Source organism: Pseudomonas sp. B20 (assembly GCF_020515755.1).
Lineage (GTDB): Bacteria > Pseudomonadota > Gammaproteobacteria > Pseudomonadales > Pseudomonadaceae > Aquipseudomonas > Aquipseudomonas syringae.
The window spans coordinates 1-115343 of sequence record NZ_JAHPJG010000014.1 but is presented as its reverse complement, the minus strand read 5'-3'; the positions used below and the strand labels follow the sequence as shown (position 1 = coordinate 115343).

At 59.3% G+C, this 115343-nt stretch carries 95 protein-coding genes, 1 tRNA gene and 5 pseudogenes (1 of these 101 running past the window's edge); 50 read left to right on the top strand and 51 right to left on the bottom strand.

The genetic code is table 11. From position 1 onward, the window contains the following. The 6 genes from rpoD to LIX91_RS15190 form a co-directional block, all read left to right on the top strand. On the top strand, positions 1-368 hold the end of the coding sequence (gene rpoD / locus LIX91_RS15215; RefSeq protein ID WP_003411788.1) for an RNA polymerase sigma factor RpoD. It extends 1483 nt beyond the left edge of the window; only the last 368 of its 1851 coding nucleotides appear in the window; its start codon lies off the left edge, out of view; the stop codon is at positions 366-368. Positions 369-637: 269 nt separating this feature from the next. Further along, a complete protein-coding gene (locus LIX91_RS15210; protein WP_226488717.1) occupies positions 638-3124 on the top strand; it encodes a bifunctional diguanylate cyclase/phosphodiesterase in 2487 nt (828 codons plus the stop codon). 15 nt (positions 3125-3139) lie between these two features. Further along, positions 3140-3216: transfer RNA gene (locus LIX91_RS15205), tRNA-Ile, on the top strand. A gap of 386 nt (positions 3217-3602) precedes the next feature. Continuing rightward, the gene (locus LIX91_RS15200) at positions 3603-4133 is read left to right on the top strand and encodes a hypothetical protein (RefSeq protein ID WP_226488716.1); all 531 of its coding nucleotides are present in this window, start codon (positions 3603-3605) and stop codon (positions 4131-4133) included. A gap of 109 nt (positions 4134-4242) precedes the next feature. Then, the gene (locus LIX91_RS15195; protein ID WP_054081694.1) at positions 4243-4737 is read left to right on the top strand and encodes an Hcp family type VI secretion system effector; all 495 of its coding nucleotides are present in this window, start codon (positions 4243-4245) and stop codon (positions 4735-4737) included. A gap of 119 nt (positions 4738-4856) precedes the next feature. Then, a complete protein-coding gene (locus tag LIX91_RS15190) occupies positions 4857-5570 on the top strand; it encodes a DUF4225 domain-containing protein (RefSeq protein ID WP_226488715.1) in 714 nt (237 codons plus the stop codon). Positions 5571-6198: 628 nt separating this feature from the next. Here the strand turns inward: LIX91_RS15190 and virB5 are convergent. Continuing rightward, entirely contained in the window at positions 6199-6963 is a 765-nt protein-coding gene (gene virB5, locus LIX91_RS15185; protein WP_226488714.1) for a P-type DNA transfer protein VirB5, read from the bottom strand. Positions 6964-7491: 528 nt separating this feature from the next. On the opposite strand from virB5, the gene LIX91_RS15180 reads away from it, so the two are divergent. From LIX91_RS15180 to LIX91_RS15170, 3 genes are all read left to right on the top strand, one after another. Continuing rightward, a complete protein-coding gene (locus LIX91_RS15180; RefSeq protein ID WP_226488713.1) occupies positions 7492-8040 on the top strand; it encodes a plasmid mobilization relaxosome protein MobC in 549 nt (182 codons plus the stop codon). 319 nt (positions 8041-8359) lie between these two features. After that, on the top strand, positions 8360-9859 hold the full coding sequence (locus tag LIX91_RS15175; protein ID WP_099209044.1) for an ATPase domain-containing protein: 1500 nt from the start codon (positions 8360-8362) through the stop codon (positions 9857-9859). Further along, positions 9849-11966 carry an ATP-binding protein gene (locus LIX91_RS15170; protein ID WP_226488712.1) on the top strand — a complete coding sequence of 706 codons (2118 nt, stop codon included), beginning with the start codon at positions 9849-9851 and terminating at the stop codon, positions 11964-11966. Before LIX91_RS15175 ends, LIX91_RS15170 begins: the two co-directional genes overlap by 11 nt. Before the next feature lie 304 nt (positions 11967-12270). On the opposite strand, the pseudogene LIX91_RS15165 reads toward LIX91_RS15170, so the two are convergent. The 4 genes and pseudogenes from LIX91_RS15165 to msrA all read right to left on the bottom strand — a co-directional run. Further along, a pseudogene (locus LIX91_RS15165) lies at positions 12271-12633 on the bottom strand (methyl-accepting chemotaxis protein); the annotation flags it as partial. A gap of 108 nt (positions 12634-12741) precedes the next feature. After that, entirely contained in the window at positions 12742-14319 is a 1578-nt protein-coding gene (locus LIX91_RS15160; protein ID WP_060400440.1) for a sensor domain-containing diguanylate cyclase, read from the bottom strand. A 358-nt stretch (positions 14320-14677) separates the two neighbouring features. Further along, positions 14678-14893, bottom strand: a pseudogene (locus LIX91_RS25855) (transposase domain-containing protein); the annotation flags it as partial. A gap of 562 nt (positions 14894-15455) precedes the next feature. Then, positions 15456-15962: a peptide-methionine (S)-S-oxide reductase MsrA gene (gene msrA, locus LIX91_RS15150; RefSeq protein ID WP_226488711.1), complete on the bottom strand. Its 507-nt coding sequence runs from the start codon at positions 15960-15962 to the stop codon at positions 15456-15458. Between the two features lie 444 nt (positions 15963-16406). Here msrA and LIX91_RS15145 point away from each other — a divergent pair, with 444 nt between their 5' ends. After that, on the top strand, positions 16407-17222 hold the full coding sequence (locus LIX91_RS15145; protein ID WP_003341215.1) for a formate/nitrite transporter family protein: 816 nt from the start codon (positions 16407-16409) through the stop codon (positions 17220-17222). A gap of 142 nt (positions 17223-17364) precedes the next feature. On the opposite strand, the gene LIX91_RS15140 is transcribed toward LIX91_RS15145, so the two are convergent. Then, positions 17365-17997: a 4'-phosphopantetheinyl transferase family protein gene (locus tag LIX91_RS15140; RefSeq protein WP_226488710.1), complete on the bottom strand. Its 633-nt coding sequence runs from the start codon at positions 17995-17997 to the stop codon at positions 17365-17367. Further along, complete coding sequence (locus tag LIX91_RS15135) at positions 17994-22034, bottom strand: Pls/PosA family non-ribosomal peptide synthetase (protein ID WP_226488709.1); 4041 nt, start codon at positions 22032-22034, stop codon at positions 17994-17996. The genes LIX91_RS15140 and LIX91_RS15135 overlap by 4 nt, the downstream gene beginning before the upstream one ends. A 560-nt stretch (positions 22035-22594) precedes the next feature. Between LIX91_RS15135 and LIX91_RS15130 the strand changes: the two genes are divergently transcribed. Continuing rightward, entirely contained in the window at positions 22595-23725 is a 1131-nt protein-coding gene (locus LIX91_RS15130) for a Fic family protein (RefSeq protein ID WP_226488708.1), read from the top strand. A 24-nt stretch (positions 23726-23749) separates the two neighbouring features. On the opposite strand, the gene LIX91_RS15125 is transcribed toward LIX91_RS15130, so the two are convergent. Then, positions 23750-24976, bottom strand: coding sequence for a type II toxin-antitoxin system HipA family toxin (locus tag LIX91_RS15125; protein ID WP_226488707.1), 1227 nt, complete (start codon positions 24974-24976; stop codon positions 23750-23752). Next, a complete protein-coding gene (locus LIX91_RS15120) occupies positions 24976-25299 on the bottom strand; it encodes a helix-turn-helix domain-containing protein (protein ID WP_003316216.1) in 324 nt (107 codons plus the stop codon). Before LIX91_RS15120 ends, LIX91_RS15125 begins: the two co-directional genes overlap by 1 nt. 309 nt (positions 25300-25608) lie before the next feature. Between LIX91_RS15120 and LIX91_RS15115 the strand changes: the two genes are divergently transcribed. The 11 genes from LIX91_RS15115 to LIX91_RS15065 all read left to right on the top strand — a co-directional run bounded on the left by LIX91_RS15115 (position 25609) and on the right by LIX91_RS15065 (position 37835). Next, positions 25609-26685, top strand: a complete 1077-nt coding sequence (locus LIX91_RS15115) for an FUSC family protein (RefSeq protein WP_016569156.1) — start codon at positions 25609-25611, stop codon at positions 26683-26685. 10 nt (positions 26686-26695) lie between these two features. Further along, positions 26696-27157 carry an Lrp/AsnC family transcriptional regulator gene (locus LIX91_RS15110; protein ID WP_002555556.1) on the top strand — a complete coding sequence of 154 codons (462 nt, stop codon included), beginning with the start codon at positions 26696-26698 and terminating at the stop codon, positions 27155-27157. 151 nt (positions 27158-27308) lie between these two features. Further along, the gene (locus LIX91_RS15105; protein WP_003341224.1) at positions 27309-28988 is read left to right on the top strand and encodes a flavin monoamine oxidase family protein; all 1680 of its coding nucleotides are present in this window, start codon (positions 27309-27311) and stop codon (positions 28986-28988) included. 15 nt (positions 28989-29003) lie between these two features. Beyond that, complete coding sequence (locus tag LIX91_RS15100; RefSeq protein ID WP_226488706.1) at positions 29004-29798, top strand: carbon-nitrogen hydrolase family protein; 795 nt, start codon at positions 29004-29006, stop codon at positions 29796-29798. Between the two features lie 542 nt (positions 29799-30340). Then, positions 30341-32629: a pyrroloquinoline quinone biosynthesis protein PqqF gene (gene pqqF, locus LIX91_RS15095; RefSeq protein WP_226488705.1), complete on the top strand. Its 2289-nt coding sequence runs from the start codon at positions 30341-30343 to the stop codon at positions 32627-32629. A gap of 135 nt (positions 32630-32764) precedes the next feature. Further along, the gene (gene pqqA, locus LIX91_RS15090) at positions 32765-32839 is read left to right on the top strand and encodes a pyrroloquinoline quinone precursor peptide PqqA (protein WP_003422658.1); all 75 of its coding nucleotides are present in this window, start codon (positions 32765-32767) and stop codon (positions 32837-32839) included. A gap of 88 nt (positions 32840-32927) precedes the next feature. Beyond that, the gene (pqqB, locus tag LIX91_RS15085) at positions 32928-33839 is read left to right on the top strand and encodes a pyrroloquinoline quinone biosynthesis protein PqqB (protein ID WP_100073697.1); all 912 of its coding nucleotides are present in this window, start codon (positions 32928-32930) and stop codon (positions 33837-33839) included. An 8-nt stretch (positions 33840-33847) separates the two neighbouring features. Beyond that, positions 33848-34603: a pyrroloquinoline-quinone synthase PqqC gene (gene pqqC / locus LIX91_RS15080; RefSeq protein WP_100073698.1), complete on the top strand. Its 756-nt coding sequence runs from the start codon at positions 33848-33850 to the stop codon at positions 34601-34603. Beyond that, complete coding sequence (pqqD, locus tag LIX91_RS15075; RefSeq protein ID WP_100073699.1) at positions 34600-34884, top strand: pyrroloquinoline quinone biosynthesis peptide chaperone PqqD; 285 nt, start codon at positions 34600-34602, stop codon at positions 34882-34884. The genes pqqC and pqqD overlap by 4 nt, the downstream gene beginning before the upstream one ends. Continuing rightward, positions 34877-36046, top strand: a complete 1170-nt coding sequence (gene pqqE / locus LIX91_RS15070) for a pyrroloquinoline quinone biosynthesis protein PqqE (protein ID WP_024961471.1) — start codon at positions 34877-34879, stop codon at positions 36044-36046. Before pqqD ends, pqqE begins: the two co-directional genes overlap by 8 nt. Next, positions 36009-37835, top strand: a complete 1827-nt coding sequence (locus LIX91_RS15065; protein WP_226488704.1) for a S9 family peptidase — start codon at positions 36009-36011, stop codon at positions 37833-37835. The genes pqqE and LIX91_RS15065 overlap by 38 nt, the downstream gene beginning before the upstream one ends. Positions 37836-37890: 55 nt before the next feature. Here the strand turns inward: LIX91_RS15065 and LIX91_RS15060 are convergent, their stop codons facing one another. From LIX91_RS15060 to bioB, 10 genes are all read right to left on the bottom strand, one after another. Continuing rightward, positions 37891-38052: a YqaE/Pmp3 family membrane protein gene (locus tag LIX91_RS15060; protein WP_002555565.1), complete on the bottom strand. Its 162-nt coding sequence runs from the start codon at positions 38050-38052 to the stop codon at positions 37891-37893. A gap of 403 nt (positions 38053-38455) precedes the next feature. After that, positions 38456-40234: an acyl-CoA dehydrogenase C-terminal domain-containing protein gene (locus tag LIX91_RS15055; protein WP_226488703.1), complete on the bottom strand. Its 1779-nt coding sequence runs from the start codon at positions 40232-40234 to the stop codon at positions 38456-38458. A gap of 169 nt (positions 40235-40403) precedes the next feature. Next, complete coding sequence (locus LIX91_RS15050; RefSeq protein WP_226488702.1) at positions 40404-41702, bottom strand: sensor domain-containing diguanylate cyclase; 1299 nt, start codon at positions 41700-41702, stop codon at positions 40404-40406. Between the two features lie 589 nt (positions 41703-42291). After that, complete coding sequence (locus tag LIX91_RS15045; protein WP_003393572.1) at positions 42292-44097, bottom strand: phenylacyl-CoA dehydrogenase; 1806 nt, start codon at positions 44095-44097, stop codon at positions 42292-42294. A 333-nt stretch (positions 44098-44430) separates the two neighbouring features. Next, positions 44431-44727 carry a hypothetical protein gene (locus tag LIX91_RS15040; protein WP_003419817.1) on the bottom strand — a complete coding sequence of 99 codons (297 nt, stop codon included), beginning with the start codon at positions 44725-44727 and terminating at the stop codon, positions 44431-44433. Between the two features lie 153 nt (positions 44728-44880). Then, on the bottom strand, positions 44881-45561 hold the full coding sequence (gene bioD, locus LIX91_RS15035; RefSeq protein ID WP_003419820.1) for a dethiobiotin synthase: 681 nt from the start codon (positions 45559-45561) through the stop codon (positions 44881-44883). Positions 45562-45586: 25 nt separating this feature from the next. Beyond that, the gene (gene bioC, locus LIX91_RS15030) at positions 45587-46396 is read right to left on the bottom strand and encodes a malonyl-ACP O-methyltransferase BioC (protein WP_226488701.1); all 810 of its coding nucleotides are present in this window, start codon (positions 46394-46396) and stop codon (positions 45587-45589) included. Then, a complete protein-coding gene (locus tag LIX91_RS15025) occupies positions 46389-47120 on the bottom strand; it encodes an alpha/beta fold hydrolase (RefSeq protein WP_103697274.1) in 732 nt (243 codons plus the stop codon). Before LIX91_RS15025 ends, bioC begins: the two co-directional genes overlap by 8 nt. Next, positions 47113-48303 (bottom strand): 8-amino-7-oxononanoate synthase, encoded by a 1191-nt coding sequence (gene bioF, locus LIX91_RS15020; protein WP_003411837.1) that lies wholly within the window; start codon positions 48301-48303, stop codon positions 47113-47115. The genes LIX91_RS15025 and bioF overlap by 8 nt, the downstream gene beginning before the upstream one ends. A gap of 64 nt (positions 48304-48367) precedes the next feature. Then, complete coding sequence (bioB, locus tag LIX91_RS15015; RefSeq protein WP_003316190.1) at positions 48368-49426, bottom strand: biotin synthase BioB; 1059 nt, start codon at positions 49424-49426, stop codon at positions 48368-48370. A 90-nt stretch (positions 49427-49516) separates the two neighbouring features. Between bioB and LIX91_RS15010 the strand changes: the two genes are divergently transcribed. The 3 genes from LIX91_RS15010 to LIX91_RS15000 all read left to right on the top strand — a co-directional run bounded on the left by LIX91_RS15010 (position 49517) and on the right by LIX91_RS15000 (position 53152). Beyond that, a complete protein-coding gene (locus LIX91_RS15010) occupies positions 49517-50251 on the top strand; it encodes a ComF family protein (protein WP_003419827.1) in 735 nt (244 codons plus the stop codon). A 138-nt stretch (positions 50252-50389) separates the two neighbouring features. Then, positions 50390-51154 (top strand): TOBE domain-containing protein, encoded by a 765-nt coding sequence (locus LIX91_RS15005; protein WP_003419830.1) that lies wholly within the window; start codon positions 50390-50392, stop codon positions 51152-51154. 81 nt (positions 51155-51235) lie between these two features. Continuing rightward, positions 51236-53152 (top strand): PhoX family protein, encoded by a 1917-nt coding sequence (locus LIX91_RS15000; RefSeq protein WP_226488735.1) that lies wholly within the window; start codon positions 51236-51238, stop codon positions 53150-53152. Between the two features lie 268 nt (positions 53153-53420). On the opposite strand, the pseudogene LIX91_RS14995 reads toward LIX91_RS15000, so the two are convergent. Then, positions 53421-53555 (bottom strand): annotated as a pseudogene (locus tag LIX91_RS14995) (phosphodiesterase); the annotation flags it as partial. Here LIX91_RS14995 and LIX91_RS14990 point away from each other — a divergent pair. Further along, positions 53555-53725 (top strand): annotated as a pseudogene (locus LIX91_RS14990) (alkaline phosphatase PhoX); the annotation flags it as partial. The pseudogenes LIX91_RS14995 and LIX91_RS14990 sit on opposite strands and share 1 nt — an antisense overlap. A gap of 268 nt (positions 53726-53993) precedes the next feature. Here the strand turns inward: LIX91_RS14990 and LIX91_RS14985 are convergent. From LIX91_RS14985 to LIX91_RS14960, 6 genes are read right to left on the bottom strand one after another with little or no spacing between them, the layout of a single operon-like run. After that, complete coding sequence (locus LIX91_RS14985) at positions 53994-54827, bottom strand: phosphodiesterase (RefSeq protein WP_103697279.1); 834 nt, start codon at positions 54825-54827, stop codon at positions 53994-53996. A gap of 25 nt (positions 54828-54852) precedes the next feature. Continuing rightward, positions 54853-55884 (bottom strand): ABC transporter ATP-binding protein, encoded by a 1032-nt coding sequence (locus LIX91_RS14980; RefSeq protein WP_003411847.1) that lies wholly within the window; start codon positions 55882-55884, stop codon positions 54853-54855. Further along, the gene (locus tag LIX91_RS14975; protein WP_226488700.1) at positions 55881-56675 is read right to left on the bottom strand and encodes an ABC transporter permease; all 795 of its coding nucleotides are present in this window, start codon (positions 56673-56675) and stop codon (positions 55881-55883) included. The genes LIX91_RS14980 and LIX91_RS14975 overlap by 4 nt, the downstream gene beginning before the upstream one ends. Next, positions 56672-57439, bottom strand: coding sequence for an ABC transporter permease (locus LIX91_RS14970; protein ID WP_226488699.1), 768 nt, complete (start codon positions 57437-57439; stop codon positions 56672-56674). Before LIX91_RS14970 ends, LIX91_RS14975 begins: the two co-directional genes overlap by 4 nt. Next, positions 57439-58440, bottom strand: a complete 1002-nt coding sequence (locus LIX91_RS14965; protein WP_003411850.1) for an ABC transporter substrate-binding protein — start codon at positions 58438-58440, stop codon at positions 57439-57441. The genes LIX91_RS14970 and LIX91_RS14965 overlap by 1 nt, the downstream gene beginning before the upstream one ends. Then, entirely contained in the window at positions 58424-59443 is a 1020-nt protein-coding gene (locus LIX91_RS14960; RefSeq protein WP_046236650.1) for a substrate-binding domain-containing protein, read from the bottom strand. The genes LIX91_RS14965 and LIX91_RS14960 overlap by 17 nt, the downstream gene beginning before the upstream one ends. Positions 59444-59637: 194 nt before the next feature. Between LIX91_RS14960 and LIX91_RS14955 the strand changes: the two genes are divergently transcribed. The 4 genes from LIX91_RS14955 to LIX91_RS14940 all read left to right on the top strand — a co-directional run bounded on the left by LIX91_RS14955 (position 59638) and on the right by LIX91_RS14940 (position 62743). Further along, positions 59638-60612 (top strand): serine/threonine protein kinase, encoded by a 975-nt coding sequence (locus LIX91_RS14955; RefSeq protein WP_011269177.1) that lies wholly within the window; start codon positions 59638-59640, stop codon positions 60610-60612. A gap of 323 nt (positions 60613-60935) precedes the next feature. After that, positions 60936-61823 carry an EamA family transporter RarD gene (rarD, locus tag LIX91_RS14950; protein WP_003419995.1) on the top strand — a complete coding sequence of 296 codons (888 nt, stop codon included), beginning with the start codon at positions 60936-60938 and terminating at the stop codon, positions 61821-61823. A 264-nt stretch (positions 61824-62087) separates the two neighbouring features. Beyond that, complete coding sequence (locus LIX91_RS14945; protein ID WP_024649925.1) at positions 62088-62441, top strand: type II toxin-antitoxin system RelE/ParE family toxin; 354 nt, start codon at positions 62088-62090, stop codon at positions 62439-62441. Beyond that, positions 62441-62743: an XRE family transcriptional regulator gene (locus tag LIX91_RS14940; protein WP_003393594.1), complete on the top strand. Its 303-nt coding sequence runs from the start codon at positions 62441-62443 to the stop codon at positions 62741-62743. Before LIX91_RS14945 ends, LIX91_RS14940 begins: the two co-directional genes overlap by 1 nt. Positions 62744-62762: 19 nt before the next feature. Here the strand turns inward: LIX91_RS14940 and LIX91_RS14935 are convergent, their stop codons facing one another. Continuing rightward, positions 62763-63281, bottom strand: a complete 519-nt coding sequence (locus LIX91_RS14935) for a glycine cleavage system protein R (RefSeq protein WP_226488698.1) — start codon at positions 63279-63281, stop codon at positions 62763-62765. 323 nt (positions 63282-63604) lie between these two features. Here LIX91_RS14935 and LIX91_RS14930 point away from each other — a divergent pair, with 323 nt between their 5' ends. After that, the gene (locus LIX91_RS14930) at positions 63605-65782 is read left to right on the top strand and encodes a malate synthase G (protein WP_226488697.1); all 2178 of its coding nucleotides are present in this window, start codon (positions 63605-63607) and stop codon (positions 65780-65782) included. Between the two features lie 66 nt (positions 65783-65848). Here the strand turns inward: LIX91_RS14930 and LIX91_RS14925 are convergent, their stop codons facing one another. Continuing rightward, entirely contained in the window at positions 65849-66295 is a 447-nt protein-coding gene (locus LIX91_RS14925) for a response regulator (RefSeq protein WP_003411861.1), read from the bottom strand. A 231-nt stretch (positions 66296-66526) separates the two neighbouring features. On the opposite strand from LIX91_RS14925, the gene LIX91_RS14920 reads away from it, so the two are divergent. Continuing rightward, complete coding sequence (locus LIX91_RS14920) at positions 66527-68461, top strand: DUF294 nucleotidyltransferase-like domain-containing protein (protein WP_226488734.1); 1935 nt, start codon at positions 66527-66529, stop codon at positions 68459-68461. Continuing rightward, on the top strand, positions 68458-69171 hold the full coding sequence (locus tag LIX91_RS14915) for a PolC-type DNA polymerase III (RefSeq protein WP_003420003.1): 714 nt from the start codon (positions 68458-68460) through the stop codon (positions 69169-69171). The genes LIX91_RS14920 and LIX91_RS14915 overlap by 4 nt, the downstream gene beginning before the upstream one ends. 25 nt (positions 69172-69196) lie before the next feature. Here LIX91_RS14915 and LIX91_RS14910 read toward each other — a convergent pair whose 3' ends face one another. Further along, positions 69197-69499: a cell division protein ZapA gene (locus tag LIX91_RS14910; protein ID WP_003316170.1), complete on the bottom strand. Its 303-nt coding sequence runs from the start codon at positions 69497-69499 to the stop codon at positions 69197-69199. Continuing rightward, positions 69496-69729, bottom strand: a complete 234-nt coding sequence (locus LIX91_RS14905) for a hypothetical protein (protein WP_003316169.1) — start codon at positions 69727-69729, stop codon at positions 69496-69498. The genes LIX91_RS14910 and LIX91_RS14905 overlap by 4 nt, the downstream gene beginning before the upstream one ends. Before the next feature lie 411 nt (positions 69730-70140). Between LIX91_RS14905 and LIX91_RS25850 the strand changes: the two are divergent. Both LIX91_RS25850 and LIX91_RS14900 read left to right on the top strand, forming a co-directional pair. After that, positions 70141-70632, top strand: a pseudogene (locus tag LIX91_RS25850) (MCP four helix bundle domain-containing protein); the annotation flags it as partial. A 6-nt stretch (positions 70633-70638) separates the two neighbouring features. Then, complete coding sequence (locus tag LIX91_RS14900; RefSeq protein WP_410524755.1) at positions 70639-71766, top strand: methyl-accepting chemotaxis protein; 1128 nt, start codon at positions 70639-70641, stop codon at positions 71764-71766. Between the two features lie 408 nt (positions 71767-72174). Here the strand turns inward: LIX91_RS14900 and LIX91_RS14895 are convergent, their stop codons facing one another. Together LIX91_RS14895 and LIX91_RS14890 are read right to left on the bottom strand one after the other, a co-directional pair. Beyond that, positions 72175-72633 (bottom strand): REP-associated tyrosine transposase, encoded by a 459-nt coding sequence (locus LIX91_RS14895; RefSeq protein WP_003420009.1) that lies wholly within the window; start codon positions 72631-72633, stop codon positions 72175-72177. 126 nt (positions 72634-72759) lie between these two features. Beyond that, entirely contained in the window at positions 72760-73863 is a 1104-nt protein-coding gene (locus LIX91_RS14890; RefSeq protein ID WP_003402189.1) for a GlxA family transcriptional regulator, read from the bottom strand. 782 nt (positions 73864-74645) lie between these two features. Here LIX91_RS14890 and LIX91_RS14885 point away from each other — a divergent pair. The 10 genes from LIX91_RS14885 (at position 74646) to fdhA (ending at position 86856) form a co-directional block, all read left to right on the top strand. Continuing rightward, on the top strand, positions 74646-75593 hold the full coding sequence (locus LIX91_RS14885; RefSeq protein WP_003420011.1) for a choline ABC transporter substrate-binding protein: 948 nt from the start codon (positions 74646-74648) through the stop codon (positions 75591-75593). Positions 75594-75657: 64 nt separating this feature from the next. Beyond that, complete coding sequence (gene choW, locus LIX91_RS14880) at positions 75658-76506, top strand: choline ABC transporter permease subunit (protein ID WP_170846044.1); 849 nt, start codon at positions 75658-75660, stop codon at positions 76504-76506. Next, positions 76503-77681 carry a choline ABC transporter ATP-binding protein gene (choV, locus tag LIX91_RS14875; RefSeq protein ID WP_226488695.1) on the top strand — a complete coding sequence of 393 codons (1179 nt, stop codon included), beginning with the start codon at positions 76503-76505 and terminating at the stop codon, positions 77679-77681. The genes choW and choV overlap by 4 nt, the downstream gene beginning before the upstream one ends. A 260-nt stretch (positions 77682-77941) precedes the next feature. Continuing rightward, complete coding sequence (glyA, locus tag LIX91_RS14870; protein ID WP_100073715.1) at positions 77942-79195, top strand: serine hydroxymethyltransferase; 1254 nt, start codon at positions 77942-77944, stop codon at positions 79193-79195. 17 nt (positions 79196-79212) lie between these two features. Continuing rightward, positions 79213-80463, top strand: coding sequence for a sarcosine oxidase subunit beta family protein (locus LIX91_RS14865; RefSeq protein ID WP_003316161.1), 1251 nt, complete (start codon positions 79213-79215; stop codon positions 80461-80463). A 15-nt stretch (positions 80464-80478) separates the two neighbouring features. After that, a complete protein-coding gene (locus LIX91_RS14860) occupies positions 80479-80775 on the top strand; it encodes a sarcosine oxidase subunit delta (RefSeq protein WP_003316160.1) in 297 nt (98 codons plus the stop codon). Then, positions 80772-83792, top strand: a complete 3021-nt coding sequence (locus LIX91_RS14855) for a sarcosine oxidase subunit alpha (RefSeq protein WP_226488694.1) — start codon at positions 80772-80774, stop codon at positions 83790-83792. The genes LIX91_RS14860 and LIX91_RS14855 overlap by 4 nt, the downstream gene beginning before the upstream one ends. Before the next feature lie 50 nt (positions 83793-83842). Continuing rightward, the gene (locus tag LIX91_RS14850) at positions 83843-84475 is read left to right on the top strand and encodes a sarcosine oxidase subunit gamma (RefSeq protein WP_226488693.1); all 633 of its coding nucleotides are present in this window, start codon (positions 83843-83845) and stop codon (positions 84473-84475) included. 205 nt (positions 84476-84680) lie between these two features. Further along, a complete protein-coding gene (purU, locus tag LIX91_RS14845; RefSeq protein ID WP_003319123.1) occupies positions 84681-85538 on the top strand; it encodes a formyltetrahydrofolate deformylase in 858 nt (285 codons plus the stop codon). A 118-nt stretch (positions 85539-85656) separates the two neighbouring features. Beyond that, positions 85657-86856, top strand: a complete 1200-nt coding sequence (gene fdhA / locus LIX91_RS14840; RefSeq protein WP_046269329.1) for a formaldehyde dehydrogenase, glutathione-independent — start codon at positions 85657-85659, stop codon at positions 86854-86856. 33 nt (positions 86857-86889) lie between these two features. On the opposite strand, the gene LIX91_RS14835 is transcribed toward fdhA, so the two are convergent. From LIX91_RS14835 to LIX91_RS14825, 3 genes are all read right to left on the bottom strand, one after another. Beyond that, complete coding sequence (locus tag LIX91_RS14835) at positions 86890-87987, bottom strand: RHS repeat-associated core domain-containing protein (protein ID WP_226488692.1); 1098 nt, start codon at positions 87985-87987, stop codon at positions 86890-86892. Positions 87988-88271: 284 nt separating this feature from the next. After that, complete coding sequence (locus LIX91_RS14830; protein ID WP_226488691.1) at positions 88272-89234, bottom strand: RHS repeat-associated core domain-containing protein; 963 nt, start codon at positions 89232-89234, stop codon at positions 88272-88274. A gap of 90 nt (positions 89235-89324) precedes the next feature. Next, positions 89325-95147 carry a hypothetical protein gene (locus tag LIX91_RS14825; RefSeq protein ID WP_226488690.1) on the bottom strand — a complete coding sequence of 1941 codons (5823 nt, stop codon included), beginning with the start codon at positions 95145-95147 and terminating at the stop codon, positions 89325-89327. Positions 95148-95370: 223 nt separating this feature from the next. Between LIX91_RS14825 and LIX91_RS14820 the strand changes: the two genes are divergently transcribed. Continuing rightward, complete coding sequence (locus tag LIX91_RS14820) at positions 95371-95934, top strand: DUF2780 domain-containing protein (RefSeq protein WP_032698844.1); 564 nt, start codon at positions 95371-95373, stop codon at positions 95932-95934. Here the strand turns inward: LIX91_RS14820 and LIX91_RS14815 are convergent. Together LIX91_RS14815 and LIX91_RS14810 are read right to left on the bottom strand one after the other, a co-directional pair. Beyond that, positions 95914-96960, bottom strand: coding sequence for an RHS repeat-associated core domain-containing protein (locus tag LIX91_RS14815; RefSeq protein WP_226488689.1), 1047 nt, complete (start codon positions 96958-96960; stop codon positions 95914-95916). The genes LIX91_RS14820 and LIX91_RS14815 overlap by 21 nt on opposite strands. 71 nt (positions 96961-97031) lie before the next feature. Next, a complete protein-coding gene (locus LIX91_RS14810) occupies positions 97032-97925 on the bottom strand; it encodes an acyltransferase (protein ID WP_226488688.1) in 894 nt (297 codons plus the stop codon). Between the two features lie 193 nt (positions 97926-98118). On the opposite strand from LIX91_RS14810, the gene LIX91_RS14805 reads away from it, so the two are divergent. Continuing rightward, positions 98119-98622, top strand: coding sequence for an ATP-dependent zinc protease (locus tag LIX91_RS14805; protein ID WP_003393621.1), 504 nt, complete (start codon positions 98119-98121; stop codon positions 98620-98622). A 223-nt stretch (positions 98623-98845) separates the two neighbouring features. On the opposite strand, the gene LIX91_RS14800 is transcribed toward LIX91_RS14805, so the two are convergent. The 10 genes from LIX91_RS14800 to LIX91_RS14755 all read right to left on the bottom strand — a co-directional run bounded on the left by LIX91_RS14800 (position 98846) and on the right by LIX91_RS14755 (position 109840). Then, a complete protein-coding gene (locus LIX91_RS14800) occupies positions 98846-99475 on the bottom strand; it encodes a glutathione S-transferase family protein (RefSeq protein WP_046270804.1) in 630 nt (209 codons plus the stop codon). A gap of 69 nt (positions 99476-99544) precedes the next feature. Then, entirely contained in the window at positions 99545-99727 is a 183-nt protein-coding gene (locus LIX91_RS14795; protein ID WP_032698849.1) for a hypothetical protein, read from the bottom strand. Further along, the gene (locus LIX91_RS14790; RefSeq protein ID WP_226488687.1) at positions 99724-100857 is read right to left on the bottom strand and encodes a PepSY-associated TM helix domain-containing protein; all 1134 of its coding nucleotides are present in this window, start codon (positions 100855-100857) and stop codon (positions 99724-99726) included. Before LIX91_RS14790 ends, LIX91_RS14795 begins: the two co-directional genes overlap by 4 nt. 121 nt (positions 100858-100978) lie before the next feature. Continuing rightward, positions 100979-101962, bottom strand: coding sequence for a FecR domain-containing protein (locus tag LIX91_RS14785; protein ID WP_226488686.1), 984 nt, complete (start codon positions 101960-101962; stop codon positions 100979-100981). Beyond that, the gene (locus LIX91_RS14780; RefSeq protein ID WP_003420035.1) at positions 101959-102477 is read right to left on the bottom strand and encodes an RNA polymerase sigma factor; all 519 of its coding nucleotides are present in this window, start codon (positions 102475-102477) and stop codon (positions 101959-101961) included. The genes LIX91_RS14785 and LIX91_RS14780 overlap by 4 nt, the downstream gene beginning before the upstream one ends. A 282-nt stretch (positions 102478-102759) precedes the next feature. After that, the gene (gene betA, locus LIX91_RS14775) at positions 102760-104466 is read right to left on the bottom strand and encodes a choline dehydrogenase (protein ID WP_003411904.1); all 1707 of its coding nucleotides are present in this window, start codon (positions 104464-104466) and stop codon (positions 102760-102762) included. Between the two features lie 140 nt (positions 104467-104606). Further along, positions 104607-106079, bottom strand: a complete 1473-nt coding sequence (gene betB, locus LIX91_RS14770; RefSeq protein WP_003393629.1) for a betaine-aldehyde dehydrogenase — start codon at positions 106077-106079, stop codon at positions 104607-104609. 102 nt (positions 106080-106181) lie between these two features. Next, a complete protein-coding gene (betI, locus tag LIX91_RS14765; protein ID WP_002555619.1) occupies positions 106182-106775 on the bottom strand; it encodes a transcriptional regulator BetI in 594 nt (197 codons plus the stop codon). A 304-nt stretch (positions 106776-107079) separates the two neighbouring features. Beyond that, complete coding sequence (locus LIX91_RS14760) at positions 107080-108468, bottom strand: GTPase/DUF3482 domain-containing protein (RefSeq protein ID WP_226488685.1); 1389 nt, start codon at positions 108466-108468, stop codon at positions 107080-107082. Continuing rightward, a complete protein-coding gene (locus tag LIX91_RS14755; protein WP_226488684.1) occupies positions 108461-109840 on the bottom strand; it encodes a DUF2868 domain-containing protein in 1380 nt (459 codons plus the stop codon). Before LIX91_RS14755 ends, LIX91_RS14760 begins: the two co-directional genes overlap by 8 nt. A 109-nt stretch (positions 109841-109949) precedes the next feature. Here LIX91_RS14755 and LIX91_RS14750 point away from each other — a divergent pair, with 109 nt between their 5' ends. Then, positions 109950-110462, top strand: a complete 513-nt coding sequence (locus tag LIX91_RS14750) for a dihydrofolate reductase (protein ID WP_226488683.1) — start codon at positions 109950-109952, stop codon at positions 110460-110462. Positions 110463-110652: 190 nt separating this feature from the next. Further along, a complete protein-coding gene (locus LIX91_RS14745; protein ID WP_226488682.1) occupies positions 110653-111711 on the top strand; it encodes a haloacid dehalogenase-like hydrolase in 1059 nt (352 codons plus the stop codon). Between the two features lie 41 nt (positions 111712-111752). Here LIX91_RS14745 and trmB read toward each other — a convergent pair whose 3' ends face one another. From trmB to LIX91_RS14725, 4 genes are all read right to left on the bottom strand, one after another. Then, positions 111753-112400, bottom strand: a complete 648-nt coding sequence (gene trmB / locus LIX91_RS14740) for a tRNA (guanosine(46)-N7)-methyltransferase TrmB (protein ID WP_213582310.1) — start codon at positions 112398-112400, stop codon at positions 111753-111755. A 97-nt stretch (positions 112401-112497) separates the two neighbouring features. Further along, the gene (locus tag LIX91_RS14735) at positions 112498-113292 is read right to left on the bottom strand and encodes a thiazole synthase (protein WP_003304387.1); all 795 of its coding nucleotides are present in this window, start codon (positions 113290-113292) and stop codon (positions 112498-112500) included. Between the two features lie 51 nt (positions 113293-113343). Next, on the bottom strand, positions 113344-113544 hold the full coding sequence (thiS, locus tag LIX91_RS14730; RefSeq protein WP_003341343.1) for a sulfur carrier protein ThiS: 201 nt from the start codon (positions 113542-113544) through the stop codon (positions 113344-113346). 114 nt (positions 113545-113658) lie between these two features. Beyond that, positions 113659-114039 (bottom strand): DUF423 domain-containing protein, encoded by a 381-nt coding sequence (locus tag LIX91_RS14725; RefSeq protein ID WP_003372515.1) that lies wholly within the window; start codon positions 114037-114039, stop codon positions 113659-113661. Positions 114040-114117: 78 nt separating this feature from the next. On the opposite strand from LIX91_RS14725, the gene mtgA reads away from it, so the two are divergent. After that, on the top strand, positions 114118-114828 hold the full coding sequence (mtgA, locus tag LIX91_RS14720) for a monofunctional biosynthetic peptidoglycan transglycosylase (protein ID WP_003420047.1): 711 nt from the start codon (positions 114118-114120) through the stop codon (positions 114826-114828). Positions 114829-115343 lie beyond the last annotated feature (515 nt).

Here is a 115343-nt window from a genome sequence, read left to right as displayed (position 1 = left end):
ATAAAATCCGCAAGGTATTGAAGATCGCAAAAGAGCCGATCTCCATGGAAACCCCGATCGGTGACGACGAAGATTCGCACCTGGGTGACTTCATCGAAGACTCGACCATGCAGTCGCCAATCGATGTCGCCACTGTTGAAAGCCTGAAAGAAGCGACACGCGAAGTGCTGTCGGGCCTTACCGCCCGTGAAGCCAAGGTTCTGCGCATGCGTTTCGGCATCGACATGAATACCGACCACACGCTTGAAGAGGTTGGTAAGCAGTTTGACGTAACCCGCGAGCGGATTCGTCAGATCGAAGCCAAGGCACTGCGCAAGCTGCGTCACCCGACAAGAAGCGAGCACCTGCGCTCGTTCCTCGACGAGTAATCGCACCAGCGAGTCAACAAAACCCCCGGCATGCCGGGGGTTTTGCGTTTCCGGGGCAAAAGAAAATTCAAAATTTGCAGACCCAGTTGTCAATTGACCCAATCAAAAAGAGGTCAGACATCAGTCTAATTGCAGCTCCTGAAAAATTGACCTACAACTATGTATCACACCAGACACCAGCGCTCTTCGAACCAAGCCTTGGATCATTGAAGTTACAAGGTTACGCCACACCATCATCAGCGATAGTCAGACACGGACGTAAGCCGCATATGCGTGGAGTAATCAAAAACAGTGACCGGGAAGCGTCATGCCTGTCCGAGGGAAAATTCGCCTCGATCTTCGCCCAATGCCCGGATGCCATGCTTATCGTCAGCCTTGCCGACGGACACATCATGGATGCCAACGAGGCGTTCGTAGAGCGAACCGGCCTCCCCCTTGATGAAGTGATTGGCAAGACACCGACAGAATTGAATCTGTGGGCAGTGCCAGGCATCGGCCCAAAAGTCCTGCTGCAATTGCAGACCGGCGATATCCATAATCTGGAGATACCCTTTCGGCGCAAGAACGGCGAAACCTTTTCAGGGCTCATGTCCGCCCAACCGTTCGAGCATAGCCCGATACCTGCCGTGCTGGTGATAGTGCGTGACATCACCCAGCTCAAACTGGCCCGACAACAATTACAGCTTTCCGAAGAGAAGTTCGCCAAAGCCTTTCATGCCTCGCCTGACGGAATGGCGATTACCCGGCAGCAGGACGGCATGCTGCTGGAGGTCAACGAAGGGTTCTGCCGTCAGACCGGGTACAGCGAAGAATATTGCCTTGACCACTCGACATTCGACCTGGGTATCTGGGTTGACCTGAGCGAGCGTTCAAGGCTCATCGAGCAAATGAAACAGCATGGTTTCGTCAGGGATATGCGGGTCCGGATTCGTAACAACAATGGCGATGTTCGACTGTGCGAACTGTCCTCTCAACCCCTCATCATTGCCGGTGAAGACTGTCTGCTGACGATTACACGGGATATCACCGAAAGCAGGCAAATGCAGGAGAAACTGCATCTCGCGGCGACTGTTTTCGAGTGCACTGCCGAGGGTGTGCTCATCACCAATACCGACCAGAGCATCAGCGCCGTCAACCGCGCGTTCACGGAAATCACTGGCTACAGCGAAAGTGAAGCCATCGGCCAGACCCCTCGCCTGCTTGCCTCCGGCCAACATGACAGCGCGTTCTATGCCTCGATGTGGCACCAACTGACAGCCGAGGGCCACTGGCAGGGCGAAATCAGCAACCGCCGCAAGAACGGCGAGCTCTACCCGAGCTGGCTGACCATCAGTGCCGTGCGCAACAAAGACGACCTCCTGACCCACTTCGTCGCCGTCTTCGCCGACATTTCCAGCCTCAAACACGCCCAGGCGCGCCTCGACTATCAGGCCCATCATGACCCGCTCACCGGCCTGCCCAACCGAATACTGTTCGAGAGCAGGCTTCAAGCCGCCCTGCTGCACAGCGAAGAGTCCGGCAGCCTCGGCGCAGTCCTGTTCCTCGATCTGGATCGCTTCAAGCACATCAATGACAGCCTGGGCCACCCGGTCGGCGACCTGCTGCTCAAAGGCATCGCACACCGGCTCAAGGAAACCCTGCGCGACATCGACACAGTCGCACGTCTGGGCGGCGACGAGTTCATCGTTCTGCTGCCCGGCCTGCTGCAAGCCAGCGACGCACAGGCCATCGCCAATAAATTACTGGCCTGTTTCAACACGCCCTTTGAGGCTGGCGAACATGAGCTCTACATCAGCCCCAGCATCGGCAGCTGCGTGTTCCCCACCGACGGCACAGATGTAGCCACGCTGGTCAAAAATGCCGACGCGGCGATGTACCGCTCCAAGGCAAAAGGCCGCAACCGCGTCGAAAGCTATACCTGCGACCTTAGTGAGCAGGCCAGCGAGCGCATCGCCCTAGAGCAGGAGCTGAGACGAGCCCTGGAGCGCAATCAACTGACACTGGCCTACCAGCCCAAAATCAACCTGACGACCCAGACACTGGCAGGCGCAGAAGCCCTGATCCGCTGGAACCACCCGACCTTTGGCGAAGTGCCGCCCGAGCACTTCATTCCCCTGGCGGAAGAAAACGGCATGATCCTGCAGATCGGCGACTGGGTGCTGGAGCAGGCCTGCCGCCAGATAGGCGCATGGCGCAAGACCTGTCAGCCGTTCGGCCCGCTGTCGGTGAACCTGGCAGGCGCGCAACTGCGCCAGACCAACCTGCTGGAACGCATCGAACAACTGCTCACGGACAACGGCCTCGAGCCCGGCTGCCTGCAACTGGAGATCACCGAAAACTTCATCATGAGCCAGACCCAGGAAGCGCTGGCCGTGCTGCACCAATTGAAGACACTCGGCGTGCAACTGGCGATCGACGACTTCGGCACCGGCTACTCCTCACTGAGCTACCTCAAACGCCTGCCACTGGACATCCTCAAGATCGACCAGTCCTTCGTCCGCGGCCTGCCCGAAGACACCCACGACGCCGCCATCGTCCGCGCCATCATCGCCCTGGGGCGCAGCCTGCAACTGACCGTGATCGCCGAGGGCGTGGAGAACAGCGAGCAGCAGCAATTCCTGACCAGCGAAGGCTGCGAACAGATCCAGGGCTACATCGTCAGCCTGCCCCTTGACGCCGAAGAATTCCGCGCAAGATTTCTTCTTATGAATCTTTCGGACTTTTCGGATAGCACAGCCGCGAAACCGCCGTTATAATCCGCGACCTACTGAGGGCCCATAGCTCAGTTGGTTAGAGCAGAGGACTCATAATCCTTTGGTCCACGGTTCGAGTCCGTGTGGGCCCACCACCTTTGAAAGCCGCGCATTGCGCGGCTTTTTTGTTTTTGGGCGGACCGCTTCAGGGACATTCCAAGCGTGCAATTCAGGAAACAGTGCTGGTTCGCAAGCCGTTTAGGATGCGAATTTGAAACAGGCTGCTGATTTTGACTGACCTGTAAGCGGCATTTGAAATCCTGCGCAAAGGCTTCGTTCGCTGAGTGCTTGGGTAGGTCAATGACTTCCGGCAGCATGGGTCAAAATCGCATCAGCGGCCAAGCTAATGAAGCTTTTCTCGGCGCAGAGCCGCTTGTACCGCTTCATTACGCCACCAGAAACGCGCTAGGATAGTCGCCCACAAGGTAAGGCCCACCGCTGCAGGGTCTGATTAGAAAGATGTCACAAGGAGCTAAAAGATATGAATGGATTCGAAAGTCCCACCAGCGTCGAATCAACACACGCAGTGTTCCGATTGTCCTGGTTGGCCTATGCCAACACAGTGATGACAATCATTTTCTTCATCGTCGTGTCGATAGCCATCGGCCAGTGGACCGCCCACAACGCTCAATCGGACGCAGCCTTTCGGCTGGGTATGACGGCCAGCGCATTTATTCTGGTCGTCTCCGTTTCGGTGTGCATCTACAACATCCTCTTTCTTAAAAGCGTTCGGGTTTACACCGACGACGTGGGTGTTTGGTTGTACAGGGGCATTTTGCCCTGGAGCAAAGGGGTTCGCGGCGTGAAGTGGCGTGATATTGAAGACGCCATGTATTACACGGGTTTCTTCAGCTGGGTCTTCCGAGCGTACACCGTGCGCGTTGGCCATCGCTTTACCAAGACAAGCGAAATCATCGTGCCCCACCTAGCGCAGGGTCACAAGGCGGTCGAGCACATCAACCATCTGCACCAGACGATACTCAAGTCGGAGCAGGCCGCTGAACTCGCATAGTTATTAGCCGTTGGATGGTGATTGCCCCCGTGGGGTACGCGCAGGATTCTGCAGGCGTAATAACATATTGTTATTTTTTCATTATTGTTTTTTGAAACAGGAAGTTTCTATGTCTTTTGATGCATTTATGAAGGTTGACGGTGTTGAGGGTGAATCACTTGACGATGGACACAAAGGTTGGGTCGAATTGCTTTCCTACCACTACAACGCCATGCAGTCCATAAGTCAGACTGCCAGCTCAAGTGGTGGAGCCACTGCTGGAGGGGTTTCGCTTGGCGATTTCCAGATCAGCAAATATTTGGATAGGGCCACCCCGAAGCTATTCGAACTTTGCTGTAGAGGTTCGCACATCAAAAACGTGACCATTCGAATCCATCGTGCAGGAACTGAAAAATTCAAGTACCTGGACATTGTGCTTGAAGAAGTGCTGATTTCATTAGTAAGTGGTCAAGGGGCTGACCAATCTGGTTTCCCCGTAGAAGTAGTAAACCTGAATTACGGTCGCATCAAATTTGAATATTCGCAACAGCGTCGTGCTGATGGCGGCAGTGCCGGTATAGTTTCTGGGGGTTGGGACAGGACTTCCAACAGGCCATATGCGTAAGCAAATGGATTACATGCCAATAGAAAAAAACGGAATGTCGTATTAGGCAAAGGTGCTTCATTTTGAACCTAATATGGATAGCCTGAAAAATCGTGTACCGGTGCTATAGGGAATGGCAAATGAAACCAACAGATGAAAGCTGCACACAGGGAACCTGTGATTACTGGATGGTCAGTGCCGCAGCCGCAAAGTTAGGAGCGCATGCCAATACATTAGGTATCAGGCATATCAAAGATGGCGCGCTGCGCTTGCAATTTACCCGAGAAATTGCCTATTACGCGACAAGCATTACTAATGACGTTTCGCAGGGTAAAAAAAGCCCGGAGCAAGGGCTTCAGGAGCTAAAAAACGAGCAAAGCAGCCTGCTTAGCCAGTCGCTGGTGATTGCACAAAAAAGTGTTGGCCTAGTCGCTGGGGCGTTTCAATTCGTGGCGGGGGCTGGAATTTGCTACGCATCCGTTGGCACACTGTGTGTTTTAGGGGGCGGCCTTCTGATGGCTCATGGCGCTAACAATGTCTATGAGAATGGACGAAACCTATGGGATGGGAGCACAAATGCAGAGGGCCCGGTCAGAGAGGCTTATCAAGGTGCCGCAAAATTTATGGGGGCCGCAGAGGCTGAAGGGAATATAGCCTACGGGGTAGCCGACTTGGGGCTTTCCGCCTTTGGCCTCGCAAGAACTGTATTGAAACCAGATGCGTGGCGCTTATTTAAATACGTGCGCACAGATTATGTACGTGGGTATACTGAAGCCAGTAAAAAGGGCCTTTTCTTAGAAGCAACATCTGATGGATTTACCATAAATTCAATACGCGATGAATTAAAAAAATGACAGATCACTTTAAAATCATGACAGCACTTGGGTACCTGATTTTTTCTATTTGCATATGGCTTTATTTCCACTCAATTAAAAAGCGTTTTTCAGGCAATAGATTTAGCACAACATCATTTTTCGTAATCTTAACTGCTTTGATAGCATGCGGATTGTTTCAGTCAAACATATCCAGATATGGCTACATACCATTTTTTCAAGCATCATCTTCTTTTATTTACAGCAATTACCTAGTGCGCTGGGTTGCGTTTATAAGTACTATTTCTTTGAGTTTCTGTATACCTGGCAAAGAGAAACAAAGACATTGGTTTTCCAGAAAGAACTAGGGTTTATATGGGTTACTTGAAACAAACTCTGTAACCCGTGTTAGCGCTTATGCGATTTTGACCCAAGCTGCTGATTTTGACTGACCTGCATGCAGACTATCTGAAGCCAATCAGCAAGCGCCAATAGGAATGGCATCACTGCCGTAGCGGCGGCGAGCAGATCACTCTGAATCAGTTCTGGGGCACGCCGCGATACCTCTTTCAGAGCGCCGAACCAGCCAATACACAACCAGAATCTACGCAATGACGTGAGAATGAAGAAGCAAACGATGATCGGGAGGATGTGAGCGTACGAAACCATTTCAATTTCCCCCCAGGTTCAGCATGGTGCGAGTTTTGAATCCTCGCTTATCAAGAATCTGGGCATTCAATTCACGCTGCCTCTGCTCCTGTACCCTGTCCTCTGCCTGAGCCACCATTTGGAACATCTGCAACTTGGTCTGCTCGTTTTGAATCATTGCTTGCTCTGCAGCAATGCGCCCCTGTAGCTCGGCGATGCCTTTGGGGTCTTGGGTTTTATCAATTTGCCCCATGAGCTGATCAAGCTGACGCAGCCTACCTTTGGCTTGATCATAGGCATCCAATGCGAATGCCTTGTCCTGTGATGGTTTTACGGCTTGCGCCTGGCAGGCAGTACGTTGTTCATCCTGAGCGAAACTTTGGCATGCATCGAACACATTGTTATCTGCATAGATCGTCTCGGCACGGCCATCCAGGCCTGAATATCCGCCACGTTTCACTGAGTCATACACCGCTTGCCATTCTTGAGGCAGATACTCTCGGAGCTGAGGATCATCGAACACTCTTCCGAGCCCTCGCGAGCCAGTGATCGCTCCGTACTGCTGCTTCAGCTGGTCAATCTGAGAAGCCATCTGTTGGACCTGCTGGCTCCAACGGGTGGAGTTAGAAGCAAACTCAGCGATAGTCATCGGGGATTCGGTTACCTGGCTGGTAACGGTTACAGGAATTTGTGCAAAGCACTGCTGCGCGCACATCAACGATGAAAATGCGGCAGCAATACGAAGCGGCTGTTTGCCCATACGAGCCAAACACTTAAACAGATCCATAGTCACCTCTCCATTAGAAATGGTGAACGCTGGACCGTCTGTCCGGCCTGTCGATCTGTTTAGGAATCGCACCCGGCACGGCGTTGCCGTCCTTGGGGTGACTATGCGCCAGTCTTACCCGGTGTAGGCCCCGTCTTTTAAGGGCCGCGCCCATAATGCAAGCAGCATCAGCGAGGCGGTTTCAGCGTTCGTTTCAGAAACCAAAAAACAGTATTTTGGCGAAATAATTATCTCATTATGGTGCCATGACCTGAAGTACCGACCGTCCAGGAAATTTCGTCATGACGAAGTTTTTCTCCGTCCAAAAGCTAGTGACGCATCAGCTAAAACCAAAGCACTATATATTGGCAAACCAACTATATAACCTTGGCTAAAACGTCGAATAATAATTTCATAGTTCTTCGTCATGACGAAGTTTTCATTGTCACGAAGTACTAGTGCAGGATAGGCTAACCGCCGGTAAAGTGTGCGCACACAGTTTGCAAGCGTTCCCTATGCGCTTCGCGCCTCATCATTTGAGAGGTTGTTATGCAGAAGGCCAGCCGGGCTATTAACGTCCACCTGGGCGCAGAATTAAAAGCTTGCTGGGTGGCCTATTGCGACGGCTTAGGCAAAACCCCTGGGGCTGCCCTTAAAGAAGCTATCAAGCATCAACTCGCTAAAGCTGATGCCAACCCTAAGCCAAAGATCTACCGGCAAACCGAGGAAGCCAAAGAACCAAAGCATCGCTTTGAAATCCTTCTGACCGTTTCCGAGAAGGCGGCGATTAAAGAGCGGGCCAACATCGAGGGTTGCTCAATGCGCCGCTGGATCGTTGATGCGATCCGCATTGGATTGACCCACGAGCCGCAGTTCAGCATGTCCGAAATTGATGCATTGGGAGAATCCAATTACCAGTTGCTCGCACTGGGTCGAAACCTCAATCAGGTTGCTCGGCGATTGAATGAAGGTACCTACGAGCCGATCACCGTCGAGCGGATCGAGGCACTTAGCCGACTGATAAATGAGCATACGAAAGTCGTGAGCGACGCTATCGGGGCGAGCTTGGAACGGTGGAGCATTACTCGCGAAACTTAGACGTGTAAACGTTCACGAATATAACTCACCGCGCAGATTCGGCCACCAGCGTTCACATGGCGAAAAATTTAGCTGATTGGTGACAGGAGCAAAAAATTCGTATGCGTCCGGCAATCACGCCTTGCATAACTAAACCGCTTGCCACTTATGCGTAAGCGTGTGGCGAAGTCACCTTGCATGGTTCAGGTCTGCGTATGTCCCCTCACATCTGATTTTTTGGTTGCTGGCCGGCATCATATGGCGGTAGCGAATGGCAGGCCTCATACTCAACCAGACGCGCTTTAGCCCTCACTACTCGACAGTCACTCCAGAGGTTCAAATGGTTCAACCACGCCCTATCGTCTCGACTGGAAATGTCGGGTTTGACTCTGTCCTGAAAGGTGGGCTACCAAGCAATCGTCTTTATTTGCTTGAGGGTACGCCGGGCTCGGGAAAGACAACGCTAGGGTTACAGTTTCTGCTGGACGGGGTTGCCGCTGGCGAGCAAGTGCTATACATCACCCTTTCTGAAACCAGTGAAGAGCTTGACAGTGTTGCGCACTCGCACGGCTGGTCGCTGGACGGCATTGATTTGTTTGAGTTCTCTTCTACTGAAGAGGTCTTGGGTGAAGACTACGAGCAATCAATCCTGCACCCTTGGGAGGCAGAGCTTGGAGATACCATCAAGCTCATCCAGCAGCGCGTTGATAAGCTCCAACCCAAGCGTTTGGTTTTCGATAGCCTTTCCGAAATGCGCCTTCTGGCCCAAGACCCTCTGCGTTATCGCAGGCAGGTGTTAGCGCTCAAGCAATATTTTGCGGGTCGAGATATCACAGTCCTGTTAGTGGATGACCTGACGGCATCCAACGGCGAGCGAGACAACCACTTGCACAGCCTCTGTCACGGTGTGATCACCCTAGAGCGACTGACGCTGGATTTCGGAGCCGCACGAAGGCGCCTCCAAGTGCAGAAGCTACGGGGTGTAGATTTCATCGCGGGCTTTCATGACTTCACGATTCGTAAGGGTGGTCTTGAGGTTTACCCACGCCTGATCGCCTCCACGCATCATGTAGGATTTAAAGCGGAAGCTGTCGCAAGCGGAGTCAGTGAGTTAGATGATCTACTAGCAGGAGGGCCGTTGAGGGGTACGAGTACGCTCGTCACCGGCCCTGCTGGCTCCGGGAAGACCACAATTTCGCTGGCGTACCTGAGCGCTGCATGCCGACGGGGTGAGAAATGCACCATCTACGAGTTTGACGAGCGGATCGGCACGCTGATCTCTCGTGCAGACGGCATGGGCATGGATCTGAGCCGCTACGTTTCAAGCGGTCAGTTGGTTATTCAACAAATAAACCCAGCAGAGATCTCCCCCGGTGAGTTTGCTTGGCGTGTCCGAGCCGAGGTCGAGCAGCGCGGCAGCTCCATGATTGTCGTTGATAGCCTCAATGGCTACATGGCGGCAATGCCACAGGAACAACAACTTATTTTGCAGATTCATGAGCTGCTTTCCTACCTTAGCCAGCTCGGGGTCGTGACCTTCCTGATCAATCCTCAGCATGGGTTGGTCGGCTCTATGTCCACTAACCTCAATGTTTCCTATGTGGCGGACACCGTTATCTTGATTCGCTTCTTCGAAGCTCAGGGCCGGCTGCGCAAAGCGATATCTGTGCTCAAACATCGAGGTGGCGCACATGAGGATGCGATTCGAGAGCTTCGTATTGATTCGAGAGGGGTACGCGTTGGCGAACCGTTGTCCAATTTCCGAGGGGTTCTGACTGGAACACCCGAGTATTTTGGCGCCGATGTTCCGCTGATGGAAGGTCGAAAGCGTGTTGAGTAAGCCGCTCGCCGATGACAGAAGATTGTTGGTTGTGGCTCCTTTTAAAGGAGACGCGCTGAGTCTGAGCAAGTTATTTGGCGATAAATATCCAGTCCGTATTCATCACGACCTGGTCTCTCTATCGGTAGCACTGGGTGAGGATACTGGGCTGGTAATACTCACAGAGGAGTGTCTGTCTGGTGATGTGGAGAGCCTCGCAGGCGCCCTGAGTAACCAGCCGGGCTGGTCTGAAATACCCATCATATTGCTTGCATCTAGCAACGGACGCTCGGGAAGAGACACGGAGCTAGCAAGGCGCCGACTACCTAAATCGGCAGGTCACGTGATCGTTTTGGAAAGGCCTCTTAGCTCAACATCACTCTTGAGCGCTGTAGGTGCCGCGTGGCGCTCTCGTGAGCGCCAATTTGAAATGCGCGAAAGTTTGAATCAACTTGCAAAAGAGCGCAGCCGGCTGAGCATCCTGCTCGAAAATATTCCCGTTGGAGTTTGTTTCATGGATACGGAGGGGGCTTCAGTCATCAGCAACCCTCTATATCGCCAGTACGTACCTGAAGATCTCATCCCCTCCAAGCAACCAGACGGAGCGGCTCGGTGGGTCGCGCTGGATGACCAGGGAAAAATGCTTGAGCCTCAGATGTTTCCGGGTGCTAGAGCATTGAGAGGCGATCCTGCGACAGGTGTAGATTTTTACCGCAGGCTCGACGGCATGCAGGAATCCTGGATGAGGGTTAGTGCGGTGCCGCTATATGACGAGACCCGCCAGATCATCGGTGCCGCATCGGTCATTGTCGATATCAACGAAGAAAAGCAGGCTGAACTAAGTCTTCGGCGGTTTAATGAAGAGCTAGAAACTCAGGTGAAGTTGCGTACTAAAGAGCTGAGTCAGGCTGTTGATCGGCTGCAATCAGAAAGCGCAGAACGAGCCCGCGCCGAGGATCAACTGCGACAGTCCTTGAAAATGGAGGCGGTGGGTCAGCTCACGGGTGGAATTGCACACGACTTTAATAACATGCTCACCGGCGTGATCAGTGCGCTGGACTTAATAAAAGTACGCATGGCCAAAGGAAGAGTCGACGGTGTTGAGCGATTCATGGATGCGGCGCTGACTTCAGCGCAGCGAGCGGCGTCGTTGACACACCGATTGCTGGCCTTCTCCCGGCGCCAATCCCTGGATGCCAAGGCTGTTTCTGTCAACCATTTGATAGGGTCACTTGAAGACCTACTTCGAAGAACCGTGACAGAGCAGATTTTTCTCAAGCTAGACCTATGTGCCGACGAGCCTTGGGTATTGGTCGACACGAACCAATTAGAGAATGCGATTCTTAATCTGGTCATTAATGCCAGGGACGCCATGCCCAATGGCGGAACGATATCCATCATGACGCAGGTTGAGCCAACCCTTGACCTAAATACCAATGCAATGGTGACGATAAAGGTCAGAGACACTGGCTGTGGTATCGCACCTTCGCTCCTGGAGAAGGTGATGGAGCCATTCTTCACCACAAAGCCCATAGGACAAGGGACGGGCTTGGGATTATCCATGGTGTATGGGTTTGCTAATCAGAGCAAAGGTAGCCTTTCCATCGACAGTGCACTGGGCGTTGGTACAACCGTCTCAATCTGTCTGCCAGAAAACATGAAGTCCGAGTTTGAAAAATCCAGGGATTCCGAAATTGCCGCCATGGGCCAGGGCCAGTGCATCCTCTTGGTCGAAGACGATGATTCTGTGCGATTAATTAACCAGGACGTTCTTGAAGAGCTTGGTTATCGAGTATATGTGGCACGGGACGGTGAGGAGGCATTGAGAGTATTCAATGATCTGGCAGATATAGATCTTCTTCTCACAGACGTAGGTCTGCCTGGCATGAATGGTCGTCAGTTGGCTGAGGTTATGCAGCAACTGAAACCGCGTCTGCCCGTGCTTTTTTTGACAGGTTACGCAGAAGGCGCCTTGGCTAGGGCGGACTTCCTAGGCCCGAGCATGCAGCTTTTGACCAAGCCATACACCTTGGATTTATTGGCTAGTCGAGTAGCGAGCATGCTGGCTGAGGATCAGTTCGTCTCTGATAATTTTGCCGGCTCAGGGTCGATTGCGGGCTCCTATTGACGCTGGGAAACACGGTGTCCATACTTTTTTTAGGATGTGGTAATGCAAAAAAGCCTCGCATTGCTAAGCAGTAAGCGTCGGCCATTACACCTTTTCTGAACACACTCAGTCAGGCTAAATATTGAGATTAGTCGTGTGTACTTTGTAAATTCAGTTTCGCTAGACAGCTAATGTTTGAAACAACCATTCATTACGCTTCAGGCAATCCCGGTTTTTCGGAATTGCCTGGTGATACGAAAATTTGAGCATTTTTGGCACGTTGCTTTTCAGTGCTGGCTTACCCTCAGTACTCTTAAAGCTTTTGTCACACAACAAATCTGTTAACCAACTGATTCAGGTTCACGGCCAGTTTTGACATTTCACCGCATGCACTTGCTGTCTGGCTGGCACCCGCGGCGCTCTGAGTTGCCAACTCGCGAATACTGACGAGATTGCGGTCAACCTCGCGCGCAACATGCGACTGCTCCTCAGAGGCCGTGGCGATCATGAGATTACGCTCGTTGATCTGAACAATGGCGCTGGCTATTTGATCCAGCGAGGTACTGGCCTCCTGGGCGACGCCAAGTGATTCGGTCGCTAGGTCTCTGCTCGTATTCATCGCCTTCACGGCCAGATCAGAATCGTTCTGAATGTCAGCGATCATCTGCTCGATTTCCTGGGTCGATAGGCACCCTGCGCCACCATGAAGCATGGTTGGCAGCGCCAAGGCCGATGCTCCTGCATCTGACCTGGATGGCAATAGGTTGCACACAGAGATGCAGCGGATCGGCCTCAATCAGCAGTAGCCTGTATCTTGAACGATCTGGGATATGAACTGTTTTCTTGTGGTATCGGCCATTGAGCGACTCTCGACGCAGTTGCGACCTCTGGTCTTAGCACAATAAAGAAGTCGATCTGCTTCCTTCAGCACAGCTGTATAGCCCTCCTTCTCGGTTGCATTGATCGCCACCACGCCGGAACTGATTGTTACGTTCCCCACTGGACTGCCGGAGTGCTCTATAAGTGCGTTTTCAATGCGTAACCTGACTTTTTCTGCAACGCTCAAAGCCCCCGCTAAATCTGTTTCAGCTAGCAGGATCACGAACTCTTCACCGCCATACCGTGCCGCTAGATCTCCAGCCCGGTTGATGCAGCTACCGATGATCCCTGCCACCTGGCGCAGGCAGTCGTCCCCCCGCAGATGGCCGTAGCGGTCGTTGTATTGCTTGAACCAGTCGATATCCAACAAAATTATCGCGATGACTGATTTATTTCGAGACGCTCGTCCCCACTCTTTTTGCAACGTAGCGTCAAAGCAACGTCGATTGGCCAGATGCGTCAGACTGTCGGTCTGAGCGATTATCTCAAGTTCGGTTCGGGCGATGCTCAGCTCACTTTCCGCAGTGATCAAGTGCTGGATTTGCCTGTACAACAAGAGACCCAGCAAAGCCAAAGATAAAGTGATCATAGCCACCATAGCCATGGATCGATACGCATAGGCCCACCAGGGGGCGAATACATGCTGGCAGGACACGCCGGCAGCAGCGACGATGGGCAACCCAGAAACCCGCCGATAGGCATAAATCCTTTCCACGCCATCCACTACAGACTTGATCACAGCGGTACCGCTATCGCTGTATGGGAGGTAACTGGTGAAAAGATCCCCTTTGGCGACATTGGTCGTCATGATTGCGGTTAACGTCGGTCGCCGAGCCAGCAGGTCGCCATTGTTCAGCGCAAGGAAAATAACGCCCTTGTCGTCCACATCCATGCGCTTGAAGAATGATTGGAAATAGGCAACGGGCACAGTCGCTAACGCCACACCTGCAAACGTACCGTCGGCAGCATTGATGCGTCGACTGATAGGGATAACCATCTCCCCTGTACTGCGACTCTCGACAATGGAACCGACGTGAATGGACTCATCGGCGTTATCGCGGTGATACGCGAAGTACGCGCGGTCGTTGTTGTTTTTTACCTGTATACCTTGGGAAAAGGAATTGGCGACCCAGTTGCCTTGGGCATCGTAGATGAAAAGCCCTTGAATACCGTCCACATTCACCACATCCTGGGCCATCAATTTCGCCAGTCGAGCTTGCTGAGCCCCCTCTACACCATCGTGCTCCACGCGCTCCACGAGATGACGCAACGTATTATCAGCCTGTCGTAACGTATCCTGAGCTTGCTGCTCGGCGGCAAGAACGATGTTTGATACCGAAATTTTGGCGGTCGCGACACGCTCGCGCTTGGACTGGTTCATTTGCCACGCTGTAGCCAACATCAGCGATAGACAAACCAGAGCAATGAAGCCAATCAGTGCTCTGGTAAGCATGGTAGGCGCGAGCCTGGTGGAGGTAGAGTAAAAATGCTTCATAGAGGTCGTCATCAAATTGGCTTTTGAACGCTCTATGCAGCTTTCGTACCTTTTTTGTGAGACTGGCTAAACAGCAAGTTGTCTGCCTGTGCCCCTAGTTATTGTTTTTCCTCGTTCAACGCCAAGGCGCTGTCTGATCTGCTCAAAAGGAGATTCGCTTGCCTCGCACAAACGGCTTTTGACCAGAGCTGGATTGATCTGAGCAAGGCTGATCGAGGCTTTTATCAGGCGCAGATCCACTTCGATGATTGCCGCGCATTCTATGACGCCCGTCAATTCCAAAGCCCTTGCGTGAACGACCTCTGGATACGGTTGGGCGTACCTTTGAGGTAGCTTCCGCCCAACACACTTTGCGTGATTAAACGGGCACCCACCTGTGCGGTAACAGCTCGGTAATCTCACTCGCCCGCTGCGTCGGCAGGCGTGTAAGAACATCCTTCAAGTAAGCGTACGGATCATGTCCGTTGAGCCGCTCGACGGTGAACACGCCCGGTGTGTAGTCGAGCTTTTCGCTGGCATCTTCACCGACGCGTTTGAGGGCGCAGCCGCATTGGCAGTGGCTGTTGGGGCAGTGCTTCAAGAGGGAGCTTGCTGCGACAGATTGCGGCCTCCTGGTGTAACCGGAAGCCGGGGCTCAGCCGCTACCAATGCCAAGCGCCCATTCGAGGCCAAGCATTCGCCTCTTCAGAATTGAACATGGTAACCGCGTTACATTAAGTCGAAGCTCATACGCTGCAAAATCAGTACAACCACGGTACAGTACCCAGCTTGACCAACCTTCTCAAAACTACGCTCAACACCAGTAACTACGGGGCCTCCAGCTATGCCAAGCTACGTTCTGCTACGCACGGTTTCTCTAGGCATAGCACGTCGCCCAGCAACTCATAATCCTTTGGTCCACGGTTCGAGTCCGTGTGGGCCCACCATACTCAAAGCCGCGCATTGCGCGGCTTTTGTGTTTCTGGTGAGGTCCTCTCAGATACAGCCCTGTAGTGGTCTAGTAATTCCAGACACTCATTCAGGCGAGAATATCGCCAAATAGAAGTGTCTGATTACCACTACAGCTGCCTACATGACAGGGGCAGGTCAGCTTTTGCGCTCTCCCCTATCGCGGCCTTTCCCGGTGCGATTCAGGTTCAAGCCCGCTTGGGCAACTTCCAGTTTGGCCGGATGAAGTGGCAGGTATAACCGTTCGGTATCCGCTCCAGATAATCCTGATGCTCCGGCTCCGCCTCCCAGAACTCACTCGCGGGCTCGATTTGCGTGACCACACGCCCCGGCCACAGCTTGGAGGCGTCCACGTCAGCCGCGGTATCTTCGGCAATATCCCTTTGCTGTTCGCTCAGGTAGTAAATCGCCGAACGATAGCTTGGCCCAAGATCATTGCCCTGCCGGTTAGGCGTGCTCGGGTCATGGATCTGGAAAAAGAACTCAAGAATCTGCCGGTAGCTGATCACCGCCGGGTCAAACACGATCTCAATCGCTTCGGCATTATTGCCGTGGTTGCGGTAGGTGGCGTTCGGTACGTCACCACCGGTGTAGCCGACTCGCGTATGCAGCACGCCGGGGTAGCGTCGCAACAAATCTTGCATGCCCCAGAAGCAGCCGCCGGCAAGGATGGCGGTTTCGGTTGGGTTGGTCATGGTTTGTCCTTGCGGTTTATGGAGACAGGGATAGTTATGGGGTGATGCCGGGCAATACCAAGCCGGATGAAGTAAAAAACAGGATCGTGTTGCGGAACGAGTAAACGTTTTACAGAAGCCTTGGCGCCTTGCTCCGTTGCCTACCGTTGCGTCAGAATCCGCTGGCTTGAACGCTTGAGTCAGCGTTTCCAAGGTGGCTCGGTCGCTGACAACTCAGTGATCGGGTGTAGTTGACCCACTACAATCCTGCCAACCAAACAACTATAAGCCCACCCCCCCACACAGCATCCACCCCACTGATCGACCCTCTCAATCACCCGATCAAAACATCCGATTAGCCATACTCCGAAACATTCCGTAACGTTGTTTCCCGGTGCGACAGATGCGCGCACCGCTTGAGCTTTTAATCCCCCAGCTCAGCCCACGACCACGCACGAGCCCACCATGTCTTTGAACACCCCGCAACAAATCGCTGAAATTGCCGTCGAAAGCGGCGTCAAGAAGGCCCATCTGGGCCTGTCGTCGTTGATGATCTTGGGCTTTTTGGCGGGGGCGTTCATTGCCCTCGGGTTTCTTCTCGATATTCATGTCAGCACCATGATCCCTCACGAGTGGGCGTCGCTGGGCAATCTGCTTGGCGCTGTGGTGTTTCCGGTCGGGCTGATTCTGGTGGTGCTGGCCGGTGGCGAGTTGCTGACCGGCAACATGATGAGCCTGCCCATGGCGCTGTTCGCCGGGCGTATCGGTCTGGGTCAGTTGGTGCGCAACTGGGTGCTGGTGACGCTGGCCAACCTGATCGGCGCGCTGTTCGTCGCCTATTGTTTCGGCCATGTGGTGGGCCTGACTGAAGGCGCCTTCATGGCCAAGACCGTGGCCATCGCCAATGCCAAGGTGGGGGCCAGCTTCGAACAGGCCTTCATATCGGGTATTGGCTGCAATTGGCTGGTGTGCCTGGCGGTGTGGCTCAGCTACGCGAGCAAGGACGTGATCGGTAAAGTGGTCGGCATGTGGTTTCCGGTGATGGCATTCGTCGCGATCGGCTTTCAGCACATCGTCGCCAACATGTTCGTCATTCCTGCAGCGATCTTCGCTGGCGCCTTGAGCTGGGCGCAGTTCGGCGACAACTTCGTCCCGGTATTTTTGGGTAACGCGGTGGGCGGCGCGGTGTTCGTCGGCCTTGCCTATCACTTGGCTTTCTTCAATGCGGCGACCAAGCCTGTTGAAATGTCCAGGACCAGCGGTGCGCAAACACCGGAATAATCTGACGCCATATAAGCTCTGCGGTGAAAAGAGATGACGACCGCAGAGCGAAAAGCTCTGCGGGGGTGAGTGTCAATGCGGCTCAACAGGCCGCAAATCCCAATAGCGGAGAACACTGCTTGAGCTCAGAGGACGAGATCAATCAAGGTGCCGTACGCCGCTCAGCCTGATTCATGTATTCCATCAAAACCTGACTCAACGCCACCACACCCACCATCCCCTCCCCCAATTCAACCTCGACCCCCACACCCTGCAACCCGCCCACTGCCGTCCATTCCTCAAGCGCCAAGCCATGCAACTTCAAAAACGCTTCGCGCCTGCACCATGCCTTGGCGAACGCAATCGTGCGAACGGACTCGGGCATGCCTGACAGCACACTGACAACCTCAGCCCCCAGATAATCCTGCGCGACCGCATGCCAGTCCGGCACCGCCTGAACCTGCATCAAGTCCACACCCACTGCGCCGTGGAGATTGATGGCAGCCAGCGAGCATCCGGCTTCGTGGCTGATGGAAAATCCGGGCTCCGGCAGCCCGTCGATAAGCAATCGCGGCGCGATACCAGGGGCGCTGATGAACGTGATCGCGTCCGATGGCAATTCGAGCCACTGTTCCACGGCGGTACGCACGCAAGTCCGAATGCGGTTTCTGGCTTCATCCCTTGCACAGCCCGGTCTGGTGACGCAGCTGACCAGCAATACATTCTGCCGAGGGAAAGGCTTTGGAGGAGCAAGCCGGCCATCTTCATCGAATGCCCAGCTCGCCCCGCGCTTCATGCCCTGTCTGGTGACGCGGGGCAACCGGCCCAACGGCTGCCGGCAGGGATGTGTTCGCCCTTCATCACCAGGGTCAGTGCGCCAAGGTGCGCATCGTTGCCGACGACGGCGCTATAGAGCACGGCGCTGCGTGGGCCCATGTACACGCGTTCGCCGATGCTGACGTGGTCGATTTTCATGACTCGGTCTTCGAACAGGTGGGTCTGCGGGCAGGCGCCGGCGTTCAGTTCGCTGTCTGCGCCGATGCTGACGCAGTCGAATTCGGTGATGTCGGTCGTGTCCATGTAAACCCCGCGCCCAATCTTGCAGCCGAGCACATTGAACGCCAGCGGCAACCACGGCGTGCCGCGCAAGTAGCGCATGAAGTTCGGTGCGGCCATGCCTTCATACAGACTGGTGATGCCCTCCGAAAGCCATACGAAGGGCGTCCACATCGGGTCAGCGCGTTTGCGATAGCGGCCCATCACCAGCCATTTCAGGGCCGCGATCAGCAGAAAGTTACCCACGCTGTACGCCACGCCGATCACTGCAAGGTAGGCCAGCACCGCGCCCCAGCGCTCGTCGTCGGCGAGTGGCATCAGGTCAAGCATGACTGTGTAGCCAACGGCGATCACTACCGCGTGCGGGGTGACGATGCGCACGCCTTCGACAAGGCCTCGGGCCAGGCGTCGCAGTGGTGAAGGTTTGAAGGTCAGTGATTCAGGAGCGCCACTGACCTGCTCGCGGGCCGGCAGGTGGATCGGTGGGGAGCCCAGCCAGGTATCGCCGTCGACTATTTTGCTGCTGTGCGGTGCGCAGGAATGGACGCCGATCAGGACGTTTTCCGGCAGCACCGTGCCGTCCGCGATGTATCCGCCGTTGCCGACAAAGCTGCGATCCGACACGACCGTGGGCTGCATGGTCATCCAGCCGCCGTCGATGCGCTCATCACCAAGCATCACCGCATCGGCGATAAAGGTTTCATCGCCCAGGGTCAGCATGTCCGGGATGACACCCTGCGCACTGGAGATCTCGGCATCGCGCCCTACTTTCGCGCCCAACAGCCGATACCAGAAGGGCGAATACACCGTGGCGTAGATGCCGGACAGCACGTTGAGGCTCGCTTCCTGAATCTGGCTGATCAGCCATTTAGCGCAGTAGGTATTGCTGTGCACCTCATACCGGCCCGGTTTGAGACGTGGGAAGACCAGCCAGCGCAATGCCGCAGATGCCAGAACAGTCGCGACAATCAGCACCGCACTGGCCGGGAACGCGAGCAGGAAATAGCGCGCCAGTTGTCCCAGTGGCCCGCTGCCCTCGAACCATGGCAAGACGTGCTGCGTGTCGAACCAGTCGATCAGGAAAAAGGTCGGGAAGACCGGGATGAAGAACAGCGTCGCGACCAGCAGAACGCCGAACACGAAGAACAGTTTTTCTGCCCGCAAACGCGCAGGGCTGGTCACAGGCCGCGCCGGTTGACCGAGCGTATCGAACGCGCCGACATCACGCGCTGGCGAGCCCTGCCAGATGCGCCCAGCCGGAACCTCCCGGCCGTCGGCCATGGCCGATTGGGCTTCCAGATGTCCCCACGGGCCTACAGCCGTATTGCCTTCCATGATCACGTAAGAGCCGACACAGGCATTGTCCTGCAAGGCGATACGCCCCAAATGCAACTGGCCCCGTTCAACGCGCGCATTTTCGAAGCTGACACCGTTGCCGACGCTGACCCCGTCGCCGATTTCCAGCAGGTCGTGAGCCCGTACTGTAGCGCCGCCAATAATCACGTCCTGCCCGATCTTCGCGCCCAGTGCGCGCAGCCACAGGGGATAAAGTGAAGAGCCACTCAGCAGATAAGTCGGCGCCGACTCGACCATGCGGTCTGCGGCCCACCAGCGAAAGTAAGTAACGCCCCACAGCGGATAGACCCCAGGCTTCAGGCGGCCGACGATCAGCCACTTGGCTGCCAGCGCGATGAAAAACTGCAGAACGGTGGCAATCAGAAACACCGAGATCGACGCCAGCGTCGCCAACGCGACAGAGTCGTCGGGCGAGCCGGTGAGCAAGTGGTAGGTAAAGAACGGTGCGAGCCATTGGGTCATGCGCAGGCTGACCATGACCGGCAATGCCAGCGCCTGGGCCACGCCGCATCGCCAGCGACGCCAAGCTGACGGAGGCGTCCAGTCCACCGGCGCGTCCACCTCTTGTGGCGCCTGGTCCAGCACTTCGGCAATCGCCCCGATACGCCGATGCTGGTAAATGTCGCGCACCGTGACTTGAGCGAAACGCGGATTGGCCCGCAGTGCCGAGGCCAGACGCGCAGCAAAGAACGAATGCCCACCCAGATCGGTAAAAAAGTCCGCATCGCGGCGGATCGGCATGCCGGGGAACAGCGTGCTCAGCGCGGCAAACAGTGCAATCTCACCTTCGGTTTGCGCCACATCGGACTCTGCGCTGGCGGCCTTGGCATCGACCGTCAGCGGCCGGGCCTTGAGCGTTTTGCGATCGATTTTGCCGGACGTGAGGCGCGGCATACTGTCGAGCAGTTCGAAGTGCCCCGGGACCATGTACGGCGGCAACTGCGCCTGCAGGGTTTTGCGCAACTGACTCGTGAATGCGGAAGGCGTCGAGGTGTCGCTCACCAGATAGGCAATCAGCTGATCAACGCCCGCCTCGTTGCGCAACAGGACGGCCACAGTGCCCACGCCAGGCTGTTGCGCCAACAGCGATTCAATCTCGCCCAGCTCGACGCGAAAACCCCGAATTTTTACCTGATCGTCGGCCCGCCCGAGGCACTGCACCTGCCCGTCATCGTCGATCCGGGCAAGGTCGCCGGTTCGATACAAGCGCGCATCGTGATAGCCGGTGGACCATGGGTTCGGCAGGAATTTTTCCTGGGTCAGGTCCGGCCGGCCAAGATACCCCTCGGCCAGGCCGGGGCCGATGATGCACAGCTCGCCGACTTCGCCACGCGGCAGCAGGCTGGGCGCCAGGGTGCTCCCGACCGCGGGGTCATTGGCGATGACCAACAGCCCGTAATTGGGTAACGGTGTGCCAATCGACACCGGGCGACCACGCGACAGACGCGCCAGGCTGGCCGATACAGTGGCTTCGGTAGGGCCGTAGGTGTTGAACATCTGCCGGTTCGGCGTTGCCCAGCGATCGACCAGCGATTCAGGGCACATCTCGCCGCCCAGGTTGATCAGGCGCAGGCCGGGAACGTCTTCGCTGAACAGCGCCAGCAAAGTGGGCACCGCATGCAACACGCTGATGCGCTGCTCATTCAGCAAACGCGGCAGGGTTTCGGGGTCACCGCTGGTTTCCTTCGGGCCTATCCACAGCGTCGCGCCCACCAGATAGGCGATCCAGATTTCTTCGAAGGACATGTCGAAGGCCACGGAAAAGCCCTGGTAAACCCGATCGCTGGCCCGAATGCCGAGTATCGCGTTCTCGCTGCGCAGAAAATGGCAGATGCTGCGCTGGGAAATCAGAATGCCCTTGGGCTTGCCCGTAGAGCCGGAGGTATAGATCACATAGGCAGGATGGTCGGGAAGCACACCACTGCGGCGCACCAACGCTGCGTCGGTCGGCGTCAGCAGGTGTTCGGCAGTCCACACCTTCAAGCCGGTATCGGCCAACACCGGCATCAACGCATCACAGGAAACCAGCCCGACTGCGCTGGCGTCGTCCAGGCAAATCTGCAGGCGCTCCACCGGCGTGTCCTGATCCAGAGGCAGCCAGGCAGCGCCCGCCTTGGCAATACCGGCCTGCATGACCAGCAGCTCGATGCCGCGTGGCAACCATAGACCGACGATATCCCCCGGACGAACACCCGCGTCGATCAGCGCAGAAGCCACCTGATCGGCCTGCCGGTCCAGCTCGCCATAACTGATCTGACGCTCGCCGAAGATCAATGCCACATGCTGCGGATTGCGCCGGGCACTGGCTTCGAGCAGATCGGCCAGAACTTCCTCACGTAGCAGCTCAGGTTGAATAGGACCGTAAATCACGTCCAGCGATTGTTCGTTCTGGCCTAGCGTCGACAGGTTCAGGTTATTCATGGCAGCAGGTATTAGCTCGTCTGAAGGAGGTGCCTGAGATTTTCTGGTTATGAGCCGGTCCGTCAGCGATTGGCGCGAATTCTGTGGTGGTTGCGTGTCCGGAATATGTCCGTTTTGATACATTTTGGCTGGAGCGCTGCAGCTCTCACCGGGGCAAGAGAACAGGCTGGCAAGGCGAATATGGCAAAGGCTGGCTGTACGAATCTTGAACAACAAAACGAAGGTGGCGGATTGCCCACAAGGTGGTCATGTGTCGGACTTGCAGCTCAATGAGCAAAAGCAGAGGTCGTTGAACAGCGCCCTGGTCCGGGGCTATAGCTATACGCCGGTCCGGTTGATCCAGAAGGAATGCGGTGTGAGAGTCACCCTCCACATTGCTGCGCGAGTTACAGCAGACGCCTCACACTTCGGGTTCAATGACTCACAGACCGTGATGAGCTCTCACGTAATCCGTGCCGCCTCGATGAGCACATCTGGACGGTGAGCCGAATAATCACCACAATCGGCTCACTCCATGAGCCGATTAACTTTTTATTCGGCTCACTGCATAGGCGGATACGATGTCCGAACATCTCTGGATCTGGCAACAGCCGAACTGGCCACGCTTCCATTGGCGCGAAGAACGCCTTGCACCGTTGATACGAGCGTGCGCCAAGGCTCAAGGTCGCTTGCTGGGTATGAGCGGTGCTGTGGGTGGCGATGCGCAAATGTGCGAGGGCTTGAATGCCCTGCTGCAGAATATCGTCACTTCGTCCGCCATCGAAGGCGAGCGACTGAATGCAGATTCTGTCAGGTCGTCGCTGGCACGCCGCCTGGGGATCGCCGATGACGGCAAGCATAGCCCTCGCAGCGAGGGGTTGGCCGAGCTGATGCTGGACGCCACACGTGGTCATGATCAGCCACTTGACTTGCAACGTCTGTGTACCTGGCATCGCTGGCTGTTCCCGGAAGAGGACAGCTTTGTGTCTGCTCGCATCCTGGTCGGTCAGTTGCGTAGCGACGAACCTATGCAGGTGGTCTCAGGGAGACTTGATCGACCCATCGTGCATTTTGAAGCGCCACCGCGGGCTGGACTTGAGCAACAGCTGGAAGATTTCCTCGACTGGTTTGCCAGCAGTCAAAGTGATCCGACGCTCGATCCATTCGTGCGGGCAGGTATCGCGCATTTCTGGTTTGTAACCCTGCATCCGTTTGACGACGGCAATGGTCGCCTGACGCGGGCCATTACAGACCTGGCACTGACTCAGGGCGATCAGCAAGCCATACGACTGTTTGCCATGTCCGCCAGCATCCTTGCTGACCGCACCGGCTATTACCACGTTCTGGAGACCAGTCAGAAAAGCACGACCGATATCACCGAGTGGCTGGAATGGTTCCTGCGCACATTGTTGAAAAGCATTGAAAACGCCTTGGTTCATATAGAACGAGTACTGGGCAAAACGCGATTTTGGCAATTACATCGCGACAACGACCTGAGCGCCGAACAGGTCAAGGTGCTGAATCGGCTGCTGGATGGCGGCGAGCGTGGCTTTGAAAACGGTCTGAGCGCAGCGCAGTATCAGGCAGTGGCTAAGGTCTCGAAGGCCACCGCTACCCGCCACTTAAGTGATCTGCTTGCCAAAAACTGCCTGGTTCGCCTACCCGGTGGAGGCCGCAGCACTCGCTACCAGATCAATCTGCCCTTGCCGTAGAACCCTACACAGCAGAAGGAGCTGCTAGCGCTTCAGACGTGCGCCACTGGTCGCATCGACTGTAGCATCCAGTTCCGCACCGGACAGAAACTGGCTGTAGTAATCATGCAGTTCGGCTTCCCAACCGGCCACCTCGTCCAGCGCCGCCTCGGCTTGTTCCTTGCTCAAGGCAAAGTGAGCGTGCTGACTGAGCAGATTGCCTCGGTTGAGCCGCGCCCCTTCGATGCCGACTGACATGGCAAGTGCCTGAGCAGGCCCTTCGTCCAGAATGGGCAGTACGTCGTACATCGGCGATAACCTCCAGCCACCTTCTTTCCAGATGACTGCGTGGTTACGGGGATGGTCATCGGCATTGCAGACCAGCACGTTGTAGGCCATGCGCCGATACAGCGCCTGCCGATCAACGTCAGGCGCACCACGACGATACAGCTCATCGGCGAGTGCCGCATATTGCCAGTCGGGGTGCGTACGAGCCTTCCACTCGGCGTCCAGCAAGGTCAAGCCGCTGAGCATCGGCAGTCGGCGGAAGCGATGGGTTTGCTCATCAAAAGCGCGGTCGAAACGCTCGACCAACAGTGTATTGATCCGCTCGCCGCGATACAGAGAGGTGTTGGCCGCCTGCAACCCTTTAAGCCCGGCGAAGGTCATGCAGGCATGCTCAACGGAGGGCAGGTCATAGTGATCGAATTTGTCGCGAGGCTTGGCCAGAATCAGTTTTCTGTCGCCCAGATAAGTTCGCTTGGGGCGTGCGCCGCCAGCGGAAGATCGCTGATCCCTTACCTTCAGAACCTCCAGCTGCTCGGCGCTGAGCTGGCTGTCATAGATCGCTTCACAGGCATCGATGAAATGATCGAGCCCTTTGGCACGAAAGGTCTTGGGAGGCGTCTGGCCCAGCCCGTCCTGCGCGACACGCGACAGGCCGGCCATGATATTGCCCGCTCTGTCGCTGTTGGGCGACTTGAGCAGCAGCTGTATCGAGTCCAACGGGCCTTTTTCAACCCGATGCAGCAACCGCTCTCCCCAACCATCGGGCATGGCATCATCGATAAAACCCGGGACGCCACCATTTTTAGTCACGGTGTAGGACCGCGTGGACAGTGGATACCTGAAAGGATCCGGCACCCAGATGTTTTCCTGCACCGCATCCGGTGCATATTGGAATGTTCCGACGCCAGCCTGAATCGTCAGCTTGCCCAGCGTCAGTGTCTCTCCGCTGACAGGGCATTCCATGTAGATATAAGCCTGGGCCATCAGAAGTCCTCCGGCTTGTGTCGAGGCAGGCGGACACGCTTTCGGTCGGCAGCTTCAAGCTGCTCGACACTGAACGACTCGTCATCCCGAAGACCTTGAAACAATCGCTCCGACACTCCCAGCCCCCAGACCACCAACATGAAGTCACGCAGCGACACGCCTTCGGCATTGCCTGCCTCAATACGTCGAAACGTACGAAGCGAGATGCCCAGCCTTTCGGCAAGATCGACCTGGCGTATGCCTTGCTGCAACCTGGTCTGCTTTACCAGCAGCGCAATGCGCAAAAGCGTGTCGGTGCACTGAACGGGGAAAAAAGCCTTCATGAGCAGTTACCAGCGGGCGGGCGCAGGAATTCGAGAAAAACAAAGTAACACGTATAGCTACGTGGACCTGAAAATAATGGCTCACGAAAGAACACATTAACTCTCATAAAGTGTCACAAAGTGACATCTTAATTACTCATAAAAATCGTGATTACTGCCCTCAGCGCTTCACTCCTACATCTTGAGTGCGCAATGCCACGTCACTGATCATCGACATACCCCACCCATCCCCCATCAAAATGTGGCTTACTGAGGACTGCCATCATCCAATCAGGGAATCTCTTCCCTACCCTCGCGGTCTCTTAACGCATGACGAATTCGCGCTCTGCTTTCATACCCTCCTGGCTTCGCCCTGTTCTGCGTCCTTTGCTGGACCCGTATCGCCGTTATCGGCATGCGCGGCTGATCCACGCGGCGCGGATTGCGGTGGGCCTGCTGGTGACTATTCTGCTGACCACTGGCCTCAACCTGCCCCATGGCGAGTGGGCGTCGGTGACCATGCTGATCGTGATCGGCGGTTTGCAGCACCACGGCAATATCGGCAAGAAGTCGGTCGAACGGGCCTATGGAACCTTGATCGGTGCCGGCCTCGGTCTGATCGTGGTGGTCCAGCAGGGCTATCTGGAAATGCCGTTGCTGACCTACGCAATGATGTCGGTGATGTGCGGTTTCTTCGCCTATCACGCCATCGGCAAAGGCGGTTACACCGCGCTGCTGTCGGCGATCACGCTGTTCATCGTTGCCGGTCATGGTTACAACCCGATCAGTGACGGGCTGTGGCGTACCGTCGATATCCTGATTGGTATCGCGCTGGCCCTGGCGTTCTCCTTCGCCCTGCCGCTGTATGCGGTGTTTTCCTGGCGCTACAACCTGGCCAGTGGTTTGCGTGACTGCGCCAAGGTCTACGGGCGCATCGTGCAGGGCCAGCCGGTTACCGCCGACGAGCATTTGAAACTGACCGCCAGGCTCAACGGCACGATGCTGCAATTGCGCTCGCTGCTGCCGTCGGTGTCCAAGGAAGTGAAGATGTCCATGGTCGAGCTGGACGCCATTCAGGGCCACTTCCGCATGTGCCTGAGCACCCTGGAGATTCTCGCCAATATTCGCCCGGCGAACCTGAATCAGCTTGCTGACGAGACGCTCAAGGCATCGCTGGACGCTGACTACCGCCAGATTCGCCGGCAACTGATCGGCATGGCGCGCGCCCTGCAAACCGGGGCCACCGAGCGTCTGGAACGCACCACTGAAACACCGGAGACGCCTGCAGTGAAGGCCGTCATTCCTACCGAGCTGAAGGGCTACCACCTGATGACCCAGCAGTTGGCGCTCAACCTCGACGGCCTGCAGGCGCGTCTGGCCAAGACCGCCAAACGCTGGAAGTTTTAAGGAACCGCCCGTGCCCGATACCCGCCCGCCTGTGCTGGATGAAATCGATCGCCAGCTGATTGCCGCGCTGCAAATCAACGCGCGCGAAAGCGTCGCCATGCTCGCCCGGCAACTGGGCATCGCCCGCACCACCGTCACCTCGCGTCTCGCGCGCCTGGAAAGCAGCAAAGTGATTACCGGTTACGGCGTGCGCCTTGGCCAGCGCGTGGTCAGTGGCGGGTTGCAGGCGTATGTCGGCATCACCGTGCAACCTCGCTCGGGCAAGGAAGTATTGCGGCGCCTCAGTGCCATGGCGCAGGTTCAGCAACTCTGTGCGGTGAGTGGCGAGTTCGATTATGTCGCCTGGCTGCGCACGGATTCTCCCGAGCAACTGGACCAGCTACTGGACCTGATCGGCAGCGTGGATGGCGTGGAGAAGACCACCACATCGATCATCCTCAGCAGCAAGATCGACCGCGGCCAGCCGGTGTAACCGCACGCTTCTATCAAGCAGCCATACAAACCGACCAGCAAATTCGTCACTTAGCCCAAACAAACAGCATATCGACGACACTTTGCGTCTTATTAACGTGTCCGCCCTTCTCTAGACTGTTGTTTTTCGCCGTTGCCCATCAAGGTCTGTCATGAAGAACAATCGTCACCCCGCCAACGGCAAAAAGCCGATCACCATGTTCGGCCCCGACTTCCCCTTCGCCTTCGATGACTGGATTGAGCACCCTAAAGGCCTGGGCAGCATCCCTGTGGAGAACCATGGCGCTGAAGTGGCAATTATCGGTGCCGGGATAGCCGGTCTGGTGGCGGCCTACGAATTGATGAAGATGGGCCTCAAGCCGGTGGTGTACGAAGCCTCGAAAATGGGTGGCCGCCTGCGCTCGCAGGAGTTCGAAGGCGCCAAAGGCATCGTGGCCGAACTGGGTGGCATGCGCTTTCCGGTGTCCTCGACAGCGTTCTTCCATTACGTCGACAAGCTGGGCCTTGAGTCCAGGCCGTTCCCCAACCCGCTGACCGCGGCGTCCGGCAGCACCGTTATCGACCTGGAAGGCACCACGTACTACGCACAGATGCTCTCGGACCTGCCGGCACTGTTTCAGGAAGTCGCCGACGCTTGGGCCGACGCACTGGAAAGCGGCTCGCAATTCGGTGACATCCAGCAGGCGATCCGCGACCGTGATGTGCCACGTCTCAAAGAGCTGTGGAACAAGCTGGTGCCGTTATGGGACGACCGCACGTTCTATGACTTTGTCGCGACCTCCAAGGCCTTCGCCAAGCTGTCTTTCTTTCACCGCGAAGTGTTTGGTCAGGTGGGCTTCGGCACGGGCGGCTGGGACTCGGACTTCCCCAACTCGATGCTGGAAATCTTCCGCGTGGTGATGACCAACTGCGATGAGCACCAGCATCTGATCGTCGGCGGCGTGCAGCAGGTGCCGGTCGGTTTGTGGAGCCACGTACCCGAGCATTGCGCGCACTGGCCCAAGGGCACCAGCCTGTCGTCGTTGCACCGCGGCGCACCACGTCCCGGCGTGAAGCGCATTGCACGCGCCGAGGATGGCAGTTTTGCGGTGACTGACAATTGGGGCGACACCCGGCAGTACGCTGCCGTGCTGACCACCTGCCAGAGCTGGCTGCTGACCACGCAGATCGAGTGTGAAGAGTCGCTGTTCTCGCAGAAAATGTGGATGGCCCTGGACCGCACCCGCTACATGCAGTCTTCGAAGACCTTCGTGATGGTCGACCGCCCATTCTGGAAGGACAAAGACCCGGAAACCGGACGCGACCTGATGAGCATGACCCTCACCGACCGGCTGACCCGTGGCACGTACCTGTTCGATAACGGCGACGACAAGCCGGGCGTGATCTGCCTGTCCTACTCGTGGATGAGCGATGCACTGAAGATGCTCCCGCAGCCCATCGAGAAGCGGGTGAAGCTGGCGCTGGATGCCTTGAAGAAGATCTACCCGAAAGTGGACATCGCAGCGCGGATCATCGGTGATCCGATTACCGTTTCATGGGAAGCCGATCCGCACTTCCTGGGTGCGTTCAAGGGTGCGCTGCCGGGCCATTACCGCTATAACCAGCGCATGTACGCGCACTTCATGCAGCAGGATATGCCCAGCGAACAGCGCGGCATGTTCATCGCCGGCGACGATGTGTCCTGGACACCGGCGTGGGTCGAAGGCGCTGTGCAGACTTCACTGAACGCCGTGTGGGGGATCATGAACCACTTCGGCGGCAAGACTCACGCCGAGAACCCCGGCCCCGGTGATGTGTTCCACGAAATCGGCCCGATAGCACTGGGCGACTGACAGAAGGAAAACTCCATGCGCGTTGCGCTGTATCAATGCCCGCCATTGCCGCTGGATGTCAGCGGCAACCTGACTCGCCTGGAACAGCAGGCTCAGGCCGCCGCCGAGCAAGGGGCACAGGTGCTGATCTGTCCGGAAATGTTCCTTAGCGGCTACAACATCGGCGCTCAGGCTGTCGGTGAGCTGGCGCAGGCGCAAGACGGTCCGGCAGCGACGCGCATTGCCGCCATTGCACAGGCCTGCGGCATTGCGATCCTCTACGGCTATCCGGAGCGCGCAGCTGATCAGCGAATCTACAACGCCGTGCAGTTGATCGACAGCCAGGGCACGCGCCTGTGCAACTACCGCAAGACGCACCTGTTCAGCGAGCTGGACAGGTCGATGTTCGCCGCAGGCGACGATCATTACCCGGTGGTCGAATTGAATGGCTGGCGCCTGGGACTGCTGATTTGCTACGACGTGGAGTTCCCCGAAAACACCCGTCGGCTGGCCCTGGCGGGGGCCGAGTTGATTCTGGTCCCCACCGCAAACATGCTGCCTTACGATTTCGTCTGCGACGTGACGGTTCGGGCGCGGGCTTTCGAGAATCACTGCTACGTGGTGTACGCCAACTACTGCGGCAGCGAGGGCGCGATTCGTTACTGCGGGCTCAGCAGCCTCTGCGCGCCGGATGGCAGCCGCCCATTGCTGGCAGGTCAGGACGAAGCACTGCTGGTCGGCACGCTGGACAAGTCACTGCTGGCCCAGGCCCGAACCGCGAACGACTACTTCGTGGATCGCCGCCCGGCGCTTTATACGTCGCTGACTTGATCAGATTAGCCGGATGGATAATTCCCACGCAGGAGCGTGCGGAATAATCCTATAACTATCGTGCCCACGCTCCGCGACCATCGTCATACACAAGCCCGCTTTTGATTCTGGCCGGAGCCCGTAGCGAACTTGTTCGCGAAGACGGTCGTTCAGGCGATGCATGTTCGGAAGGCTTGTCGACCCCTTCGCGGACAAGTCCGCTCCTACGCCCGTTGGGCAGAATCAACGGCCTCCTGCCCGAGGGGTAGGAGCGAACTTGTTCGCGAAGACGGTCGCTTAAGCGATGCATGTTCGGAAAGCTTGGCGACCCCTTCGCGGACAAGTCCGCTCCTACGCCCGTTGGGCAGAATCAAAAACGCCTCCTGCCCGAGGGGTAGGCGCGAACTTGTTCGCGAAGACGGTCTTTCAAGCGATGCATTGTCGGGAAGCTTGGCGGCCCCTTTGCGTCCTCTATTTCGCAGCTTTGAGCAGCAGGCTCGCGAACGGGTCAGCTAATCCGCTAGCATGACGCCTCGCCTCGCACAGCTTTCCGGACGCCCCTCATGCCTGCCGCACACGCCACTGACACTCAACGCCTCACGCTGGCCAACGGCCTGAATGTGGTGCTGTGTCACGAGCCACGGCTCAAGCGCTGTGCGGCCTCGTTGCGCGTGGCAGCCGGCAGTCACGATGCGCCGAGGGCTTGGCCTGGGCTGGCGCATTTTCTGGAGCATCTGTTTTTCCTCGGCACCGAACGCTTCCCGGCCGGGGACAACTTGATGACCTTTGTGCAGCATCATGGCGGGCAGGTCAATGCCAGCACCCGCGAGCGCACCACCGACTTTTTCTTCGAACTGCCGCAGGCGGCCTTCGCCCAAGGGCTGGAGCGCCTGTGCGACATGCTTGCCAAGCCGCGGATGGACATCGCAGATCAATTGCGCGAACGCGAAGTGCTGCACGCCGAGTTCATCGCCTGGTTCGGCGATAGCGCATCCCGCGATCAGGCGCGCCTGCTGACAGCGATCAACCCTCAGCATCCGTTGCGTGGCTTTCACGCCGGCAATCGCTACAGCCTGCCAGTGCCCAACCCGGCTTTTCAGCAGGCATTGCACGACTTTTATCAAGGCTTCTATCAGGCCGGACAGATGACCCTGTGCCTGAGTGGCCCGCTGCCGATGGCTGAACTGCAGGCGCTGGCGACAAACCACGGCGCAGTTTTCTCCAGCGGGATGAAGCTCAAACAGCTCCCGCCTCCAGCATTGATGGCCAGTCCTCGACAGGCTGGTGAGCAAAACCATCTGCTGTTTGCTGTTGAGGACTTGCCGGACAAGGCTGACGAAGCGGTGGCCTTCTTCTGTCACTGGCTCAATGCAGCGCAGCCTGGCGGACTGGTCGCCGAGCTGGCCCGCAGGGGCCTTTGCACCTCATTGAACGCCGCGCCGCTTTACCAGTTCGGCGGGCAGCTTTTGCTGGATATCGAGTTTAAAGGCGACCCGGCGAACGCGACCGCTATCAGCAGCCTGCTGTTCATCTGGCTCGGTTTTTTCAAGGCTCACTGGCCAACGCGAATCGAGGAATACAACCGTCTCGAACGACGCCGTCTGCAGATGTGCGGAGCGTTGGCTCTGGCAAACCACCACTGTCGCGAAACGCCCGCGCAGTTGAGCGAGCAAGGCCAAAAAGCCTTAAGCGCATTACTGTCGAAGCTCATCGCTGATGTGGATAACCTCGATCCAGAGCCGGTCACTTGGCGCCTGCCAGCGCCGAATCCGTTTCTTGATGCGGCAGCGGACGACCCCGCTGAAGCCGCGCTGTACCTGCGCTGGCAACTGCCGTCCCCGCAGCCCGCTTTCTGGCGGATGCTCAATGCCGCGCTCAAGCCACTGGTCGAAGACGCACGTCAGGCCGGGGTAACCCTGACCTTCACTGCGTACGGCCCTTATTGGCAGCTTCAATTGAACGGCTTGCGCGAACCGATGGTGGCGGTCCTGCAACAAAGCCTGAAGCGCTTGCAGCACCCCGATGCACACACGCTGGAACACGACGAGCCGGTATTGATCCTGATTCGTCAGTTGCTCAGGCAGCTTGCCGATCACTACCTGCGCAGTGACTCGGAACTGACCATAAGCGACCTGCCTGACGTATGGGCGGCTTCGCGCTGGAGCAATTTAACCAGCGGTTTCGACCCGGCCAGCCAGTCAATGCTGGACGCGGTGTTGAATGCAGTACCCGGCGTTCAGCGAACCTCCCCGAGCGATGTGCCAACCATTCGCGCTGGCAAGCACTGGGCGGCGCAAGCTTCGTCCTCCTCGGAAGACGCCGTGCTGGTGTTCTGCCCGGCCCCCTCGACTTCCATCGAAGATGAAGCCGCCTGGCGTCTGCTCGCGCACTTGGCCCAGGCCCCGCTCTATCAGCGGCTGCGGGTCGAGCTGCAATTGGGTTACGCAGTGTTCAGTGGCCTCAGGCAGATCGACGGACGGACCGGCTTGCTGTTCGGCGTGCAATCACCCACCAGCAGTGCCCAACAGCTCTTTGCGCACATCGAGGCCTTTATCGGCAAATTGCCGCAACTGGTCCGCGACGCAGATCTGCCTGAGCAGACCAAAGCCCTTGCAGCGCAGTTCGAGCCGTCGAGCCTGCCGGAGCAACAGCGTGCCGACCTGCAGTGGCAGGCACACCTTGCCGGGCACCAGGGTGACCATGCGCAGACCTTGCAGCAGGCTCTGTCAAATCTGGATACACACTCGTTGCTGGCCTCTGCGGATCAATTGATCAGCGCCACAGGTGGCTGGCTGATCGTGGCCAATCGCCCTGCCAGCGCGGCGGTTCCGCAATCCTTACCTGAACAGTAACGGTCTTTCATGCAGATTCTAGCCCTGCTGAATTGTGAAAATGAGTAACATAGCTCCCTAAGCATCTGAACGTATGCCTCCAGCGATGCACTAAGATGTAGTCACCCACCGCTGCACTTATCCGAGGAGATTTTTATGTCGTGGACTAAACCTGCTTACACTGATCTGCGTATCGGTTTCGAAGTCACCATGTACTTCGCAAGCCGTTGATTTCAGTGCGCTGTGAAGCCTCGGTTCGCCGGGGCTTTTTTTATGGTTATGGCTGTTTTTTATTTCAGAGCGTGTCCCAGGAGCTGTCATGTACATCCAGATTCTAGGTTCTGCTGCTGGCGGTGGATTCCCCCAGTGGAACTGCAACTGCGTCAATTGCGCAGGTTTTCGCGACGGCAGCCTGCGTGCCCATGCGCGGACCCAGTCGTCCATTGCGCTGTCCGACGACGGTATCAACTGGGTGCTGTGTAACGCCTCACCGGACATTCGCGCGCAATTGCAGGGTTTTGCGCCGATGCAGCCCGGGCGCGCATTGCGTGACACCGGCATCAGCGCGATCGTGTTGATGGACAGCCAGATCGACCACACCACCGGCCTGCTCAGCCTGCGTGAAGGCTGCCCGCATCAGGTGTGGTGTACCGATATGGTCCATGAGGACCTGAGCACCGGTTTCCCGCTGTTCGAAATGCTCAAGCACTGGAACGGCGGCCTGACCTGGAACCGCATCGAGTTGCAGGGCAGCTTCGTGATTCCGGCCTGCCCGAACCTGCGCTTCACGCCCTTCCCGCTGCGCAGCGCCGCCCCGCCCTACTCGCCACACCGTTTCGACCCGCACCCGGGCGACAACATCGGCCTGCTGGTCGAAGACACCCGTACTGGCGGCAAGCTGTTCTATGCCCCAGGCCTGGGCAAGGTCGATGAAGCGCTGGCCGAGAAGATGCGTGACGCCGACTGCCTGCTGGTCGACGGCACAATGTGGGACGACGACGAAATGCAGCGCCGTGGCGTGGGCACGCGCACCGGCCGGGAAATGGGCCATCTGGCACAGAACGGTCCCGGCGGCATGCTGGAAGTTCTCGAAGGCTTCCCCGAGCAGCGCAAGGTGCTTATCCATATCAACAACACCAACCCGATTCTCGACGAAGACTCCCCGGAACGTGCGGAGCTGCTCCGTCGCAACGTCGAAGTGGCCTTCGATGGCATGAGCATCGAGCTTTAGGAGCTGACATGAGCGAAGCGACTGCGCTGTCCCCCGCCGAATTCGAACAGGCCTTGCGCGCCAAGGGCGCCTATTACCACATCTATCACCCGTTCCATGTGGCGATGTACGAGGGCCGAGCGACCCGCGAGCAGATTCAGGGCTGGGTCGCTAACCGTTTCTACTATCAGGTGAACATTCCGCTCAAGGACGCGGCGATTCTGGCCAACTGCCCGGATCGCGAGATCCGTCGCGAGTGGATTCAGCGCCTGCTCGATCATGACGGTGCGCCCGGCGAAGACGGCGGCATCGAAGCCTGGCTGCGCCTCGGCCAGGCCGTGGGGCTCGACCCGGACCAGCTGCGCTCGCAGGAACTGGTACTGCCAGGCGTGCGCTTTGCCGTCGACGCCTACGTGAACTTCGCCCGCCGCGCCAACTGGCAGGAAGCCGCCAGCAGCTCGCTGACCGAACTGTTCGCACCGCAGATCCACCAGTCGCGTCTGGACAGCTGGCCGCAGCACTACCCGTGGATCGACCCGGCCGGCTACGAATATTTCCGCACGCGCCTGGGTCAGGCCCGACGCGATGTAGAGCACGGCCTCGCCATCACGTTACAGCACTACACTACGTACGAAGGTCAGCAGCGTATGCTGGAAATCCTGCAGTTCAAACTCGATATCCTGTGGAGCATGCTCGATGCGATGTCCATGGCCTACGAGTTGAACCGCCCGCCGTATCACAGCGTCACAGGCCAAAGGGTCTGGCATAAGGGGATTACCCTATGAAGCACGATCCGCAGTTCCGAGCGTTGACACCCAAATGGCATCAAGGCTATCGCTTTCAGTACGAGCCTGCGCAAAAGGCGCATGTGGTGCTTTACCCTGAGGGCATGATCAAACTCAATGACAGCGCGGCCATGATCGGTGGGTTGATCGATGGCAAGCGCAGCATCGCCGCCATCATTCATGAGCTTCATCAGCAGTTCCCCAATGTTCCCGAACTGGGCATGGACGTCGACGAGTTCATGGAAGGCGCCAAAAAGAAAAACTGGATCGATCTTGTCTGACATAGCACCCGTCACCAACACCCCGTACATACCGCCCACTCCCGAGGTCGGGCTGCCATTGTGGCTGCTCGCCGAGCTGACCTATCGCTGCCCGCTGCAATGCCCGTATTGCTCCAACCCGCTGGATTTTGCCAAACAGGGTCAGGAGCTGAGCACCGAGCAGTGGTTCAAGGTCATGCAGGAAGCGCGGGAAATGGGTGCGGCGCAGATCGGTTTTTCCGGCGGCGAGCCGCTGGTGCGCCAGGACCTCGCCGAACTGATCGCCGAAGCGCGGCGTCTGGGCTTCTACACCAACCTGATCACCTCGGGCATCGGCCTTACCGAAGAGAAGATCATCGCCTTCAAGGAAGCAGGCCTGGACCACATCCAGATCAGCTTTCAGGCCAGCGACGAGCAGGTCAACAACATGCTCGCCGGCTCAAAAAAAGCCTTCGCGCAGAAGCTGGAGATGGCCAAGGCGGTTAAAAAGCACGGCTACCCGATGGTGCTGAACTTCGTGACCCACCGGCACAACATCGATCGCATCGACAAGATCATCGAGCTGTGTCTCGCGCTGGAAGCGGACTTCGTCGAACTGGCGACCTGTCAGTTCTATGGCTGGGCGCACCTGAATCGCCTCGGCCTGCTGCCGACCAAAGATCAACTGGTCCGTGCCGAAGCCGTCACCAATGAATACCGCGTCCGGCTGGAGGCAGAGAATCATCCGTGCAAGCTGATTTTCGTCACCCCTGATTATTACGAAGAGCGTCCCAAAGCGTGCATGAACGGCTGGGGCAATATCTTCCTGACCGTGACACCGGATGGCACGGCGCTGCCCTGCCACGGGGCGCGGCAGATGCCGATCCAGTTCCCCAATGTGCGCGATCACAGCATGCAGCACATCTGGTATGACTCGTTCGGCTTCAATCGCTTTCGCGGTTACGACTGGATGCCCGAGCCGTGCCGTTCGTGTGACGAGAAGGAAAAGGACTTCGGCGGCTGTCGCTGCCAGGCCTTCATGCTGACCGGCGATGCCGCCAATGCCGACCCGGTGTGCAGCAAATCCTATCACCACGGGATTATCACTCAGGCTCGTGACGAGTCCGAAACCGCTACTCAAACCATTGAAGAGCTGGCCTTTCGCAATGACCGAAACTCACGACTCATCGCAAAATCCTCCTGAACGCCTGAGCGCCGCTCAAGCGGTCGCTGCTGGCGTCGACTTCGCCGAACTGGATGTCAGCTCGGCGGGCCTGTTCTGGAACGAATACCGCCCCGAAGACGGCGCCAGCCGCATCTGGCACTGGTACGCCAACAGCAAGCGCTGCCTGACGCCACAAGGCTTCAGCGTACGCAGTCGAGTGTATGAATACGGCGGTGGTTCGTTCTGCCTCGCCGACGACGCCGTAGTCTTCGTCAACGAGCGCGACCAGCAACTGTATCGACAGGCACTGGACGCCAGCGAGCCGGTGGCGCTGACCGAGGGCGACAAGCGCTACGGCGGCGTGTTCTTCAGCGGCGGCCAGATTCTGGCCGTTGAAGAGGACCGCAACACGCATCGACTGGTGGCTATCGGGCTGGCTGACGGCAAGCGCCAGTTGCTGGCCGAAGGCGCTGATTTCTACTCATCGCCGATTGTCAGTGCCGACGGCAGACGCCTGGCCTGGATCGAATGGCAGCGCCCGCATCAGCCGTGGACCAGCACTCGCTTGATGTGTGCGACCAGACAGGACGACGGCAGTTGGGCCACTGCGCAGTGCGTCGCAGGTGACGGTGCGCAAGAGTCTCTGCAACAACCGCGCTTCGATGCCCATGGGCGGCTGTATTGCCTGACTGATCGTGCGGGTTTCTGGCAGCCGTGGGGCGAATCGCCTTCCGGGTTTGCGCCGCTTCCCGCCCGTCCAGCGGATCATGCTTCAGCGCCCTGGCAAATGGGCAGCTGCACCTGGCTGCCGATCAACGATGGCTATCTGGCGAGCTGGTTTGCAGACGGTTCAAGTGTTCTGGGGCTGTGCCAGGCCGACGGCAGCGTCGAGGATTTCAGCGCAGGCTACAGCCGCTTTCGCAGCCTCGCCATTGACGAAGAGTTCGTCTATTGCATCGCGGCCTCGGCCATCAGCACCTCGGCGGTACTGGCTATTTCTCGCCACGACGGCAGTGCCCAGGTGCTTGCCGGAGGCGGATCGCCGCTGCCGGCCGACCAGATCAGCCGTCCTCAGACATTGCGTTACCCCAGTGGCGGGGCCGAGGCTCATGGCTACTTCTATCCGGCCATGACCGGCGCAGAAAAACCGCCGCTGGTGGTGTTCATCCATGGCGGCCCGACCTCTGCCTGCTACCCGGTGCTGGACCCGCGCATTCAGTACTGGACGCACCGCGGCTTCGCCGTGGCAGACCTCAATTATCGCGGCAGCAGCGGCTACGGTCGCGTGTACCGGCAAGGCCTGCACCTCACCTGGGGCGTGGCGGACGTCGAAGACGCCTGTGCAGTCGTGAAACATCTGGCCGAGCGCGGCCTGATTGACGAACGACAGGCTTTTATTCGCGGCGGCAGTGCGGGTGGCTACACCACGCTCTGCGCCTTGGCCTTCCACGATGTATTCCGCGCAGGTGCCAGTCTTTACGGCGTCAGCGACCCGGTGGCACTGGCCAGGGCGACGCACAAATTCGAAGGTGATTATCTGGACTGGCTGATCGGCGACCCAGACAAGGACATCGAACGCTATCAGGCTCGTACGCCCCTGCTGCATGCCGACAGCATCAGCGTGCCGGTGATTTTCTTTCAGGGCGAGCTGGATGCCGTGGTGGTTCCGGAACAGACCCGGTCCATGCTCAAGGCCTTGCAGGACAACGGTATCAAGACCGAAGCGCACTTCTATGCGGACGAGCATCATGGGTTCCGCAAGGCAAATAACCTGGCAGATGCGCTGGAGAAGGAATGGCGTTTCTATCGGGATGTGCTGGATGCCTGATCAGGCCGTGTGATCGTTCCCGCATCAGGGAACGATCAGCGAGTGCAACGAGGTGTTACTTACGCGAAACGATGATGTAGATCGCGTGGATGATACCCGGGATGTAACCCAGCAGGGTCAGCAGGATATTCAACCAAAAAGCGCCAGCAAAGCCTACTTGCATGAACACGCCTACCGGAGGCAGCAGAATGGCGAAAATGATACGAATGATGTCCATGAAAAGCTCCTGATTGATTGGCTCTGATTGGCCATACAGCTAATCGACCCTGGCCGGCGGTGAGGGTTCAACCGGCTCTGGCACCGCGCCATTATTCTTTAGCGGGAGGGGCTCAGGACAAGCGTTGCAATGCGGGCACAGCAGCGTGTGCTGCGAGCGGAAAGAAAACAGAATCGTCAAAACGCAAACAAAGAAAACCCCGCCGAAGCGGGGCTTTCCAGACTGTTTCCCTGATTTCCCTTTCACCCCGCCATCCTGGCAGGCTTCCCTACGTGTCCCTGTTATGTCTTGTTGCGCTTCCTGCGCTACGTCCATGAACAAAGATTAACTTTGGATCCCTTTCTTGGGAAGAGGCCAATTGGCGTCACGTAGTGTAAGCAAATGCTTACAAGACTTTTCCGGGTCAGAATTGTGACGCCTTCAACAGGTACAACGACTCGCTGCCCGCGCGCACCGAGGCATCCAGCGAGTGAATACGCGGCAGCAGACGTGCGAAGTAGAAGCGTGCGGTCCCCAGTTTGCTTGCGTAGAACTCCTCCTGCTGCTCTTTACCCAGTGCTGCCTTGGCCATCATGGCCCACATGTAGGCATACGCCGTGTAACCGAACAGATGCAGGTACTCCACAGAGGCTGCGCCGATTTCATTGGGGTTGTTGCGCGACCGATCCAGCACCCAGCCGGTCAGTTCATCGAGCATGTTCAAAGCTTTGCTCAGCGGCTGAGTGAACTCGCTGAGCGCGTTGTCCGAGCCGCTGATGAACTGGCGGACTTCATCGGAGAACAACTGATAGAGCGCGCCATTCGAACCGACGATCTTGCGCCCGACCAGGTCCAGCGCCTGAATGCCGTTGGTGCCTTCGTAGATCTGCGTGATACGCACGTCACGCACCAGTTGTTCCTGGCCCCACTCGCGGATATAACCATGACCTCCGAATACCTGCTGGCCATGCACGGTGGTTTCCAGACCGATATCACTCAGGAACGCCTTGGAGACCGGTGTCAGCAGCGCGGCCAGATCATCGGCACGTTTGCGCGCGGTATCGTCTTCGCTGAACTTGGCAATATCCAGTTGCAGAGCGACGTAGCTGGAAAACGCCCGACCGCCTTCGTTGAAGGCTTTCATGGTCAACAGCATGCGACGCACGTCAGGGTGGACGATGATCGGGTCAGCGGCCTTGTCCTTGTTCTGCGCACCGGTCGGGGCACGGCTCTGCAGACGGTCCAGCGCATACTCGACGGCGGCCTGATAAGAGCGCACGCCAGACGCCAGGCCTTGAATACCGACGCCGAGGCGCTCGTAGTTCATCATCGTGAACATCGCCGCCAGGCCCTTGTTCGGCTCGCCGATCAGGTAACCGGTGGCGGCGTCGAAGTTCATCACGCACGTCGCCGACGCCTGGATGCCCATCTTGTGCTCGATCGAACCACAACTGACGGTGTTGCGCTCGCCGATGCTGCCGTCGTCGCCAACCATGAACTTGGGCACCAGAAACAACGAGATGCCTTTCGGGCCAGGCGGTGCATCCGGCAACTTGGCCAGCACCAGATGGATGATGTTTTCGGTCAGGTCGTGTTCGCCACCGGTGATGAAAATCTTGCTGCCGGTGATCTGGTAAGCGCCGTCCGCCTGGGGTTCGGCGCGGGTACGAATGATGCCCAGATCCGTACCGGCGTGAGCCTCGGTCAGGCACATCGACCCGGCCCAGACGCCTGAATACATATTGGGCAGAAATTTGGTCTTGAGCGCTTCGGTCGCATGGGTGTCTATCGACACGCAGGCGCCGGAGGTGAGCATCGCGTACAGACCGAACGCCAGGCTGGCAGAGTTGAGCATCTCTTCGACCTGAGCCGACACCACCTTGGGCATGCCCATGCCGCCAAACTCGGGGTTACCGCCCACACCGACCCAGCCGCCTTCGGCGTAGATCCTATAGGCCTCGGGAAAACCTGCAGGTGTGGTGACGACGGTGTCCTTCCAGTGGCAGCCCTCCTCGTCACCGTTGCGGCTCAGCGGCGCAATGGTCTTGCTGGTCACTTTACCGGCTTCTTCGAGAATGGCTTCGACCGTTTCAGCGTCGACGGTTTCGGCCAGCTCGGGCAGTTGAGCCCAGAGCTTTGAAACCTCGAAGACTTCATTGAGGACGAAGCGCATATCGCGCAGTGGCGCTTTATAGTCAGCCATGGCAAACCTCGTGAACACGGATCGAAATGCTTTGGGAAGCCGATCGATGCATCCAGCGACGCAGATCAGCAGTCGAGTTCCACGAGTCTAACCGAACAACATTTCAGAGACATAGGGTCGTGTCATGACTGAATAGTCATACCAGGTCACGGGAAGTGCCAGGGTTTGCTCAGGTGGCCGATTCAGTCGTGCGCACAGCGCCGCGTCGGTTCAACTGCCCGTAAGCCACCACACAATTGCGCCCGGCGCCCTTGGCCGCATACAGCGCCTGGTCGGCGCTCTTGAGCACTTCTTCGGGCGTGCGATGCTCCGGCTGGCGTTCAGCAACGCCGATACTCACCGTCACCGACACGCTGCCAGCCTGCGCGCCACTGCGACGCTGGCGGCCTTGCTGGTCGTCCTGAGGGCGATTGTCCTTGTTGCGCAGCTGAATCTCGTAACTGGCGATGGTCTCGCGAATGGCTTCCAGGTGCGGCATGCACTCATCGATGCTCTTGGCGGCGAACACAATGGCGAACTCCTCACCCCCATAGCGATAGGCCTTGCCGCCACCATTGGTGATTTTCGACAGCTTGCTGGCCACCAGACGCAGCACCTGATCCCCCACATCGTGGCCATGGGTGTCATTGAATTTCTTGAAGTGATCCACGTCGCTCATCGCCAGCACATAGTTGCGACCCAGACGCTGCATGCGCTCATTGAGCGCCCGACGCCCAGGCAACCCGGTGAGCTCGTCACGGAAGGCCATCTGATAGGCCTCATGAGCGACCGCAGCGGCAATCATCAGCATCACCTGACTGCAAAGGATGTTCAGCGTGAACGGCAGGATGAAGGTCTTGGGCAATGCCCAGAACAAACCCAGCAAGCCGACAATCTGCGCCGCATGCAGCGGTCGCGGTTTTTCCAGGTATTGCCAGATCAGCACCCCGAAGGACACCAGAAACATCGCATAAGAAAGCTGAATCAGGCTCATCCATGCACCATGCAGGGCAGGCCACCGGATATCGGCCAGCCAGACTTGCAGCTCGACCGGATAACTTTGCTCAAGCCCCACTGCCACGCCGCCCAGCGCCACCAGCACCGCGAGCCGCGCGACCATGTCCTGGAACAGATGCGTGCGTTCCTCCCATGCCGCATACAGCCCGAACAGCAGCGGCAGCAGCAGGCAGACCAGGTGAAAAATCACCGCCGCATCTTCGCGGACCTTGCCGTGGTCACGGTAGTAATCGGTCTGGGTGTCGAGCAGGTAGTAGGCGATATACACCGTGACCATCAGAAACAGCTCGCGCTGACGTCGGTAAACACAGCAGTACGCACCGCCCAACAGCAGAACCAGAGTAGGAAGCACGTTGAACAGCGAAGTGAAGAAGACGTTCAGGTCCTTTACATACGCAGCCGCGAGCCCCGCCACCAGCAAGCCCAGTGAAGGCAGAAAATGACTCAAGCGTGCAGCTGATGGACGCAACAAAAGGGGTTATCTCCTACCCGGCATCTGGATGACTGGCTGGCCTAATGGCATTGTGCCCCTCCCCAGCAAACAATGCATCGGCAGGATCAACAAACAACTTAATTTCTGTAACGGCAGGAAGTGGGAAATGTTTATTGCGGGCGTCTAGCGCCCATGCGTTGGCATGCATTGGGTAACGCTCCGCGTCGTACTGCAGCGCAACGTCATGCTTTGCCTGTCATCACTGCACATAAAAGCGCTTTTTTATCGCGATGTTACTGACGACGCAGATCGCGACGTAAGTGACAGGGGCTTTGGTCACTTTGGCCCCATCAAAGTGACTCGCCGAGTGGCGAAAAGGTGACCTGAGTCGAACCCCAATCCACCTGACAAAGAAAACCCCTGTGTGACGCAGAGCGTCACGAACTGCATTCCCACGCGGAGCGTGCGGAACGAGAGGTCTCCTGAAGAACACGCCTCGTGACTGTGCGCGGGGCCAGGGTTCCTTCTAAGGTCTCGCCAGGAATTCGAATACAGCCATGCGCTAAAACGCACCCATAAAAAAACCGCCTGATCAGCGATCAGGCGGTTTTCATGAAGCCAGCGAAGCTTAGTAAGCCAGGCCGAAGTCTTCTTCTTTCATGTCCATCAGGTTGGCAGCACCCGACAGAATGGCCGCCACGTGGGTACGAGTACGCGGCAGGATGCGCTGGAAGTAGAAACGCGCGGTCTGGATCTTGGCGCGATAGAACGCCTCGTCAGACGCACCGGCCGCCAGCTTCTCGGCTGCAACACGCGCCATGTCAGCCCAGAAGTACGCCAGGCAGGCATAGCCGGAAAACATGATGTAATCCACCGATGCAGCACCCACTTCTTCGCGATCCTTCATCGCCGCCATGCCCACTTTCAAGGTCAGGTCGCCCCACTCCTTGTTCAGCGCAGCCAGTGGCGTCACAAACTCCTGCACAACTTCGTTGCCTTCGTTGCTCTGGCAGAACTTGTGCACGATCTTGGTGAAGCCCTTGAGCGCTTCACCCTGGGTCATCAGCACCTTGCGGCCCAGCAGGTCGAGCGCCTGAATACCGGTAGTGCCTTCGTACAGCATCGAAATCCGGCTGTCGCGAACGTTCTGCTCCATGCCCCACTCGGCAATGAAACCGTGGCCGCCGTAGACCTGCACGCCATGGTTGGCAGCTTCGAAGCCCACTTCCGTCATGAACGCCTTGGCAATCGGGGTCATGAACGCCAGCAATGCGTCGGCAGCTTTCTTTTGCTCCGGGTCTTCGCTGTACTTGACGATGTCGACCTGTTTGGCGGTGAAGTACACCATGGCACGCGTGCCTTCGGCGAACGCCTTCATGGTCAGCAGCATGCGACGCACATCAGGGTGAACGATGATCGGGTCAGCGGCTTTTTCCGGTGCCTTGGGGCCGGTCAGCGAACGCATTTGCAGGCGGTCACGGGCATATTGCAGGCCGCCCTGGAAAGCGACTTCGGCGTGTGCCAGACCTTGCAGTGCAGTGCCCAGACGCGCGGTGTTCATGAACGTGAACATGCAGTTCAGGCCCTTGTTCGCCGGGCCGATCAGGTAGCCGGTCGCGCCGTCGAAGTTCATCACGCAGGTGGCATTGCCGTGAATGCCCATCTTATGCTCGATGGAACCACAATTCACCGCGTTACGCTCACCGATGCCGCCATCGGCAGCCGAAAGGAACTTGGGCACGATGAACAGCGAAATGCCTTTGGTGCCAGCCGGTGCGTCCGGCAGGCGGGCCAGCACGATGTGGACGATGTTATCGGCCATGTCGTGTTCGCCAGCGGAAATGAAGATCTTGGTGCCGGTGACCTTATAGGTCCCGTCAGCCTGAGGCTCTGCCCGGGTACGCAGCATGCCCAGGTCGGTGCCGCAATGCGACTCGGTCAGGCACATGGTCCCGGTCCATTCGCCGGACACCAGCTTGGTCAGGTACGCGTCCTGCTGCTCGGGCGTGCCGTGCTCGGAGATCGTGTTCATTGCGCCATGCGACAGGCCCGGGTACATGCCCCACGACCAGTTGGCTTCGCCGACCATCTCGCTGACCGCCAGGCCCAGCGACTCGGGCAGACCCTGACCGCCGTGCGCAACGTCATGCGCCAGACTCGGCCAGCCGCCTTCGACGAACTGTTTGTAAGCCTGTTTGAAGCCGGTCGGCGTCTTCACGCCCGACTCGCTCCAGGTGCAACCCTCGGTATCGCCCACACGGTTCAGCGGCGCCAGCACCTGCTCACAGAACTTGGCGCCCTCTTCCAGAATGGCGTCGACCATGTCCGGAGTGGCGTCATGACAGGCTGGCAGACTCTGATAGTGCGCTTCATAGCCGAGCAGTTCATCACGAACAAAACGAATATCACGCAAGGGGGCCTTGTAGTCAGGCATAGCGATAACCTCTGCTGATGAATCCTGGAACGAATGACCGGGCGGTCGCTGGAGAGACACCCTCAAGCGCCAGACAATCTCGTATGCCTCGCGGTCAAACAGGTGTTTGAAACATACGTTTACGCCCAAACCTTGTCAATAGCGAAGCACGCACCATTCGTCCACGGCCCATGCATAAGCCACGCAGGCGTACGTCGTGCGGGGGCGAGAGAAGCGTAAGCAAAAGTCTAGTGGAGGGCGAAGCGAGGTGCAGGCGTGATACAGGACAATGATGCGGAGAAATTCAGTGAGCAACGCCGTGCGCTGAGGGCACGGCGAGAATTGACGCGAGAATCAGGCGTAGGTGTCAATCAGCGTGCCGAGCATTTCATTGCTGGCTTTCTGCGCAGCCAGTCCTGCTGCAAACTGATCCTTGCCAGCCTCGAGTTCGACCATATTGGACGACAGGTCGGAACGCTGGCTGCGATCAACCGAGCGCAGGTTCTCGAGCTGAAAGTCAGAAGACTGGCTTCTGCCCGACACTTCGATATTGGAGCTGGCAATCTGGGTGGCCGCCTGATCCACACGACTTTGCCCGACCTGCATTGCGCTCAGGCCCGGGTAGAGGGTGTTGTTCATGGTGATTTGCATAAGCCGATCCTCAGTTCAAAAAATGAACACATGCCATTGAACCAGCATTTGCGCGGAAATACCCGACAAACAGACTAATGGCACTAGGCCGCACGATAGCCTGACTCTTGAAATTCCAAAACTGTCTTGCCGGTCAGCGACATAGCGGCGCTGTCAGCTCAATACCTTCAAATCAAGATACTGCGCCACATTTTCGGCGCTTGCCTCATCCAATCGCGGGACCCGCCCCAGGCAAGGTGCGGGCAGACGCTCGACCAGCGTGGCGAGGTTTTCTTCAAGCCGCGAGGTGTCGGCATCCACGATGTTGGCCACCCAGCCTGCCAGGCGTAAACCGTCACGGGCAATGGCTTCAGCAGTCAGCACCGCATGATTGATACAGCCCAGGCGCACGCCCACCACCAGAATCACCGGCAGATCCAGAGCAATGGCCAGATCGGACAGCGTGCTCTGCCCGGACAGCGGCACGCGCCAGCCGCCTGCCCCCTCGATCAGGGTGAAATCGGCCTGTCTGGCGAGCATATGCCGCATGGGTTGCAACACCGAGTCGACCGTCAACGCGACGCCGGCTTCGCGTGCTGCCAGGTGCGGAGCGATGGCCGGTTCGAAGGCCAGCGGATTGACTTCAGCGTAATCCAGCTCGACAGAACACTCGGCCAGCAACGCCAGGGCATCCGGGTTACGCAGCCCCTGTGGCGTGACAAAACAACCGGACGCGACGGGCTTGCCGGCTGCCGTGCTCAGGCCGGACGAACGAGCGGCATGCAGCAAACCGGCAGCCACCGTGGTCTTGCCAGCGTCGGTATCGGTTCCGGTGATGAAGTAGGCGGCAGTCATCTCAGTAGTCTTTCCTGTCAGTCCATCAGTTTTTTTCAAGCACCGCGTACAGCACTTGATAGGTGGCGGGCAGTCCGGCGTCCTGACGGAAGCCTTCATAGGCCTTAACCATGCCCATGATCCGCTCGCGCCCGGTCAGGCCATTGGGCCGTCCGGGGTTGAGATTGTGCGCACCGAGCGCCTTCAACTCGTGCGTCAGGCTGCGCACATCCGGGTAATGCAGAACCTGCGGGCAAACATCGAGGCTGCGTACTTGCAAGCCGCTCGCCGCGCACAGCTGGCGATAGTCGTCCTCATGACGAAAACGGTTCACATGCACCCGGCCGTCCACGGCCTGCCAACTGTCGCGCAGCTCGTACAACGTGCCGACACACAGGCTGGCAAAGGCGAATACGCCGCCTGGCTGCAAAACGCGCTGAGCTTCACTGAGCACTGCGGCGAAATCGGCGCACCACTGCACCGCCAGGCTGGAAAAAATCAGCGCGCAGCTCTGGTCACGCAGCGGCAGGTGCTCGGCATCACCCGCAACGAAGTGCTGTGCGCCACCCAAGGGTCGGGCATGACGCAACATGCCTTCGGCGATATCCAGTGCAATACCTTCGCTGCCAGTGAACGTCTGCGCCAGCGCCCGGCTGAAATAGCCGGTGCCGCTGCCCAGATCCAGCCAGCGGGACGGCTTGCATTGCGCAGGCAGACGCGCCAGCAGCTCATTACCGACGTTGCGCTGCAGTTCGGCAACGCTGTCATAGCTGCCTGCCGCGCGGGAAAAGGACGCAGCAACCTGACGTTTGTCAGGCAAGACAGAAGGTGGTTTGGGGATTGAAAGATCAGTCATCGTCCAGCTCGTGCAGAAAGGCGTGGATCGCGGCCGCTACCCCATGAGGGTTTTCCAGCAGGAAGGCATGACTGGCCTGCTCGATCAGGCCCACTTCGACATCCGGCAACAAGGCCAGCAGATCACCTGCTGCCTCGGCGGGCACGAAGGCATCCAGCCCGGCGAACAGGTGCAGTTGCGGGCCACGATAGGTTTGCAGCGCGCTGCGGGTGTCGAGTTGCCGGAGTATTTTCAGGCCGTCGATCAACGCCGTTTTCGACAGGTGCGGTGCACCGGCCTTGAGCAGCCGCGCCAGACCGCGCGGGTCCTCTGCGCCTTGCGTGCATAACAGGCTGAAACGCTTGAGGGTCAGGTCCGGATCATCGGCACAGCCAGCCAGAAACGCCTCGAAATCCTGCGCGGGCATCGCATTCGGCCACGCCCCCTGGGTGACGAAACAGGCGTTGCTGGCCAGCGTCAGCAATCCGCAACAACCTTCGCCACGCCGCGCCGCCAGTTCAGCCGCGAGCATGCCACCCAATGACCAGCCGCCCAGCCAGGCGTCGTCTGGCAGGTTGGTGTCCAGCTCGTCGAGCCAGTCTGGCAAATCGCAGCTGTCGATATCCGGCAATGGCTCGACTTCAACCCGCAGGTGCTCATCCAGCCCGCGCAATGCAGCGGCAAGCGGCTCCAGCGGCGAAACGCCAAGGCCCCAGCCTGGCAACAGAATCAGACGATCACGCATGAACAGGCTCCGAGGAGTGGCTGGCATCCAGCAGCGGGTAGCACTGCTCCAGAGTGTTCAATAATAGCTGCACGTCGGCTTCGCTGTGCGCGGCAGACAACGTCACACGAAGTCGCGCGCTGCCCGCAGGCACGGTGGGCGGGCGAATGGCGGTGACCAGCAGGCCGCGCTCGCGAAGCAATTGCGAGAGGCGCAAGGCGCGACCGGCATCACCGATCATGATCGGCTGGATCGGGGTAAAGCTGTCCATCAGTTGCAGCCCGATCTGCTCGGCACCGCGCCGAAACTGCTGAATCAGCCGGGTCAGATGCTCGCGACGCCAATGCTCGGTACGCAGCAGCTGCAGGCTTTTCAAGGTGGCGCAGGCCAGCGCGGGCGGCTGGCTGGTGGTGTAAATGTAAGGCCGGGCGAACTGGATCAGGGTTTCGATCAGTTCTTCACTGCCGGCCACGAACGCCCCGGAAGTGCCGAACGACTTGCCCAGGGTGCCGACCAGCACGGGCACGTCATCCATGCTTAGACCGAAGTGCTCGACGATACCGGCGCCGTTGGCACCCAAAGGGCCGAAGCCGTGGGCGTCGTCCACCATCAGCCAGGCCCCTTTGGCCCTCGCCGAACGGGCCAGCGCGGGCAGATCGGCGATGTCGCCGTCCATGCTGAACACCCCGTCGGTCACCACCAGGGTATCGCCCACGGATTTTTCCAGGCGGGCTTCCAGGCTGCTCACATCGTTGTGCAGATAGCGCGAAAACCGTGCGCCGCTGAGCAGACCGGCATCCAGCAGCGAGGCGTGGTTGAGACGGTCTTCCAGCACCGTATCGCCCTGCCCGACCAACGCCGTCACTGCGCCGAGGTTGGCCATGTAGCCATTGGAGAACAACAGTGCGCGCGGACGACCGGTCAGCTCGGCCAGCGCTTCTTCGAGTTCGTGGTGCGGCGCGCTGTGGCCGATCACCAGATGCGAAGCCCCGCCGCCAACGCCCCAGCGCTCGGCACCCGCCTGCCAGGCAGCGATCACCTCGGGATGATTGGCCAGCCCCATGTAATCGTTGTTGCAGAACGCCAGCAAAGGCTGGCCATCGACGATGACCTGCGGCCCTTGCGGACTTTGCAGCAGCGGACGCTGACGATAGAGGTGGGCGGCGCGACGGGCATCGAGGCGCGTGCGGAGATCGAAAGACATGCAGGTCCCGGTCCGGAAAATGACAATTCAAAACGGGCCGGAACAGACCGGCCCATTCGACGGATCAGGCAGAGGCGGCGTCGTAGAACATCGAGCTGCTTTGCTGTTCGACCAGCGCCTGTTCGATAGCGGCCTGGTGCACTTCGTCGGCATGCCCTTCGCCCGCTTCGGGCTTGATGCCCAGACGCGAGAACAGCAGCATGTCCTTGTCGGCTTGCGGGTTGGCAGTGGTCAGCAGCTTGTCGCCGTAGAAAATCGAGTTGGCCCCGGCGAAAAACGCCAGTGCCTGCATTTGCTCGTTCATCGCTTCGCGACCGGCGGACAGGCGCACGTGGGATTTCGGCATGAGAATCCGTGCCACGGCGAGCATGCGAATGAAATCGAACGGGTCGACATCTTCGGCGTTTTCCAGCGGCGTACCGGCGACCTTGACCAGCATGTTGATCGGCACCGACTCCGGGTGCTCTGGCAGGTTGGCCAGCTGGATCAGCAGGCCGGCGCGGTCATCGAGAGATTCGCCCATGCCCAGAATGCCACCGGAACAGATCTTCATCCCCGCATCGCGCACGTAGGCCAGGGTTTGCAGGCGTTCGGCGTAGGTACGGGTGGTGATGATGCTGCCGTAGAACTCCGGCGAGGTGTCGAGGTTGTGGTTGTAGTAGTCCAGCCCGGCAGTGGCCAGCGCTTCGGTCTGTTCCTGATCGAGGCGGCCCAGGGTCATGCAGGTTTCCATGCCCATGGCTTTCACGCCTTTGACCATCTCCAGCACGTAAGGCATGTCCTTGGCAGAGGGGTGCTTCCAGGCCGCGCCCATGCAGAAGCGGGTCGAACCAATGGCCTTGGCGCGTGCGGCCTCTTCAAGCACCTTCTGTACTTCCAGCAGTTTTTCTTTCTCAAGACCGGTGTTGTAGTGGCCGGACTGCGGACAGTACTTGCAGTCTTCCGGGCAGGCGCCGGTCTTGATCGACAGCAGCGTGGAGACTTGCACGCGGTTGGCGTCGAAATGAGCGCGGTGCACCGTTTGCGCCTGAAACAGCAGGTCATTGAATGGCTGTACGAACAGCGCCCTGACCTCGGCTAAAGTCCAGTCGTGACGCAAAGTGGCGGTGGTGCTGGCGCTCATCGGGCGGCTCCTTGGTGTTTCTGGGCAATGCGCGAGGGCGGGAAAGACCCCAGGCGCTACACGGATGTCGGGCATATTTAAGGAAGAGCCATGCGCTGTCAACCCAGCTACCCGTACGAGGTTTACATCTGGTTAAAAAACAAACAATCCTGTTTGTTATGTGATGAACGCAGTGAGGTGCCCACACCCATCTGCGTGCCGTGCGAAGCAGAGCTGCCGTGGCTGGGCAACGCTTGTGTGTGCTGTGCGCTGCCGTTACCCCGTTCAGGCATGAGCTGCGCGCAATGCTGCAAGCAACCGCCTGGCTTTACGCAGGTCATCGCGCCCTGGTTGTACGAATTCCCGGTCGACGGTTTGATCACCCGCTTCAAACATAACGGTAAATGGCCCATGGGACGACTGCTGGCGGAACTGTGCGCGCACTATCTGCAGCACCGTTTCGAGGAAGACCTGCCACGTCCCGACTGCCTCATTCCAGTGCCGTTGGCCAACAAACGCTTGCGCCAGCGTGGCTACAATCAGGCGGCAATGCTGGCCGGCTGGCTGGGTAAACAGCTGCAACTGCCCGTCGACGAAGAACATGTGTTGCGCAGCCGGGAAACAACCGCACAGCAGGGCCTGGACGCGAAAGCCCGCAGGCGCAACCTGCGCGGCGCCTTTACCCTGGTTGATCCCGATTGGGTACAGGGCAAGCACTTGGCGCTGGTCGATGATGTTCTGACCACCGGTTCGACGGCAGAGGTCATTGCGCGACTGCTGAACAAGGCCGGTGCGCGGCGGGTGGACGTGTATTGCCTGGCTCGCACGCCCAAGCCGGGTGACTAATGGCCCCTACGCGCCTGGTTTAATATCGTTCCCACGCTCCAGCGTGGTAATGCCTTTCGGGACGCTCCGCGTCCGGTTTCGACGCCATGAGCGAGAGCGATCATACTGCCCACTCCTACTCGACCGCCCCGGATTTCCATGGCCCTCCCCACCTTGCTGACGCAACACATGGTCCGCCGCCCGCAACGTATTGCGCTGCTGCAGCATATTGCCGAACAGGGCTCGATCACCCGTGCTGCGAAAAGCGCAGGGCTGAGCTACAAGGCGGCCTGGGACGCCATTGACGAGTTGAACAATCTCGCGCAAAAACCGCTGGTAGAGCGCAGTGTCGGCGGACGCGGCGGGGGTGGCGCGAAGTTGTCGGTCGAGGGCCAGCGAGTACTGCGTCTCTATCAGCGCGTCCAGGCATTGCAGGCCCAGGTGCTGGAAGCCGCCGAAGACAGCAGCGATCTGGACTTGCTCAATCGCCTGACCCTGCGCACCAGCGCGCGCAACCAGCTGCTGGGGCGGATCGTCAGCATCACCCGTCAGGGGCACAACGATCAGGTTCGCCTGCAACTGGCTGACGAGGTGTTTATCGAAGCGCAGGTCACCCATGACAGCACCCTGCGTCTGGAACTGGAAAACGGCACGGAGGTGGTTGCACTGATCAAGGCCGGCTGGCTGGAACTGCACGCAGACAACAGCAAAGAAACAAATGGAAACAATTGCCTGATCGGCCGAATCGACAGCGTGACCGACGCTGAAGATGGCCCAAGCGAAGTACGCATCACACTGCCCGGCGGCCAGACGCTGTGCGCCCTGGCGACACCTGAGCACCTGCATGCACAGCAGCTGAAAACCGGCGCAACGGTGCAGGCAAGATTTGCAGCTTCACTGGTACTGCTGGGTATACCGTTGTAAGCGCTGGCAGGTCATCACCACGACACAATTTCGTCATATGCGCGCACTAAGGTGGCTGCCATATTCGAGGGAGCCGTGATGATGAAACTATTAGAAGAAAACCAGACCACTGACCTGGAAAACCTGGTCGGCGCCGACAAGGTCGGCCTCACCCGCCGCGGTTTCATCAGCGCGGGCGCATTGTGCGGCGCGGCGATGTTCCTCGGCGGCAACCTGCTCAGCCGCACCGTCCTGGCGGACAGCGTCAGCGCGGCGTCTGGCACATTGCTCGGTTTCCAGAGCATTCCTGCTGCCACCGCCGACAGCATCAGCCTGCCGGCAGGTTACAGATCCTCGGTACTGATCAGTTGGGGCCAGCCTCTGCGCGCGGGCGGTCCGGCGTTCGACCCGAGTGGCAAGGGTACGGCCCAGGCTCAGGAGGTGCAGTTCGGCGACAACAACGACGGCATGTGTCTGTTCCCGATGCGGGGTCGCAAAGACCGTGCTTTGCTGGCGATCAACAACGAATACACCAACTACCGCTACCTCTTCGAGCATGGCAAGGAGCCGCAATCGGCTGAAGAAGTACGCAAGGCACTCGCCGCAGAAGGCGTGTCAGTGATCGAGGTACAGCAGAAAAACGGCAAATGGCAGTTCGTGCAGGGCTCGCGTTACAACCGCCGCGTGCATGGCAATACGCCGATCAGGCTGAGTGGCCCGGCGGCCGGTCACGACTGGCTCAAGACTGACGCCGACAAGACCGGCACCCGCGTTCTGGGGACTTTCCAGAACTGCTCCAGCGGCCAGACGCCGTGGGGCACGTACCTGACCTGTGAAGAGAACTTCACCGATTGTTTCGGCAGCAGCAACGCGGAGCAGACATTCGATGCGGGCATGAAGCGCTACGGCGTTGTCGCCGCCAGCAAAGAGATCAACTGGCACCCGCACGACCCGCGCTTCGACGTGGCGAAAAACCCCAACGAGGTCAATCGTCATGGCTGGGTGGTCGAGATCGATCCGTTCGACCCTGAATCGACGCCGGTCAAGCGCACGGCGCTCGGGCGTTTCAAGCACGAAAACGCCGCCTTCACGCAAACCAGGGACGGGCGCGCCGTGGTGTACATGGGCGACGACGAGCGTGGCGAGTTCATCTACAAGTTCATCAGCCGCGACCGGATCGATCGCAAGAACCCGAAAGCCAATCGCGACCTGCTGGACCACGGCACCTTGTACGTGGCGCAATTCGACGCTGGCAACGGCAACCCGGATCATCCAAAGGGCAATGGCCAGTGGATCGAACTGAAACACGGCAAGAACGGCCTCGATGCCGCTGCCGGTTTCAATAATCAGGCTGAAGTGTTGATTCATGCGCGCCTGGCCGCCAGTGTGGTCAAGGCCACGCGCATGGACCGCCCGGAATGGATCGTGGTCAGCCCCAAGGATGGTCAGGTGTATTGCACGCTGACCAACAACAGCAAGCGCGGCGAAGAAGGTCAACCTGTCGGCGGGCCGAATCCACGCGCCAAGAACCAGTACGGGCAGATCCTGCGCTGGCGCGAAGGCGGCAACAATGCGTCGGCGATGGCGTTCGAGTGGGACCTGTTTGTGGTCGCGGGCAACCCGACTGTGCATGCCGGTACGCCACAGGCCGGGTCGAGCAACATCAACGCGCAGAACATGTTCAACAGCCCGGACGGCCTGAGTTTTGATCGTTCGGGTCGGCTGTGGATTCAGACCGATGGCGATTCCAGCAACAAGGGCGACTTCGCTGGCATGGGCAACAACCAGATGCTCTGCGCCGACCCTGCCAGCGGCGAGATCCGCCGTTTTCTGGTCGGACCGGTCGGTTGCGAAATCACCGGTATCAGCTTTGCGCCTGACTACCGGACGATGTTTATCGGCATCCAGCATCCCGGTGAGAACGGCGGCTCTACCTTCCCCGAGCATTTGCCCAACGGCAAACCGCGCTCATCGGTGATGGTCATCACCCGGGAAGATGGCGGCGTTATCGGCGCCTGATCGGCAATCAGGAAAAGGACGCAGATCGCTCATCGTTATATAAAGGTCTGCTATTGATTCTGGCCGCAGGCCGTGGGAGCGAACTTGTTCGCGAAGAGGGCTGTATGATCGTCGAAAATGCATCGACTGAAACACCGTCTTCGTGAGCAAGCTCACTCCCACAAGGATCTTTACTCCGCCTGATACTGCGCGTCGAGCCCCGCTTTCCGGGCTCATCAAGACTCGAGTATCACGCCGGGCGCAGAGCGTGGGAGCGATGAGTAATCAATTAATCAATCAACCCGTTCACATCGTAGAACGGGTACGGCCCTTCATAGTCGCCGAACACGGCGTTATGGCTGACAAACCCCTGCTCCGATTGCCAGCGGTGCAGCACGTAGCCTGCCGGTTCCAGATTGAAGTTGCGAAATCACCGGTATCAGCTTTGCGCCTGACTACCGGACGATGTTTATCGGCATCCAGCATCCCGGTGAGAACGGCGGCTCTACCTTCCCCGAGCATTTGCCCAACGGCAAACCGCGCTCATCGGTGATGGTCATCACCCGGGAAGATGGCGGCGTTATCGGCGCCTGATCGGCAATCAGGAAAAGGACGCAGATCGCTCATCGTTATATAAAGGTCTGCTATTGATTCTGGCCGCAGGCCGTGGGAGCGAACTTGTTCGCGAAGAGGGCTGTATGATCGTCGAAGATGCATCGACTGAAACACCGTCTTCGTGAGCAAGCTCACTCCCACAAGGATCTTTACTCCGCCTGATACTGCGCGTCGAGCCCCGCTTTCCGGGCTCATCAAGACTCGAGTATCACGCCGGGCGCAGAGCGTGGGAGCGATGAGCAATCAATTAATCAATCAACCCGTTCACATCGTAGAACGGGTACGGCCCTTCATAGTCGCCGAACACAGCGTTATGGCTGACAAACCCCTGCTCCGATTGCCAGCGGTGCAGCACGTAGCCTGCCGGTTCCAGATTGAAATGTGCAGGCGCGGCTTCGTCGAGGTCGAGGACGATCTGGTGTGAGGTGCCCGGGCAGATGCTCGCCACGCTGCCTCCGAAACGTCGTTGCATCGGTCGATGCAAATGTCCGCACAGCAAACGCTCCACTTGCGGATGCTGGGCGATCACGCGCTCCAGCGCCGATGCGTTGCCGAAGGGTTCGCGGTCCATGTGCCCTATGCCGGTAATGAACGGTGGGTGGTGCATGACGATCACGGTCGGCACATAAGGACGACGTGACAGCTGCGCGTGCAACCAGTCCAGCTGACAGTAATCCAGTTGCCCGCCATGCTCGCCGGGAATGGTCGTGTCCATGCCGATCAGACGCACCGGGTATTTCTCAACCACCCAGTCCAGAGGCCCGCTGGCCGACAACGGCAGGTACACCTGCTCGGCAAACGCAGCCAGCAGGTTCTGTCGATCGTCATGATTGCCGGGCACCAGATAAAACGGCATCTGCAGACGTTCCAGCTCCGGCTTGAGCACGGCGTATTCGTCCTCGCGACCGAAGTCCACCAGGTCACCGCTGATCACCACGATGTCGGGGCGCTGCTTGCTGGCATTGATGTGCGCGACCGCGCGGCGCAACGCACCCAGAGTGTCGACCACGCCATAAGTCAGGCGGCCGTCGGCTTTAAGGTGCAGGTCACTGATCTGGGCAATAAGAAACGGACGATTCAAAATAATCTCTCTACGAAAAACGATTTCACGAATGCAGGGTAAACAGCACTTGCGGGTCGACACTCAAGGCAATGACTGCGTTGGCGGCGTAAATCACGTTGTCGGTGCTGTCCACCAGCAGCGGCTGCGGGCCCCCGACATCGACCAGTAAGCGACTTTGCGCGCCCTGAAAAAACTGCCCGACCAGGCGCCCATGAAGATGGCCGTTTCCAGACATCAAACGTAGGTGCTCGGGGCGGCAGTAGACCGTGCCCGGTACGTCAGCCCCGTGCCACGGCAGCTCGCCACCGCTCACCTTGAGGCCTGACGGGGTGCGCTCGACTACGCTGAACGCGTTCAGATTGCCGACAAACCCGGCGACGAACGCATTGGCAGGCTGTTGATAGATTTCCCTCGGCGTCGCCAATTGCGAGACGCAACCTTTTTCCATGACCAGAATCCGGTCACCCAGGGCCATTGCCTCGCCCTGATCGTGGGTGACGAACACCGAGGTGATGCCCAGCCCACGCAGCAACTGGTCCAGCTCACTGCGCAAGCGCTCGCGCAACTGCGCATCCAGTGCCGCCAGCGGTTCGTCGAGCAACAGCACCCGAGGACGCGGCGCCAGCGCCCGGGCCAGAGCCACCCGTTGGCGCTGCCCGCCAGACAGCTCGTTGACGCGGCGATTGCCGTGGCCGGTCAACCCGACCAGTTCCAGCAACTCATCGCAACGCTTGTTGCGCTCGGCAGCCGACAAACCACGAATCTTCAGGCCGTAAACGATATTGCCGGCCACATCGAGGTTGGGAAACAACGCGTAGTTCTGAAACACCATGCCCACGTCGCGCCGCTCGATGGGCAGACGTGTCACGTCCTGATCATCGAACAACACCTGCCCGACGTCCGGACGTTCAAGCCCGGCAATCAGCCGCAAGGTGGTGGTCTTGCCGCAACCGGACGGACCGAGAATCGCCAGCGTTTCGCCGGGCTCGATGGTCAGGTGCAGATCCTTTACAGCAACGGTGCCGTCGGCAAATGCCTTGCGGCAGCCTTTCAGGCGAATGGTGGTTCCGCTCATCGGCTCTCTCCACGGGCAAGACGCGCGCTGATGGCCTGCAACGCAATCAGCAGCGGCACAATCAGCAACAGAAAAAGAAGGGTGTAGGCGCTGGCGACTTCCAGTCGCGCCGAGGCGTAACTGTCGGCCAGACCGACCGGCAGGGTTTTGGTCATCGGCGTGTGCAGCATCCAGGTCAGGTTGAATTCGCCCAGTGACAGGGTCACGACCATCAGCACACCGGCAAGAATCCCGGCCCGGCAATTAGGCACCACCACACTGAAGAAACGCTTGATCGGCCCGGCGCCCAGACTGGCGGCAGCCTCTTCAAGCACCGGCAGTTGCTGACGCTGCATCACCGCCATGACCGGGCGCACCAGGAACGGCAGGGTTAACAACACATGGCCGACCAGAATGAACAACCAGCTGCTGCGAAAGCCGCCGAACTGGCCGTAGGTCAGCAATAACGCGAGGGCGCTGGCCAGACCGGGCATGGCGACGGGCAAGACCATCAATTCCTCGAAGGCCCGGCTGAAGCGATTGTTCATGCGCACTAGCGCATACGCTGCCGGGACACCCACCAGGCACACGCAGATAGCGCACGCCACGGCCAATTGCAACGACAGCCAGACGGTGGGTGAATAGGCCTGCCAGACCTGCACCAGCCAGTCGAAGGTCAGACCGCTCGACAGACCGAGAAAATAATTGCGCGTCAGGCCGGCCAGCAGCGACAGCACCACAGGCACCAGCATGAACGCACAGACCAACAGGGTGAACGCCAGTTGCGCCACGAACAACGGTGAACGTTTCACAGGACAACTCCCGATTTACCGACCATACGACGCGCCAGCAACAGCACTGCCCACGTCACCAGCCCGAGGATGACTGACAGCGCAGCGGCCACGGTGAAGTTGGCGTAATTGGTGAACACGTTGTAGATCGCTACCGGCGTGACGTTCAGGCGCGTGCCCAGGGTAAAGGCCGTGCCGAAGGCGCCCATCGACGTGGCGAAGCAGATCGCGCCGCAGGACACCAGCGCGGGCGCCAGCCCCGGAATGATCACATCGCACACCACCCGCCAATGACCGGCACCCAGCGAATGCGCGGCTTCTTCAAGACTGCGGTCCAGGCTTTCGCAAGCGGCCATGACTGTCAGAATCACGCGCGGAATCGAGAAATACAGATAGCCGATGAATAACCCGGTCAGCGAGTAGGCGAACACCCAGCGCTCGCCCGCCAGGTGCAGCCCGAGCGCGGCGAAGATGCCCTGTCGACCGGCCAGCAGAATCACCAGAAAGCCGACCAGCAACGCCGCGAGCGTCACCACCAGCGCCAGCAGGCAGGTTTGCAGCAGACTGCCGAGGTACTGAGCACTGCTCAGGACCTGCCAGTAACCGCTGCCATTGCCATCAGATCCTCGCGTACCAAGCATGATCAGGTGGGTCAGCGGCAGCAGCCAGAATGCCAGCAATACGGCCATCGCCGGGGCCAGCGCCACCGCAGCGGTCGGGCGCAGCCGCAGCTTGAAAAATCCGCCCTTGCGCAGAGGCAGCGCTTGTTCCGGCGAGGCCGACATTACTTCACCTCACGCAGATAACGGGCAGCGAAAGCTTCCTGCACCGCGGCCATGTGCTGGTAGTCCACCACACCGGCGCGGGCGTAATCGCTGTCCGGCAGGAACTGTGCAGCCACTTCGGCAGGCATTTTCGAGCGCACTGGGCGCAGATAGGCCTTGGCCCACAGCGCCTGCCCTTCGTCGGACAATACGAAGTCCAGCACCTTCTCGGCGTTGGCACGATGCGGCGCCTTGGCCACCAGGCTCATCACGTACGGAACGCCTATGGTGCCTTCCTTGGGAATCACGAAGGCGACGTTGGCCTTGTCCTTGTAGCGAGCGCGATAGGCATTGAAGTCATAGTCGACCAGAATCGGCAGCTCGCCGGACAGCACGCGTGCATAGGCGGTTTGCTTGGGCACGATGGGCGAGTTTTTCGCCAGTTTCTGGAAGTAGTCGATGGCCGGACCGAAGTTGTCCAGCGTGCCGCCCATGGCTTGGTTGATCGCCACGGCGGACACGTAACCGACGAACGCGCTGGACGGGTCGAGATAACCGACCATGCCCTTGTACTCGGGCTTGAGCAGATCCGCCCAGCTTTGCGGCACCGGCAGACCGCCCAGTGCGTCGACGTTGACCATGATGCCGAGGGTCCCGGAGTGAATGGCGAACCAATGCCCTTCAGGGTCTTTCAGGCCTGCCGGAATCTCGTCCCAGTGCTTGGGTTTGTAGGTGTCGACCACGCCGGCCTTCTGCGCCTGCAGGCCGAAGGTCACGCCATAATAGACCACGTCAGCGACCGGCGCGGCTTGCTCGGCAACGATTTGCGCCAAGGCCTGGCCGGAGTTCTTGTTGTCCAGCGGCACCTGCACACCGGTGCTGTCGGCAATCGCCTTGAGCTGCGTTCCCCAGTCGGCCCATTCGGGCGGGCAGTTGTAGCAGATGGCGGTTTCGGCGGCCTGGGCGAGGCTGGCCGCACCGCATAACAGCAGTGCCGCGAGGGTTTTACTGAGGCTGAGCATGAAGCATCTCCTGGTAGGGCTGGGTGCTTTCGCCGGGCCGGATGTGGCACGGCAGACAATGAGAAACAGGTACTGCGCCAGCAATCCGTGCCAGTAATTGGTCGATGACGATGTGTGCCAGCTCGGCGATGGGCTGAACCACGCTGCACAAGGTCGGGTGCATCTGCGTGCCGAGGGCGATGCCGTCGAAGCCGATTACCGACAGGCGCTCGGGAACGGCCCAGCCGTTGCGGCGTAATTCGGCAATCAGGCTGATGGCCAGCAAATCGTTGGAACAAACCAGCGCGCTGGGCGCGTCCGGGCCACGTAACAGGGGTTCCAGTGCAGCGAAATCGGCGCTGGTATGAGCAGGCATTTCAATCACCGGTCGCGCTTCAAGCCCACACTCGGCCATGGCGTCGCGATAGCCTTCATAACGCAGTCGGGCGCGGTCGGACTGCATGGCCGGGCCTGCGACCATGGCGACTCGTTGATGGCCTGCATCGATCAGGTATCGAGTAGCCAGCGCCATGCCCGCACGGTTATCCACAGACACCGCGCTGTAATCCGGATTGCCGGTCTGGTGATAGGCCAGCACGAACGGGGTGTCTTCATTGATCAGGCTTTGCAGCACCCGGTTGTGCTCGGCGTCGGTCACCGTCAGCACCAGCCCGTCGACCCGTTGACGCAACAACTCTTCAACCACGGCGCTTTCACGCTCTGCGGTGTAGTCGGTGGTTGCCAGCAGCAGGTTATAACCCCGCGCCCGCGCCGCCCGCTCCATGGCCTGAAACTGCTCGGCAAACACCGGGTTGAGCAGGTTGGGCACCACCACGCCAATCAGGTTGGTGGTTTGCAGACGCAACTGGCGGCCCAGCCGATTGGGGCGAAAACCCAGGGCGCGGGCTGCGGCGAATACTCGCTCGCGGGTCTCCAGGCGCACGACGTCGGGGCTTGCGAAGGCACGTGCCGCCGTGGCTCGGGAAACCCCGGCCAGATGCGCTACCTCTTTCAGATCAGTCATTGTCGCTCGCTTGAGATCGATCTCATTGACGGCAACTTTAGGCGTCGAACATGGCTATCTCGCTAACGACTCATGACTTTTTGATGACAAAAGAGCCCGAGGGCAGATTAAACGGAAGGGGTTTGGCGAAGCGGGACCGGTCTGCGTTACCATCAGCGGTCCGACGCGGCAACCTGCTGCGCGCAGGAGTAGTCATGGCTCACCCGTTTGCAACACTTACTCCCGATCTGGTTCTGGATGCTGTCGAAAGCATCGGTTTTCTCAGCGATGCCCGCATCCTGGCGCTCAACAGTTACGAAAACCGCGTGTATCAGGTCGGTATCGAAGACGGCCAACCGCTGATCGCCAAGTTCTATCGCCCACAGCGCTGGACCACCGAAGCCATCCTTGAAGAGCACAGCTTCACTGCTGAACTGGTCGAGGTCGAAGTGCCGGTGGTCGCGCCCATGGTGCACAACGGCGCCACCCTGTTCGAGCACGCCGGGTTCCGTTTCACGCTGTTCCCGCGCCGCGGTGGACGAGCGCCGGAGCCGGGCAATCTTGATCAGCTGTATCGCTTGGGCCAGTTGCTGGGGCGTCTGCATGCCGTCGGCTCGACCAAACCGTTCGCCCACCGTGAAGCCCTGGGCGTGAAGAACTTCGGCCATGATTCGGTCAATTTCCTCCTGGAAAACGACTGCATCCCGCGCAGCCTGCTGCCGGCTTACGAGTCGGTGGCCCGCGACCTGCTCAAGCGTGTCGAAGACGTTTACGCAGCCACACCGCACACCAACATCCGCATGCATGGCGACTGCCACCCCGGCAACATGATGTGCCGCGACGAGATGTTCCACATCGTCGATCTGGACGATTGCCGCCTTGGCCCTGCCGTCCAGGATATCTGGATGATGCTGGCCGGCGACCGCCAGGAACGTCTGGGTCAGCTATCGGAGCTGATGGACGGCTACAACGAATTCCATGATTTCGATCCACGCGAACTGGCCCTTATCGAACCGCTGCGGGCCCTGCGCCTGATGCACTACAGCGCCTGGCTGGCCCGTCGCTGGGATGACCCGGCCTTTCCGCACAGCTTTCCGTGGTTCGGTACGGAGCGTTACTGGGGCGACCATATCCTGGCCCTGCGTGAGCAGATGGCCGCACTGAATGAAGAGCCGTTGAAACTGTTTTGACCTGATGAGTCCCAGATTATCGTGCGGCGCTCCGCGTCGCATCCAGTTCTGGACGCTCCGCGTCCGATCCTGAATGTCCGGTGCGGCGCAAATCTGTGACGCGGAGCGTCACTCAAGGCATTCCCACGCTGGAGCGTGAGGAACGATAATCTCAACTATAGTGCGACGCTCTGCGTCCGATCCTGAGCGAGCGGCGCGGCACAAATGTCGTGATCAGTCGAACCTGTGTATAACATCGAGCGCTCCAGCGTCAGTACAATCAAAACCACCCACTGCATCACCCCATAATAAAACCGGAAATTTCTGTACTAAAGGGACGCTCCATGCAAGCTGCCAATCCACGCCGTGGATACATTCTGGGCCTGAGTGCTTACATCATCTGGGGCCTGTTCCCCATCTACTTCAAAGCCATCGCCGCGGTTCCGGCCATCGAGATCATCATCCATCGCGCGCTCTGGTCGGCGCTGTTCGGCTCGATTGTGCTGATGTTCTGGAAGCATCCCGGCTGGTGGCGCGACCTGCGCGACAATCCGCAACGCCTGGCCGTGCTGGCGCTGAGCGGTACGCTGATCGCCAGCAACTGGATCATCTACGTCTGGGCAGTGAACAACGGGCGCATGCTGGAGGCCAGCCTCGGGTATTACATCAACCCGCTGGTCAACGTCCTGCTCGGCGTGTTGCTGCTGGGGGAGCGCCTCAGACGCCTGCAAATGCTGGCAGTCGCTTTCGCCGCCATTGGTGTCGCCCAGCAGGTCTGGCACGTTGGCAGCCTGCCATGGGTGTCGCTAGCGCTGCCATTGACCTTCGCGTTCTATGGGCTGATCCGTAAGCAAGCCCCGGTCGCCGCCCTGCCCGGCCTGGTGGTGGAAACCTGGATGCTCGTGCCGCTGGCGCTGATCTGGCTGACGCTCAACCCGACGGCAGTGAGCGCCCAGCCAGAATTCTGGACCACGACGCAAGCCATCTGGCTCGCCGCCGCAGGCCCGGTCACGCTGGTACCGCTGGTGTGCTTCAACGCCGCCGCCCGCCACTTGCCTTTCACCACCCTGGGCTTCCTGCAATACATCGCGCCCACACTGGTCCTGCTGCTGGCCGTGCTGCTGTATGGCGAACACCTGACCACCAGCACCATCATTACCTTCGCCTTCATCTGGGCGGGGCTGGCGATCTACAGTGTGGATATCTGGCTGAAATCCCGCGGCCGTCACTGATCAAAAAACAGTCAACACCTCGCAGACCACGCAGCACGTGGGCTGCAAGAGGTTCTCCAAAGGTTATCCACAGGCAGACTGACCTTATCTGTGCACAAGCCCTTGAAACTGTTGAATTTTTGATCAATACACGCCAGGCCACGGCGGGTTTGGCGCGCATCGGTATTCCCCCAGGTTATCCACAGGCAGGTGCACGATTAACTTGGATAACCCGGACACCTTTCCAAGCATTGAATTATGCACATTTTTTGGTACACTCCAAACATGAGTAATCTCCCGCCCACTTTGACCGTCAAGTTTTTCCGGACCGAAACAGGTAATGAACCTGTACGTGAATGGCTGATCGATCTGCCACGCGACGATCGTAAGGCAGTCGGCACTGACATCAAGACGGTCCAGTTCGGATGGCCAATAGGTATGCCTGTGGTCCGTAAAATGGAGCCAGACCTTTGGGAAGTCAGAATTGATTTGAAGGAAAAGATTGCACGAGTACTGTTTACCGTCGAAGCCCGCACAATGGTTTTGCTTCATGGCTTCATCAAAAAAAGTGAAAAAACTCCTGCGTCCGATCTGGAAACTGCCAGACAGCGCAAGGCAGCACTGAAGAGGAAAAGGTAATGAACGAGCACATTGGCTCCGACTTCGATGACTTCCTTGCCGAGCAAGGTTTTGCCGAGGAGGTTTCTGCCGCAGCTCTGAAGCGAGTCATCTCTTGGCAGATCGCCGAAGTCATGAAACAGCAAAAGGTGACCAAGAAGGCCCTTGCCGAGCGTATGCACACAAGCCGGACGGCAGTGGACAGGGCTCTGGATCAAAACGATCCAGGAATGACTCTTGCGACGCTGGCCAGCGCAGCAAGAGCGCTGGGGCAACGTGTAGAAGTCAGGCTGGTACCAGAGCGAGAAGCAGTCCACAACTGAATAAAACCAGTCGTCGAACTTACTCCTTGGCTCCCAGCACCAACTCCACCATCAAATCATCCGCCAGGGTCTCGAGCGCCATCTGCAGGTCATCCAGGGACAAGTCCTGCGGGACGCCCAGCACTGCTTTGGCCTGGAACAGCAGTTCGCTGCTCATGGGCGCAGGGGACACGTCGGTGATCAGGTGTTCGACATTGACGCCCTGCCCGGCCAGCAGGCGGGTGATGTCACGCACGATGCCGGGGCGGTCGTTGCCGACCAGTTCCATGCTGATCAGGCGGGTGGTACCGGACGTCTCGACCACGCTCTCGGCCAGCAACATGCGGATGCCATGGGCTGACAGGCCGTTCAGCGCCTTGATCAGGTCGTCATACTTTTCCGCCTCGACACCTACCTTGAGAATCCCGGCAAATTGCCCGGCCATGCGCGACATGCGGCTTTCCAGCCAGTTGCCGCCATGCTCGGCAATGCACTTCGAGATGCGTTCGACCTGGCCCGGTTTATCGGGGGCAACCAGCGTTACGACGAGATGATCCACGGTCAATTCCTCTTTCTGCACAGATGGTTTGGAGACAGCGTCGGTCATGCCAGTATAGGCATGCCCTGGGGGCAGCTCGCTCGCGGTAAATCGTGTACCGTTTGCCACGCTTTATGGAACAATCCTGAGCGTTTCTGGGAACACGGTGAATAATCATCGTGACTCGATATGAATATCCGGTCGTTTAGTGACATATTCAGCGAAGTTTTCACGCGACGGCGGCTCATGTAGTATCCCGAATCGCGCACTACATGACACCCGGATCAATAACAGAGCGCTCCCCGAGTGTGCTCGACCCTGCTGAGCAGAGTGAGGCAAGTGCAATGACTGAGTACGTTCAAGTCGGTGACCTGCAAGTCGCCAGAGTCCTGTTCGACTTCGTGCAGAACGAAGCCACCCCCGGAACCGGCGTCGACGCCACTGCGTTCTGGGCTGGTGCGGACAAACTGATCCACGACCTTGCGCCAAAGAACAAGGCACTGCTCGCCAAACGTGATGAGTTACAGGCGAAAATCGACGCCTGGCACCAGTCGCACGCCGGGCAGGCTCACGACGCCTCGGCCTACAAAGCCTTCCTTCAGGAGATCGGCTACCTGCTGCCAGAAGCAGCGGATTTCCAGATCACCACGCAAAACGTCGATGAAGAAATCGCCACCATGGCCGGCCCGCAACTGGTCGTGCCGGTGATGAACGCCCGGTTTGCGCTCAATGCGTCAAACGCCCGCTGGGGTTCGCTGTATGACGCGCTCTACGGCACCGACGCCATCAGCGAAGCAGGCGGCGCGGAAAAGGGTAAAGGCTACAACAAGGTGCGTGGCGACAAGGTGATCGCGTTCGCTCGCGCCTTTCTCGATCAGGCAGCGCCCCTGTCAGCAGGTTCACATGCCGACTCGACGGCTTATAAGCTGATCGACGGCAAACTGGTCGTCAGTCTCAAGGGTGGCAGCAATACCGGCCTGCACGATGACGCCCAACTTGTGGGTTTTCAAGGCGATGCCCTGGCGCCGTTTGCCTTGCTGCTCAAGCACAACGGTCTGCACTTCGAACTGCAGATCGACGCCGCCAGCCCGGTCGGTCAGACCGATCCGGCGGGCGTGAAAGACATCCTCATGGAAGCTGCACTGACCACCATCATGGACTGCGAAGACTCCATCGCCGCTGTGGATGCCGACGACAAAGTGGTTGTCTACCGCAACTGGCTGGGCCTGATGAAGGGCGATCTGGCCGAGTCGGTGTCCAAGGGCGGAGAAACCTTTACCCGTACCATGAACCCGGACCGCGTCTACACCACGCCAGAGGGCGGCAAAGTCACCCTGCACGGCCGCTCGCTGTTGTTCATTCGCAACGTGGGCCACTTGATGACCATCGATGCGATTCTCGACAAACACGGCAACGAAGTGCCGGAAGGCATTCTCGATGGCCTGCTGACCAGCCTCGCCGCCCTCCACAACCTCAACGGCAACACCTCGCGCAGCAACAGCCGCAGCGGTTCGATGTACATCGTCAAACCGAAGATGCACGGCCCGGAGGAAGCGGCGTTCACCAACGAACTGTTCGAGCGTATCGAGCAGGTACTGGGCTTGCCGCGTAACACCTTGAAGGTCGGGATCATGGACGAGGAGCGCCGCACTACGGTCAACCTCAAAGCCTGCATTCAGGCCGCCAGCGAGCGCGTGGTGTTCATCAACACCGGCTTCCTCGACCGCACCGGTGACGAAATCCATACCTCCATGGAAGCGGGCCCGGTGGTGCGCAAGGCCCAGATGAAAGCCGAGAAGTGGATCGCTGCCTACGAGAATTCCAACGTCGACATCGGCCTGAAATGCGGCCTGCAAGGTCGTGCACAGATCGGCAAAGGCATGTGGGCCATGCCGGACCTGATGGCCGCCATGCTGGAGCAGAAAATCGCTCATCCACTGGCTGGCGCCAACACCGCCTGGGTCCCCTCGCCTACGGCCGCTGCGCTGCACGCCCTGCATTATCACCAAGTCGACGTGTTCGCCCGTCAGGCCGAACTGGCGCAGCGCGAGCAAGCCTCGGTGGATGACATTCTGACCATTCCGCTGGCACCGAACACGGACTGGACCCCGGAAGAAATCCAGAACGAACTGGACAACAACGCACAAGGCATTCTTGGTTATGTTGTGCGCTGGATCGATCAGGGCGTGGGGTGTTCGAAAGTGCCGGACATCAACGACATCGGCCTGATGGAAGACCGCGCCACGCTGCGCATCTCCAGCCAGCACATGGCCAATTGGCTGCGTCACGGCGTTGTCAGCGAAGCTCAGGTCCTGGAAAGCCTCAAGCGCATGGCCCCGGTGGTGGACCGCCAGAACGCCAGCGACCCGCTGTATCGCCCGCTGGCACCCGACTTCGACAGCAACATCGCCTTCCAGGCGGCGGTCGAACTGGTGATCGAAGGCACGCGACAGCCTAATGGCTATACCGAGCCGGTACTGCATCGTCGCCGTCGGGAGTTCAAGGCCATCAACGGCCTGTAACGCGTCGCACACTTTCCTTGCAGGGTCTGGTCCTCGCCGGACCAGAACCTGCAACGGCTCACCGCCTCAACTTATCCCCAATTCCCGCTTGACCAGCTTCACCAACTGCTTGGTATTGAGCGGTTTGAGAAGGAAGTCCACCACGTTCAGGTGCATGGCATCGATAGCATCGCGCACGTTGGCGTCGCCGGACACGATGATGATCGGCAGCTCGGCGCGATCCGACTCACGAACCTTGCGAATCAGATCAAGCCCGTCAAAAGGCGCCATCCGCAAGTCGGTGATCAGCAGCCCGATGGACTGACGCGAGTGGATCATCTGCAGCGCGGTATCGCCACCAGGCGCGGTCATGCAACTGATGTCATTGAGGCTCAGAATTTCGGCCAGCAGCTCGCGCGCGTCGCTGTCGTCATCGACGATCAGGACCCGTTGCGGGGCGTCGCGGTCGGGCGTGAGCATGACCTCATGGAGGGCATCGCGCTCATCGTCGCTCAGAATATCGTGGTCAATCATTGCAGTCTCATCATTCCCTGAACTAATCCGACAGCAGATACGGGTCAATCTGCGATGCATTTCGTCGGCATCCTGGCCAGTCTTCGCTCGCAATCCATTGCGCTCGTCAAATCAGTTATGCCGCAAGCAGCACGGCGGTGTCACGGGGTTCAAGGTAAGACTTACGTCCAATGGGCACCTGGCTGCAAGCGGCCGACCATGAGCACCAATAACAAGAACGCGGAACAGGCCATGAGCAAGGCAGATGCTTTCACCCAGGCAGGCAAGACAGCCGTGCTGCAGAACATACACGGCACCATGCAGTTTCTGCAAAAATTCCCGCCGTTCAATCAGATGGAAAACGCTCATCTGGCGTATCTGGTCGAGCAGTGTCAGCTGCGCTTCTATGCTGACGGTGAAAGCATCATCAAGCCTGGCGACGGACCGGTGGAGCACTTTTACATCGTCAAGCAGGGTCGCATCGTCGGCGAGCGTCCGCATTCTGTCAAAGGCGGTACGGAAACGACATTTGAAATCACCACAGGCGAGTGTTTTCCGCTCGCCGCCCTGCTCGGCGAGCGCGCCACGCGCACCGAGCATCTGGCTGCCGAGGACACCTTCTGCCTACAACTGAACAAGCAGGCGTTCATCAAGCTGTTCGCGCTCTCCACAACCTTTCGCGACTTTGCCCTGCGCGGTGTCAGCAGCCTGCTGGATCAAGTCAATCAGCAGGTCCAGCAGCGCGCCGTCGAAACCCTCGGCACGCAGTACTCTTTGAACGCCAGGCTGGGTGAGCTTGCCATGCGCCATCCGGTGATGTGCAGCCCGGAAACGCCCATGCGCGACGCCGTGCGGCTGATGCACGAGCAGCAAGTAGGCAGCATCGTGATTGTCGACGAGCGGCAGTCGCCGCTGGGCATCTTTACCCTGCGCGACCTGCGTGAAGCGGTTGCTGATGTGAATGCCGACTTCAGCGCGCCGGTCAGGCACACCATGAGCCTGTCACCCTTCCACCTGAGCCCGGACGCCAGTGCCTTCGACGCCGCCATCGCCATGACCGGGCGGCACATCGCCCACGTGTGCCTGGTCCGCGACGGGCGATTGTGCGGCGTGGTCTCGGAACGGGATCTGTTTTCTCTGCAACGGGTCGACCTGGTGCACCTGGCGCGGACCATCCGCAACGCGCCACGCATCGAAGCGCTCGCCGGCTTGCGCGGCGATATCGTCCAGCTGGTCGATCGCATGCTCGCCCATGGCGCGTCTTCAACCCAGATAACCCAGATCATCACCCTGCTCAACGACCACACCGTATGCCGGGTGATCGAGCTGACGCTTGCAGAGAAAGGCGACCCCGGCATTGCCTTCAGCTGGCTGTGCTTTGGCAGCGAAGGCCGTCGCGAGCAGACGCTGCATACCGATCAGGACAACGGCATTCTGTTCGAAGCGCGTGACGCGGCCGAGGCAGCGCAGATTCGCAATGTACTGCTGCCGATTGCCGAACGCATCAACCAAAGCCTGGCGCAGTGCGGGTTTACCCTGTGCAAGGGCAACATCATGGCCGGCAACCCCGACCTGTGCCTGTCCCGGCTCGAATGGTCGCAGCGCTTCTCGACGTTCATTCGCGAGGCGACGCCGGAGAACCTGCTGGCCTCGAGTATCTATTTCGATCTGCGCGTGGTCTGGGGGGATGAAAGTGGCGTCGAGCAACTGCGCCGCAGCATTCTCGATCAGGTCGCAGACAATCGGCTGTTCCAGCGCATGATGGCCGACAACGCATTGCGCCAGCGTCCGCCAGTGGGTCGCTTCAAGGATTTCGTGCTGGCCCGCAAAGGCAGTGAAAAGGACACCCTGGACCTCAAGGTCGAAGGCCTGACGCCCTTCGTCGACGGGGCGCGCCTGCTGGCGCTGGCCAACGGTATCGGCGTCAACAATACGCAGGAACGTCTGCGCCAACTGGTCGAGCGCGAAGTCATCGACCCGCTCGACGGTGCCGCGTATGAGGAGGCTTATCACTTCATTCAGCAGACCCGCATGCAGCAGCACCAACTGCAGAGCCGCCAGAATCTGGCGTATTCCAACCGCATCGACCCCGACACACTCAACCATCTGGACCGGCGCATTCTGCGCGAATCGTTTCGCCAGGCGCAGCGATTGCAAACCAGCCTGACCCTGCGTTATCAACTATGAATCTGTTCGAATGGCTCAAACCACGGCCGAAAAAGACACCCTTGCACGCGCATCAGCTGGAGCGCCTCGAACGACTGCCGGTGTGCGCGAACCTCAGCGACACGTCACTGCGTGAACAGCGCTGGGTCGTGCTCGACCTGGAAACCAGCGGCCTGAATATGAACCGTGATCAGGTGCTGTCCATTGGTGCGGTGGTGATTGAAGACGGCGCCATCGATCTGGGCCAGCAGTTCGAGCGCACGCTGTTGCGCGTCGACCACAAGCTCAGTCCGGCCGTTCTGATTCATGGGCTGGCGCCCAGCGCGATTGCCGCTGGCAGTGAGCCGGTCGAAGCCTTGCTGGACTTCATGGAGTTCGTCGGTGACAGCCCGATTCTCGGCTTTCATGCGCCATTCGATCAGCACATGCTGTCACGCGCCTTGAAGGAAAGCCTGGGCTATCGTTTGCAGCATGCGTTTTTCGACGCCGCCGAAATAGCCCCGATGCTCTGCGAGCACGCCAACCTGCGTCATGCCGGGCTGGATGACTGGACCCGTTTCTTTGGTCTGCATGCCGAACAGCGTCACCATGCCAGCGCCGATGCGCTGGTTACCGCAGAACTGGCGCTGATCCTGTTCAGCCACGCCCGTCGTCAGCAGATCGACAGCCCCTTGCGGCTGGAGGAAGCACTCGGGCAATGGCGCAGGCGCAGACAGTCGCATTCGTTCTGACTGCGACTGCGTCAGCGCCTCACGTTCAGTTCGGGGCGATGGTCTTGGCGATCACATCCACCGTCGCTTCGACCTGCTCCCGGTAGCGCTTGAGCTCGACCTTATGCAGTTGCTCAAGCTCGATCTGCTGCGAACACAGATTCAGCGCTGCGAGTACCAGCAGACGGTCACCGATCAACGTCGGGTATTTGCGCTTGGTGTCGGCCAGCGACGCATTGAGCATCGCAGCGGCCTTCATGAGAGTCAGGTCTTCGCCAGCCGGCGCCTTGACCGAGTACTCATTGCCCAGAATGGTGAGAACGGTTACACCGCTGCCATCGACGTTCATGCGCCGACAGCACTTGCGCTGGTCGCGCGATCAACCAGTGCCTGTATGCGCGCGGCAGTGCTGCCATGCTTCTCTTCCTGCTCCATCAGACTCAGTTGCAAGTTCTCGTTCTCGTCCTTGGCTTTTGCCAGCTCGGCACCGAGCTGTGCATTTGTTTCCTGAAGGGCCTGGTTCTGCTGCACCAGATCGCCGACAAGTTGTTCCAATTGGCTAAGGGAGGCTTCCAACATTTTGATTTCTCGAGCAAATTTCAACGGGCGCGTACGATAAAGAAAAGTCGCTGCGCATACCAGCGCTCACCGCTCTGTCATCACATCGACACATCGATAACGTAGACGCGTAGGGGGCTTGTGACTCCTTATTCGTTATCCGGTTCCTGCTGTTCGTCAGACCGTCTGAAACTGCGACAAATGCGCGCAGGCAATGGGCAGACTGCCATCTCGGAAAAAGCCTACGCCCCGTCTTTTCAAGGGTTTGCGCCCGACCCGCGAGAGAAATGAAGAAATCGTCACGATTAAGTCACGCCCAATACGTGCCTATCGGCTCAAGACTTTAGTCGCACGTCCGATAGGCACCCCACTTACGGCTTTATCCCCGTTTCTAAATCGCATGGAACGCGTAAATGACCCTGGAAGCTTTCTATGTCCCTGCGAAATATGAACATCGCGCCCCGAGCGTTTCTTGGATTTGCCATGATCGGCACCCTCATGCTGATTCTGGGCGTCTTTGCGCTGTCACAGATGAGCAAGATCCGCAGCGCCACCGAGGTGCTGGCCGACAGCAATGTGCCCAGCATCAAGAGCCTCGATCGCTTCGCTGAAGTCAGTATTCGTCTGCGGGTGCTGTCGTACCGATTGCTGGTCAACCGCGATCCGGAAACCCAACAGAAAACCATCGAACTGATGGCGATGCGCAACAAGCAGATCACTGACGCTCAGGCCGTTTACGAGAAGCTGATCAGCACCCCCGACGAGCGCAATTTCTATGGCCAGTACGTGCAGTTGCTGGGCCAGTATCGCCAGCTTGAAGAGCGTCTGAAGACGCTGACCCGTGCCAACAACATCGACGAATTACAGGGCTTGCTCAACAACGAAATGGTCAGCAACTCCGACCAGATGAACGTTGTGCTGCGCAAGCTGGTGGATATCAATACGGCGCAGTTGAATGAGGTCAAGGAACAGGCCTCCCGCGAGTATTACTCGGCATTCAACATGGTGATCGGGTTGCTGATCGCCGCCACGCTGCTGACCCTCGTGTTTGCCTGGATGCTGATCAAGAGCATCACCACGCCGATCGCCACCGCATTGCTTGCAGCAGAGACCATCGCGCAAGGCAACCTGACCAAGCCGATCAGTATCGACGGTACCGATGAAGCCGGTCGTCTGCTGCTGGCCATGAAAACCATGCAGGACAAGCTGCGCGATACCTTGCAGGGTATTTCCGGCTCGGCGACGCAACTGGCCTCGGCAGCCGAAGAGCTGAACGCTGTCACTGACGAAAGCGCACGCGGGCTGGTGCAGCAGAACGACGAAATAGAGCAGGCTGCCACTGCGGTCAACCAGATGACCAGCGCTGTGGAAGAAGTGGCGCGCAACGCCACCAGCACCTCGCAGGCATCACGCAGCGCGGCGACCTCTGCGGGCGATGGCCGCGACCTGGTTCAGGAAACCGTCAGCGCCATCGAGCGCATGAGTGGCGACGTGCAAGGCACTGCCGAGCTGATCATCAGCCTGGCCAATGAGTCGCGTGATATCGGCAAGGTGCTCGACGTGATTCGCGGTCTGGCCGACCAGACCAACCTGCTGGCATTGAACGCCGCCATCGAAGCCGCGCGCGCCGGTGAAGCAGGACGTGGCTTTGCCGTCGTCGCCGACGAAGTGCGTGCCCTGGCCCACCGCACCCAGCAATCGACCAGCGAAATCGAACGCATGATCAGCAGCATTCAGACCGGCACGGAACAGGCCGTCAGCTCGATGCGCCACAGCACCGAACGCGCCGAATCGACCCTGAACATCGCCAAGGGCGCGGGCCAGGCACTGAACACCATCAACAGCGCGGTCGAAGAGATCAACGAACGCAACATGGTCATCGCCAGCGCCGCCGAAGAACAGGCACAAGTCGCCCGCGAAGTGGACCGCAACCTGGTCAACATCCGCGACCTCTCGGCACAATCCACCAACGGCGCCAACCAGACCAGCGCAGCCAGCACCGAGCTGTCACGCCTGGCAATCGACCTTAACGGCATGGTGGCGCGCTTCGCGCTTTGATGCTTGAAAACGGGCGTTTTATTTCCGGAAGCTACGTTGTGTGAAAGCCAGTCTTCGCGAACAAGTTCGCTCCTACGCCCTTCGGGCAGAAGCAAACCGTGATCCCCAGCTTCTGGCCGCAGGCCGTAGGAGCGAACTTGTTCGCGAAAAATGCTCACGCCCTAAGGGCTGAAGCAGACTGCGATCCCTCAGCTTCTGGCCGCAGGCCGTAGGAGCGAACTTGTTCACGAAAAACGCTCACACCCTTCGGGCAGAAGCAAACCGGGATCCTCAGCTTCTGACCGCAGGCCGTAGGAGCGAACTTGTTCGCGAAAAATGCTCACGCCCTAAGGGCTGAAGCAGACCGTGATCCCCAGCTTCTGGCCGCAGGCCGTAGAAGCGAACTTGTTCGCGAAAGCTGCCCGTGCCTCAAACCCAGATAGCATCCCACAGCGGGTAATCCCCAAGCTTTTTAACCAAGCCCGCACGTAAAGGATTGGCCACGATATAACGGGCTATCGGCGCAATATCCTTTTCGTCGCGGATTGCTCTGTCGTGGTACCCGGATTGCCACAAAGCGTGAGGACGGACACACAGTTTTCCAACTGCAATCGAGCTTCGGGCCTTTAATTGTTTCATCAAACTGGGCAAATCACCGGCCTTGAGTTCAAAAAGCCAGTGGAGATGGTCAGGCATGACTACCCATGCCATAGACTTGACCAGCCCCTGCTCTTCGCAACGCTTCATTTCTTGTACGAGCAGCCGTCCCAGCTGCATTTCGGCGAACACAGGTACACGGCCCTTCGTTACTGAAGTGACCATGTAAATCTGACCAACTGCCGAGTATCTGCCTTTGCGCAGGTGTCGTGTCGTTGCGCAATGAGGCATTCCATCGCCCTCCAGAACCGGTTCAACGTTGAACCTTAGCGTCTGTAGGGCGATGAGCAGAGCGAATGTTTTACAGCCTGTAAGAGATGCTTTCTCGTCGTGGGCATTTGCAAACCGGACGTTTTGTTACAGCCTCACACTCGCAAACGTCGACTCATTACGCGCCTGACTCAAGGCCGACATCGGCCCGGACAAGGGGGCGAGCACCAGGGCCTGCGGGATTGGCATCATCGCGACCTGTTGTGCGGTATTGGACCCTACGCGCTCGTCACGTGGCGGGATGCCGAAGTATTCGCGGTAGCATTTGGAGAAGTGTGGCGTCGACACGAAGCCGCACACCGATGCCACTTCGATGATCGACATCGGTGTCTGCTTGAGCAGCTGTCGGGCACGAATCAGGCGCAGTTTCAGGTAATAGCGCGAAGGCGAACAGTGCAGGTATTTCTGGAACAACCGCTCCAGCTGCCTGCGCGAAACGGCGACATACACAGCCAGCTCGTCAAGATCGATCGGCTCTTCAAGATTGGCTTCCATCAGCGCCACGATTTCCTGCAGCTTCGGCTGATTGGTACCCAGCATGTGCTTGAGCGGCACGCGTTGATGGTCCTGTTCGTTGCGAATGCGCTCGTAGACAAACATCTCGGAAATGGCTGCCGACAACTCGCGCCCATGATCACGACTGATCAGGTGCAGCATCATGTCCAGTGGTGCGGTGCCGCCCGAGCTGGTGAAACGGTTGCGGTCCAGCGTGAACAGCCGGGTGCTCATCGATACGCGCGGAAAGGCTTCCTGCATCGACGCCAGACATTCCCAGTGCACGCTGCACTCGAAACCATCCAGCAAACCGGCACACGCCAGCGCCCAACTGCCGGTGCACACGGCGCCCAGACGACGCGACTGACGTGCCTGGCCCTGTAGCCAGCTGACGTGTTCACGCGTGACGGAGCGCTGGATACCGACACCGCCGCAGACGATGACCGTATCCAGCAAAGGAGCCTTGTGCATCGCCGCATCCGGCGTGATCTGCAGACCATCGCTGGCCCAGACCTGGCCGCCGTCGACACTCAGTGTGGTCCAGCGATACAGCTCGCGGCCCGACAACTGATTGGCCATGCGAAGGGGTTCTACCGCCGATGCGAGGGAGATCAGGGTGAAGTTATCCAGTAGCAGAAAGCCGATGGACTGTGGCGCGCGGTTCTGGGGTTGAGTCCCTTGATTGAACGATGTCATCACACTATCTCCTCTCATATGGCAATGGTTGGCCCCAGAACAGGCTCTTCTTGTAGCCCTCGTCGTTGCAGGGCCTGGTGATGACATCGCAAATCCCATGCCGGAAATTGATCGCTCATTCAAGAACACCTGAAAACGACGTCGCGAAGCGTCTAACCGGCTGCGACCCACGTACCTGTCAGCGACGCCAAGGCCGCCGCATGCGCAGTTCGATGAGCAATTCGGTAGCACTCGACGGAAACGACCACGGGGTCTTCGCACGCCGAGTGCTACTCAAGGCACATCCCGAGGAAACCCTTCCGAGGACAGGCGTTCGCGCTAAAAAGTGGCGGCCTGCAGGGCGCGTGATCGAAAAGCGCGCAGCGACCAAAAATGCCACCCGACCTGGCGTAACCATTGACGGATCCGACCCGATAATGAACTTGTCGGCGTTACCCCCCTCCAAAAGACCGCGTTCGCGCAGGCACCGACCTGCCAACCGACCGCTGCCGAACTGCGCAGCAACTGTGTAACGTACTGGCCGTTTTTTCGCAGTTCCGACACTGCAACCGGGCGTGCGTACGATGCAACGAATCTGTAAGCGACCTTGCGCGCACTGGATACGACGCCTCCTGCACTGGATACGACGCCCCCTGTAGGCGTTTGATTTTCCCTGTTACATGATCGGTTCCGACTCGATCGCCCGGCGCAGTGATGGAGCTTCGCGAAAAGCCTCGCCAACCCATAAGCCGCGTCAGCGTTCACCTGCTGATGACCAGAAGAAACTCACAGGAGTCCACCCCATGAAAGGTTCCAAATCGTTGCTGTTGGCCGCTACGCTCTGTATGCCGGTGCTAGCCCAGGCAGCCGAGCCAGAGGCCTGTCATACGGTCAACTTCTCCGATGTCGGCTGGACTGACATTACCGTCACCACTGCGGTAACCAGCGCCGTACTCGAGTCACTGGGTTACAAGACCAAGACCACCATGATTTCCGTACCGGTGACCTACAAGTCGCTGGCCGACGGCAAGAACATGGACGTGTTCCTCGGCAACTGGATGCCGACCATGGAAAACGACATCAAGCCCTATCGCGAAGCCGGGACCGTCGAAACCGTGCGTGCCAATCTGGAGAACGCCAAGTACACCCTCGCGGTGCCGGAAGCGCTCTACGACAAAGGCCTGCATGACTTCGCCGACATCGCCAAATTCAAGAAGGAACTGGGCGGCAAGATCTACGGCATCGAGCCAGGCAATGACGGCAATCGCCTGATCCAGAGCATGATCGACAAGAACGCCTTCGGCCTGAAAGACGCAGGCTTCAAGGTCGTGGAGTCCAGCGAAGCCGCAATGCTTTCGCAGGTCGACCGCGCCGTGAAGCGCGATAAAGATGTGGTGTTCCTCGGTTGGGAACCGCACCCGATGAACACCCGCTTCAAGATGAAATATCTGACTGGCGGCGATGACTTCTTCGGCCCCAACTATGGCCAGGCGACTATCTACACCAATACCCGCAAAGGCTACAGTCAGGAGTGCAGCAACGTAGGTCAGTTGCTCAAGAACCTGTCCTTCACGCTGAACATGGAAAGCGCCCTGATGGGCAATGTGCTGGACGACAAAATGAAGCCTGATGCCGCCGCCAAGGCGTGGATCAAGAAAAACCCTCAAGTACTCGACACCTGGCTCGCAGGCGTAACCACCGTCGATGGCAAGCCAGGCCTGGAGGCCGCCAAAGCCAAGTTGACCCAGTAAGCCGACAGCAGGCGGGGCTGACCCGCCTGCTGCCCTCTTCACCTTCCGCAAGCGGACACCCGAAATCATGCTGACTGACCATAAAATCCCTCTGGGCGAGTACATCGCCGCATTTGTCGATTGGTTGACGGCCAACGGCGCCGATTACTTCGACGCAATAGCCTCGACACTGGAAATGATGATCCACGGGTTCACTTTCGCGCTGACCTGGTTCAATCCATTCGTACTGATCGGCCTTATCGCCGCCCTCGCGCACTTCATCCAGCGCAAGTGGGGCCTGACGGTTTTCGTCATCCTTTCGTTTCTGCTGATCCTCAACCTGCATTATTGGCAGGAGACCATGGAAACCCTGGCGCAGGTGCTTTTCGCCACGCTGGTGTGTGTCGTCATCGGCGTGCCGCTGGGCATCATCGCCGCGCACAAGCCGCTGTTCTACACCATCATCCGGCCGTTACTCGACCTGATGCAGACCGTGCCCACCTTCGTCTATCTGATTCCGACGCTCACGCTGTTCGGTCTGGGCGTGGTACCCGGTCTGATCTCGACAGTGGTTTTCGCCATTGCCGCGCCGATTCGCCTGACCTACCTGGGTATCCGCGATGTGCCTCAGGAGTTGCTGGACGCCGGCAAGGCCTTCGGTTCATCACGCCGCCAGTTGCTGACGCGCATTGAACTGCCCTACGCGATGCCCAGCATTGCAGCCGGGATTACCCAGTGCATCATGCTGTCGCTGTCGATGGTGGTCATCGCCGCCCTGGTCGGCGCCGACGGCCTGGGCAAACCAGTGGTCAACGCGCTGAATACGGCCGACATCGCGCTCGGTTTCGAAGCCGGTCTGGCAATCGTATTGCTGGCCATCATGCTCGACCGCATCTGCAAACAACCCGAAGCCAAGGTAGGGTCCGACGCATGAGTATCATCAAATTCGACAAGGTAGACGTCATCTTCTCCAAGGACCCGCGTGAAGCCCTCAAGCTGCTCGACGAAGGCCTCACGCGTGACCAGATCCTCAAGAAAACCGGACAGATCGTCGGCGTCGAAAACGCCAGTCTGGGCATCGAAAAGGGCGAAATCTGCGTCCTGATGGGCCTGTCGGGCTCCGGCAAATCCAGCCTGTTGCGCTGTATCAACGGCCTCAACACCGTCAGCCGTGGCTCCCTGTTCGTCGAGCATGAAGGCTCGCAGATCAACATTGCCAACTGCAGCGCAGCCGAACTGAAAATGATGCGCACCAAGCGCATTGCCATGGTTTTCCAGAAATTCGCCCTGATGCCCTGGCTGACGGTGCGCGAGAACATCAGCTTCGGCCTGGAGATGCAGGGTCGCCCCGAAAAGGAACGGCGCAAGCTGGTGGATGAAAAGCTCGAGCTGGTGGGCCTGACCCAATGGCGCAACAAGAAGCCCGACGAACTGTCTGGCGGCATGCAGCAGCGAGTGGGCCTGGCGCGGGCACTGGCGATGGACGCCGACATTCTGCTGATGGACGAACCGTTCTCGGCGCTCGACCCGTTGATCCGCCAGGGGTTGCAGGACGAACTGCTCGCCCTGCAAACCAAGCTGAGCAAGACCATTGTGTTCGTCAGCCATGATCTGGATGAAGCACTGAAGCTCGGCAGCCGGATCGCCATCATGAAAGACGGCCGCATCGTGCAATACAGCGTGCCGGAGCAGATCGTGCTCAATCCGGCAGATGAATACGTGCGCACCTTCGTTGCACACACCAACCCGCTCAACGTGCTGTGCGGGCGCAGCCTGATGCGCACCGTCGACGAGTGCACCCACGTCAACGGCTCGGTGTGCCTGGACCCGAGCGGCGACTCATGGCTCGATCTGGCCGAAGGCAACGTGATCAAAGGCGCGCGGCAAGGTGCTACGGCCCTTGATCTGCAGAACTGGACACCCGGCCAGGACGTCGCCACCCTGGATCGACGCCCCACGCTTGTGCATTCCAACATTGGCATGCGCGACGCGCTGCAGATCCGCTACCAGACCGGCAACAAACTGGTCCTGCAGGACGGCAATAAAGTGGTCGGCATTCTGGGTGATACCGAGCTGTATCACGCGTTGCTGGGCAAAAACCACGGCTGACAAGGCCTGCAACCGACAAGCCCGCTCCACCGCGCTGGACTCATCCAGCCGGGAGCGGGCTTTTTTTCGTCCACAGCCTTGTCCCCCGGGTAACTCCCCTGCCGCTATTTCCGCTCCCTCAGCCGCCATGTCGTAAACGCACCTTTGTGTGGCGTCCATAGGCATTTGGCGTCTTCGGTGCGGCCCTACCATCGCTCTCAGAGGGCTCTGTTCCGCCCGAACGACAAGTCAGGCGCCGCGCCGCCGCTGGGAGATCCGCGATGTTCAGCAAGCAAGACCAGATCCAGGGTTATGACGATGCACTGCTGTCGGCGATGAACGCCGAGGAGCAGCGTCAGGAAGACCATATCGAGCTGATCGCCTCGGAGAACTACACCAGCAAACGCGTGATGCAGGCGCAGGGCAGCGGTCTGACCAACAAGTACGCAGAGGGCTATCCCGGCAAGCGTTACTACGGCGGTTGCGAGCACGTCGACAAGGTCGAGCAACTGGCCATCGAACGCGCCAAACAGCTGTTTGGTGCCGACTACGCCAACGTTCAGCCGCACTCCGGCAGTCAGGCCAACGCAGCGGTCTACCTGGCACTGCTCCAGGCCGGCGACACCGTGCTGGGCATGAGCCTGGCGCACGGCGGCCACCTGACCCACGGTGCCAAGGTCAGCTTCTCGGGCAAGCTCTATAACGCCGTGCAGTACGGTATCGACACCGCGACCGGGCTGATCGATTACGACGAAGTCGAGCGCATTGCCGTCGAATGCCAGCCGAAAATGATCATTGCCGGGTTTTCGGCCTACTCCAAGACCCTGGACTTTCCGCGCTTCCGTGAAATCGCCGATAAGGTAGGCGCCTACCTGTTCGTCGACATGGCGCACGTCGCCGGCCTGGTTGCCGCCGGTCTTTACCCGAACCCACTGCCCTACGCAGACGTAGTCACCACCACGACCCACAAGACCCTGCGCGGTCCACGCGGCGGTCTGATCCTGGCCAAGGCCAACGAAGAGCTGGAGAAGAAATTCAATTCCGCCGTCTTCCCCGGTGGTCAGGGCGGCCCGCTGATGCACGTCATCGCCGCCAAGGCCGTGTGTTTCAAAGAAGCCACGGGGCCCGCCTTCAAGGTCTATCAACAGCAGGTCATCGACAACGCGCAAGCGATGGCGCAGGTGTTCATCGATCGGGGCTTCGACGTGGTCTCCGGCGGCACCGACAACCACCTGTTTCTGGTCAGCCTGATCCGTCAGGGCCTGACCGGCAAGGACGCCGACGCGGCGCTGGGGCGTGCGCACATCACCGTCAACAAGAACTCGGTGCCCAACGACCCGCAGTCGCCGTTCGTGACGTCCGGCCTGCGCATCGGCACACCGGCTGTTACCACCCGCGGCTTCAAGGTGACCCAGTGCGTCGAGCTGGCCGGCTGGATCTGCGACATCCTCGACAACCTCGGTGATGCCGATGTCGAGGCCGACGTCGCCAGCCAGGTCGCCGCCCTGTGCGCCGATTTTCCGGTTTATCGCTGAGTCAGGAGTAGCCTCACATGCAGCATTACTCAGGCTTCGGCCTTCTCAAGCATTCCCTCAGCCACCATGAAAACTGGCAGCGCATGTGGCGCACGCCGACCCCGAAAAAGGTCTACGACGTGGTCATCGTCGGCGGCGGCGGTCACGGTCTGGCCACGGCCTATTATCTGGCCAAGGAGCACGGCATCACCAACGTGGCCGTGGTCGAGAAAGGCTGGCTGGGCGGCGGCAACACTGCGCGCAACACCACCATCGTGCGCTCCAACTACCTGTGGGACGAGTCGGCCCACCTCTATGAACACGCGATGAAACTGTGGGAAGGCCTGTCCCAGGACCTGAACTACAACGTCATGTTCTCCCAGCGCGGCGTTTACAACCTGTGCCACACCCTGCAGGACATGCGTGACTCCGAGCGCCGCGTCAGCGCCAACCGGCTTAACGGCGTGGACGGCGAATTGCTCAACGGCCAGCAGGTCGCTGAAGAAATCCCGTACCTGGATTGCTCGAAAAACACCCGCTACCCGATCATCGGCGCAACAGTTCAGCGCCGTGGCGGCGTCGCCCGCCACGATGCGGTGGCCTGGGGCTTCGCCCGCGCGGCCGACGCGCTGGGCGTCGACCTGATTCAGCAGACCGAAGTCATCGGCTTTCGCAAGGAAAACGGCGTGTGCATCGGTGTGGAAACCAACAAGGGTTTCATCGGTGCAAAACGTGTCGGTGTGGTCACCGCCGGTAATTCCGGGCACATGGCCAAGCTCGCAGGCTTCCGTCTGCCCATCGAATCGCATCCGTTGCAGGCACTGGTTTCCGAGCCGATCAAGCCGATTATCGACAGCGTCATCATGTCCAACGCGGTACACGGCTACATCAGCCAGTCCGACAAGGGCGACCTGGTGATCGGTGCCGGTATCGACAGTTGGGTCGGCTACGGCCAGCGCGGCTCGTACCCGGTGATCGAACACACCGTCCAGGCCATCGTCGAGATGTTCCCGGTGCTGTCCCGCGTGCGCATGAACCGTCAATGGGGCGGTATCGTCGACACCACGCCGGACGCCTGCCCGATCATTTCCAAGACCCCGGTGCCGAACATGTTCTTCAACTGCGGCTGGGGCACAGGCGGCTTCAAGGCCACGCCGGGCTCGGGCAACGTATTTGCCGCCAGTCTGGCCAAAGGCGAGATGCACCCGCTGGCCAAGCCGTTCTCCATTGACCGTTTCCACAACGGCGCACTCATCGACGAACACGGCGCTGCAGCCGTAGCCCACTAACAGGAGAACCCGACCATGCTGCATATCTTCTGTCCTCACTGTGGCGAACTGCGCTCCGAAGAGGAATTCCACCCGTCCGGTCAGGCGCACATCCCGCGCCCGCTGGACCCCGGTGCCTGCACCGATGAGCAATGGGGCGACTACATGTTCTTTCGCGATAACCCGCGCGGCCTGCATCACGAACTGTGGATACACGCCGCCGGTTGCCGCCAGTATTTCAACATGACGCGCAATACCGTGACCTACGAGATTCTCGAGACCTATCCGATCGGTACCAGGCCGCAGTTCACGGATCAGGGAGACAAGGTATGAGCCAGACCCATCGCCTGCCCAACGGCGGCCGTATCAATCGCAGCAAGGTGCTCAACTTTACCTTCAACGGCCAGACCTACCAGGGCTTTGAAGGTGACTCGCTGGCCTCTGCCCTGCTGGCCAATGGCGTCGATATCATCGGCCGCAGCTTCAAATACTCCCGCCCGCGCGGCATCTTCGCAGCGGGTTCGGAAGAGCCCAATGCCGTGCTGCAGATCGGCGCGACCGAAGCGACGCAGATCCCCAACGTGCGTGCCACGCAACAGGCGCTCTATGCCGGACTGGTCGCGACCAGCACCAACGGCTGGCCGAGCGTGAACACTGATGTCATGGGCATTCTGGGCAAGGTCGGCGGCAAGCTGATGCCGCCGGGTTTCTACTACAAAACCTTCATGTACCCGCAATCGTTCTGGATGACTTACGAGAAGTACATCCGCAAGGCTGCAGGCCTCGGTCGCTCGCCGACCGAGAACGACCCGGACAGCTACGACGCGATGAACCAGCACTGCGACGTGTTGATCGTCGGCGCAGGCCCGGCCGGTCTGGCTGCCGCGCTGGCAGCAGGTCGCAGCGGTGCCCGAGTGATCATCGCCGATGAACAGGAAGAGTTCGGCGGCAGCCTGCTCGACAGCCGTGAAAGCCTCGACGGCAAACCCGCCACTGAATGGGTGTCGACGGTCGTCGCCGAGCTGAAAAGCCTGCGCAACGTCACCCTGCTGCCACGTGCCACGGTCAATGGCTATCACGATCACAATTTCCTGACCATCCACGAGCGCCTCACCGACCACCTGGGTGATCGCGCGCCGATCGGCATGGTCCGCCAGCGCATGCACCGGGTACGTGCCAAACGTGTGGTGCTGGCCGCGGGTACTCACGAGCGTCCGCTGGTCTACGGCAACAACGATGTGCCCGGCAACATGCTGGCCGGTGCCGTATCGACTTACGTCCGTCGTTATGGCGTGGCGCCGGGCAAGAAACTGGTGCTTTCCACCAACAACGATCACGCTTATCGCGTCGCTCTGGACTGGCTCGACGCCAGCCTGCATGTGGTCGCGATTGCCGATGCACGGCATAACCCGCGCGGTCCGCTGGTTGAAGAAGCGCGGGCCAAAGGCATTCGCATTCTGACCGGCAGCGCGGTCATCGAGGCCCGCGGCAGCAAGCGCGTGACGGCTGCCCGCGTTGCCGCCATCGACGTCAAGACGCACAGCGTGACCAGCCCCGGCGAATGGCTTGAATGCGACGTGGTTGCCAGCTCCGGCGGCTACAGCCCGATCGTGCATCTGGCCTCGCACCTGGGCGGCAAGCCGGTCTGGCGCGAGGACATCCTCGGCTTCGTACCGGGCGAAGCACCACAGAAACGTATCTGCGTAGGCGGCGTCAACGGCGTCTACAGCTTGGCTGACAGCCTGGCCGATGGCTTCGAAGGCGGCGTGCGCGCTGCCAGTGAAGCGGGCTTCAAGGTGGTCGAAGGCGTGATGCCCAAAGCCCTCAGCCGTGCTGAAGAACCGACGCTGGCGCTGTTCCAGGTGCCGCACGAAAAAGGCACCGCACGCGCCCCCAAGCAGTTCGTTGACTTCCAGAACGACGTCACCGCCGCCGCCATCGAACTGGCAACCCGCGAGGGTTTCGAGTCGGTCGAGCACGTCAAGCGCTACACCGCGCTGGGTTTCGGCACCGATCAGGGCAAGCTGGGCAACGTCAACGGTTTGGCCATCGCCGCCCGTTCACTGAACGTGTCGATCCCGGAAATGGGCACCACCATGTTCCGCCCCAACTACACGCCGGTGACCTTCGGCGCGATAGCCGGGCGTCACTGCAAACACATCTTCGAACCCGTGCGGTTCACCGCGCTGCACGCCTGGCATGTCAAAAACGGCGCCGAGTTCGAGGACGTCGGCCAATGGAAACGGCCGTGGTACTTCCCGAAAAACGGCGAAGACCTGCCCGCAGCCGTCGCTCGCGAATGCAAGGCGGTGCGCGACAGCGTTGGCCTGCTGGACGCCTCGACGCTGGGCAAGATCGATATTCAAGGCCCGGATGCACGCGAGTTCCTCAACCGCATCTACACCAACGCCTGGACCAAACTGGACGTCGGCAAGGCGCGCTATGGCCTGATGTGCAAAGAAGACGGCATGGTCTTCGATGACGGGGTCACTGCCTGTCTCGCTGACAACCACTTTCTGATGACCACCACCACGGGCGGCGCAGCGCGTGTCCTGCAATGGCTGGAAATCTATCAGCAGACCGAATGGCCGGACCTGAAGGTGTATTTCACCTCAGTGACCGATCACTGGGCGACTCTGACGTTGTCCGGCCCCAACAGCCGCAAGCTGCTCAGCGAAGTCACCGATATCGATCTGGGCCGTGAAGCCTTCCCGTTCATGACCTGGAAGGAAGGTCTGGTCGCCGGTGTGCCGGCCCGGGTATTCCGTATCTCGTTTACCGGCGAGCTGTCCTATGAGGTCAACATTCAGGCCGACTATGCCATGGGCGTTCTGGAAAAGATCGCCGAGGCAGGCAAGCAGTACAACCTGACGCCTTACGGCACCGAAACCATGCACGTGCTGCGCGCAGAGAAGGGTTTCATCATCGTCGGTCAGGACACCGACGGCTCGATGACGCCCGACGACCTGAACATGGGCTGGTGTGTTGGCCGTACCAAGCCATTCTCCTGGATCGGCTGGCGCGGCATGAATCGCGAAGACTGCGTGCGTGAACAGCGCAAGCAACTGGTCGGCCTCAAGCCGGTGGACCCTGCCAAATGGCTGCCGGAAGGCGCGCAACTGGTGTTCGACACCAAACAGGCGATTCCAATGAGCATGGTCGGCCACGTGACCTCCAGTTACGCGCACAACTCGCTGGGCTATTCGTTCGCGATGGGCGTGGTCAAAGGCGGCCTGGCGCGTATGGGCGAGCGGGTCTTCGCGCCTCTGGCCGATGGCAGCGTGATCGAAGCCGAGATCGTTTCTTCGGTGTTCTTCGATCCGAAGGGCGAGCGGCAGAACATCGAGTAGTCCGCGGTGAGCCGATCATCCGCAGCACACAGAATTCAAGCAGGTGAATCATGAGCACAGCCAACGTTTACCAGCAGCGCCCGACCACCGACGTCAAAGCCGAGTCGCCGCTGTTCCATGCAAACCTCGACAGCCTGATTGGCAAGGGGCGCGCCAGCCCGGGGGTTTTCCTGCGCGAGAAAAAGCTGCTGGGGCACCTGACGATTCGTGGCAATGCCCACGATCCGGCCTTCGCCGCTGGCGTCCACAAGGCGCTGGGCATGGAGCTGCCCGCCGCGCTGATGCTGGTCATCAACGGCGAAAGCTCACTGCAGTGGCTTGGCCCGGATGAGTGGCTGCTGATCGTGCCGAGCGGCGAAGAGTTCGCGGCAGAACAAAAGCTGCGTGACGAACTGAGCGGGCAGCACATCGCGATCGTCAATGTCAGCGGCGGGCAGTCGATTCTTGAACTGAGCGGGCCGAAGGTGCGCCAGGTACTGATGAAGTCCACCAGCTACGACGTGCACCCGGACAACTTCCCGGAGGGCAAGGCAGTCGGCACCGTGTTCGCCAAGTCGCAACTGGTGATCCGCCGGACCGGTGAAGAAACCTGGGAGCTGCTGGTCCGCCGCAGCTTCTCGGATTACTGGTGGCTGTGGCTGCAGGATGCGAGTGCCGAGTACGGGCTGAGTATTCAGGCGTGAAGCGCCGTGGACCTGGGCTGAAACCTCAGCGTCAGTCTTAATGAGGACTCCTGCTGGAGCATTGGCACGATAGCCGATACGGTGATTATCGTCCCCACGCTCCGCGTGGGAATGCAGTTCCGGACGCTCTGCGTCCTGCTTGAGCATGCTGGCTGACACTGTCAGTCAGATTTGCGGATAACGAATACTCTGGAGCATTCATTTAATGAGCCGCGCGCCCGACACATGGATTTTGACCGCCGACTGCCCCAGCATGCTGGGCACGGTAGACGCAGTGACGCGCTTTCTGTTCGAGCAGGGTTGCTACGTCACAGAACACCACTCCTTCGATGACCGCCTCTCGGGACGCTTCTTCATCCGTGTGGAATTTCGTCAACCCGAGGCTTTCGACGAACAAGGATTCAGGGCCGGGCTGAGTGAGCGCGGCGAAACGTTCGGCATGATCTTCGAACTCACAGCGCCCAACTACCGGCCAAAAGTCGTGATCATGGTCTCGAAAGCCGATCACTGCCTCAATGACCTGCTCTATCGCCAGCGGATCAATCAGCTGTCCATGGACGTGGTTGCGGTGGTATCCAATCACCCTGATCTTGAGCCTCTGGCTGGCTGGCACGGCATTGCGTACTACCATTTCCCACTGGACCCCAACGACAAGCCCGCGCAGGAAGCCAAAGTCTGGCAGGTCATCGAAGAGTCTGGTGCAGAACTGGTGATTCTTGCCCGCTACATGCAGGTCCTGTCTCCGGACCTGTGTCGCAAGCTGGACGGCAAGGCGATCAATATCCACCACTCGTTACTGCCCGGTTTCAAAGGCGCCAAACCTTACCATCAGGCTTACAACAAGGGGGTGAAGCTGGTCGGTGCCACGGCGCATTACATCAACAACGATCTGGACGAAGGTCCGATCATTGCCCAGGGCGTGGAAGTGGTCGATCACAGTCACTATCCCGAAGACCTGATCGCCAAGGGTCGAGACATCGAAGGACTGACACTGGCCCGCGCGGTGGGTTATCACATCGAACGGCGGGTGTTCCTCAACGCCAACAGGACGGTGGTTTTATAGGCGCAAGCTGCAAGCTGCAAGCTGCAAGCTGCAAGCTGCAAGCAAAGAGTTTTTCTTGTCGCTTGAAGCTTGCAACTGTTTCTCTCTGCTACATAACAATAAAAGCGAGGTGACATGTATGTCTGGTAATCGCGGTGTAGTGTATCTCGGCGCTGGCAAGGTCGAAGTGCAATCAATTCCTTTCCCGAAAATGGAAGATCCACGCGGCAAGCGCATCGAACACGGCGTGATTCTGCGCGTGGTCTCCACCAACATCTGCGGCTCCGACCAGCACATGGTACGCGGCCGCACCACGGCGCAAACCGGGCTGGTGCTCGGTCATGAAATCACCGGCGAGGTGCTGGAAGCCGGTCGTGACGTGGAACATCTGAAAGTCGGTGATCTGGTTTCTGTGCCATTCAACGTGGCGTGCGGTCGCTGCCGCAGCTGCAAGGAACAGAACACCGGCGTCTGCCTGACGGTCAATCCGGCGCGTCCCGGTGGTGCCTATGGTTATGTCGACATGGGTGACTGGGTTGGCGGCCAGGCTGAATACGTGCTGGTGCCTTACGCGGACTTCAACCTGCTCAAACTTCCGGACCGCGACGCGGCGATGGAGAAAATTCGCGACCTGACCTGCCTGTCCGACATCCTGCCCACCGGCTACCACGGCGCAGTGACTGCCGGGGTTGGCCCTGGCAGCACGGTTTATGTTGCAGGCGCCGGCCCGGTCGGCCTGGCTGCGGCGGCGTCAGCACGCTTGCTGGGCGCTGCCGTGGTGATCGTCGGCGACGTGAACCCGACGCGTCTGGTCCACGCCAAGGCCCAGGGCTTCGAAATTGCCGACCTGTCCCAGGACACCCCCTTGCACGAGCAGATCGCTGCCCTGCTCGGCGAGCCTGAAGTGGATTGCGCCATCGACGCCGTAGGCTTCGAAGCACGCGGTCACGGCCATGCTGGCGCTCAGGCCGAAGCACCCGCCACCGTTCTCAACTCGTTGATGGGCGTAGTGCGCGTCGCAGGCAAGATCGGCATCCCCGGCCTGTACGTCACCGAAGACCCGGGAGCCGTGGACGCCGCGGCAAAAATGGGCAGCCTGAGCATTCGCTTCGGTCTGGGCTGGGCCAAATCCCACAGCTTCCACACCGGCCAGACCCCGGTCATGAAATACAACCGCCAGCTGATGCAGGCGATCATGTGGGACCGCATCAAGATCGCCGACATAGTGGGTGTCGAGGTGATCAGTCTGGATGATGCTCCGCGGGGTTATGGCGAGTTTGATTCGGGCGTGCCGAAGAAGTTTGTGATTGATCCGCATGGGTTGTTCGGCGGGGTTTAGATTCATCCAACCGATCAACCTTATACTTAATTATTAAGTTCTATCGATATCACGCCAAGAACCGATTAATGGTTCTTGGCGGATATTGCGAACTTGGGCTACCGGATTAGAAGTGGACGGAAATGGCAATGATTCAGCAAGGTGATAGCTAGGCGGCGGGGACTTCTCTGAAAATACAACACCTTCAACATCATCGAAAATCTTATTAAGTTTATCTCGCTTCTCTATAAAGGAATAAGAAGGTAGCTCGCGTCGCGCCAGCTGGTTACTGACCTTCATATCTGCCAACTCCACTTTACGTTCAAGACGCTTATAGCTTTCATACGCGTGATCATAAGCCTCAGAGTACTGAGTGTCTTTTGTGTGATAAGCATTCTTATGATACTTAGCCTGCTGCGAAGCCCGATAGGTCGGAGGTTCACTATTAGCTATCACATTTACGGTAGGCTGCCGATTTGAAACTGTTCCGTGCCGCCCCCTTGAGATAGTAGAGTTGACACCTGAACTGCTAATCGGACTCACTGAAATAAGATTAACAGACGATGAGCCGTCTACAGCAAGAGTTGATTTCCTTTTGACTTTCATTACTTTTAAAACAAGCTTTAATGGATTAACCATATGCCCAGTCAAATCAACCCAGTTAACCGGATCCCCCCCACAGTACCCATACGCATTCACCCCACCCTCACCAAACGGGCTCAGACTGTCCGGGCTATTGAACCGCATTAGCACCGGGTTAAACGCCCGATACCCATTCCCCAGCAAATAGTGCCCCGTCACCGGGTCAACCCGCTGGCCGGTAAAGCCCGGCAGGCTTGCGGGGCCTGAAGGATGACGATGTCCGTAAGGCGTGTAGGCAAACTCCAACCCCTGAGCGGCGGTCACTGACTGCTGTTGATCCGTCGCCAACAACACGCCGTCGCGCTGATTATTTTCTGCACTCAGGCACGCCAGCAAATGCTCATCCGTGCGCATAAGCGTGTGCTGGACCTGCCCCTGAATCTGCGTAGCCAGGTGTGTCTTCTGATAAAAAAAGCGAGTGCTGCCCTGCCCCGCGGGCGAACAATCTGCCAGGCGATCCAATGGATCGTAGCGATAGATACAGAGCACGGATTGCCCGGACGAAGCCATGTTGTCACTCCTTTGAAGTCACCCATGGCAGCCAGTCTGGGCTGACTATCTGCTTACGCCCAGCTAGCAGAACTACTAGGTGCCAGTCCGTAAGGCGCTGGGCACAGTCACGCCGGCACTCAGACCGAAACGCCCGCCATCGTGGAGCCTGATGCAGACGTGACGAAGAAATTTGTAATTGATCCGTGTGGGTTGTTGGGTATGACTTAAACACTGCAACCTTATTATCACCTTCATGATTAACTACAACACGCGATACCTGCTTACCCTTGCCATTAAATTATTCACGTTTCCGGGGTCCATTGATCCAACTCTCTAAAAGCTTCACGAATACCCGTTCTTCTACCTTCTATAGACACGACGATTTCTTGAGGAGGGGATGATGGGGAATTAACGGCCTGCCCGTTCTTGGGAGGAAGGGGTGGTGGTGGCATGTTCTTGGGAGGACGGGGTGGTTTGGGTGGGATAACACTCGATAGCGCATTTCTGGGAGGAAGGGGTGGTGGCATGTTTTTGGGAGGACGGGGTGGCGGGACAACAAGGTGTGGCCCATCAATAACACCAGATGCAGACAAAGGTACGCTCACCGGGTGAGTTGAAGCAGTAACCTGTATGGACTCGGAACTCCCGCCACGAGCAAGCAACGGGGATAGAGACTCCTGGCTACCACCAAGTAAACGCTTTTTCACACTGCTTGCTCTTTTCAAAATCTTCAGTAAAAACGTTGGCCAATGCCCGCCCGGATCAGCCCGATTAACCGGATCCCCCTCACAGTACCCATACGCATTCACCCCACCCTCACCAAACGGACTCAGACTGTCCGGGCTATTGAACCTCATCAACACCGGGTTAAACGCCCGATACCCATTGCCCAGCAAATAGTGCCCCGTCACCGGGTCAACCCGCTGGCCGGCGTAGCCAGGCAGGCTCATCGGCCCTGCTGACGGATGACGATGCCCGTAAGGCGTATAAGCAAACGCCGACCCCTGAGCCACAATCACTGACTGCTGTTGATCCGTCGCCAACAACACGCCGTCGCGCTGATTATTTTCTGCACTCAGGCACGCCAGCAAATGCTCATCCGTGCGCATAAGCGTGTGCTGGACCTGCCCCTGAATCTGCGTAGCCAAGTGAGTCTTCTGATAAAAAAAGCGAGTGCTGCCCTGCCCCGCGGGCGAACAATCGGCCAGGCGATCCAATGGATCGTAGCGATAGACACAGAGCACGGATTGCCCGGACGAAGCCATGTTGTCACTCCTTTGAAGTCACCCATGGCAGCCAGTCTGGGCTGACTCCCTGACGCCGCCCAGCTAGCAGAACTACTAGGCTGTTGCGCCCTACTCCCGCACAGGCCTCACCCATACCGAGTAATAATGCTCCTGCACGTAGGCGTTGCTGTCAGGTTCCGGCGCCCCGCGCATGCTGTCGATTGACGGGAAAAGACCAAGGTTCCAGTTCCGTCTGGCGGGCAATTGCGGCGTGACTCCATTTTGATCAGGCACACGTGCAGGCTCGGACAAATCCGAGGCCAGCACGCCGGTAATCTGCCCGTTCCGGTCCAGCACTTTCCCGGCCACGAACATGAAATGAAACGGGTAGTCCGATGACAGGCTGCCCTCCAGCCCCCCTCGCTCGATGAAACCGATACCTTCGCCGATCTCGGGAAATGACTGCTCGCCGACGAAGTAATCAGAGTGGCCGCGTGCGCTTATCCAGTCATCGAGCGCTGTTGTCGTGATATTCAGGCTCACCGGCTGGCCATCCTGCCGGGCGACGACCTCGACATTGGGCACCACGGGCGTCGGATCGCCCAGGCTCTCGCCCTGGTAATCGAACGCGACTTGCCCACCGGCATATTTCGAGACCAGGAGTTCGGTGCTGGAGATGCAGCTTTCAGGCACCGCTGCCTTGGCTTCAAGCCTCACATAACCGTCACGATCCGCTGCAATGGAGTGGAACAGGCTCGATGGCACGTTTAGCTTGCCGGGCACCAGCACGTCGTCGTTCATGATGTGCAGGTCTTCATGGTGAACCTGAAGCGTTCCGCTCGCCGTGTCATGAGCGGAATGGGACTCGTGGGTTGCCAAACTACCGGCCGGCCGCCGGGTGCGGATGCTGCAGATCATCTGATCGATGACATTGCCGCCCTTGAGCGCTGGCCGGTTGATCAGCGTGAACTCATGCCCGCCGATGTGACGCACCCAGGGCAGTGCCAGGGTCTCGGCGCGCGACCGGCCTTGCGGCGGCACCAGCAGAAACACCCCGTTGCGCTCATCCCAGTCGGCCCGGTAGATCCTGCCATTATCCAGCTTGATGTAGTCACGCCCTTCAATCGAGTAACTGCCGCGCTTTGGCCCGCTGCTGATCGCCTCGGCACCGGTCAGGTCGACAGCCGCGCTGGCAATCCCCACACCTCGGGTGCGCTCGGGATAAAGGGCGTCGTCGATGTGCAGTTGCAGTTGCGCACCGCTCAGATGTGCATGCTCGACCGGCTGCTCCAGGCTGGTGACCGACTCATAGGTATAGCCGCGCTGCGAGGAGAGAAAAATACGTCGCGCATCGGTTTCCGGGACATCATCAAGGGACAGCACGGCGATACGTTCAATTCTCGACGGGTCGGTAAAGCAGGCTTCGATATGATCGATGATCGACCCCGCATGACTCAGGTAAAACTCGTCGTGCAGATGCCCCGCCAGCATACCGAGATGCCTGGCAGGCGAATGGGCGAACCAGGCTTTCTCGCCTGACTTAAGGCTGACTTCTGCCATCATCAGGTTGTTGCGCGCCAGCTTCTCCTGAAGCTGACTGACGAAGGCGCTCCGCTCGCTGGCGAGCGGCGGAATGTTTTCCTGAGCAGCCAGAAGCGGCTCGTTCAGACGAAGCTGTTTGAGGATATTCTCCCCCAGGCTCAACTCCCGAGATCTCGATGCCGCCCCCCATTCAATGGTATGGCCCAGCAAGGTGTTGGCCAGTGCAGCCTGATTGCGCGCAGCAAAAAGAATGGCCAGTTCCTCGGGGGTATCGAGGACATAAAACGGATTTTCCACCGTGGTAATGGACGAAGGCAGCCGCGACTTGATTTTGGCCACGGCGTCGATGTTCCTGGCGACCCACTGAGGGTTGCGCACATAGGCTTCGTTCGCCGCCTTCGCGCCATAGAACAGCTCCAGCGCAAAGTCATCATGGGCGATGCCGTTGCGATAATCCGACTGGTCGTGCCACAGGTGAGGCAACGCTCGTTTGGGATCGGCTTGCGGACTGATTTTCTGCAGGGTCAGGGCCACAGGTGGCTGGTCGTGCAACGTCTCGCCCGGCGCCAGCGCCAGGAAGTTTTCGATGGGTACCGTGCCGCGGTAGTGAACGCCGCGATCCGCTTCGATCACCAGCTCCTGCCCGCTGCCATCACTGAGCGTCGCCAGAACACCCGCCACGGTCTTGCTGCCGACCAGACCTTGCAGCGTGTCGCTTAGCCGGACGGTCACGAACATGCCTTGAGCCGCGACAATCTGTGCCTGAATTTCAGGCTTGTAGGTCGGTATGGCGGGCAACACCCTGGCGACTTCCATGCGGCTGCCGTCAGCGCGAATGAAGGCGGTCGTCTCGACATCGGTGCCCGCATGTTCGAGCACTTCGACATGACCATTACGCTCGGTGACGTATTTGTGCTCGATCACACCAAGCGCCATGGTCTGCTGGCTTACCCTGCTATCTGCGTCGATGACCCGCACGGAGGCTGTTTCAAGCGTTGCCACGCAGTTGTCATACCAGCTGACCGTGTTGGCGGGAGCCAGAAAACGCTCCGGGCGACCGCTGAAGCCAAGCGGAAAATCTTCGGTGTGGGCAAAACGTGAAAGCTGCGGGGCGTCGACCGTTGACTGCGGATGCCTGCGCCATTGCCCGGCTTCCAGGTCCAGCGCATGCAGAGGTCGCAATTCCACCCCCGCCAGTCCATCGACCGTCCGGCAGGCATGGCCATTGAGCATGTAGATCTTCTCGCTGATGCCACCCAGCAGCACCGCCCGAGCGCCACCTTCGACCATCGCGTTGCCGTTCCAGTCGAGGCGCGTGATCTTCCTCCCCGTTGGCCGCTCGGATATCTGCCCATCCTCGGAAACCCGCCAGTGAGAGCTGCTTGTCGACGGCCGACGCCGCGCGAGGTGTTCGCCCTCGGCTTCGCGCTCGATGGCATCGCTGTGCTCAGGGAGTCGAACCGTTTCGGTCAGATCAGACCGGTCAGGCGCGGCGTGCTCGCTGGCGGTCTGTTGATAATGCAGTATCGCGGAGCGCAGCCCTTTCACCGCCGATATGCCGCAGTGCAGCGCCGAACGCAGGCCGACCAGCAGAAGGCCGAAGTTCTTCACCGACTCCCCGTAGTCGTTGGCTTTGATCGACTCGCCGAGGGCCTGGACCTGCTGGCTCATCGTCCAGATATTGGTACCTTGCAGCATCAGCACACCCGCCACTCTGGGAGGGAGCGTGCGCATTTTGCACAGCACCAGCTCGGCAATGATGTTGAGTGCATCCATCGCGATGCCTTCATCGTTGCCGTCGTAAATATCGAATCCCAGGTTGATGAAGTTGCCCAGCACAGGAATCAGTCCGCCGACCTGATGCACCAGTTGCAGCACATGCTGGGCGCTGGTCGACATGTTCTGAATGTCATCGTCGTTCGCTCGGGCGCTCAACATCTGCCTGAACGCCATAGCACTGGCTTCAAGCCGGACCTTCTCGTCGGCGCTCAATAACTCGATGCAATGAACCGGTCTGTCACTGTCCGACAGCGCAGCCCCTTCCAGAGTCTGCAGGCGCTCGGCGGCAGTGTCGGAGACCAGCACGAGCCGTTCGGCCTCCAGTGTCCGGTAGGTTTCGGTCGCCTGAATGGCGTAGTTCTCGGCCTCAAGCTTGAACGCTGCCTGTGGTGCGGTCAGTCGAGCAGGCAGGTGGCCGTTGTTGACGAAGGCAATGTTCGCGTCGAATAAACCGGTCAGCTTCGCCTGCAGGGCGTCCAGACTTGCTGTGTAACGGGTTTTATCGGCGAGCGCCTGAGCCAGTCGGCCGAGCCGTTCATCACGATTGTCGGCAAGTGCCAGTTCGCGGCGCAGGTCTTCGTCATACACCACACTCAGCAGGGTTCGATAACCGACCGACTCTTCGTGCCTGAAAAACGTGCCGGTATTGATCCAGCCCGCTTGGTAACTGATATCGAACGAAGACCGTGCAATCACCGGCCAGCAGGCTTCGTTCAGCCCCAGATAACGGCACAGTTCACGCGCCACGAACTCCGGCTGGGTCGGCTGCAGAACGACTTGCAGTCGCTGTTGGTCCTCGAGGTTCTGCGCAATCACTCTGTAATAGGCGTTGACTGCATCATTCAAGCGCCGGGTATAGGCCGCCTGACGCTGCGCGTGCGGCAAAGCCGGCAGGTCCTCCTGGTAATGGGCCAGTAGATAACGGACCGCGCGCTGCAATGTCACCGAGTGGCCGACGTCCCATTGCACCTCGCGCAACTCCTCGGTCAGTTCCACAAACCGCGACCTGATGACGTCATAAGCACCCAGCGCCAGGGGATCCACGTACAGAAACGGAGGTTCTTTGCTGCGGATATCGAAGGCTTCGATGTCGATATCGCTCAGCGGATGGCGACGCTGGACAGGATTGGGCACGATCACTTCCACGATCAGCCGCTCGATATTGATCGCCCCCTCGGCTTCGCCATAGCGAATGGTGTTGATCATGTAAGACGACAGTTCCTGGCGCGCCGCGTCGAAGTATTCGGCAAGGTCCTTCGCGCGCCAGGGATTGACGGTGTGCTGCTCATGGTAGATGTCGTGGTGGCCGTCGCTGTCGTAAACGACCAGTTTCAGGGTGATGCCACCGGCCTGCTGGAGCATTGCCAGCAGCGCGTTTTCATTGTCTTGCAGCGACGCGCCGAAATGTCGGTGGCTGTTCAGCAAAGTGCGGCAGCGGCCAAGATGCCACTGCATCTCCTTCTCCAGCTCGAGGTCGATGACACCGTAGTCGTCAGTGCCATGCGCCTGGACCTTGTGCTGCCGGAAGGTGTAGACCTGCGATGTATCGAGCATGAAACGCTGGTGTTCTGCGAGGGTGAAAGGCAACGCGGGTGCCATCACCGCAGGATGAGCTTCGCGCTCTGCGGGCAACAGCGCAGTGAGCGCCTGCAGCAGATCGTCTCGGGTTGCAGCCAAGGGGATGTCGACACCGTAGTAATCGAGCAGGCCATGCAGGGAGACGGTTCGATCGTCGCGAATGGCCAGAATGCACCTGGCATCTGCCGACTCCAGATGCGGCGCCAGCGGGGCCAGGCTGTCCGTGAAACGGATGACCCGCAGGTGCACGTCTGACAGCGTGGCGTACACAGGTTGCCGACCTTCGGAAACGCCCTGCAGTCGCAACGAGTGAACCGGCCGGCCGGCATTCATCCTGACACGCAGCACACAGGTGAAGGGCTGGCTGAAGTCCAACCGGGTCGTGTTGACCGGATCAAGAACGTAGCGCAGGTCTTTACGGCGTACCCCGGGCAACAGATCTGCATCGACATCGCCAGCCGGGTCCACGCCGGCGATACCTCGAAGCAACGTCTTGAACTGCTGCAATATCGAACCGCCAAACGCAACGCCGGCAAACAGCGGCGAGTCTTCGGCCACCGCCACGAACACTCTGTCGGTCGCACAGGTGCCGGTCTTCACGTCCCGTATTCGTGCCCGCAGCGTGTTCAGCAATCTGGGGTAATCGCCCAGACTGCGGTCGACGCACTCGGTTCCGACGCTCGGCGAATGTGACTCGCGCTGATGACTCTGCGCAATATCGAACGCCGCCTTGGCCAGTTCGTACTCGGGGCCTGCCGCCAGTGTTGGCGAATCAGCGGAACGGGTAACGCGCTCTGCGCTGTCCCTGAGCGCGTTCAGTTCATCGTCGAACAGCACTGATTTCAGGGTATTCAGGAGCTCGATGTCGTCGGCCCATCGCCCGAACGAGCTGGCAGCCCCGAGTAGTTGAATCTCGTCCAGTAGCGTGAAACCTTCAGGCCGGGGCCGTTGCAGAATGGCGGCCAGTTGCTCGCTGCCTTCAGCGGCCAGTACGTGCTGAAGCCTTTCCCGGCTGGCAGCTGACAGGGAAGGTAGTGATGAGGTATCGGTCATTGCTGATGCTCCGTGCATTCCAAATGACCGACACCATGCTGTTTCGCGGAAAAAGCGGGGTAATACATAGATGTTTTATGACGCTGCAGGTCAGACACCGAGCAAATACCGGACGTTGCTGTTGTTCGCGGCCCCGCGCCGGGAACAAGCTTCTGTTCCTCCAGTCAAACCCTCTGCTTCATCGCCCACTCACGGGCGGTTCGAGTTCGAGAAAGGTGACGCAATGAAAACTGCACGCGCAATGGCTTTGGCAACGTTGATGGCGGTGGCTGCAAGCCCTGCATTTGCCTTCAATCTGAATGACGCCGCGAACGCGGTCTCCAATGCCACCAATGGCAATCAGAAAGCCACGGCGGCACCCGAAGTCGCGGGGCTGCTCAATACCCTCGGTACGCAGCTCAATGTCACTCCGGAACAGGCGGTTGGCGGGACAGGTGCGCTGCTCGGGCTGGCGAAAAACAAACTGACCAGCACCGATTATTCGCAGTTGGCCAAATCGGTCCCGGGCCTGGAGCAAATGTCCGGCACGTCCGCACTGGAAAGCCTTGGCGGCGCCAACGGGCTGGGCAGCCTGCTGGGCGGCAAGTCGGGCAATAACTCGATGCTCAACAGCGCACTGGGCAACGTGCAGAGCATGGGTGATGTGAATAACGCCTTCAAGGCGTTGGGTATGGACAGCACGATGGTCAGCCAGTTTGCCCCGCTGATTCTGCAATACCTGGGGCAGCAAGGTGCCAGTGGTTCGGCGTTGCAGAGTTTGAGTGGGTTATGGGGTACCGGGAGCTGAACCGGACCTTATACGCGTAGCCTTCCTCAATATATCTCCGCTCTTGTACTGCTTTTTTTGCATAGCGCCTGAGATCAACGCACCTGCTGAATTGAAGGCCGCGCCAACCATGGCGGTGCTGCGGCCTTCAGGTAATTGCCGAGCCCATTTGATAGCCGCCGCCCCAAAGGCGGCCGGGTCGCTTTTTTTCCCCGAATACACTTGCGACGCCAGCCCCGCGTAATACTCGGCCTGCTCAAAACTTAACCTTTCGTCTCCGTGACTGGCAAAATTGCGATTCACTTGACGGAGGTTTTTGATGAAGGAAGACTGGCTGTCATTGAATCGTTCAAGCGCGTCATCAAGCCATTTTCTGCTGCCTTGCAGAGGCATCGGTGAGCTGACTGCAGGGATCAACCCTTTGCGGGTTGTTTCAATCACGTCGTCGAATTGCTCGCTGATCAGCTTTACAGACTTTATCGTGCGCGTACTGAACACTGCCAAAACCACCTGAAAGACTTGCCCCGTCGGATCGACGTTATTGACAGGGTCTCCTCCACAGTAGGCATAACCATTTATCCCGCCCTCACCAAACGGGCTCAGCGTATCCGGGCTGTTAAAGCGCATCAGCGTCGGGTTGAATGCGCGAAGTCCATTGCCCAGCAAGTAATATCCAGTGACCGGATCAATCGTCTGCCCTGTAAAACCAGGTACGCCCAGTGCGGATGTTTGCGGGGATCGCATGCCATAAGGGCTGTAGACAAACGCCTGATTGCGCATGGCATCAAGGCTGTGCAGCACCGAGCTGGCTTGATCTGTGGCAAGCAGATCGAACAGGACACGATCAGATTCCCCACGGCGCATTGCCAGTAAAAGATCCTCTGTCTGAACGACAGACTGGTGGGAAGTACCCTGTATTGCTGTGCTCAGGCGGTTGTTTCGATAGAAACGCCTGACGACCTCCTGCCCCGCAGGGGCAATGCTTGCCAGTCGGTCCAGTGCGTCGTAACGGTATGAGCCGATCAGCGAAACATCGGGCGATGACATGAGAGCGGATTCCGGCAACATTAAAGGCCAGTCTCATCCGCCAGTTTCGCCTCGTCTAGCTGTCAGAACTGTCAGTGCCCAGGCAACTCCAGCCGCAACGCCGCAATGCGCGCATCCTTTTCGTCCCAGAGCTGATTGACCCAACCCTGCACTTTCTCGCGAAACACAGGGTCGTTTTCGTAATCGCCCTGCCACAGCGCCGGGTCCAGCTCGCGGGTCTGGATGTCGACGATCACGTTGGAAACCCGGCCGCAGAGCATGTCCCAGAAACCGGGAATGCCTGAATCGGGATACACAACCGTGACGTCCAGGATGGCATCGAGTTGCTCGCCCATTGCCGCCAGCACGAAGGCAACGCCGCCGGCCTTGGGTTTGAGCAGATGGGTATAGGGCGAGCCCTGGGCCGCATGTTTGGCCGCGGTGAAGCGCGTGCCTTCCAGGTAGTTGACGATGGTCACCGGCTGGCGCTTGAACAGTTCACAGGCGGCCTTGGTGATTTCCAGGTCCTTGCCCTTGAGCTGCGGATGCTTCGCCAGGAACGCCTTGCTGTAGCGCTTCATGAACGGGTAATCCAGCCCCCACCACGCGAGGCCCAGCAACGGTACCCAGATCAGTTCTTTTTTCAGGAAGAACTTGAAGAACGGCGTGCGTCGGTTGAGCGCCTGGACCAGCGCGGGGATATCCACCCACGACTGATGATTGCTGATGACCAGGTAGGAGGTGTCACCACGCAGCCCTGCATCGCCACGAATGTCCCACTGCGTCGGTATGCAGGTGGCGAAGATGACCTTGTCGATCTCGGCCCAGGTTTCGGCGATCCACATCACCACAGCCGAACAGCGATCGCGCATCCGGCCTCTGAACAGCAGCTTGAGCAACGCAAAAATCAATAGCGGACCGATAAGCACCAGCGTATTGATCAGTAACAGCAGGGCAACAAAACAGCCGGTGAACAGACGGCGCATGACGGACTCTTGAAGGTTCAGGGGCGGCAATAATAAAGATCCTCGCGTTTTACGCCAATTACACAGGTGCTTACAAATGTTTCACGTCTCGGCCTTTATGCTGACGGCATATTTATCCTGACGAACCTACTGCAGGTTCGCTGTCTAAAAACGGGCGCCAATCAGGCGCTGACTATTGCGAGGAACCTCTCACGTGAAACCGATCCTGGCGCTATTGTCTTTGCTGGCCCTGCCGGTCATGGCTGCTGAACCGACGTTGTATGGTCGCTACGAGAACATCAAGGTTGCGGAAATAGGCCAGACCTTCAAGGCCAAGATGGACACCGGCGCACTGACCGCCTCGCTGTCGGCAAAGGACATCGAGTTGTTCAAGCGCGATGGTGATGACTGGGTACGTTTCCGCCTGGCAACCAAGGGTGCGGACGACAAGGTGTATGAGCACAAGGTCTCGCGGATCAGCAAGATCAAGGGGCGCGCCGAAGGTGACGACGATGACGACGAAGGCATCAACCCTGCCAAGCGCCCTGTCGTTGACCTGGAACTGTGTCTGGGCGACAAGAAGCGTACGGTCGAGGTCAACCTGGTGGACCGCAGCCACTTCAACTTCCCGCTGCTGATCGGTGCCAAGGCACTGCGTGAGTTCGACGCCGCGGTCAATCCGGCCCGTCGCTACACCGCTGACGAGCCTGATTGCTGAGGTTGTTCATAGTCCTCAGTATCGTGTGACGCTCTGCGTCCTATCCGGAATGTGCGGCGCGGCGCAGATCTGTGACGGAGAGCGTCACCCACGGCATTCCCACGCTGGAGCGTGAGGAACGATAGCCGCCCGCAAGAACACCATCGTGCCCATGCTCCGCGTGGGTATGCCGTTCAGGACGCTCTGCGTCCTATCCTGAACATGGGGTGCGGCGCAGATTGACTCAGGCCGGCGGCTGGGTCGCGATCATCGACGGGCGTTGACTGACGTCCAGGTACCAGGCGGCCAGTCGCGGATAAGTGCTGCGCCAGTTGAGATCCGGCTGGCGGAAATCCAGATATCCAAGTGCAACGGCAACGCTGATCGATGCGACATCGAAGGACGTGCTGAGCTCGGTGACCGCGTCGCTTTCGAAGTAATGCAGCGAGCGTTCAATCTTCTGCTGCTGGTTGTCCAGCCACTGGTCCCAGTGTTTTTCCTGCGGACGCAAGGCGGTTTCGTAGCGGATCAGCACTGCCGCATCCAACAACGCATCGGCCAGCGAAGCCAGGGTCAGGCGCCTCCAGCGGGCCGAGCCTTCCCGGGGGATCAGTGGCAGGCCCACGTGCTGATGGTCGAGATAATCAAGAATCACCCGGCTGTCATGAATGACATTACCGTCGGCCAGCCTTAACGCGGGAAGTTTGCCGGCCGGGTTGTCTTCATTGAGCTCGGCAGACGGGCTGACCGGCGTCAGCACTGTGGTCTGCAACTCGACGCGATCGAGCTGAGCGGTTTCATGCAGCATCACCATCACCTTGCGGGCGAAGGGTGAAGCCGCGTTGAAGTACAACGTCATCGTGGGCGCTGACATGGGTATTCCTCGAATGAGACAGGATCCTAGACTAGTCAGCCTGTGACGCGTCTGCAATCAGCGTTTCAATCAGCCGCGCCGCACCAGCAAGCCCTTGATACTCAACAGGGCTGCCGTCCCCATGCCCAGCCACGCCAGCGTATCCCACCAGCCGTCACCCAGCAGCGCGGCGAACAAACCGACGCCGATAAGCAGCGCTATCACGGCGGGTATCGCAAAGGTCTTCCAGAATCGCGATGGCCTGGAACTCATTGCGCCACCTGAGCCTGAACAGCGCTCACCGAGCGCGCGGCACGACGCCTTACCCACCACAGATAAACGCCGCTGCCGAGCACGATGATGGTCAGCACGTCCAGCACTGCCCAGAGAATTTTCATCGGCATGCCGCCGTAATCACCGAAATGCAGAGGTTGCGACATGCCCAGTGCGTCCATGTACCAGGGGCGTTCGACCACGGCGGTGACGTGCAGGGTCTGGGCGTCGATCAGCACCGGTGTGGCGAGGTGCGCAGTCAGGTGTGTATTGCCTTTGAGGAACACCGCGTAATGATGCTCGCTGGAGAAGCGCGTGCCGGGGAAGGCGATGAAATCGGCCTGCATGCCGGGCGCAGCGGATTCGGCAATTTCCAGCAATCGAGTCGCCGGGGCGCGCCGGGTCAATGGCGGCGCGTCCTTGTAAGGGGCGATCATGGTGGCCAGCGCATCATTGCGCCAGGACGCGATCAGCAGATCGGCGCAGGCGCTGATCACCCCGGTCACGCCGACCACCAGCGCCCAGGTCAATGTCACTACGCCGATCAGGTTGTGCAGGTCCAGCCAACGCGTACGCGTGGATTTATTGACCCGTACCTGGCCGAACTCCAGCTTGCGCATGAACGGCGCATACAACACGGTCCCGGAAACGATCGCCATCACAAACAGCAAGCCCATGAACGCCAGCAATAATTTGCCGGGCAGGTTGGCGTACAGGTCTACGTGCAGGCGCAGCATGACCATCATGAAGCCGCCGTTGGCAGAAGGCATCTCCAGTGCCTCACCGGTGCGCGCATCGAGGGCGAAGGTGTGCGACGAGTTGGGCTCGGTACCGGCGGTTGCAGCGGTGATTGCCATTACGCCATTGGGGTCTTCGTCGTCCCAGCCAAAATACTGCATCACCTCGCCAGGGCGATGCGCTTCGGCAGCCCTGGCCAGTTGCTCCAGGTCCAGGCGTGGCGTGTCGGCAGGCATCTGTTTGTAATGCGGAGCGTCGCCGAGCAGATGATCGATTTCATGATGAAAGATCAGCGGCAGGCCGGTGACAGCCAGCATCAACAGGAACAGGGTGCAAATCAGACTGCTCCAGGTATGCACGATGGACCAGCGGCGCACGGTTTGGCTTTTCATGGTTTATCCACAGACGAAGAGACGCAGCGCTGGGCGCGTCCCCGAAATGACTTGTAAGACTAAGCCGCTCGAAACCGAAAAAGTGTCAGGGCGATCCGCTGTCTGCATGAACGGGTATGTTTCAGAGTTTTGCCGAAGGATTACCGGGCTGTTGATCCCTGGGCAGCACGGACACCCACCACGCCGTGTGTTGCTCGATCTGCACAGGCAAGGTCGGCAGCAGGGCCTTGAGCGCCAGGTCAGTGTCTTTCAACGGGAAGGTACCGGTCACCCGCAGATCAGCCACTTTCGGATCGACGCCCAGATGCCCTGTCCGGTAGCGCCCCAGTTCAGCGAGCATGTCCGCCAGCCGCGCGTTGTCCACCACCAGCATGCCGCGCGTCCAGGCATCGGCGCCGGAAGGCATGCCAAGCAACGGGCCAAGGCCGTTGCGGGTCAGCAGCACCTGTTGGCCCTCGCGCAGAACCTGTTCACCGGAAGCATTACGCGGGTGGGCGACAACCGCCGATTGCAACACGCTGAGCAGGGTTCCATCGGACTCGCGCCGGACCAGAAAACGCGTACCCAGGGCGCGCATCTTTCCATCCGCCGTCTCGACGATGAAGGGCCGCGGATCGTCATGATCGCCGGTCTGCACCAGTATTTCACCGTCCTGCAGGATGACCCGACGTTGCTGCGCATCGAAGCGCACATCGATTGCGCTGTGGGTGTTCAGACGAATCAGGGTGTTGTCCGCCAGACGCACGTCGCGCTGTTCACCGGTGGCGGTGCGCTGGTCGGCAAGCCAGTAATCCATCGGTAGATAGCGGTCGCCGACGAACAATGCCAGGCCCAAGGCCATGAACACTCCGGCCAGACCGCCACCCAGCTTGCGCAAACTGTGTCGCAGGGCACCCGGTGACTGTTGCAACGCCTTGCGTGCCGGACCTGCGGGCAAAGCAAAGCGCTGATTGACCATGCCCAACTGGCTCCAGGCCCGGGCATGCTCTTCGTCGGCGGCCAGCCAGCGCGCCAGCTCGGCGTCATTGCCGCCGTTGCTGTCCATGTTCAGTTGCCACTCGATGGCCGCATCGAGCACACGGGCAGAGACCGGTCTGGTGTTCACGTCGGCTCACCGTAGAGCGCCACGTAGCACTGACGTATGGCCTGAGCCAGGTACTGCCTGACGCGCGAGACCGAAACGCCCAGCTTCTCGGCAATCTCGGCGTGACTCATGCCGTCGAGGCGACTGTACAGAAAGGCTGCCCGCGCCTTGCTGGACAGCGTGCCGAGCATGCGGTCGATGGCCTTGAGGTCTTCCAGAATCAGCATCTGCTCTTCCGGAGAGGGCTGCTCGGCCTCGGGCACCTGCATCAACTCCCCGAGGTAAGCCTGCTCCAGCGCAGCGCGTCGGAAGTGATCGAACATCAACCCTTTGGCGACGGTTGCCAGGAAAGCACGCGGTTCTCTGGGCGCAAGCAATTCATGGCGCCCCAGCAAGCGCACGAACGTGTCCTGACTCAAATCCTGAGCACGTTGCGGACAGGCGACATTGCGTCTGAGCCAGGCCAGCAGCCAGCCGCGATGATCGCGATACAGCGCACCAACGATCTCGCTATGAGTGCTTGGGACTGACGACACGAATGGCCTCGATGAGAAAGTTCTAACTAAAGAGAATCATTCGCGATTGTGGCAGAGCGGAGGGGTAGTGGCAATTCGCGTCTGTCGGGAGGAGGGTCTGAATCGAGTCGGCGCTGTAACTATGCTCCGCGCCCGTTGCGACGCGGGACGTAGGGAAATGCATTGCTGGAGCGTGAGGAACGAGAATCTCGTAACTATCGTGCCAATGCTCCAGTGTGAAATGCATTCCACGCTGGAGCATGCACAACCAAAGGCGTCCCGGGAGGACGCCTGGTCGTCGGATCAACCCTGGTGGCTGATCTCGCGCAGCGGCTTGCCGCGTGCCGGCTTGTCGCCTGCGACGAAGTAGTCGGCCGTGCTGCGTGGCAGCGGCTGGCGACCACGGATCTTGTCGGCGATTTTCTCGGCGATCATGATCGTCGGTGCATTCAGGTTACCGGTGGTGATGATCGGCATGATCGAGGCATCGACCACGCGCAGGCTCTGCAGGCCATGCACGCGACCCTGACCATCGACGACCGCCATCTCGTCGGTGCCCATCTTGCACGAGCAGGACGGGTGATAAGCCGTTTCGGCATGCTCACGCACGAACTGGTCCAGCGCCTCGTCGGACTGCACGTCGATGCCGGGGCTGATTTCGCGGCCACGGTACGGGTCCAGTGCTGGTTGCTGCATGATCTCGCGAGTCAGGCGGATGCCGTCACGGAACTCCTGCCAGTCCTGCTCGCTGGCCATGTAGTTGAACAGGATGCTCGGGTACTCGCGCGGGTCTTTGGATTTGACCTGCACACGACCACGGCTCGGCGAGCGCATGGAGCCGACGTGAGCCTGGAAACCATGCTCCTGAACGCCCTTGGTGCCGTTGTAGTTAATCGCGACCGGCAGGAAGTGGTACTGAATGTTCGGCCATTCGAACGCTTCGCTGGAGCGAATGAAACCACCGGCTTCAAACTGGTTGCTGGCACCGATACCTGTACCGAGGAACATCCACTCGGCACCGATGGCAGGCTGGTTCCACCACTTCAGCGAAGGATACAGCGACACTGGCTGGGTGCAGGCGTACTGCAGGTACATCTCCAGGTGATCCTGAAGGTTCTGGCCAACGCCCGGCAGGTCATGAACCACCGGAATATCCAGCTTGTTCAGCACTTCGGCCGGACCGACGCCGGACCGCTGGAGAATCTGTGGCGAAGCGATTGCGCCGCCACACAGCAGCACTTCCTTGCGGGCACGGGCCTGGATGCGCGTGTCGCTGTCGCCCACCAGGTACGCCACGCCGACGGCACGCTTGCCTTCGAACAGGATGCGATCGGTCAGCGCGTGAGTGACGATGGTCAGGGTCGAGCGCTTCTTGGCCTCGTCCAGATAACCACGGGCGGTACTGGCGCGACGACCGTTAGGCGTCACGGTGCGGTCCATCGGACCGAAACCTTCCTGCTGATAACCGTTGAGGTCGTCAGTGCGCGGGAAACCGGCTTGCACGCCCGCCTCGACCATCGCGTGGAACAGCGGATTGTTGCCCGCCTTGGGCGTGGTCACGCTGACCGGACCTTCACCACCGTGGTAGTCATTCGGGCCGATGTCGCGGGTTTCGGCCTTGCGGAAGTACGGCAGGCAATCGAGGTAGCTCCAGTCTTCGAGACCTGGCTCCTTGGCCCAGCCGTCGTAGTCCATCGCGTTGCCGCGGATATAGCACATGCCGTTGATCAGCGACGAGCCGCCCAGGCCTTTACCGCGACCGCATTCCATCCGGCGGTTGTTCATGTGCGGCTCTGGCTCGGTCTCATAGGCCCAGTTGTAGCGACGGCCCTGCAGCGGGAATGCCAGGGCGGCAGGCATCTGGGTACGGAAATCCAGGCGGTAGTCCGGGCCACCGGCTTCGAGCAGCAGAACGGTGACGCCTGCGTCTTCGGTGAGACGGGCTGCCAGGGTGTTACCGGCCGAGCCGGCACCAATGATGATGTAGTCGTATTCGGATTGAGTTGTCATAGAGGCTCCCTCATAGAGCTGCGAGTTTCAAGCCTGGGCCGCAAGCAGAAGCAGCCAGGCGATACTCGTGAAAATGGGGTGCGGCAGGCAGCTTTTGAGTGCGTCTGCTTGAGGCCTGCCGCGTGCCACTGAAACCGTGTTTAGAAAACCGAGGCGTAATCGCCCAGCTCGATCTGTACCGACTTGATGCGCGTGTACTGGGCCAGCGAGCTGATGCCGTTCTCACGACCGACGCCCGACTGCTTGTAACCGCCGACCGGCATTTGTGCCGCCGACTCGCCCCAGGCGTTGATCCAGCAGATACCGGCTTCCAGCAGATGAATCACGCGGTGGGCGCGGTTCAGGTCGCGAGTCACAATGCCTGCAGCCAGACCGAAGTCAGTGTCGTTGGCGCGACGCACCACTTCATCTTCGGTGTCGTAACCGAGGATGCTCATCACCGGGCCGAAGATTTCTTCACGCACGATGGTCATCTCATCGGTGCAGTCGGTGAACACGGTCGGCGCAACGAACGCGCCCTTGTCGAACACACCGCCAGTCAGGCGATCGCCGCCGCACAACAGACGTGCGCCCTGCTCTTTGCCCTTGGCGATGTAGCCCAGCACGCTTTCCATGTGCTCGAAGCTGACCAGCGGGCCGAAATTGATGTTTTCGTCTTCCGGGTTACCGGCACGGATGCGCTTCACACGCTCAAGGATCTTCGCTTCGAACTCGGCTTTCAGGGCGTTCGGCACGAACACGCGGGTGCCGTTGGTGCAGACCTGGCCGGAACTGTAGAAGTTGGCCATCATCGCGATGTCAGCGGCGCGGTCCAGATCGGCGTCGTCAAACACGATCAGCGGTGACTTGCCGCCCAGCTCCATGGTCACTTCCTTGAGCGACGAGCTCGAGGCGCTGGCCATGACTTTCTTGCCGGTGTCGGTGCCGCCGGTGAAGGAGACTTTCTCGATGCGCGGGTGCTCGGTGATCCAGGTGCCGACTTCACGGCCGCTGCCGGTCAGCACGTTGAATACGCCGTTCGGTACGCCCGCTTCGGTGTAGATTTCTGCCAGCTTCAGGGTGGTCAGCGAAGTGACTTCACTCGGCTTGAAGATCATCGCATTGCCCGCCGCCAGTGCCGGGGCGGATTTCCACAGTGCGATCTGGATCGGGTAGTTCCAGGCGCCGATACCGGCTACCACACCCAGCGGCTCGCGACGGGTGTACACAAAGGAAGAATCGCGCAACGGGATCTGCTCGCCTTCGATGGCGGGCACCAGACCTGCGTAGTATTCCAGCACGTCGGCGCCGGTCACGATATCCACGTAGCGGGTTTCGGAGATGGCCTTGCCGGTGTCCAGCGTTTCCAGAGCAGCCAGTTCATCGTTGCGCTCACGCAGGATGTCGACGGCACGGCGCAGGATGCGCGAACGCTCGACCGCCGTCATGGCGGCCCAGATTTTCTGACCCTTTTCGGCCGCGACGACGGCGCGCTCGACATCGTCCTTGCCGGCACGCTGGATCTGCGCCAGGACTTCGCCGTTCGCCGGGTTGATGGCGTCGAAGGTTTCAGGGTTGCTGGCATCGACATAACCGCCATCGATGTAAAGTTTCTGCAGTTCAAAACGGGCCATAAAGTCCTCGCAAATTCAGTGGGGGGCGATGACTGTTTTCAGTGTGCCGGGTTGGTTCGGCAACAGGCTTCTACAGTCGTTCGGTGAGGAGCTTCGAAAGCTTCAGCTCGCCGATTTCGCCAATTGAAAGTCCATGTACTCGTAAGCGATCCGTTGCGCTTGCTCGGTGTCGAATGCATCGCCTGACAGCGCGCCTCTCAGCCACAACCCATCTATCAGGGCTGCCAGCCCGCGGGCGGCGCTGCGTGCCTGTTCCAGTGGCAAGGTGCGGCGGAACTGACAGCACAGGTTCGAATACAAACGGTGGTCGTTGATACGCTGCAATCGGTGCAGCGAAGGGTGATGCATGCTGGTCGCCCAGAAGGCCAGCCAGGTTTTCATGGCCGGGCCGCTGACCTGACTGGCGTCGAAGTTGCCTTCGATGATCACTTGCAGGTGAGCCCTGGGGCTGTCTTCGGTCAGCGCCTGACGGCGTTCGCGGACGTTCTGGATCAAGGCGTTCATCAGATGCCGCATCGTGGCGGCGATCAGGCCGTTCTTGTCCTGAAAATAGTGACTGATGATGCCGTTGGACACGCCTGCCAGTCGCGCAATCAGCGCAATGCTGGCATCGCCCATACCGACCTGATCGACCGCAGTCAGCGTGGCCTGGATCAACTGTTGGCGGCGGATGGGTTGCATTCCGACCTTGGGCATTGGCGCGATTCTCCCGGGTGTCTGCAGTGATCGTTGTAACGAAAAGACGAGACCAGTCTAAAGATTTTTTATTGAACGATCAATCAATAAAAAATCGGAAGCGCGTTTTCACTGCCTGTCGGGCAGTCTGAATCCGTCCAGCCATCACTTTGCGCAAAGGCACAGATCTGTGACGCGGAGCGTCACGCAAGGCATTCCCACGCTGGAGCGTGCGGAACGATAGGATCTACAACTATCGTGCCCATGCTCCGCGTGGGTATGCCGTTCTGAACGCTCCGCGTCCGGTCCTCAGTGCCCGAATAGCTCAATCCTGCAAAACCACATCTGCCAGCTCATCAATCGCTTCCTGCCGCTCAGCCTGATTCGGTTTGGGCTGCGGGTTGAGTGTCGACCACTGCGGGTGGGCGCGGGCGCGTGACAGGGGTTCGGGGATTTTGCCTTTGCGCCAGGTCTTGTCCTGCGGTGTCGTCAGTTCGATGCTGTGCAGGGCAGCGTGGCCCCTGACACCCAGCGCCAGCAGCAAGTGGCGCTGACGCAGGGCGAGCAGGCGCAGTACCGCATCGTCGACGGTCAACTCTCTGCGCCCCTTGAGCTTGCCGAGCAACCGGCCCCCGTAGCTGCGCGCTGTGGATAACGCACCACCGGCAATCGCCCCGACCAGCGCCGCCGCACCCAGCGTCACACCGCCGACCATCAGGTCGACCCCTGCTCCGGCCGCCGCACCAGCGGCTACACCGCCACCAACGCGCACGCCCATCAACTTCAGGGTTTCCGGGTTGAACAGGTCATCGCCCCAGCGGCCGTCCATCAACGGCAAATCGCTGCTGGATACATCATCCTTGCGAAACGCATACAGCTTGAGGAGCGCCTCGACGCACTGCTGCTCGCGCTGGCGAACCGCCTTGCGCAGCGCTTCCACCGCCTGCTGCTCCTGGTCGGCGGTGGTTTCGACACTGCGTCGACAAGCTGCGCAATCAATCAACAGTTCGGCGATCAGGCGAGCAGCGCTGTGGCGTTTGGCTGTGCGCTGTTTTTCCTGATCGTCAATCAGCCGCTCAAGCCGCGGCCGCGCGCTTTCCAGCAACAGTGCCAGGCTTTCATACAGACGACGGCCGCCGTCTTCCGGGGGCGCCACGCTGTCGAAACGCACCAGCGCATGCAGGCCCAACCGTGAAAGCGCTTCGCGCCACTCAGGCTCGCGGTGCTGCTGCGCACTGACGAAATTCAGCACCGGCAGCAGTGGCTTGCCGCAGCTTGCCAATACCGCCAGTTCGTCACGGTATTTGGCCAGCACCGGCTCACGCGCATCGATCACATAAAGACCGGCGTCCGAATCGAGCAACTGGCGCATGACCTTGGCCTCTTGCTCAAAACGCTGGCGTGCCTCGCTGCCCTCCAGAAAGCGTGCCAGTCGCGCCGGTCCGTCCAGACGCTCGCCGGGACGGTCCAGGCGTTCCAGATAATCGAGCAGCGCGATAGCGTCTTCCAGGCCAGGCGTGTCGTACAGCTCGACCAGCGCTTCGCCGTCCACAGAAAGACGTGCGCCCTCGACATGACGCGTCGTGCTGGGACGATGGGACACTTCGCCGAAACTGACATCACCCGTCAGGGTACGCAGCAGCGAGGTCTTGCCGACGTTGGTATGACCGACCACCGCCAGCCTGATCGCACGAGTGCTGTCTGCTTCAGTCATGGCCTGTCTCCAGCCAGTTCAAGGGCGCACTGTCGGCGTGCGGCAACTGCAATTGATCCAGCGCGACGTGCCAGTCGCCGAGGCGCTCAGGGTCAAGCCTCTGCCCGGCAGGCGCGGGCAACAGCCAGATGCGCGCTGCCCCGGCGCAGCGTGCCAGTTCGGCGATCAACGCCAGACTGCCACGGTCCGGCGAGCGGCGCGGGTCGCAGGCGATCACCATGCGCGCAGGCGGATACTGGGTCAGTTGCTCCAGCAGCTTGTGGCGCGACTCACGGCTGTCGAGAATGCCTGCATCGGCAACACCCGACGGCAGCGCTGGCGGCCAGACTTGCTGATCATCCAGCTCGATGGCCACCAGCAGCGCGCCGTTGCTTTCGGTTGCTCCTGCACCGGACTGCACCTGATGCAACGCAGCAGGCTCGGCATCGTTGACACCCAGACGCTCGCTGCTGGGCATCAGGCGCTCACGCAATTCAAGGTATTCGGGTAAATCCAGATCAAGGCGCAACGCCGCCCTGCCCTGCTTCCAGCGCCACAGGCAGAACCCGGCCAGCAACAGCCGCGGCACGATGCCGTAGACCAGCAGCACACCGACCAGCCACGCCGCCCAGGCCTGACGCGCATTCTCGATACTCAACGCGCCATTGCCGCTGGCACGAATCATGGTTTCGTCCGGCACACTGAACCCCAGCCACGCCGGGATCGTACTGAGCGTCTGGGTTAGGCTGACGAACGTGTCGCTGCTCAGAATGGTGGTTTCCCAGACAAACCCGTAACGTCGGGTAGCCATCAGCATCAACAGCAACACCAGCGCAGTGAGTAACGCCAGCAGCCACAGGCTGTGAACCACCAGCCCGAGCGCCCAGCGATTCAGGCGCTGGCGTTGCAGCAGCAAAACCAGCGCCGGGGCGAGCTGTGCGGCCTGGGCGTCACGGGCGAGCTTTTCGCTCAGCCACAGCCACACACGGCCCAGCCCAGTATTACTGCGCCCGGCGAAAATCAGGCCCAGCGCCCAGGTCAGCAACAGCAAAAGGTTCAGCCCCAGCAGGCTGCCCAGCGCCCAGAACACATTGACCGGTGCCTGCCCGTCGCCCATTGCGGCGAACGCCAGGCCCGCGCCACTGATGACCGAGAGCACCGCCAGCGCAATCAACGCCAGCCGCGCGCCCTGCTTCCAGTGGTGCAGTGCGCCAAGCATGCCGTCGCGCTGCGCAAGGCCCAAGGCGCGGTGGGTAATGCGCGCAGTCAGGTCGCCTCCGGCAGCGCGGGCACGGCGATTGGCTTCCAGATCATCCAGCACGCCAGCCTGCTGTTCACGCAGGCGCACGGCTTCGGTCAGCCAGAGGGTATCGAGGGGGGTCAGTGCAGTCACACAGTGTCTCTTGATTGAATTCAGCGGTGAGCATAACCGCAGTCATGGGACTGAGCACGGCGCATGTCAGTTCATTCGCCTGCCCTGCGACCTCTGATATCCTCGCGACATGAAAACTCATCTGCCCCTCAGCCTGATTGCCGCCCTCGGTGAAAACCGAGTGATTGGCGTCGACAATTCCATGCCCTGGCATTTGCCGGGGGATTTCAAATATTTCAAGGCAACGACGCTCGGCAAGCCGATCATCATGGGTCGCAAGACCTGGGATTCGTTGGGCCGCCCGCTGCCCGGCCGCCTCAATCTGGTGGTCAGCCGCCAGACCGACCTGCAGCTTGAAGGCGCAGAAGTCTTCGCTTCGCTGGACGCCGCCGTCGTGCGGGCCGAGCAGTGGGCGCAGGAACAGGGTGTCGACGAGGTGATGCTGATCGGCGGCGCGCAGCTTTACGCTCAAGGCTTCCCTCAGGCAGATCGCCTGTACCTGACTCGCGTGGCGCTGAGCCCTGATGGCGACGCGTGGTTTCCGGAATTCGATACGGCGCAGTGGGCGCTGGTATCCAACACCGAAAACGCCGCCGTCGATGACAAACCGGCTTACAACTTCGAAGTGTGGGAACGGGTCTGATCAGCAATTTTCGGCGCAACTGCGGTCGCTGACGAAAAACTGCAATAAAAGTGTCGTTTTTGGTTTCACTGTCGCAAATAAAGGGGCAAACGGCGTCATTTGGCCTTTTTCGGGTCGCTGACGTACTTTTGCCTTCACAATAATTTGTTACGGTCTGCCCCTTCGTTTTTTCGACAAGGGGAAATCGCCTATGAAACTCGTGCCAAAACTGTTGGCCGCGGCCGTCTGCTTCGGGCTTGCCAGCCAGGCTATCGCGGCCACCGAACTGAAGCATTGGCCCGAGCCTGCCGCCAAGGCGCTCGACGCGATGATTGCGGCGAATGCCAACAAGGGCAATTACGCCGTCTTCGACATGGACAACACCAGCTACCGCTTCGACCTCGAAGAGTCGCTGCTGCCGTACATGGAAAACAAAGGTCTGATCACCCGCGAAACACTCGATCCCTCGCTGAAGCTGATCCCCTTCAAAGACACCGCCGAGCACAAGGAAAGCCTGTTCAGTTACTACTATCGTCTTTGCGAAATAGACGACATGGTCTGCTATCCGTGGGTCGCGCAGGTGTTTTCCGGCTTTACGCTTCAGGAGCTCAAGGGCTACGTCGATGAGCTGATGGCCCTGAAAAAGCCGATCCCTGCGACCTACTACGACGGCGACACCGTCAAGCAGCTCAATGTCGAACCGCCGCGGGTATTCACCGGGCAGACCGAGCTTTACAACAAGCTGATGGAAAACGGCATCGAGGTGTATGTGATGACCGCCGCGTCCGAAGAGCTGGTGCGTATGGTCGCTGCCGATCCCAAGTACGGCTACAACGTCAAACCACAGAATGTGATAGGCGTGAGTACGCTGCTCAAGGACCGCAAGACAGGCGAACTGACCACCGCACGCAAGCAGATCACGGCGGGCAAATACGATCCGAAAAGCAATATGGGCCTGGAGCTGACGCCATACCTGTGGACGCCGGCAACCTGGATGGCGGGCAAGCAGGCGGCCATTCTGACCTACATCGATCAGTGGAAAAAACCGGTGCTGGTCGGCGGCGATACCCCGACCAGCGACGGCTACATGCTGTTTCACAGCGTCGACGTGAGCAAGGGCGGCGTGCACTTGTGGATCAACCGCAAGGACAAGTACATGATCCAGCTGAACGGCATGATCAAGAACAATGCCGAAGCTCAGGCCAAGGAGAAGCTGCCGGTCACGGCGGACAAGAACTGGGTGATCGTCAAGCCGGACGAGATTCAGTAAGCGACACAACATTGCGGGTTGCCAGCAACCCGCAAGCACAATCAGTCGACTTTCTCGAACTTCAGATCCCAGACGCCGTGCCCGAGCTTCTCGCCACGGCGCTCGAACTTGGTGATCGGCCGTTCCGCAGGGCGCGGGACGTACTGGTTGTCTTCGGCCTGGTTGCGATAACCGGGCGCAACGCTCATCACTTCCAGCATGTATTCCGCGTAAGGGCCCCAATCGGTGGCCATGTGGAACACCCCGCCGACCTTCAGTTTGCTGCGCACCAGTGCGGCGAATTCAGGCTGCACGATGCGGCGCTTGTGGTGACGACTCTTGTGCCACGGGTCCGGGAAGAACAGCATCAGACGATCCAGGCTGTTGTCCGCAACGCAGCGGTTCAGCACTTCAATGGCGTCGCAATCATAGACGCGCACATTGGTCAGCCCCTGGGTCAGGACGCCGTTAAGCAGCGCGCCTACGCCTGGAGAATGCACCTCGACACCGATGAAGTCGTGTTCGGGGGCCGCAGCGGCCATTTCCAGCAGCGAGTGGCCCATGCCGAAGCCGATTTCCAGCGTACGCGGCGCAGAGCGACCGAACACCTGATCGAAATCCACCGGCGTGTCGGTCAGCGACAGGCCGTACAACGGAAGGCCTTGATCGAGGCCGCGCTGCTGACCTTCGGTCATACGGCCGGCTCGCATCACGAAACTCTTGATGCGGCGGTGTGGGCGCTCTTCGCCTTCTTCGACAGCAGGCGACTCTGGGTGCGGAACGTGCGAATCAGTCATCAACGGGCTCTTACTTGATCAGGCCATCCAGCGGCGAAGACGCGCTGGCATAGAGTTTTCGTGGCATGCGCCCGGCGAGGTAGGCCAGACGACCGGCAATTACGGCGTGCTTCATGGCTTCGGCCATCATCACCGGCTGCTGGGCGTGGGCGATGGCCGAGTTCATCAATACGGCTTCACAGCCCAGCTCCATCGCGATGGTGGCGTCGGAGGCAGTACCGACGCCGGCATCGACCAGCACCGGCACTTTGGTTTCTTCAAGAATGATCTGCAGGTTGTACGGGTTGCAGATGCCCAGACCGCTGCCGATCAGGCCGGCCAGCGGCATGATCGCGATACAGCCGATTTCGGCCAGCTGGCGGGCGATGATCGGGTCATCACTGGTGTAGACCATCACGTCGAAGCCGTCCTTGACCAGGATCTCGGCGGCCTTGAGGGTTTCGATCACATTCGGAAACAGGGTCTTCTGATCGGCCAGCACTTCGAGCTTGACCAGATTGCGCCCGTCGAGCAGTTCGCGGGACAGGCGGCAGGTGCGCACGGCCTCGGTCGCATCGAAGCAGCCAGCGGTGTTCGGCAATATGGTGTAGCGATCAGGCGGCAGCACGTCCAGCAGATTCGGCTCGCCGGGGTTCTGGCCCAGGTTGGTACGGCGCACGGCAACAGTCACGATCTCGGCGCCCGAGGCTTCGATGGCCAGACGGGTCTGTTCCATATCGATGTACTTGCCGGTGCCTACCAGCAGGCGCGACTCGAAAGTCCGACCGGCCAGGACGAAGGGCTTGTCGCTGCGAACATTGCTCATCGGAAATCCTCATAACGTGCAGATTGGGTTGGGCGCAGTGCGGATTGCGAACTAGCCACCGCCAATGGCATGAACCACTTCGACCTGATCGCCTTCGCTCAGGACGGTCGTCGCATGCTGACTGCGCGGCACGATATCCAGGTTCAGTTCCACCGCGACCCGGCGCCCTGCAAGGTCCAGACGGGTCAGCAATGCCGCGACGGTTTCACCATCGGGCAATTCATGGGGTTCGCCGTTCAACTGAATGTGCATGCGAGAGCAGCCATCATTTTTGGGGGGCCAGCATTCTAGCCCGATCAGCCAGTATGACCAAGGCAAAGCCACGCCATTCGTCTCAAGCGCGCCTGCTTTGCGGGGAGCAGACACTCAAGGAGGCGAACCCAGCCTCCACGCCGCCAGACCCAGCATCGACCAGCCGAACAGAAATGCCAGACCACCGAACGGCGTGATGATGCCCAGCTTGCTGAACCCGGTAAGGGTCAAGGCGTAGAGGCTGCCGGAAAACAGCAGAATACCGACCGCGAAGGAGAATCCGGCCCAAGTGATCAGGCGTCCGGGAATGTGCGTCGCCAGTATCGCCACGCCGAGCAGGGCCAGCGCGTGAATCAGCTGATAAAGCACACCGGTGTGGAACACCGCCAGGTACTCGGCACTCAGGCGTTCCTTGAGGCCGTGGGCGGCAAATGCGCCCAAAGCCACACCGGTGAAGCCGAAGAAGGCGGCCAGCATCAAAAAACTACGAAGCATCAGGAACTCCAGAAAAATCGTCGGAAGGCGCACGGTCTGTATAATGGCCCGCTCAACGGGTTCGGCCAAGCCATCTCTATGCTGCAGTCTATTCTTCGTCGCCTCTTCAAAGCCCTGCTGTGGTTCGCCGCAGGCAGTGTTCTCGTGGTTCTGGTTCTGCGCTGGGTACCGCCACCGGGCACCGCGCTGATGGTCGAACGCAAGGTAGAATCCTGGTTCGACGGCGAGCCTATCGACCTGCAACGCGACTGGGAACCGTTGGACAAAATCTCCGACAACCTGAAAATCGCAGTCATTGCCGGCGAAGACCAGAAATTCGCCGAGCACTGGGGTTTCGACGTCGACGCGATTCAAGCGGCCATTCTGCATAACGAGCGTGGCGGCTCGATACGCGGCGCCAGCACCCTCAGCCAGCAGGTGTCGAAAAACCTGTTCCTGTGGTCCGGCCGCAGCTACCTGCGCAAGGGGCTGGAAGCCTGGTTCACCATGCTGATCGAGCTGCTCTGGTCCAAGGAGCGCATACTCGAGGTGTACCTCAACAGTGTCGAGTGGGACGAAGGCGTATTCGGCGCCCAGGCTGCGGCGCAACACCACTTCCGCACCAACGCCAGCGCGCTTTCCGCCCAGCAGGCCAGCTACCTCGCCGCCGTCCTGCCCAACCCGCGGCAGTGGAGCGCCAGCCACCCGAGCAGCTACGTCTCTCGCCGCGCCGGCTGGATTCGTCAGCAGATGCGTCAGTTGGGTGGGGATGAGTATCTGCAGGGGCTGAACAGCAGCCGTCGGTGGTGATGTTTGCGCTCGGTTTCAATGGCCTCTCTCTACCTACGTTCGGGCATGAGAACGGGCCTTTGTAGCAGCGAACTTGTTCGCGAAGGCATTGTTTCGAACGACAAATCCTCTGCGACTATACGGGCCCTTTCGCGAACAAGTTCGCTCCTACGTTTGGGCATGGGAGCCGGATGGCTTTTGTGGGAGCGAACTTGTTCGCGAAGGCATTGTTTCAAACGACGAATCTTTTGCGACTGTACTGGCCCTTTCGCGAACAAGTTCGCTCCTACGTTTGGGCATGGGAGCCGGATGGCTTTTGTGGGAGCGAACTTGTTCGCGAAGGCTTTGTTTTCAACGCCAAATCTTCTGCCACTGTACGGGCCCTTTCGCGAACAAGTTCGCTTACGTTTGGGCATGGGAGCCAGATGGCTTTTGTAGGAGCGAACTTGTTCGCGAAGGCATTGTTTCAAACGACGAATCTTCTGCGACTGTACTGGCCCTTTCGCGAACAAGTTCGCTCCTACGTTTGGGCATGA

Coding starts and splice junctions, on each gene's coding strand:
- LIX91_RS15120 (WP_003316216.1), bottom strand. CDS start 25,299: ATGAAGGCTTTTTTCCCCGTTCAGTGCACCGACACGCTTTTGCGCATT.
- LIX91_RS15055 (WP_226488703.1), bottom strand. CDS start 40,234: ATGGCTGACTATAAAGCGCCACTGCGCGATATGCGCTTCGTCCTCAAT.
- LIX91_RS14960 (WP_046236650.1), bottom strand. CDS start 59,443: ATGACTGATCTGAAAGAGGTAGCGCATCTGGCCGGGGTTTCCCGAGCC.
- LIX91_RS14810 (WP_226488688.1), bottom strand. CDS start 97,925: ATGCGCCGTCTGTTCACCGGCTGTTTTGTTGCCCTGCTGTTACTGATC.
- LIX91_RS14735 (WP_003304387.1), bottom strand. CDS start 113,292: ATGAGCAATGTTCGCAGCGACAAGCCCTTCGTCCTGGCCGGTCGGACT.
- LIX91_RS14885 (WP_003420011.1), top strand. CDS start 74,646: ATGAAAGGTTCCAAATCGTTGCTGTTGGCCGCTACGCTCTGTATGCCG.
- LIX91_RS15010 (WP_003419827.1), top strand. CDS start 49,517: ATGCGCTGTCAACCCAGCTACCCGTACGAGGTTTACATCTGGTTAAAA.
- LIX91_RS15145 (WP_003341215.1), top strand. CDS start 16,407: ATGTCTTTGAACACCCCGCAACAAATCGCTGAAATTGCCGTCGAAAGC.
- LIX91_RS15060 (WP_002555565.1), bottom strand. CDS start 38,052: ATGGACATCATTCGTATCATTTTCGCCATTCTGCTGCCTCCGGTAGGC.
- LIX91_RS15045 (WP_003393572.1), bottom strand. CDS start 44,097: ATGCCTGACTACAAGGCCCCCTTGCGTGATATTCGTTTTGTTCGTGAT.
- LIX91_RS15000 (WP_226488735.1), top strand. CDS start 51,236: ATGAAACTATTAGAAGAAAACCAGACCACTGACCTGGAAAACCTGGTC.
- LIX91_RS14795 (WP_032698849.1), bottom strand. CDS start 99,727: ATGAGTTCCAGGCCATCGCGATTCTGGAAGACCTTTGCGATACCCGCC.
- bioC (WP_226488701.1), bottom strand. CDS start 46,396: ATGACTGATCTTTCAATCCCCAAACCACCTTCTGTCTTGCCTGACAAA.
- LIX91_RS15195 (WP_054081694.1), top strand. CDS start 4,243: ATGTCTTTTGATGCATTTATGAAGGTTGACGGTGTTGAGGGTGAATCA.
- LIX91_RS15025 (WP_103697274.1), bottom strand. CDS start 47,120: ATGCGTGATCGTCTGATTCTGTTGCCAGGCTGGGGCCTTGGCGTTTCG.
- LIX91_RS14815 (WP_226488689.1), bottom strand. CDS start 96,960: ATGTCATCGCCCGATGTTTCGCTGATCGGCTCATACCGTTACGACGCA.
- fdhA (WP_046269329.1), top strand. CDS start 85,657: ATGTCTGGTAATCGCGGTGTAGTGTATCTCGGCGCTGGCAAGGTCGAA.
- LIX91_RS15160 (WP_060400440.1), bottom strand. CDS start 14,319: ATGAAGCATTTTTACTCTACCTCCACCAGGCTCGCGCCTACCATGCTT.
- LIX91_RS14860 (WP_003316160.1), top strand. CDS start 80,479: ATGCTGCATATCTTCTGTCCTCACTGTGGCGAACTGCGCTCCGAAGAG.
- LIX91_RS14850 (WP_226488693.1), top strand. CDS start 83,843: ATGAGCACAGCCAACGTTTACCAGCAGCGCCCGACCACCGACGTCAAA.
- bioB (WP_003316190.1), bottom strand. CDS start 49,426: ATGAGCGCCAGCACCACCGCCACTTTGCGTCACGACTGGACTTTAGCC.
- mtgA (WP_003420047.1), top strand. CDS start 114,118: ATGCTGCAGTCTATTCTTCGTCGCCTCTTCAAAGCCCTGCTGTGGTTC.
- LIX91_RS15200 (WP_226488716.1), top strand. CDS start 3,603: ATGAATGGATTCGAAAGTCCCACCAGCGTCGAATCAACACACGCAGTG.
- LIX91_RS14925 (WP_003411861.1), bottom strand. CDS start 66,295: ATGATTGACCACGATATTCTGAGCGACGATGAGCGCGATGCCCTCCAT.
- pqqC (WP_100073698.1), top strand. CDS start 33,848: ATGAGCGAAGCGACTGCGCTGTCCCCCGCCGAATTCGAACAGGCCTTG.
- LIX91_RS14725 (WP_003372515.1), bottom strand. CDS start 114,039: ATGCTTCGTAGTTTTTTGATGCTGGCCGCCTTCTTCGGCTTCACCGGT.
- LIX91_RS14940 (WP_003393594.1), top strand. CDS start 62,441: ATGAACGAGCACATTGGCTCCGACTTCGATGACTTCCTTGCCGAGCAA.
- LIX91_RS15040 (WP_003419817.1), bottom strand. CDS start 44,727: ATGCAAATCACCATGAACAACACCCTCTACCCGGGCCTGAGCGCAATG.
- LIX91_RS14800 (WP_046270804.1), bottom strand. CDS start 99,475: ATGTCAGCGCCCACGATGACGTTGTACTTCAACGCGGCTTCACCCTTC.
- LIX91_RS15175 (WP_099209044.1), top strand. CDS start 8,360: ATGGTTCAACCACGCCCTATCGTCTCGACTGGAAATGTCGGGTTTGAC.
- pqqF (WP_226488705.1), top strand. CDS start 30,341: ATGCCTGCCGCACACGCCACTGACACTCAACGCCTCACGCTGGCCAAC.
- LIX91_RS14955 (WP_011269177.1), top strand. CDS start 59,638: ATGGCTCACCCGTTTGCAACACTTACTCCCGATCTGGTTCTGGATGCT.
- LIX91_RS14820 (WP_032698844.1), top strand. CDS start 95,371: ATGAAAACTGCACGCGCAATGGCTTTGGCAACGTTGATGGCGGTGGCT.
- LIX91_RS14910 (WP_003316170.1), bottom strand. CDS start 69,499: ATGAACGTCGATGGCAGCGGTGTAACCGTTCTCACCATTCTGGGCAAT.
- LIX91_RS15190 (WP_226488715.1), top strand. CDS start 4,857: ATGAAACCAACAGATGAAAGCTGCACACAGGGAACCTGTGATTACTGG.
- LIX91_RS14890 (WP_003402189.1), bottom strand. CDS start 73,863: ATGACATCGTTCAATCAAGGGACTCAACCCCAGAACCGCGCGCCACAG.
- LIX91_RS14830 (WP_226488691.1), bottom strand. CDS start 89,234: ATGGCTTCGTCCGGGCAATCCGTGCTCTGTGTCTATCGCTACGATCCA.
- virB5 (WP_226488714.1), bottom strand. CDS start 6,963: ATGGATCTGTTTAAGTGTTTGGCTCGTATGGGCAAACAGCCGCTTCGT.
- pqqB (WP_100073697.1), top strand. CDS start 32,928: ATGTACATCCAGATTCTAGGTTCTGCTGCTGGCGGTGGATTCCCCCAG.
- LIX91_RS14835 (WP_226488692.1), bottom strand. CDS start 87,987: ATGGCTTCGTCCGGGCAATCCGTGCTCTGTATCTATCGCTACGATCCA.
- LIX91_RS14855 (WP_226488694.1), top strand. CDS start 80,772: ATGAGCCAGACCCATCGCCTGCCCAACGGCGGCCGTATCAATCGCAGC.
- LIX91_RS14980 (WP_003411847.1), bottom strand. CDS start 55,884: ATGAGCGGAACCACCATTCGCCTGAAAGGCTGCCGCAAGGCATTTGCC.
- msrA (WP_226488711.1), bottom strand. CDS start 15,962: ATGACCAACCCAACCGAAACCGCCATCCTTGCCGGCGGCTGCTTCTGG.
- LIX91_RS14945 (WP_024649925.1), top strand. CDS start 62,088: ATGAGTAATCTCCCGCCCACTTTGACCGTCAAGTTTTTCCGGACCGAA.
- pqqD (WP_100073699.1), top strand. CDS start 34,600: ATGAAGCACGATCCGCAGTTCCGAGCGTTGACACCCAAATGGCATCAA.
- LIX91_RS14970 (WP_226488699.1), bottom strand. CDS start 57,439: ATGTCGGCCTCGCCGGAACAAGCGCTGCCTCTGCGCAAGGGCGGATTT.
- LIX91_RS14745 (WP_226488682.1), top strand. CDS start 110,653: ATGAAACTCGTGCCAAAACTGTTGGCCGCGGCCGTCTGCTTCGGGCTT.
- LIX91_RS14965 (WP_003411850.1), bottom strand. CDS start 58,440: ATGCTCAGCCTCAGTAAAACCCTCGCGGCACTGCTGTTATGCGGTGCG.
- LIX91_RS15115 (WP_016569156.1), top strand. CDS start 25,609: ATGACGAATTCGCGCTCTGCTTTCATACCCTCCTGGCTTCGCCCTGTT.
- betB (WP_003393629.1), bottom strand. CDS start 106,079: ATGGCCCGTTTTGAACTGCAGAAACTTTACATCGATGGCGGTTATGTC.
- LIX91_RS15135 (WP_226488709.1), bottom strand. CDS start 22,034: ATGAATAACCTGAACCTGTCGACGCTAGGCCAGAACGAACAATCGCTG.
- LIX91_RS15130 (WP_226488708.1), top strand. CDS start 22,595: ATGTCCGAACATCTCTGGATCTGGCAACAGCCGAACTGGCCACGCTTC.
- LIX91_RS14920 (WP_226488734.1), top strand. CDS start 66,527: ATGAGCAAGGCAGATGCTTTCACCCAGGCAGGCAAGACAGCCGTGCTG.
- LIX91_RS15065 (WP_226488704.1), top strand. CDS start 36,009: ATGACCGAAACTCACGACTCATCGCAAAATCCTCCTGAACGCCTGAGC.
- LIX91_RS15180 (WP_226488713.1), top strand. CDS start 7,492: ATGCAGAAGGCCAGCCGGGCTATTAACGTCCACCTGGGCGCAGAATTA.
- LIX91_RS15210 (WP_226488717.1), top strand. CDS start 638: ATGCGTGGAGTAATCAAAAACAGTGACCGGGAAGCGTCATGCCTGTCC.
- choV (WP_226488695.1), top strand. CDS start 76,503: ATGAGTATCATCAAATTCGACAAGGTAGACGTCATCTTCTCCAAGGAC.
- LIX91_RS14865 (WP_003316161.1), top strand. CDS start 79,213: ATGCAGCATTACTCAGGCTTCGGCCTTCTCAAGCATTCCCTCAGCCAC.
- LIX91_RS14895 (WP_003420009.1), bottom strand. CDS start 72,633: ATGCCTCATTGCGCAACGACACGACACCTGCGCAAAGGCAGATACTCG.
- LIX91_RS14790 (WP_226488687.1), bottom strand. CDS start 100,857: ATGAAAAGCCAAACCGTGCGCCGCTGGTCCATCGTGCATACCTGGAGC.
- glyA (WP_100073715.1), top strand. CDS start 77,942: ATGTTCAGCAAGCAAGACCAGATCCAGGGTTATGACGATGCACTGCTG.
- LIX91_RS14825 (WP_226488690.1), bottom strand. CDS start 95,147: ATGACCGATACCTCATCACTACCTTCCCTGTCAGCTGCCAGCCGGGAA.
- purU (WP_003319123.1), top strand. CDS start 84,681: ATGAGCCGCGCGCCCGACACATGGATTTTGACCGCCGACTGCCCCAGC.
- LIX91_RS14750 (WP_226488683.1), top strand. CDS start 109,950: ATGAAAACTCATCTGCCCCTCAGCCTGATTGCCGCCCTCGGTGAAAAC.
- LIX91_RS14915 (WP_003420003.1), top strand. CDS start 68,458: ATGAATCTGTTCGAATGGCTCAAACCACGGCCGAAAAAGACACCCTTG.
- LIX91_RS15100 (WP_226488706.1), top strand. CDS start 29,004: ATGCGCGTTGCGCTGTATCAATGCCCGCCATTGCCGCTGGATGTCAGC.
- betI (WP_002555619.1), bottom strand. CDS start 106,775: ATGCCCAAGGTCGGAATGCAACCCATCCGCCGCCAACAGTTGATCCAG.
- LIX91_RS14905 (WP_003316169.1), bottom strand. CDS start 69,729: ATGTTGGAAGCCTCCCTTAGCCAATTGGAACAACTTGTCGGCGATCTG.
- LIX91_RS15105 (WP_003341224.1), top strand. CDS start 27,309: ATGAAGAACAATCGTCACCCCGCCAACGGCAAAAAGCCGATCACCATG.
- thiS (WP_003341343.1), bottom strand. CDS start 113,544: ATGCACATTCAGTTGAACGGCGAACCCCATGAATTGCCCGATGGTGAA.
- bioF (WP_003411837.1), bottom strand. CDS start 48,303: ATGTCTTTCGATCTCCGCACGCGCCTCGATGCCCGTCGCGCCGCCCAC.
- LIX91_RS14760 (WP_226488685.1), bottom strand. CDS start 108,468: ATGACTGAAGCAGACAGCACTCGTGCGATCAGGCTGGCGGTGGTCGGT.
- LIX91_RS15140 (WP_226488710.1), bottom strand. CDS start 17,997: ATGAAGCGCGGGGCGAGCTGGGCATTCGATGAAGATGGCCGGCTTGCT.
- rarD (WP_003419995.1), top strand. CDS start 60,936: ATGCAAGCTGCCAATCCACGCCGTGGATACATTCTGGGCCTGAGTGCT.
- LIX91_RS15005 (WP_003419830.1), top strand. CDS start 50,390: ATGGCCCTCCCCACCTTGCTGACGCAACACATGGTCCGCCGCCCGCAA.
- LIX91_RS15125 (WP_226488707.1), bottom strand. CDS start 24,976: ATGGCCCAGGCTTATATCTACATGGAATGCCCTGTCAGCGGAGAGACA.
- trmB (WP_213582310.1), bottom strand. CDS start 112,400: ATGCGAGCCGGCCGTATGACCGAAGGTCAGCAGCGCGGCCTCGATCAA.
- betA (WP_003411904.1), bottom strand. CDS start 104,466: ATGACAACTCAATCCGAATACGACTACATCATCATTGGTGCCGGCTCG.
- LIX91_RS14930 (WP_226488697.1), top strand. CDS start 63,605: ATGACTGAGTACGTTCAAGTCGGTGACCTGCAAGTCGCCAGAGTCCTG.
- bioD (WP_003419820.1), bottom strand. CDS start 45,561: ATGACTGCCGCCTACTTCATCACCGGAACCGATACCGACGCTGGCAAG.